We start from the raw sequence: 115,343 nt of genomic DNA, 5'->3' as shown, positions 1-115,343 counted from the left end.
GAATTTAACTGTACTTAACTTTTCGTAAAATTCGTAATGTTTCTTTATGCAAATTGTATAATTCCTCGCTGTGTGCTTTTAAAAAAGGCTTAGCTTCATGGAGTTTATCAACAGCTTCATGAAACAAATTAAGGTAACATATTAAATAGGTAGCTGGTAAGTTTTTTAAGTCCGCCTCCTCACGCTTTGTAAGTGTTAAACCTTTTTTTAGCTTTTCAAGTATTGAATTACTTGCGTTGTAAATATGGTATAAAACTTTTTTATCAAACTGAGGTGGTTCAAATAGAAGTTTAGTTTCAATATTATAATTAGCATTGTTTTCAAATTGAATGATTGTTTCTTCAAGCTGATAATACTTGTTAGAACCTTGAAGCCCTAAACTCACGTATTCAACAATTTTAAAACTATCATCATCAATTGCAATAGAAACTTCATCTAGTGCTGAAAAAAATAATCGAACCTGTTCGTTTATCAATTCAATATCCACTCTTGAAAAAAACATTTCGTCTTTAACAAGTTTTTTTTGCCCCGCCCAACAAACCACAAAATACTCTTTAAACACCTTATATTGGGCGTTATAGTCTTTGCGTTTATTCATAAAATCAATAACGCCATTAAGTGTGTGCTCTATGTTGTTTTGCGCATTATTTTCAATGGCTTCAACAATTTTAGAATTCACATCTTTAATTTCAATATCAAAAACCTTTGGCATGCTCATACTACCATCTCTAAAAAACACCGAGCCTCCATAGTATTTCCAGATGTTTTTCCTTAGAGAAGTAATTTTGCCTGTGGCTCTAATAGTTACTAAACCAACAACTTTATCATCGGGCAAATGTGGAAAGGGAATGTTTTCATATTGAACAATTGGCGGGCTAGTTAAATAGGCATTTATAAGGTTTTGTATTTTACTATCATCAAAAAAGTCAACACCAATTATGTTATTGTCTTCATCGTCAACACCTATAACAATATAAGAGTTGTTTTTTGGGTTGCTATTTGATAACGCACAAATGTGTTTTAAAAACTTTGCCTTTCCTTCTTTGTGGCTAATATCAATCTTTCGTTTTTTATCATAAAAACTATTCTCATCATTATGAGCCAAAAGATGCTTAATAAGTAGGCGTTTGTTAATCATAGCTTTATTCCTGTAAACGCAGGATTTTTTTAAAATTCTTTTTTTACAGTAACACTATTTGCTTGAGCGGTTGGAAATACTAACAAGTCGGCGATGTTAACATGAGGTGGTCTTGAAACAACAAAATAAATAATCTCCGCAATGTCTTTGGCTTGTAGCGCTTTAAAACCTTTGTAAACTGAGTTTGCAATGGCATCGCCTTTAAAACGCACTTGAGAGAATTCAGTTTCTACTAAACCAGGGTTAATGGCGCCTACTTTTATCCCGTAAGGATTTAAATCAATACGCATACCTTCCGTAATAGCTAAAACCGCATGTTTACTTGCGCAATACACATTGCCTTTTGGATACACTTCTTTACCTGCTGATGAGCCAATGTTTATGATGTGCCCAGAATTACGCTCGGTCATTTGCGGAATTATAGCTTTGCTAACATATAGTAACCCCTTAACGTTTATATCCATCATAGCATCCCAATCATCAAGACTTCCGCAATCTATAGGGTCTAACCCATGAGCATTTCCAGCGTTATTTATAAGAATATCAATCTTTTTAAAATTTTCTGGAAGAGACTCTATAGCATCTTTAGTGGCTTTTTTATCTCTAACGTCAAAATTCAGAATATGCACATCGGTTAACCGCTCCAATGCTTTTTGAATGGTCTGCAATCGCTCTAACCGTCTTCCACAAAGTATTAAGTCAATTCCATGTTTTGCAAATTCGTAGGCAGTTGCTTCACCTATGCCGCTTGTTGCTCCTGTTATTAGGGCTATTTTTGTCATCCTTAAAATTGTTATTCATCTATAAAAATACTTAAAACTATAATATGGAAAAAGTTTGAATAGGAGTTATTTAAAAGATAAAATATTTTAAAAAGTATTTTTTAGGATTTACTTATCTTAATTATTCGTTAAACCTGTAAATAAAGGCATTAAGCTAGTTTTTTTAACCATTTTTTAACAAGGACTAACGAAAAATTTTAACAATTTGCACTGCTCAAATAAGGGCGCTATATTAGGGCTTTTAATTAAATAAAAAATGATGGAAGAAACAGGTACAATTGATATTAAGACCATTAACGAGAAAATTGAAAAAGAAAGTGCTTTTGTCGATTTACTAATGCTGGAGATGAATAAAGTCATCGTGGGGCAAAAACACATGGTAGAACGTTTGCTTATCGGATTGTTAGGACAAGGACATATTTTACTAGAAGGAGTGCCAGGGTTGGCAAAAACCTTAGCTATTAATACCTTAGCGCAAGCAGTTGACGGAAGTTTTAGCAGAATTCAATTTACACCAGATTTATTACCAGCCGATGTTACTGGAACATTAATCTATAACATGAAGGCGAATGATTTCTCAATAAAAAAAGGGCCTATTTTCGCCAACTTTGTTTTGGCTGATGAGATTAACAGAGCGCCAGCAAAAGTACAGTCCGCATTATTAGAAGCGATGCAGGAAAAGCAAGTAACTATTGGTGATGAAACATTTGTTTTAGATAAACCATTTTTGGTTATGGCAACACAAAACCCTGTTGAGCAAGAAGGAACATACCCATTACCTGAAGCCCAAGTTGACCGTTTTATGCTAAAAACAGTTATTGATTATCCAAAGATTGCAGAAGAACAATTGATTATGAGAGCCAACATGAAAAGTGCTTGGGAAAAAGTTAATCCAGTTGTTACTACAAAGACAATCTTAAATGCTCAAAAAGCGGTTAGAGAGGTTTACATGGATGAAAAAATAGAAAAATATATCCTTGATATCATTTTTGCTACACGATATCCAGAAAAATATAAACTTGCCGATTTAAAACCACTTATATCATTTGGAGCTTCACCTCGTGGTAGTATTAATTTAGCTTCTGCCGCTAAATGCTATGCTTTTATAAAACGTAGAGGTTATGTAATTCCTGAAGATGTAAGAGCGGTGGTTCATGATGTATTACGCCATAGAATAGGCATTACTTACGAAGCTGAAGCCGAAAATGTAACTTCAGAAGACATCATCAATAAAATAGTAAACGAAATAGAAGTGCCATAGTAAATACTAACTCTTGCTTGTTTATTAATGATGATTGAAAAATGGATACTAAAGATTTACTAAAGAAAGTACGAAAAATTGAGATTAAGACACGACGGTTGTCTGATCACATATTTGGAGGCGAATATCATTCTACCTTTAAAGGGCGTGGTATGACTTTTAGTGAAGTGCGTCAGTATCAATACGGGGATGATGTTAGAAATATAGATTGGAATGTTACAGCTCGTTATAGCGAACCTTATATAAAAGTTTTTGAGGAAGAACGTGAACTTACCATGATGCTTATGGTAGATGTTTCAGGTTCTGAAATGTTCGGGACAAGTCAGCAATTTAAAAATGAAGTAGTCACTGAAATAGCCGCAACATTAGCGTTTTCGGCAACTCAAAACAATGATAAAATAGGACTTATTTTATTTTCAGATAAAGTAGAATTATACATTCCTCCCAAAAAAGGACGTTCTCACGTACTTCGAATTATTAGGGAACTTATTGAGTTTCAGCCAGAAAGCAAACAAACCAATATAGCCGAAGCTTTAAAATTCATGCAAAACGTGATGAAGAAAAAGGCCATTGTGTTTGTGTTATCTGATTTTATTGCAGATGATTATCATCAAACAATGAAAATTGTTTCTGGCAAACATGATGTAACTGGTATTAGAGTATACGATAAGCGTGAAGAAGAGATACCTAATTTAGGAATGGTGCAAATGCTAGATGAAGAAACGGGTGAGCTAATGTTGGTTAACACTTCATCCAAAAAAGTGCGCCTTAATTATGGTAAATTTTATCATGAAAAGGTTGATTATTATAAAGAAAGTTTCAATAAATCAGGTGCTGGAAGTATTGATTGTCGTGTTGACGAAAGTTATGTAAAGAAATTGTTAGGCTATTTTAAAAGAAGAGGGTAATATACTTATGAGTATCGATTTTAGATTTATAAATTATATATCGAAAGTGGTAGTAAGCTTTAAAAGAAGTTTACTACTGACTTCTGTCTTTATCTTGCTGTCTTTCTTCTCTTTCGGTCAAGTAACATCTTCAATCGATTCTACCACCATAAAAATTGGATCTCAAATAACATACAAAATAAACGTTGAAGCAGATTCAACTAACCTAGTTGTTTTTCCCGAAGGGCAAACGTTTTTGCCGCTTGAGGTGATTGAGTCTTACGATATTGATACCATAAAGAATAAGGATAGATATAATCTGCTAAAAAAATATGCTTTAACACAATTTGATTCAGGCGTATATACCATTCCAAGGCAAAAAATAATTATTGGCGATAAAACCTTTTTTACCGATTCGTTAAAAGTTGAAGTAAAAAATGTCATTATTGATACTACTAAACAAGGGCTATACGATATAAAACCTATTATTTCTGTTAAAAAAAGTGGAAGTGATTGGTGGAAGTACTTGCTGCTAACATTATTAATAATAGGCGTTGTTGCCTTTTTATTATTTTGGTTTATTTGGAGAAAAAAACCATTAACAGAAGAAGAACAAATAGCTTTACTACCACCATACGATAGAGCTAAATTAGCACTTAAAAAGTTAGATGAAAGCCATTATTTGGAAGAGAATAATTTAAAAGATTATTACTCCGATTTAACCTTTATTATTAGGAAGTATCTGGATGAAAAAGTCTACGATCGCGCTTTAGAAAGCACGACAGACGAACTTATTCGAAGGCTTAATTTACTAAAAGAAGGCAACCAAATAGAAATAAGTAAAGAAGATATAAAGAATTTAGAAAATATCTTAAAACGTGCCGATTTAGTAAAATTTGCTAAATCTACACCAGACATTGAACTAGCTAAAATTGATCGCGATACTATTGATGTTGAGATAGACCACGTAAAAGAAGCTTTGCCAGAACCCACCGAAGAGGAAAAGCTTTTAGATGAGAAATATAGAGAAGAACTTGAACGTAAAAGGAAACGTAAAAAAGTATGGCTAACTGTAGGGGTAAGTGTCTTTTTGCTTTTAGCAACCTTAACGGGATTCTCAATAAAATATGGGTTCAATTATGTAAAAGATACTATTATTGGTCATGATAGCAAAGAACTTTTAGAAGGAGATTGGGTAACAAGTGAATACGGATTTCCACCAGTTACGATATCAACACCTAAGGTTTTAAAAAGGATGGAAGCGCCACTTCCAGAGGAATTAAAGCAACAAATGAAGATGACTGTTTTTGGTTACGGAACCTTGTTGGATATGTTTAGTGTTGTTGTAAATACAACCACTTTGAATCAAGCTCCTGAAGGAGGGATAGACCTTGAAAAAGCCATAGATGGTAGTATAAAAGGGATTGAAAACCAAGGAGCAAAAGATATTGTAACCTTAAGAGACAAGTTTACAACACCAAATGGCGCTGAAGGAGTTAAAACATACGGTACCTTGAAGTTTGATGCTCTTAAAACAGGCAATTTTGAAGAAGCCAATTATATCATGCTTCATTTTACATCGGAGAGTGTGTTACAGCAAATAATGATAACGTACCCAAAAGATGATACTTATGCAGACCAGATTGTAAATCGTATTTTGAATTCTGTTGAACTTAAAAAAGCTGAAGAATAATGTTTGAGGGGATTGAGTTTTTAAATAAGGAGTTTTTCTGGTTGCTGTTAGCATTGCCATTAGCAACGCTGTGGTATATTTTTAAGAACAAAAAGCAAACAGCAGAACTGAAAATATCAAGTTTAAAAGGCTTTAAAATTACTAACTCATGGTTACCAAAGTTAAAACATGTATTGTTTGTATTTCGCCTTTTGGCTCTGGCTTTATTAATAACAGCACTTGCAAGACCCCAATCTGTTGATGTTTCAACAAAAACAAAAACAACAAGAGGAATTGATATAGTAATGTCTATTGATGTTTCTGCAAGTATGTTAGCTAAAGATTTGTCACCAAACCGATTAGAAGCATTAAAAGAAGTAGCCGCAGATTTTATTAAAGGTAGACCTAATGACAGAATTGGGTTGGTTGAATACGCTGGCGAAAGCTATACAAAAACCCCTATTACAAGTGATAAAGCCATTGTTTTACGCTCATTAAACAGCATTAGATACAATACTATTATAGAAGGAGGCACCGCAATAGGCATGGGATTAGCCACTTCGGTAAATAGATTAAAAGATAGTAAAGCAACTAGTAAAGTTATTATTTTGCTAACAGATGGGGTGAATAACTCGGGGTTTATTGATCCTAAAATAGCCAGCGAATTAGCTGTAGAATATGGTATAAAAGTTTATACAATAGGACTAGGAACTAATGGGATGGCATTAACGCCAATAGGTATTTTACCTAACGGTCAGTTTCAATACGGGCGAAGTCAAGTTGAAATTGACGAAGATTTACTCAAAGAAATAGCAGATGTAACAGGAGGTAAATACTTTAGAGCAACCAACAATAAGAAACTTGAAGAAATTTACGATGAAATTAATAAACTTGAAAAAACAGAAATTGAAGAGTTTAAGTTTTATAATTACGAAGAAAAGTATCGATCATTAGTACTTTTAGCGGGGCTTTTACTCCTTATAGAGTTATTATTGCGTTACACTGTTTTTAGAAGTTTTGTTTAAATAGGTCAAAAAAAGAAGAGAAAAAGATAATTAGTGAATTCGTGGTAAACAAAGAAGCAAATCCACGAAAAACAAATAAGAATAATGTATCAATTAGAAGAGAAAATATGGTTTTGGGGTTTAGTAATTATTCCAGTAATAATGCTGTTTTTCTTGGTGCTTCAATTTTGGAAATATAAAGCGCAAAGTAAGTTTGCCGATAAGGAACTATTAAAAAAACTAAGTCCAAATAAATCAATATTTAAATCAGTTTTGAAAATCATTGTTTTAAGTATGGCTTTTTTATGTTTAACGGTTGCTATGGTAAACCCAAAAATTGGCACAAAACTTGAAACCGTAAAACGGGAAGGCGTAGATATAGTATTTGCTATCGATGTTTCCAAAAGTATGCTGGCGGAGGATATAGCTCCAAACCGATTGGAAAAATCTAAACAACTGGTAACTCAAATTATTAATAATTTGGCGAGTGATCGTGTTGGTATTATCGCTTATGCCGCAAAAGCATTTCCGCAATTACCAATAACAACAGATTATGCTTCGGCTAAAATGTTTTTACAAAGTATGAATACCGATATGTTGTCATCACAGGGAACTGCTATAAGCGAAGCTATTAAGTTGGCAACCACTTATTTTGACGACGAAGAGCAAACGAATAGAGTGCTTATTATTATTTCGGATGGAGAAGACCACGGTGAAGAAGCTGCTGATGTCGCAGAATTGGCACATGAAGAAGGAATAAGAATCTTTACTATAGGCGTTGGAGATGAAAAAGGTGGACCTATTCCAGAGAAAAGAAACGGTGTTGTTTTAAACTATAAAAAAGACAATCAAGGAGAAACAGTGATTACCAAACTAAATGAGGAAACACTTAAAAATATAGCACAACAAGCTAATGGAGCTTACATTAATGGTAAGAACACATCTGATGTTGTAGAAAGTATTCGAGAAATTTTAAACACCATGGATAAAACTGAGTTTGAAGCAAAACAATTTGCAGATTTTAAAGACCAGTTTCAATGGTTTTTAGCCTTTGGTATTTTCTTTTTATTATTAGATATTTTCTTGCTTGAACGAAAAACAGCGTGGTTAAAAAAGTTAAATTTATTTAACGAAAACTTTTAGCTATAAAGAGGGTAACTAAATAAGATTTATATTTTTTTTAACGAACAAAGACCATTAGGTTTTATAATTTTAGAATAAAAACAAAGTTGAAATCAGCTTAAAATGAAAAGAATAATAACTTTTATAACAGTATTAATTTCTATAGTCGCTTTTTCACAAGAGGTAGATAAGCAGCAGTTATTGGCCTTAAAAAAATCAAATAACTATGTTTATGAAGCTAATACTTTAATAAATAAAGACGATTTTATTTCAGCTGAAATGGAGTACAGAAAAGCCATTTCAGAAAAACCTTCAACGGTGGCTGGCACATATAATTTGGGAAATGCTTATTACACTAGCGGAAATTTTGAAGAAGCCTTGTATCGTCACCAACAAGCGGCTCAAGCGGCAACTTCAAAACCAGAAAAACATAAAGCATTTCATAATATTGGTAATATTTTAATGCAAAATAAAAAGTGTAAAGAAGCGGTTGAAGCTTATAAAAACGCTTTGCGAAACGATCCAACCGATGATGAAACGAGGTATAATTTGGGCTTAGCTAAAATTTGTGCGGAACAGCAGCAAGACCAACAAGATCAAAACAAGGACGAGGATAAAAAAGACGAAAACAAAGAGAACCAAGACCAAAAAAAGAACGAAGAAAATAAGGATAAAGAAGGCGATAATAAAGAGGATAAAAAGGACGAAGGCGACCAAGAGAAAAAGGAAGGTGAAGACGAAAAAGATGATGAAGGTAAACCTAAAGATGAAAAAGAAGACAAAGGTAAGCCTGATGAAGAGAAAAAGGATCAGCAAAAACCTAAACCCCAACCTGGGCAATTATCACCTCAACAAATAAAGAACTTATTAGAAGCCATGAATAACCAAGAGCAAAAAGTTCAAGAAAAAATTAATGCTGAGAAGCAAAAAGGTGTAAAAGTAAAAACGGAGAAAGACTGGTAAAGAATTTTAAAGCTTAAAAAAAGCTGAAGTTTCAATCCATTTTGAAGAAGAATGAGACGTATAAAACACATATTTGTTATATTATTTTTAGTTACCTCAACTATAGCATTTGCTCAAGTAAAATTTGAAGCAAAAGTAAGTAAGCAGCAACTAGGAATTAATGAGCGTTTACGTGTAGATTTTGAAATGAATCAAGATGGAGATAATTTTAATCCGCCAGATTTTGCAAATTTTACGGTTATTGGTGGTCCAAATCAATCTGTTAGTAATTCTTGGATAAATGGGGTTCGTACATACAAAAAAACGTATAGCTATTTTTTAGCACCAAAACAACGAGGTAATTTTACAATTGCACAAGCCTCTATAACTATTGATGGGGAAACTTATAAAACAACCCCAATAAGAATAGAAGTTACAGCTGCAGTTGATATTCCAAAAGATCCTAACGACCCAACATATTTGGCATCAGAAAACATTCACTTAGTAGCCGAAGTATCAAAAACCAATCCGTATTTAAACGAAGCAATAACCGTGGTGTATAAGCTTTATGTATCTCCAAAAATTGCTGTGGATAACTGGAATGAAATTGATAGTCCACGATATAATGATTTTTGGAGTCAAAATATAAATACACAAGGGCAAAAAGTCCAAAACGGAACATTTAATGGAGAAGATTACAGATTTCTTGTTTTACGAAAAACAGTGTTATATCCACAAAAAACAGGCAAGCTAAATATTGAACCTTTAAGTTTAGATATTGCCTTGCGAGTGCCTACAAATAGAAGGGATATTTTTGGCAGTGTTCTAATGACCCGAGTCAATAGAACTGTTTCAGCTGGTAACAACACTATAAATGTAAAACCATTACCTGAAGTTGGTAAACCTGTTGATTTTACTGGAGCTGTTGGAGATTTTAATTTTGATGTAACACCTTCAAAAACCTCTTTGGATGCAACCGAGTCCTTTCAGCTAAAAGTAAATGTTAGAGGTAACGGTAATTTAAAACTGTTTAAACTCCCAAAAGTATCTTTACCAAGCTCTCTGGAAGTTTACGAACCTGAACATAACGAAAATGTTAATACTAATTTATCAGGAATGCAAGGCAGTATTTCAGATAGTTACACGATTGTACCACAGTATAAAGGCAAATACCCAATTCCAAGTATTTCTTTTTCATATTTCGATTTAAAAACGGAAACTTACAAACGACTATCTTCCGATGAAATTATAATTGATGTTATTAACGGACCAACTAGTGGAAGTAGCTCAAATAATGCTACAGCAAATACTAACAAACAAGCGGTTGTTTTTAATAATGATCAGTTTGCATTTATTAAAACCAAAACGAGTTTTTCAGCTATTAAGCAAGAATATTTTTTCAAGACCAAGTTATTTTGGAGTTTATTGTTATTACCGTTTTTAGCAATTCCATTGGCGATTGTTGTTAGAAACAAGAAGGCCAGTAGAGATGCTGATGTGTATGGTAACAGAATAAGAAAAGCCGATAAATTAGCAAGAAAGTATTTAAGCAATGCCAAAAAATCTCTAGGAAAAAAAGAAGCTTTTTACATTGCACTTGAGAAAGCATTACACAACTACTTAAAGGCAAAATTACATATTGAAACTAGTGATTTAAGTAAAGATAAAATTCAAAATTTGCTATCAGAAAAGGAAGTTGAAGATGAAGTAATTAAGGATTTTGTTAGTATTTTGGAAAGCTGTGAGTTAGCGCGTTATACCCCAATGGATATTGTGACGATGCAAGAAGACTATGATAAAGCTGCAAAAACCATTTCTTTAATTGATAAACAAATACGTTAAGATGAAATACGTTTTTCACATACTCTTGTTTTTGTTAAGTTTAAATGTATTTTGTCAAAACCAAGATTTATTTGACAAAGCCAATGCCTTATACAATGAGGGAAAATATGCCGAGTCTATAGATAATTACAAAGCTATATTAGATTCTGGTGTGCATTCTGCCGATGTTTACTTTAATATAGCAAATGCACACTATAAACTGAATAATATTGCTCCAAGTATTTATTTTTATGAAAAAGCATTGCAGTTAGCTCCTAACGATTCGGATATAAAAAATAATTTGGCTTTTGCCCAAAACATGACTATTGATGCCATTGATATTATTCCAGATGCAGGCATTGCAAAACTTATAAAAACTATTACCAATAAATTATCTTTTGATGCTTGGGCTAAAACATCAGTAGTTTTAGTATTTGTGTTTGTAATGTTATTTTTACTCTATTATTTTTCTTATTCAACAGGTAAAAAGCGTTTAGCGTTTATAGGAAGTTTAACATCTTTAGTTTTGGTATGCGTTACTTTAACCTTTGCCTTTCATAAGCATAATTTAGATAAAAACGACAATCCAGCTATCGTTTTTGTTCAAGAGAGCAAAGTGAAAAGCGACCCTAATAATCGAAGTGAAGAATCTTTTAGATTACACGAAGGGACTAAAGTACAGGTTTTACAGGAGTATGATAATTGGAAAGAAGTTAAACTTGCAGATGGAAAAACAGGTTGGGTTGTTGCAGATGATATTAAGTTGTTAAAGGATTTTTAAAACATTTTTAACAATTAAATGGTGTTGAAGTATTATATTTGCAACTCAATTTTTTATATGAATAAAAGAGCTATTGCAATTTTCTTTTCTATCTTATTTGGCGCACTCATAACAGCGCCTACGATTGTTTCTGCAATAGATGATTCTGTTGATATTTCTATTTTTTATAGTATTGCTGAAGAAGAAAACGAAAACCTTAAGTTACCATTTCCGGATAACAACTTTAATGAGTTCGTTAAGATATTTAAAATTGAATCAAATAAGCATTTAGGATATTATTTTAAAAACTATCCAAAACCGCACCTTAATCTAATTTCTCCTCCTCCCGAATTCATTTCTTAATATTTTTTTAGAATCAGACAATCGTTTGTTTACAAGAAATTATTAATGAATCAGCTTAGAGTTTTCTTATAAGCTAAAAATGAATTTTATTTATGTTTAAAACTATTAAAAATGACTTACCAGCGAGTATAGTCGTATTTTTTGTTGCTTTACCATTATGTTTAGGTATAGCACTTGCAAGTGGTGCACCACTATTTTCAGGATTAATTGCAGGTATTGTTGGAGGTATTGTTGTAGGGAGTTTAAGTGGCTCCAAAATTGGGGTTAGTGGTCCAGCTGCTGGATTAGCCGCTATTGTTTTGGCTGCGATAGCAACATTAGGAAGTTATGAAAACTTTCTGGTCGCGGTTGTATTAGGCGGGATTATTCAATTATTATTTGGTGTTTTAAGGGCAGGTATTATCGGATACTATTTCCCATCATCAGTCATCAAAGGGATGCTAACTGGTATAGGGATTATTATTATTCTTAAACAAATTCCTCACTTTTTTGGTTATGATAAAGCATTTACCTTTTTTAAAACTGAAGGAGGTGAAGGCACTGTTTCCCAAATACTAAATATCTTCGATCATATTCAATTAGGATCAACAATAGTCGGTGTAATTGGTTTAGCAATTTTGTTGCTATGGGATAAAGTATTATCAAAAAAGGGTAAAATATTTCAGTTAATACAAGGGCCACTTGTAGCTGTTGTAGTTGGCATTATTTTTTATGTCATAACAAGCTCAAATGAAACATTGGCCATTACACAATCTCATTTAGTTAGTGTTCCTGTACCAGAAGATACAAACTCCTTTTTACAACAGTTTAGTTTTCCAAACTTTTCAGTAATTACTAATCCCGATGTTTGGATAGTAGCGTTTACAATAGCACTTGTTGCCAGTTTAGAAACCTTATTATGTGTTGAGGCTACTGATAAATTAGACCCACATAAAAACGTAACACCTACAAACAGAGAATTACTCGCTCAAGGAACGGGTAACATTATTTCTGGGATGATAGGTGGTTTGCCAATAACTCAAGTAATTGTTCGAAGTTCGGCAAATATTCAATCAGGAGGACGTAGTAAGGCATCTGCTATTATTCACGGCTTTTTCCTTTTAACCTCAATAATTTTGATTCCTAGATTACTAAACATGATTCCATTATCTGTTTTAGCAGCTATATTATTAATTGTGGGTTACAAATTAGCCAAACCTGCATTATTCAAAAAAATGTACGATTTAGGGTGGAAGCAATGGGTACCTTTTAATGTTACAGTGTTAGGAATTATTTTCATAGATTTATTGTGGGGAATAGGCTTAGGATTATTAGTAGGCATTGTTGTAATTCTTATCAAAAGTTATCAAAATTCTCACTTTTTACATATCGAAGATAAGAGTAATGGTAAGCATAAAATTAAAATGACACTAGCAGAAGAAGTAACATTTTTTAATAAAGGAGCGATATTAAAAGAATTAGATAGTTTACCAAAAGATACTTATTTAGAATTGGACGTTCGAAAAACAAGGTATCTAGATAACGATATTATAGAAATATTAGATGATTTCGCTTTTAAAGCAAAAGAGAGAAATATAGATATTCAGTTAATCTCTGAACGTGGAACCGTTGAAAATCCAGACAGTTTTATAGAATTTTTTAAATTAAGACCAAAGTCAGCTTAAAATTTTAACAATATAAATTAAATAATACATTATGAAAGCACATACAAGAGAAACACAAGCAACCATGACGCCAAAAAAGGCGATAGAATTCTTAAAAGAAGGAAATGTTAGATTTCAAAACAATTTAAAAGCTAACAGAAACTTATTAGAACAAGTAAACGATACCAGCGAAGGGCAATTTCCATTCGCTACTATATTAAGTTGTATTGATTCTAGAGTATCAGCAGAATTGGTTTTTGACCAAGGGCTAGGAGACATTTTTAGTGTAAGGATTGCGGGTAATTTTGTAAACGAAGATATTTTAGGAAGTATGGAGTTTGCTTGTAAACTTGCAGGCACAAAGCTTATAGTTGTTTTAGGTCATACTAGCTGTGGAGCGGTAAAAGGCGCCTGCGATGATGCTAAAATGGGGAACTTAACAAAGCTTATTGAGAAGATTACTCCTGCAGTAAACGCTACTTCCGAACCTAAAGATGCGAGTTTAAGAAATTCAAAAAATTTAGAGTTTGTTGATTCTGTTGCAAAAAAGAATGTCGAATTAACAATTCAAAGAATTCATCAAGAAAGTCCAATACTTTCTGAAATGGAAAAAAAGGGTGAAATTAAAATTATTGGCGCCATGTACGATATTAATTCAGGAGCTGTTGAGTTTTATGATTAAAAACACCGTAAATGGAAAAAATAAATTTGAAATGAGCCATAACAAAAAGTTGATACCACACGAAATGATTATTGGCGAATTACATCTGACAGATAAAATCAATAAAAATGTAAACAGATGAAAAAGAAAATAAGTTTGGCAGCATTAACTTTACTGTTACTGCTGCCAATATTTGCTCAATCTCAAGATAGTAATTTTGGTAATTGGCTTATTTACATTGGTAATAAAAAATTAAATTCTAAGTGGAATTTGCATAACGAGGTTCAGTATCGTAATTATAATGCTATTGGCGATTTAGAACAGTTACTATTAAGAACAGGTTTAGGATATAGTTTTAATGACAACAAAAACAATATTTTGTTGGGTTACGGGTATATTTTATCTGAAAACTATGTAGGCAGTACAGACGAAAAAGTGTCTGTAAATGAGCATCGAATTTTTCAGCAACTTGTATTAAATCAAAAAATTGGAAGTGTTAAATTAGGCCACCGTTATAGATTTGAGCAACGTTTCGTAGAATCCGATTTCAAACTGAGATTTAGATATTTTTTATCAGCAAACATTCCGCTTTGTGTTAAAGAAGACAATATGAGTAAATTTTATCTATCGGCATACAATGAGATATTCCTAAATACCAAAACAGCTATTTTTGATAGAAACCGATTGTATGGAGGTATTGGATATAACGTCAACCAAAATATAAGGGTAGAGCTTGGTTACATGAATCAGTTTTTTGAAACCACGAGTAGAGACCAGTTGAACATACTAACATTTGTCAACTTCTAGAAAAACAATTAAATTTAAAACGCTAATATCATTTGATATTAGCGTTTTTTAAATAAGAAGTATTATATTAATATTTTAAAATAAGAAAAAATGAAAAATTTGTTCTCAAACATTAAAGGGGATGCTTTTGGAGGCATCACAGCAGGTATTGTAGCATTGCCGTTAGCATTAGCATTCGGGGTGTCATCAGGTTTAGGACCGACTGCTGGATTATACGGTGCCATTTTTATAAGCTTTTTTGCCGCCCTTTTTGGGGGAACAAATACGCAAATTTCAGGACCTACTGCGCCAATGACGGCGGTAAGTATGGTTATTATTGCGAGTATTATTGCGGTTAACGATGGCGATGTTAATAAAGCATTACCCGTTATTTTAACGGTATTTTTACTTGCTGGATTAATGCAAATTGGACTGGGCGCTTTAGGTCTAGGAAAATACATAAGGTACATTCCATATCCAGTAGTTTCTGGTTTTATGACCGCCATAGGGGTTATAATTTTACTTACTCAAATATTACCATCTTTAGGATATTATCCAAAAGAAGACTTGGAGTTTGTAGATACTTTTAAAGTGCAAGCCGAAGAAGTTATTCTTGAAAATATTTTAAAAGAAGAGGCTGGAGAGGGCATTTTAGTACTCGAAGATTTTAAAGAAACTATTAGTAGAGCTGAAAAAATTACTGAGGCGGATATTTTAAAAGAATCTCAAACCTTAGCAGCCAAAGAAGCCTCAGGTGCTTTAGGTGCTATTAAGGCATTACCAAAAGCTCTGCAGAACATTAATTGGTTAGAATTGATATTAGCCTTAGGAACCATTTTTATAATATATGGCTTCAAACGTATTACAAAGGCGGTACCTAGTACATTAGTCGCCTTAATAGTTATGTCTGGAATTGCGGTTGGATTTGGTTTAGAATATCGACCAATTGAAGAAATTCCTAGCGGCTTACCTATTCCTAACTTAGAAATTTTCACTAGTTTTAAATTAAGCAGCATAACGCCTTATATTTTTACAGCGCTAACTTTAGCACTGTTAGGAGCCATCGACTCTTTATTAACCAGTGTTGTTGCAGATAACATGACTAAAACCAAACACAAACCTAATCAAGAGTTAGTAGGGCAAGGTATAGGTAATAGTATTGCAGCTATTTTTGGAGGGATTCCAGGAGCTGGAGCAACTATCCGTACTGTAGTAAACATCACCTCTGGTGGTAAAACGAAACTTTCTGGTATGATTGCTGGAATTTTGTTGTTTATAATTCTTTTAGGCTTAGGTCCTGTAGCATCAAAAATACCAGCAGCAGTTTTAGCGGGAATATTAATTACTGTAGGTATAGGAGTTATGGATTATAAAGGGTTAAAAGCCATTCCTAGTTTACCTCGAGATATGAAAATAGGACCCTTTAAAATGAGTTCGGAAGTACTAATAATGCTTGTAGTTTTATTTCTTTCTACCTTTTGGAATTTAGTTTACGCAGTTGGAATTGGGTTAATAATAGCCTCTTTAATGTTTATGAAAAAAATAGGTGATTTAACGGCAGAGCGAAGCGATGTTAAACCACTTAAAGAAGAAGCTTGGGCAGATGAAGCAGGTTTCCCAGAGGCCTTTAAAGAAGAAGTTTTTATTAAGCATATAAAAGGACCTTTGTTTTTTGGTTCTACCAGCGATTTTCAACAATTAACAGCTCAAATCCCAGATACGGCAAGTACTGTTGTTATTCGATTGGGGCGTATGCAATATATGGATCAATCGGGGCTTTATGCTATGGAGGATATGCTTCAAGAATTAAGCAAAAAGAATATTCAAGTCCTATTTGTCGGTCTTCTAAAACAACCAAAATATATGATGGAGCGAATTGATATTATTCCAGATTTAATTCCTCGGGAACATATTTTTGAATCGTTTAAACAATGTATGAAATGGATTAAGAATAATGTTAAAAACGTACATTAATTAAATTTTTACATTAGATTAAATAAAAAAACCACTCAAAAAGAGTGGTTTTTTATGGTTCATTTTCAAGAGTATCAGTATCTTCTTCCTTTGGATTCATTATATTAGGGAAAATCATAGGCACTAAACCTTTTACCGGTTTATAAAGTACAGTTTCATCAATTTCATCTTCATCAATAAAAGTTATTGTACTGTTCATTTTATCAAAAATATTTAAAACCACACTTAAAATAAGAGCAATTTTTAACGCCCCAAAAACACCACCAGCAAGTTTATTTATAATACCTAAAGCAGCAAAATCAGCTAATTTAGTAAGCGCTTTTCCGGCAAGTGCAATAGCTAAAACTATAACAACAAAGGTTATTGCAAACGCAGTAATATTAATAGTTTTTTCGTTCCATTCGGTTTTAGTTTGTAAAAATTCGGCAGCAAAATTACTAAAATGGATGGCTCCATAAACCCCTGCAACCAAAGCCACTAATGAGGCAACTTCAACAAAAAGCCCTTTCATAAAACCTCTAACAAGACCAAATAAGATTAAAGCACCTAAAACAATATCTATCACACCCATAATAAATTGCAATTTCAACAAATATAAAATAATAGTAACAATATGGTTTATTAACTTTGCTACTTTGAATTTATTATGTCTAGAGACGAACAGTTAAAAGAACGCTGGGAGTTGGTAGTTAAAAAACTATCCAGCCAATTTGCAGATGGAGACCCTATGGATCTCGATGGAATTATTTATCTTATTGGTGTTCAGGAGCTTGGACAGTTAGCAAGAACCTTTAAAAAAGACCAAAAACTGGACTTGATGCACATTGCTATTTGTAAACTGCTAACGCCTTATGGCTACTACGAACTTGATTTTGTAGATGATGAGGGATGGCCACATTATAAGGTAATTGAAAGTTTACCGCATTTAAAAGCAGGAGAACAGAGTGTTTTGATGAAGGAGGCCATTGTAAACTACTTCTTAGAAACCGAGTATATAGACTAGAAATTATTAAATTTGCAGTCATTTTAATGATATCATGATAGATAAGATAAAAGAACTTATAGCCGAAGCAGAAGCTTTTAAAGCACAATCAAAAGAAGAAGTTGAGGCATTTCGTATAAAATACTTAGGTAAAAAAGGATTATTAAACGAGTTTTTTGCAGAGTTTAAAAATGTAGCAAACGACCAGAAAAAAGAATTCGGCCAGACCATTAATAAACTTAAAAAAACGGCTGAAGATAAAGTTAATGCCTTAAAGGAAGAGTTAGAAAGCAAAGAAGAAGTAAAAGGTGTTTACGGCGATTTATCACGCCCTGGTGAGCCAATTCAAATAGGGGCACGTCATCCAATTTCAATCGTAAAAAATCAAATTATTGATATTTTTTCGCGTATTGGTTTTAATGTAAGTGAAGGACCAGAAATTGAAGATGATTGGCACAACTTTACGGCTTTAAACCTTCCTGAATATCATCCAGCTCGCGATATGCAGGATACTTTTTTTATACAAACGAATCCAGATATTCTATTACGTACGCATACCAGTTCAGTGCAAGTGCGTTATATGGAAAATAACAAACCGCCTATAAGAACCATATCTCCAGGTAGAGTTTACAGAAACGAAGCTATTTCGGCACGTTCGCACTGTTTTTTTCATCAAGTAGAAGGCTTGTATATTGATAAAGATGTAAGTTTTGCCGATTTAAAGCAAACGCTTCAACACTTCACCACCGAAATGTTTGGCAAAAGTAAAATACGTTTGCGCCCGTCATATTTCCCATTTACGGAACCAAGTGCTGAGGTTGATGTTTATTGGGGTTTAGAAACCGAGATTGATTACCGCATTACAAAAGGAACAGGTTGGTTAGAAATTATGGGTTGTGGTATGGTAGACCCTAATGTGTTGGAAAACTGCGGTATCGACTCCAAAGAATACTCAGGGTTTGCATTTGGTATGGGTATAGACCGTATAGCCATGTTATTACATCAAATAGGTGATATACGTTTGTTAAGTGAAAACGATGTACGTTTTTTAGAGCAGTTTAAATCAGCGCTTTAGAATAATCTTGTCATTCCGCACCTGATGCGGAATCCACTTTGGAACTTAAATTAAAAAGACTCCTGCCTTCGCAGGAATAACAGAGCATGAATCAACTTAAATGTTATTTATAATTTAAAGAGTCCCACATTAAATTAATTAATTTTTGCCCTTGTTCATTTACTTTATTATCCATAATCATATCCATGGTCATAATCATTATGCCTTCATCCTTATTCCCTATGGATGAAATCTCATAAACGTTCTTTTCTCCTTTATATGTTAAGACCGCTTTGTCTACTTCAATTTTTTTGCCAGATTTTAAACTTCTCACGTAGTCTTCCCTATTTAATTTATACCCATAACTGATGCTTTCTTTTGTAATTTCGTTCAGCATCATTTCATTAAGCATTGTAGGGTTAAAGCTTGAATATTTCTGAATCATAATTCCAGAACCCTCTGCTGTCATTATCATGATTTGCTCTATTCCTTCATCTATTTTTGTCTTAGTAATTTTATAATCTTTTGAATATTGAAAACTGAACAAATCATCATCATATAATAAAATGTCTTTTACGCTTACTTTAAAATTGACTTCTTTTCCGTTTATGTTTATTTTATATTCCTTATCTAGTGCTACTTCAAGAATAGAGTCATTAACTTGCAAAAAGTAGTCGTTTTGAGCAAAAGAATACCCAGTCATTAAAAACAAAATGGCGATAATTGTGTTTTTCATATAATATTTAAAAAGGTTATAACTATAACGAATTTAGATTTTATTTATAACAAAGGCAAAAATTACGCTTATTAAAACTCAATCGATTATTTTTGTTGATATTCTGAATTCTTTTAAAAGAAATGAAAAAAGACATCCATATCCCAAAAGTTGAAGACGTTTATATAGCGGTGGTTAATGAGTATAATGATGTTTATAAAACTCAAGATTGGAACGCATACATTATCAATAATAAAGCCGTTGATTTGGAAATGGTGATTATTGTTACCAGTGGTTATTCTAATGATAAGACAACATCAGTTTTTAGAAAGAAGATTGATGTACTTCCGAAAAAAAGCTATGCTAAAATTGAGCTTATGCAAGAAGACTTGTTTGCATTAAACAATATCTTTAAAGTCTCTTTTTTTGAAGGGAATACGATGTTTGATAAAACCTATTTATTCAGAAAAAATACTATTAATTTAAAGGCGATGCAGTCCATTCCTTTAATGGATGCTAAAGGTGTTTTGGAGAAGTGATTATTCGTCTTGAACTTGGTTTAGGATTTCATAAAACAGATTCTAAATATAGTGTCAAACGATAAAGCGGTTTAATCCAACTTTTCAGTTAATTTCTTAAATACTTTTTTCGGATTTTTATTTTCGTATAAAATCTCATAGACCGCATTTATAATGGGTAGGCGTGTTTTCTTTTTGTTTTTTTCATTTAGCAAATGAGCGCTTTTTGTGGCGTAATAACCTTCTGCAACCATGCTCATTTCCATTTGAGCCGATTTTACTGTATAGCCTTTACCAATCATGTTTCCAAACATGCGGTTACGAGAAAAAACGGAGTAACCTGTTACTAATAAATCACCTAAATATGCCGAATTATTAATGTTACGCTTCATTTTATGCATTTTTTTAATAAAGCGTTTCATTTCTCGAATGGAGTTACTCATTAACACACTCTGGAAATTATCGCCATAACCCAAACCATGGGCTATTCCAGCAGCAATAGCATAAATATTTTTTAGCATAACTGCATATTCAATACCAATAATATCATCGCTAATTTTCGTTTTTATGTATTCACTCGATAAGTTTTTAGCTATGGCTTTTGCTTTTTCAGCATCCGAACACGAAATAGTTAAATATGATAAACGCTCTAAAGCCACTTCTTCGGCATGGCAAGGACCTGCAATAACTGCAATGTTATCAAAAGGGACTTTATATATATCATGAAAATGCTCTCCTACCAACAATCCAGATTCGGGCATGATACCTTTTACGGCAGATACTATTATTTTATTGGAGATATCAACCTTTAGTTTTTGTAGCTCGCTATGCATAAACGCCGAAGGGATAGCAAAAATTAAAACATCAACATAATCAGCTATTTCATTTATATCGTTGCTTAGTTTTAATCGCTCTAAATGAAATTCAACCGAACTTAAATAATTGGGGTTGTGTTGTTCTCTTAATAAATGTTCTTTGGTATAAACACTTCGCATATACCACCCAACTTCTTCTAAATTTTCGCAAAGCATTTTTACAATAGCAGTAGCCCAACTTCCAGCGCCAAAAACCGCATATTTTAAAGGTTTTCCCATAAACGACATAATGATTTATACTTCAAAAATACATAAAATATTAATCATTATTTAGCATGTAAAATATACCCATTTCTTTTTTTGGCACATCTTTTGAAACTCTATAAGCAAGAACCCTAAAAATGAATGATTATGAAGACTATAAAATTACTTTTAAGCTTTGCTCTAACCATAACGCTATTTACTTCGTGTTATACTGAAGTTGTTGTTGATGATTTTGCTGAACCAGGAATAAATATAAATCAATTATTAAGCTCACACGAGTTATGGTATGTAGATATTAATTCAACTTCAGGTTATGGAGAAACACCTTTTTTACAAAAGGCGTTTACAATATCGTTTAGAAACGGTGTTGTGTTTGCAAACAACAATATAGTTGGTTTGGGAAGTAATGGTAATGGATTTGGTATTGCTGTTGGCGATTACGATGCTTACAACATGATTTTAGATGTGTATCATGATATTGATGGGTTTTCAACCTTTGATGTTTACCAAATAGATAATAATACCATAGAACTTTACAACCCAAATAATGATACTTCATATTTTTTAGATGGTTATCAACGTAGTAATTTTGATTACGACTTTGTATTCTATGACAATATTCATTATTTCTTACAGGAATATGAAGCTTGGGAAAAAACATATACCAGCGATTTTGGAGCGATTAACGAGTTTGATAACGAAAACTATTTACAGTTTTTAGCAGGTGGAAACGATTCAGAATTTAGAAGCTCGCAAGACGCTACAGGTTCAAACTATAGCAACCTTTACTGGGATTATACAGGGGTTTATGGTGTAGGTGATGTAACTGGGAATATGTACCTAAAAACTTTAACATTAGATTATGATTATTTAGGCAATGAATATTTTGAATTGAACGTTATTAATGATGGAAAGATAGAATTGTATCATCCAAATTCGGAAACGGTTTATGAGTTTACAGGACGAGGATATATACAATACTTAAAAACAGGGAATATTAAAGGCGATTTAAAAAATCCAAACGTTGAGAAAAAACGTAAATATAGAAAAGATAAAGTAGCAAATCCTAGAGAAAATACTAGAACTTCATAAAAATTTTGGTTGGTTATTTAGTTTAGAAACCGTTTAAAGCATCTTGTTTTAGGCGGTTTCTTTTTTTGTTTATTTTTCTGATTATGACAAAATAACTAACCTTTTCTTACAAATTATGAAATAATATAGATGAAACACACGGTCTTGGAGTTACACATCGAATAAATTGCTCTATTTATTTAGACTGGTTTATCTTTATTTTATAAACCTACTTAATATCATGTTATGAAAAACTTTACTCTTTTATTAGGGTCGTTTTTAGTTATCGCATTTACGAGTTGTAATGTAGAACCAATAAGTGACCTTGAATCTAGTCAATTGGCTAAAAAGCCTATCAAAGAAGATAATAGCGATCTACCAACAGATGACAATGATAATCTAAATGATGGTACATATTGCGAAGTAGTTCGTTTAATGGCAGGTCAGCATTATGAGGCAGGTATTATTACTGTAGATAATGATGGGCAAAATCTTATCATAACCTACTCAACAAATGACGACTGGACTATTAATGCGACTCATCTAAGTATAATAGATTGCAGTACCGAAAGCTTTCCAATGACCAATGCGGGAAATCCTAAAATTGGGCAGTTTGAATATCATGATACTTTTCAAGATGGTGTTCATGAAGTAGTCTATACGATTCCACTTGATGAAGTCAGTGAAAATTATTGTTTTGCAGCACATGCCGAAGTTACAGGACCAACAGGTGGAGAAACAGCCTGGGGAGAAGGTAAAGACTTTGGTGGTAAAAGTTGGGCTATGTATGTTGAAGCGGAGTTAAGCGATTGCAATGGAGGTGGCTTAGGCTATGGATAAAAAAATTAATTTTTGCTTATAACTTTGGTTGGTTATATAGTTTGAAGCCGTTTAAAGCATCTTGTTTTAGGCGGTTTCTTTTTTATTATAAATACCCTTTCTTAATTCGCGTTTAATTGTCGTTTATAATCTTCGGCATCGTACGTTCCGATTGATTTTTGCACGAGCCCTTGATTGTTCATGGTCCATTCTTCAAATCCACTAAAATCAACTTTATTTCCGGTCCCCTTCAATCCAGTATTGGTGCCTTTAAAAGTCCAGTAATATCGGTAGGTGTCTTTTCCCTTTGTCAGACTATCCATTGTCAATTCCATATCGGGAAACGCTTCCATATACGATTGAGCCGTTTCAGCTAATTGTTTTCTCCCGATTGCTGGATTTCCATTATTTACAGTCAACATACCATCTTCTGCATAAAACGAAGCCATTTTTTCCGGTTGTTTACTATTCCAAGCATCGGTATATTTTTGTCCAAATTCGATCATATTTTCGTATTCCGATTTTTCAGATTTGCATCCAATCATAATTAAAACGATGGTTAGAAATGCTGTGATAGAAAATGTAGTTTTCATTGTTAAATAAAATTGATTGGAATTAAAAATAATAAAACATATTATGCAAGGAAAAAGGATGTTATGAAATTTCTGACTTCGTGTTTTTTATATGTAAATCGAGTTGCGGGAAGGGAATAGTAATATTGTTTTTTGCTAAGTTTTTATGAATGTTTTTTCTAATATCGCTTTTTACTCTTCCTATACTAAAAATGTTTTCACTAAAGAATAGCACTTGAAAATCTAAAGAAGAGGCTCCAAAATCAGTAAGCCGTACCTCAATTAATTTTTTATCATAAATATCGGGGTGTTCTAAAAGGCTTTCCTCTAGTATTTTTATCACCTTATCTACATCGCTACCGTAGGCAACACCTACATCGACTCTAAAACGTGCTTTTTCCGATTGGTGGCTCCAATTAATAACTTTATTGGTGGTAATTAACGAATTAGGAATAATCATAGAAATATCATCCGTGTTAATCCCTTTAGAAGTTCGTAACCCAATACTTTGAATTTTTACTACAATACCATCAATATCCAAAACATCATCTACTCGTATCGATTTTTCGGAAAGGAGGATGATACCCGAAATAATATCATTAAAAGTTTGCTGCAGTCCCAATCCTATACCAACCAATAAGGCCGCAGATCCTGCCAATAATAAAGTAACTTTTACCCCTAAAGCCTCAAGGATAAAACCTATGGCAATCACCCAAATGAGATATTTAATGATTTGATATAAAGCATAGGAATCTTTAACGTCAATTTTGTTGGATATCCGTTTGCGGTATAGCGCTCTTTTAATGAGCCATAATAATGCTTTTGTGATAATAAAAATGATCAATATGGCAAAAATAGAATACACTTGTAAGGTGTTTTCACCTATGGTAATAAGTTCAAATTCTAAGAATTTTTTTATGGTTTCCATGATTTTTTTATTGATTCATAAAGTAATGAATTTAGTTTGTGGTTGGTGCTTTTGTTATTTTTTTAATTCGCTGTCTATTAACGATATTATATTTTTGTTTTTTTCTTTTATGTTTAATAGCATAGTATTCATACCCTTGAAGTACATTGCAGCAAATACAAATCCATTTTTTTGTTTTTGGTCTTTTAGCATTTCTCGAAAATCATCTTCACTTAAATTACCCAAAAAACCATTTTTTCCGTCGGAATTTTGATAGAAGTAATTATTAGATAACGAATGAATATCAGTCATTTCATATGAAGGCTCGTACAGTGTTATTTCTGCATCATATCTAAAATGGTCTTCTGAATATTTTAGTTTTTTGTAAAGCTTATCTACGGTAAGCAATTTACTTTTTATGGAATCATTTGAAATAATTGCAAAATTACCAGAATTCATTAGTTCTTGAAATGTATTATCTATTTGATAAAACCTTTGCCAAGTGTATACATCTATGGTGTGTTTGTTAAATTCATTCCAATCGGTTACTGGCTTTCCATTATAATGTTCAACAACACTACTGGCGGCCATTGCACGTTTTGCTCTTGAGGCAACATATTGATCAATTTCTGCATTAGTTACTTCTAAATCACTCTTTATATTGGTTAAGTAAGCCACTTCTTTAGCTCTGGTCTTTTTTGCTTCGTTCAGGTTATTGATTTGCAACGCAATTAAAATCCCAATTACGACAAGGATAATCTCACCAATGGCATAAATTAGATATTTACTGAATTTGTTTTCGGTGAGTAATCGCTGGCGGATTTTACGGAAGAATTTTATCATGTGTTATTGGTTGGTTATAATGAGCACAATAATTGGAGATGGAATGTTCAATGTTTTATATCAAGAGTTAGTGAACTAAGTTAAGCACATCTAAACGAAGTTATCGTTTTTTCCTGACAAAATCAAGAAGGCAATTTTTACTTATAAAAATTCATCTCATCCAAATACTCCCAAACAAATTCTGGTAGCATAGGCTTTACATTTTTACCTGCTTTAATGGCTTTTCTAATAAAGGTTGAAGATATTTCCATAACTGGGGCATCAACAAAATGAATGTTTTTATGAGTATCAAATGCTGTTTCTACCTGTTGTTTGGGTATTCTTGGGTACACATAAATGTCGTGGTTTTCTAATATTAATTCATAGTTTTTCCACTTATGAAAACTTTTTAAATTGTCTTCGCCCATAATCAAACAAAACTCATGATTAGGATATTTTTCCTGTATATATGCCAGCGTATTTATAGTATAATTGGGCTGAGGTAAATTAAACTCAATATCACTTGGTTTAAGTTTAGTATAGTCTTTTGTGGCGCGATAAACCATTTCTAAGCGTTGGTAATTATCGAGCAAGCTACTTTTCTTTTTAAACGGATTATGAGGTGTAACTACAAACCAAACTTGGTCTAGGTCGCTATATTCTGCAATGTAATTGGCAATTACCAAATGCCCAACATGTATGGGGTTGAAAGAGCCAAAATACAATCCTACTTTCATAGCGGTTTTAAGAGTTTAAAAAATCGGAAACTTTAGCTTCAGCTTCTTTAAGAGCTTTATCTAAATTGTCATTAACAATAATAGTATCAAACAAAGGCGAAGTAGCTAATTCTGCCGATGCTTTTGCAACACGCATATTAATTTTATCGGCACTCTCTGTTTTACGTTTTTTTAATCGAATTTTTAATTCGTCAATACTAGGAGGCTTAACAAAAACGGCTAATGTTTGCTCAGGATATTTACGCTTTATTCGTAACCCACCAGAAACATCAATATCAAAAATAACATTTTTGCCTTTTGCCCAAATACGTTCTACTTCGGTTTTTAAAGTCCCGTAAAAATTATCACGATATACTTCTTCCCATTCAAGAAACTCGTCGTTTTTTATTTTGTTTTTAAACTCTTTTGAACTTAAAAAGTAATAATCTTTCCCGTTTACTTCTTTTCCTCTTTTTTCTCTTGATGTTGCAGAAATGGAGAATTCTAAATTTAGCGCTTCAACTTCCAGCAAATGCCTTACTATGGTCGTTTTTCCTGAGCCTGAAGGTGCAGAAAATACAATAAGTTTACCTTGTTTTTGTTTTTGATTTGTCACTAACAATATCTTGCTTTTTTAAAGAACATTCAACAATTGTTCCTTAATTTTTTCCAATTCATCTTTCATTTGTACTACCAATTGTTGCATAGGCGCGTAGTTACTTTTAGAACCGATAGTATTTATCTCTCGACCCATTTCCTGACTTATAAAACCTAATTTTTTACCGTTAGAATCTTTAGAGTTTATAGATTCGGTAAAATAATTTAAATGGTTTGTCAATCGCACTTTTTCTTCAGTAATATCAAACTTTTCAATATAATAAACCAGTTCTTGTTCAAAACGGTTTTCATCATATTTATCTCTTAACTCTTCAACCCCTTTTAGCAATCGTTCGCGCACACCTTCAATACGTTCAGGATCCATTTTAATTACATCATCCAATATATTGCTAATGGCAATTACACGCTTGTTAAAGTCTTTCTCGAGCACCTTACCTTCATTCAACCTATGATTCACTAAATCATTAATGGCAGTATTAATTTCTTTTTCAATTGCTTGCCATTCCGTTTCGTCAATTTCTTCACGTACCGTATTTAAGGCATCAGGAAACCGAACTGCCATTTTTAATAAATCCATTTCGTCACCATCAACCACTTGTCTTAATTGCTCAATATATTGCTTAACAACCGGAGTGTTAATTTGAGTAGAGGTGTCTTCAGCTGTGGCTTCAACATATATAGAAAAATCAACCTTCCCACGTACCAATTTATCAGCAAGAATCTTTCTAATAGCAAGTTCTTTTTCTCTGTAAATTGAGGGCATTCGAGTATTTAAATCTAAACTTTTACTATTTAAAGATTTAATCTCAATGGTTATTTTTTTTGTTGGCAATTGTAAAACAGATTTCCCATAACCTGTCATTGAATATATCATACATACATATATTAAGTTACACAAAGGTAATTTATTTGGGCGTTACCACAAGGGTCGGGTTTTTCGTTATAATCTTTTTTTATTCTGAATTTAGTTCAGAATCTTATGATGCTGAAACAAGTTCAGCATAAAAAACGATTTCCACTACAATCCCTAACGCAAAAACAACTATCACAAACCATAAAATAAATAATAAAAATAAATACTTTTGTTTACCTAATAGTACTTTTAAAAATACTTATGAAGCTTATAAAGCAAATAGTTTTTACCATATTTAGCTTACTCATTGTTTATACTTGTAAAGAAAGAGGTAAAGAACAAATAAATGCTAACGAAACCATTTCAAAAATTAAGACGGATAGCTTAATAGCTAATCCGCCTGATGGCATGGTTTGGATTCCTGGTGGGACATTTTTACAAGGTGCAGTACCACAAGACCAAATGGCGATGAAACACGAAAAACCACAACACCAAGTAACAGTTGATGGATTTTTTATGGATATAGCAGAAGTTACCAATTCAGAATTTTCAAAATTTGTTGAAGCAACAGGTTATGTTACCGTTGCAGAACGTGAAATTGATTGGGAGGTAATGAAAAAGCAATTACCTGAAGGCACTCCAAAACCACATGATAGCATATTGCAACCAGGGTCTTTAATGTTTAAAAAAGCAAAATCTTCACTTCCTAATTTATTTGATTTTTCACAATGGTGGCAATGGTCTATTGGTGTAAATTGGAAACATCCAAGTGGGCCAGAAAGCACGATAGAGGGTAAAGAAAATCATCCCGTTGTACATATTAGTTTTGAAGATGCCCAAGCCTATTGCAAATGGGCTAATAGACGTCTGCCTACTGAAGCGGAATGGGAGTTTGCTGCTAGGGGGAATAAAACGGAGGCAACATTTTTTTGGGGTGATGACAAAGCGCAACTATCAAAAATGGTTAATAGTTGGGAAGGAGAGTTTCCAGTTAGTAATACCCTTGAAGATGGTTTTGAAAGAACAGCACCAGTAAAATCGTATCCACCAAATGATTTTGGTTTGTACGATATGGCGGGCAATGTTTGGGAATTTACTTCAGACTGGTATAATGTTAATTATTATAATGAACTTGCTAAACATGAAAAACCGATAGAGAACCCAAAAGGAGCAAGTAAAGCATACAACCCAAACAACCCTTATTTGCAGGAGAAGATTCTAAAAGGTGGGTCTTTTTTGTGTAGTGATTCTTATTGTGCTAGTTATAGAATATCTGCCAGAATGGGAACTAGTATAGATTCATCGGCAGAACATATAGGGTTTAGAACGGTGGCTACACTAGAAATGTTGGTAGATTAACTTAAAATTTAAACAACAAAAAAGCCTTATCAAAAAACGATAAAGCTTTTGTACTCAAGGTGGAAGTACTATTATCCAAAAATGCTACATGGCTTAAATGTCTATAGAACTGATGTAATATCACTAAAATCAATGCTTTTAATCATTTTATATAATTTCTTTTTTTGATTTGGTTTGCATACTTTTGTATAATATTTGATTTAATCGTACAATAATCGTACAAATATTTTAATATCTATATGGCAGCTGTAAACTACTTATATCGTTCCCTAAAGGAAAAGGCATTTTTAAATTTAAGACTGCTTTTCACCTACAATAATACAAATCACGTTATTGGTGGTAAAACCAAATTGGAGGTCTCCAAGCTCTATTGGGATAAATATCACTTTCAAAAAAGCCCAAAAGATATAGATATTAAGAATCAGCAAGTTGAAGTTAATGCTGAACTTAACAAAATTGAAAATCATATTCTAAAAGCCTTTAATGATACTATTCCAGACAGAATAGATAAAGCATGGCTATCAAAACAATTAGATCTATACTATAACCCACCTAAAAAAGCTAAAGCCTTACCAAAGGGGCTTCTTCCTTATTTTGATTTTTATCTAAGGCAACGTAATAACGAACTTGCTGAACAAACACTTAAAAACTATAAAGTTGTTAGAAGTTTAATTGAAAAATACGAAAGCAGTATAAGTAAGAATATTAATATAATTGATATAGATAGTATATTTAAAACCAACTTTGAGGCTTTCTGCCTGAAAAAAGGTTATGCTATCAATACAATTTCCAGAGCTATACACACTATAAAAGCAGTCTGCAAACATGCAATGTACAATGGTATAGAAATAAGCCCTCAATTAGAAAGGATAAAACTAAAAGAAGTTAAGGGTGACATAATATACCTGACCATTAAGGAGCTAGAGGCGATTGAAAAACTCGACGATAAAAAACTTAACGAGAGCTTATTAAACGCAAGGGACTGGCTAATAATAAGCTGTTTCACAGCCTCTCGCGTAAGCGAATTTATGCGTTTTACTAAAGAGAAAATTAGAATTGAAAAAGGTAAACATCTTATTGAATTTACCCAAAAGAAAACAGGTAAAAACATGACAATACCTTTGCACTCCAAAATTTTGAAGATACTTGAGAAGAGAGGCGGTGAGTTCCCTAGGCCCATTTCAAGCCAGAAATACAATGCCTACATAAAAAAGGTATGCAAAAAGGCTAAAATTAAAAAGAAAGTAAAAGGCAGTAAACTTGAAAAAATTGATGATAGTTCTAAATTTCCGTATAGAAAGCAAGCTGGTGAATATGAAAAATGGGAACTTGTAACCAGCCATATTGGAAGAAGATCATTTTCTTCTAATTTTTATGGAGAAATACCTACATCGTTCCTAATATACGTTACAGGACATAAAACAGAGCAAATGTTCTTAAACTATATAGGAAAAGGTAACAAGGACATTGCTTTAGAATTAACTAAATATTTTTAAAAATGGGAGAACTTAGCAATACCCTAAAAAATTATAAAAACACCTATATAAGTAGATTAGCTAAATATTTAGATGACTATGAAGATAATACAGAATCTCTTTTCCTTCAAAAGGAGCTTGATTCTTCAAATGAAACGCTAGAAATTTTAAACACCTACAAAACAAATTCTAAATCTTTTGGATTTCAAACACTAAAAGAACATTTAGATATTTCAATACTTAAAAATTCAGGATTTGATCTTGACAAAGTAGATAACCATATTGCAAGTATAAACAGCATTCTAGATTTTATAAAGCACAAGCAAGAATCTATAATTCCTGGGAAAGCACAAAAAGAAGATACATATAAAGACGAAGTTTGGTTTAAAGTTGGGGTATTGTTGGCATCTGGTAAAATGGTTAAATATTATACTATCAGTTCGGATGGTATAATGCTGTTAAAGAATAGCTATACCGCACCAATTGTTGCTGAAGAATTAGGAGATAAGAAGTATGAAAAGGTTGTATTAGCGACATTAAGAAATTATAGCCTAAAAAATACAAATGCTAGTAAAAACATTTTCAATTCACGTGATAAAATGACAAAAATAATAGAACATTGTAAAGAAAAAGGAATTTCTGTAATATCCAATTTTACAGATCGTTTACCATCTGAATAAAATCTATCCAAAAAATAGTACTGAAGTAGTACCAGTACTAAAGGCCGTACCGAGACTTTATGTAGAATTTTGGTTCATAACATAAACTTTATGAATCATGAAAAATTCTATAATTCTACAAGACCTATCAGTAGAAGAACTACAAGAACTGATAGGCTCAACAGTTAAGAAAAACGTAGCCGAGCTACAACAAGAGATACAAGCCAAAAAATTTACAGAAGAACTACTCACGAGAGAAGAAACTTGCAACTTCTTAAAAATCGATTCAAGTACATTGTGGAGTTGGACAAACAAAGGTAAAGTCCGTGCGTATGGGATTGGAGCCCGACGTTATTATAAGCGAAGTGAATTGTTAGATTGTCTCTCCCTATTAAAGAAATAGTCATGCAAGATAAAGTCAAAGACATGACATCTGAAATAGCCAATAAGAACTTATTTCCTGTTCATGTATTGCCCGCTACTTTTAGAAATTTAGTTAAAGGGTTAAATGAATCTTTGAAATTCCCAATAGATTACACAGGGACAGCTATTTTAGTTGCTATTGCTACAGCTATTGGTACCACCGCAAAAGTTAAAGTTAAAGATAAATGGTATGAATTCGCATCGCTTTTTACCTGCATCATAGGAAATGCAGGAGCAAATAAAACACATCCCATATCAACAGTCTTTAAAGCTCTTAAAGCAATTGATAAAGAAACACATGATGTTTTCGTTAAAAAATATAAAGAGTATGAGACCTACCAAAAGACACCGGCAAGAGAAAGACAAATTATGGTTCCGGTACCCGAGCCTATTTTAACAAAATTAATTCTGTCAAATTATACGCCTGAAGCCTTGAGCAAAAGATTGAATGACAACCCTAGGGGATGCACCGTACTAACGGATGAACTCGCATCTTTTTTTGAAGGTATGAATAACTATTCCAAAGCTGATAATTCAAGTTATTACCTCTCTTTTTGGAGTAATCAAGCTACTACAATTGACAGAGTGAGTAAACCTGTACCATTACTTATCAATACGCCATTTCTGTCTATAATAGGAGGTTTACAGCCTAGGATGCTCAGTAAGGTATTTCATTCTCGAAAATTAGATAGTGGTTTTTTTCAACGATTCTTATTTGCTTTTCCTCAGGAGATGAAAAAAGAGCCGATAAATGATAATGTGTTGGATGCTAAAATTTATGAGGAATACTCAAACTTTATAACTAATTACATAAAAGACACTACTGGGAAAACAAAGACAAGAGAGTTAGGCTGGACAAAAGGAGCGAAAGATTATTTTTATGATTGGCAAACTAAAAATTGTGTTTTGGTTAATGAAAATCAAGACACCATTAAAGGAGAGATAATTGCCAAATTCGACAATCATTTTATAAGGCTATCATTGATTTTGCAGATGATGGAAGACCCAGAGAGTACTGAAATTGGAATAAGCGCAGTTAGGGGAGCGAATGCACTATGTAAGTATTATTTGAATTGTGCCTTTAAGGTATTGGCTAAAATTCAGAATCCATTAAATCACCTAAACCAATTACCAGACAATAAAAAGCATTTTTATAATGAACTTCCAGACAAGTTCACTACTGCAGAGGCCATTGAATTAGGGGAAACATTTGATTTTCAAGAACGAAGATTAAAAACATTTCTAAATGACCATTTATTATTTAGGAAAATTAAACATGGTAATTACGAAAAGAAGATAAAATCATAACCGAATAACTAATAAATCACTTTGCATTATTGACACTTTCAGCATTTTAAAGTGTCAATAATGTTGATAGTGCACCAGAATATTTTAATCGGATCAAAAACATTTTGATTTATGAACGAGTATTAGTGCAAATTTTTTATTTTTTCATTGTTGTTCATGGGGCAGCATAAAAACCTGTAGTTCTTAGTTGCTATTTAAAGCATAACATATAAAATGCCAAAATAACTTTGTAAGTGATAAACGATAGGTAGTCATATAGCACCACTTTTGGTACTTTTTGCAGGACTTAAAAATTGAGGTCATTAATATTTATAGCAATAACTTCAACATATAATCTATTTAGGCATATTTATATAAAATTTACTCTTCCGAATAAATCAGGTCATTAACTGAAACTTCTAAAGCTTCAGCAAATTTCATTAGTGTTGTAAAGCCCATTTCAACCCTACCTTTTTCATATCTTCTTACGGCTGAGGGGTCTATATTAACTAATGCGGCTACATCCATTTGGGTCATGTTTTTTTCATTACGTAACAACTTGATACGCCTACCCAATCTAATAATAGTTTCATTTTCAACTTTATTTGTTGGTCTTTTAGCCATAGAACAAATTTGCCCTATTCGAATAAAAAACAACAGAACATATATGTCCTGCTAATTAAGTTTACTTATATTTAGAACATTAAACCTTTAATTTTTTATGAAAAACCTACTTTATATTTTAATAATAATAGTGCTCTTCGGATGTGAATCAGAAGAACAAAAAAAGCAAAAAGCTAAAGAGGTAGTACAAGAATTAATTTCAAATATTCAGATAGATAATTACGAATCTGTTTTTAAATATTATCCAACATTCAGAAATTTGAAGGGCAAGTACTGGAAGCACAAAATACTTGATATTACTTCTACTATTTTAAAAGATGATGGAACTGTTGAAATCTTTGCAACGTCAAATAATGATGATCAATTATTCTTTCTTTTAAAAAAAATGGATGACACTTACATGGTTGTTAAATCTAAAGGAATATCTAGTTATTCCAATTCAAATATCTACAAATATTGTAAAAATATTGGTTGTATTGGGATAACTGAATCTGACATAGAAATGAGCAGAATATGTAATAACAAAGAGGATGAATTCAAAAGAATAGTTAGTTCAATAAAATATGAAATTGAAGAAAAAACTAGGCTTGAAAGTCACGCATTAGAAATAAAGAAAGGAGGATTTGGTAATTATTACGCATTTGGGAATATCACAATAAAAAATTATTCACGATTTACTATACCTGCTTATTCATATAAGATTTATGTTAATTATCTTGATATTAATGATAATGTTTTATTCACTAGTGAAAATTTTTCGGATAATTATTCAGATATTGGTTTTAATCAAAGCAAAACACAACATGTTATGCAAGACATTTCTTCAAAATTCAGAAAAGTAGATATTAGTCTTAAATTATTAAATACCGAATTCATTGATAAATTAATTGCTGAATATGCAGAAGGCGGTTCTTGCATTTATTCAGATAATTTATAAGCTTTTATTCTAAAAGTGCATATCCTAGAGCTTTCAATTTAGCTCGGATGCTGTTTTTAGTTAAAACTAATATTATAAAGCTTTGAATAAAAAGAAATTATTAAAGGAATTAGAGCAATGGGTTTATTTTAAATCTAAATGGCTAGTGTATTTATCTAGATGGATACCAGATTTATAACTCCTAACTTCTACAACCTTATTTTGTTTACCATCATAAGATAGTTCAACATAGAATTTATCAACGGCATAAAGATTTAGGCGTATTTCTGTGGTAACATAATTATCCAAAAATGTACCCCTATCTACAACTGTAAATAGTTTTTCATCAAAATTTAAGTTATTAAATTCTTTTAGTGTCACTAAGCAATTATTTTAAATAATAGTGCCCCAATAATTACAATCAATGCTATTAATACTATCCAAATGACGTTTAGATTCCTTTTCTGTGATGTAATTTGGTTTGATAATAACAGCTTTTCATTTTCAGCTTGTTTTTTTAACTGAATAAGTTCATCATCTTTGGCTTTTATTGATTTTAGTCTATTCTTGTATACATTAATGGTTTGCTGTAAAAACGCCCCAACTGCCGTTGGTGTGGAAAACCCCCTATCAGCAACCTTTTCCAATAAGGTTTTGTCAGCATCATGACCTATTCCTGTTATGAATGGCACAGGCAACTCTAAAGCTTTCTTGCATAGGTCTATTTCATTGAATACTTCCAGTCCACTGCCACCACCTCTTAGTATTACCACTAAATCTGAGCCTTTAAAATCATAAGATTTCATCAACCTTATTAAATCAGCCTTTGAAGACAAACTACACTTATGGTGCCTAATCTCATAATAAATAAAATCTGGTAGTTGTGCTAAATAATCATCCTTTGATGTTGATTGAACCCCTGTAATTACATCCAATATGGGTTTTTTTCCAGACTGTATTTTTTCCAGAAGCAAATCCGTTATCAAGGGAATATCACGTTCATATCTTGCTTGAAAAACATCATATTCAACTTTAGAAATAAGCTGAACTTCTTCTTCATGTTTTACAATCTTAGATACCGTAAATAACACATTTAAGGTGGAATCTTTAGATAAACCCTGAGTTTTATTTACAAAACCTTCATACTGGAAATATTCACCTTCCACTAGTTGCTTTCTTAAACTTGGGGTTATCTGAGCAGTGATTTTATTCTGCTTGTCCTTGCTTACTATTTCATCGTAATAGTATTTATTGTAGAGCCTTCCATTTCTATGGAAATAGAACCCTTCCAATATTAACAGCTTTCCATCCAAGGTGGATGAAAGGCTGCTTGAATATAGTGCTTGAAGCGTTGTTACGGTTATTTTGGTGATTTTGTTTTCTATTAGCATCGCAGTTTAAAACTTAAATATAGGTCATAATATCTTAAACTACTTTAATTTAAATCAAATTATTGATAACTTGAAGAATGGATGATTTAAAACATTTTCTTACATTCGGTAGAAATATATTCACTATTTCCAATTGTTGTACACAAGCTATGAACGAACTCTTAAATAGATTTATAGAAAAAATAAAAAAAAGTGAAATTGACTTATATAACGAATTCGGACTTCAATTTGAACTAGCGCTTTTTTTAAGAAACTCAATAGAACTTGAAGATTATAAAATAGAACTTGAAAGACCAATTAATCATTTTGGTATTAAAAAGAACATTTGTATTCCTAAAAAAGAGATTGACATTTGTGTATATAGAGAAAACACTTTAAAAACAGCAATTGAAATCAAAGTTTCAACAAATGGGCAAGTTCCTTTACAACTATTTGAATTTTGTAAAGACATTTGCTTTCTTGAAAAATTACTAGATGGAAAATTTGAAAGTGCTTACTCCTTAGTTGTGGTTAATTCAGATGATTTTTATAAATCAAAAACTAAAAAAGAGGGAATATATGCCTTTTTTAGAGGTGAGAATAAAAAACAAATCAATGGAATTATTGAATGTCCAACGGGAAAAGATAAAGGGAAACTGATTTCAATCTCAAATTCTTATAAAATAGTTTGGGCTGATTTAATAAAAGATTTTAAGTTCTATCTTATTGAAATTAAAAAGCCAGTGTACAACATCGTGTAAAAAACATTGCTTATTTTAGTTCAATCGTTTGGTCTTTGCTTTGTTTGCTAGCTTCTGATTTTCCTTAGGAAAATCCTCGCACTCAAACACTCAACGTTCCTTACACATAAACGTTACCACCAATAAAAAAGTTTCAAAGGATATAATGATGGACTGGAATCAAATAAAGAAAGAAATTATTGCGGAAACGAAAGAAGTACTATCCGTTGATAAAAAAATCAACATTGACGAAATAACTGCCCTTTTCATTGCAGTTCTGAGGTTCAGTGTAGATGATAAAGCCATAAATGGTATTGAAACTCGTTTACCCAATGCGCTTGAAATGATTCTACTCAAACCGATATCTAGAGTGGATAAAAACGCATATTTCCCTGAAGCGGGACAGATAGAACCTTTTCTTAGAAAGGTTTTATTTCTTGTTAAGCCCTCTGTTTACGCGTCAATAAAAAATGACAAAAAGAAAGCCCTTAGTGCTTTAATCTCATTATTAGGCTTAAATATAAATAAAGTTGATTATTCATCGACAAATCTTTCAACCAACCAAAAATCTCATTTCTCTGAGCACCTGATTAAAGTATATAATTTAAGAAATTTAGAAGGGCATAATTGCACCGAATGGACAAACGCCAAACTCTATGATGAACTCAGAAGTGTCCTAGTAATCTACTTATATACAACCTTTAAGCATAAAAGAGAATTAAAAGTAGCTATCAATCCATTTGATTTATCAAAGTACCTAGCGGCAGAAATCCAAAGAATTAAAGTTCTCAAGTCTCGATTTGTCCATATTGACGGTAAGGAAGAATTGAATGATATTGATTTGTATGCTCGAGAGCTGCTAATAAATGATGAAGACGAATTAAACATTGGTGAGGCTCAAAATATTCGAGAAGGGACAATTGATAGTTTGAGAAATACAATCAAGGAAAAGAAAATGATAATACTAGGTGATGTGGGAATGGGCAAGAGCACCACGATACTTTTCTTGCATCTTCTGGACGCCCAATCTGCTATTGCTGATAGCAGTAGGAACATCCCAATATACCTTGAATTAAAAACATTAACAGAAAAGGACAATCTATTTCAAAAATTAAAGTCTAAGTTGAATATTGATGATGATGTTGCCGAGACAATATTCAAAACAGGAAGAATCAATTTATTCTTGGACGGACTAAATGAAATTGAAAATAAAATAAAAGTTTCCGTTTTTAGTCAAATCAATAACCTGATTGACAACTATCCTGATAACTTTTATCTAATCACAAGCAGACCACAACATTATAATAGAGAATTTGATAGCAGTATAAACCAAAGAAAAATTCCAGTTTTTACCCTCCAAAAAATGGTCGACAGGCAAATAGAGGAATTCCTTACAAAAAATGGAAGAAAAGTAAAGGACTATATTCTACAAGAAATTAATAAAAAGGAAAGACTGAAAAGAATAGTCCAAAATCCTTTAATGTTGACAATGCTCATTGGAGTTGTGTTGAAAAATGGTAATGTCCCTAATGAGAAAGGTAAGATAATAAGAGCCTTTATGTTCAGTCTTTATGATAGAGAACAAAGGCAGATTATAGATTTTGATATTGATCGTTTTCACTTGCTATTATGTTACTTAGGTTTCCAAACTAGAGACCTTTCTGGCTCTAATTCAAGTTTAGATAGAGACGAGTATATCATCCCAATACTTCAAGAAAGGAAAAGTGAACTTGGATTAGACATTAACTTACTGAGTTTTCTCAGAAAAGCTATTGATTTAAATATTCTTGTTAATGATAGCAATCAGTTCAGTTTTAGTCATGAATTGTACCAAGAATATTATGCTGCGGAGTTTCTTCATCAAGCAATAAAAGGATAGCTATTTTGAAGATAAATCTGGATAAATATAAAAAAAGTGAATCTTGGTCAGAAGTAATAAAGTTATATTCTGGACTTTTCGATGAAGAAATAGAAAGAGAAAAATTCATTATTGACCTAGCAAGAAACGAGATTCATCTGGCATCAGAGTGTGCAACATCTTCCGCAGTTGAAAACTCAAAATTAGAGTCTAATTTAAAAGAGACAGCATTTAAAAATTTTGAAAAGAACCCAGAGGCATCTGTATCAGCATTGCTTGAATTAAATGATGTTGACAGGCTCTTTTTGTCTAGCAAGAATACATTTAGACAGCCATATGGTAAAAGGGATAAAGCCATGTTTGATAAACTAGCAGAAAGCTTGAGTCATAAGCAATACCTTTCATATTTAGACTACGTTACAAAATTTCAAAAAATCACATTTCTTTTATGGTTAGTCCCATTTATGTCGAAACACCTAATAGATGACTCTTCAATATTTTATCTACAAAAGGCGTTTAACAGATTATTTCGAAATAAATACTATAACCATGCCTTTGAAGTACACCTTTTATTAAATCAGAAATCCACATGTTTAGACGATTTCGTTAAATTTCTCATAAATGAACATAGAAAAGATGCTTTCCAAATGGCTCTACGAATAATAAAAAAACATAAACTTAAAAACTTCGATCGTATTAAAATTGAAGAAGCACTAACCTTAAAAAATAAGCAGTTCAAAAAATTAAATTCATCAGGATTTTTCAAATAATTAGAGTAGTGACGAAAAAAAACATACTTAACCATTTGCACTTTTCTAGACCCACAAAAGAACAAGAAACAGTGCTCAAAGCTATGGAGCAATTTGTGAACAAGAGAAATCCATATGACTTTATGGTCTTGTGTGGTGCAGCTGGAACGGGTAAAACATCAATTACTGCGGCTTTAATAGGTCATTTAAATGAAATGGGAACAACATACAAAATTGCAGCTCCAACAGGAAGGGCGGCACGTATATTAGGCAGAAAAGCTAAAACAACTACATCAACTATTCATTCAATGATCTATACTCCTAAATCTGACAATGAAACAGGGAAAGTAACTTTCAAACTTAAATCAGGTCATAATTCAAATCCAACAATTTATATCATTGACGAAGCATCAATGATACCTAAGACCATAGACAAACAACAGAATATCTTTCATGTAGAAAAGGGTCTTATTTTTGACTTAATACATTACATCAAGAAAGCCAACAACGACAATAAAATCATATTCTTAGGCGATCGATACCAACTCCCCCCCATTGATGAAATAGAATCATACGCCTTAAATAAAGATTTCCTTGAAAAAACTTTCAACCTTAAAGGTCACTCCTATTTATTGACTGAAATCAAAAGGCAAGAAGATGGTAGTTATATTTTAGAGAACGCAACTGAGATAAGGAAAGCAATTGATAGTGGAGAGAAATCGCATCCATTAGATGGAAATCAAAACAGAAACATTTATGCTGCTGCTGATAAATATGCTCGTGAAATAGAAAAAGATGGACTTGAAAATCAAGTTGCAATAGGTGTATCGCATAAAGCCAATAAATTTTTTAATGATTTGATTAGAGAGAGGATTTTTGGCAAAGCAAAAAGAATACTTGAACCTCGTGACTTGCTAATGGTTACTCAAAATTGGTATCGAAATGGCACCCAATTATACAACGGTGATCATGTTCAATTGCTATCGATTGACTGGAATTTACAAGAACAAGTGGCAGGATTACATTTTGTTGCGGTTGAGATTAAGGTCCTGTTTAGTGAATCTGAAACAATAATAGAAGACTATGTGATACTCGAGACGGTACTAACCCCTGGTGGTATTTTAGATGGAAAACTTGAAAACGAACTAAGAAAGCAACGGTATATTAAAAATAAGATCTTCCGAGAAAGTAATATGCCTAGTGATGATAGATATGTGGGCGCCTTAAGACTAACATATGGTAATGCAATAACCTGTAACAAAGCACAAGGTGGAGAATGGAAAAAAGTATATATCAACACAATGGGTATCCCTTCTCTTAAATGGCAATATACAGCGGTGACCAGAGGTATAGATGAAATTGAAAAATTTTGAAAAACTTCCATTATTGATAACTATAGAGAATGTATAAACTAAAAAAACTGGTGGTAACAAAGAACTGAGTTAAAAAACAAGTCTTTTTTGGCTAATTTTGAAAAGAAATTCTTTTTGTATGGTATCCCTGATTTAGCGATTGCAAAAGCCTGTATCGGTAGTTTATTGCACACCGCTGACATAGCCAGTTTTATAAGATAAAAAGGGAAGCTAACCACTTGCCTTCAACCTCTCCGTTTTTAAACTAATTCGCTTTTCAACAACTTTACCATTACTATCTAGGTAAGTTATCATATAATCAGAATACAATAACAATGTTTTCAGTGCTCTTTATTTGAATTGAAAATCATGATTTGCATAAGCTCCTTGGGAAGAGCATTTAATGATAACTCTTTAATTTTATTTGTGATTCTATTTATTCGCAAATCGTATTTATAATACTCTTCACGATTTAGAATAGTTGCTTTTAAGTCCAGCAGCTCTTGTAATCTGCCCTCTAAGGAAACTATATTCATAATTCTAGCGTATTGCTCCACATTCAGGTTTGGAACCCCTTGATTTCTTAAAACGCCGCTAAAGTACTTTGTGTATTTCATAACAATACAAAGTTAGGACCGTGGACGAAATAGTGTTGCTTGGGTATGTAGTAATTCTTAATTTATTTCTTAACTCAAAAATTACTTTTTTATTTTTTTATCACTTTTTATATCAAAAATAAAAGTCCCCTTCTAACATCAACCCCACCCATTTTCTGCAGGTGTGGGATTATCCCGCTTAAATATAACTGCATTAACTAAAATTATTTTATTATGGTAACTGTAAAAGAAATTAAGAAGGCTGAAAATTCTAAAGGAGAAGTATTTTTTGGCTTAATCGTTCAATCGGGCGCGGTTCCTGTCAAAAGTAAGAAAACAGGAAGATTGTATTTCACAGCAAAGACTGCTTTCGTAGCAACAACATTTGATGAACAAACAGCAACATCTCTCATAGGGACAGAGTTTGAGGGCACCATTAAAAGGGTGCAAACAGAGCCTTATGATTACACTATTGAGGAAACAGGAGAGATTATAACCCTTTCACATCGTTGGGAGTATGTTGACCCAGTTTTGGACATTATTGATGAACAAGTGGTTGAAGAAGCTGCTGTGATTTAAGAATGAGATTTACATCCCTATTAAAGTGAGCTTACTGTAAGATGGTAAGCTCTTTTTTTTCTAAAAACAACAATTATATGTTTAAACAAAGAAAATACATCATGAAATTACAACAAACACAGAGGCACAACGTAAAACTGCGTTTAGGGATATCTGGAGCTAGTGGCTTCGGGAAGACCTATTCTGCCTTACAATTAGCCTATGGTATGACCAGTGATTGGTCAAAAATAGCTGTAATCGATACAGAAAATGCATCAGCCAGCCTATATTCAGATTTAGGCAACTTTAACGTATTGAACCTAAACCCGTCATACAGCCCAGAGCGTTACATAGAAGCTATACACACCTGTGAAAAAGCTAATATGGAAGTGATAATCATTGATTCCATAACCCATGAATGGCAGGGTGAGGGTGGCTGTTTACAGATTCACGAACAATTGGGCGGCAGGTTCCAAGATTGGGCAAGCTTAAAACCCAGACACCAGAAATTTATTGATGCCATCCTTCAATCCAAATGCCACATCATCGCTACCACCAGACGTAAAACAGATTATTCACTAGATGTTAGTTCTAATGGTAAATCTAAAGTGGTAAAACATGGTACTAAAGAAATTACCTCTGAGGGCTTTGAGTACGAACTATCTGTAAACTTTGAGCTCATTAACGAAAATCATTTGTGTAAGGTCAGTAAAGACCGGACGAACCTTTTCCAGGGAAAACCAGAATTCATCATCACCGCTGATGTAGGTAAACAATTAAAGGCCTGGTGCCATCAAGGAGTTTCTCTGGAGAATGTATTGCAAGAAATAAAAGCCACCACAACTGTAGAAGGCTTGAGACATTTGTTTCACAAGCATGGTGCTTTAAAAAAGCAAATATTGCCTTTTATACTAGAGAGAAAATCTGAAATACTGAACACCACTCAGATTGTAGACAGCAAACAAATCATTAACCCAAAAACAATAGAAAACAATGGAATTATCAGCAGCAACACATCAAATAGAAGTGATGAGTAACCACGAGATAGAATCTTCAGCTATCTCAAATAACAACAAATTTATAGAAGCCAACACACAGCAGGTTAGTCTTTCACATCTCAAACAGGATTGTACGATTCCTGTTTTTGCAAAGGATAACGAAACCACCATACCGCATTTTGAATTCATAGATGCCGTAAGAACTACAGCACAACAGTTGTTTCCAGAAGGAACGGTTATGATGCCTAACATTAGAACAAGTCATATTATAAAGGGGCGCATACCTTCTGCCATAGGTAAACCAGCTAAAGAGTTATTGGAAAATGAGAAAACTATTTATTATGAGCGTATGGCTTTCATGATTGAGATACCACATGTCCATGCTTACATTAATAACCAAAAGCTCAATCTAACCGTTGGTGGTGTACGTTCCTATTCTGAGCAAAATCTATTTTCTAAGAAGAGCATTGAGAAATTCAAGGTTTTTATTGGCTATAAAAATATGGTGTGCTGTAATCTATGTATTGCTACAGACGGACTGAAAGATGATTTAAGGGTGAGTAGTGTTGAAGAGCTCAAATCAAAGACCAGAGAGTTGTTTTTAAGCTATAATCAAGAAACCCATGTTAATGGTATGCGGCGGCTGACAGATTACACCATAAATCAGGAACAGTTTGCCCATTTGGTAGGTAAAATGAAACTCTTTAATCACTTAGATAAAGAACAAAAGCAAGGGCTGTTTGAGTTACTGACAACAGATTCACAAATCAACACGATTATTAAAAACTATGTTGATGATAATAATTTTAGGGCAGATAATGATGGCTATATCAATCTGTGGAATTTGTATAACTTATTTACGGAGAGTGTAAAGAGCAATTACATTGATAATTTTCTAAGTAGGAACTGCAACACATATGAGTTTGCAAACCAACTTGGGGATTCCATCAAAAACCAAGAAGATAATTTCTTCCTGCACAAATTCGATGTATGATCAATTGATATATGTCCCTGGAATAATTTATTATATTAAAAATGAGCAATAAAGAACTTATAGAGCTTTTAAAACATTGCTCACCGCACATCATTTATGTGGTTAATGGTCAAAATAGAATTATCAAGTTGCAAACCCCTTTTAAGTTGATGGTATTGCAGGATGTTGGCGGTTTATTTAAAGACCAAACTGTTTCCTGTGAAGAATTGAAAATCACCAATGAGGGCAAGATTGTATTCTGTATAGATGGTAAAAACTACCACACCTACTATTTTGACATTCTAACAAAATAAGTTAGAAAGAGCATTATGCTGTATCTTTTGGTTCCTTGAAAAAGGAACATTTTCTGAGACGGTTTTAGCTCTATAAACATAAAACCACTGAGAAAATATACTCTGAGTATTGCTTACATATTAAAGCCTAATCATAATATTATAAATTATGGTATATAACATAAAAAGTTATCCACTTTAATTAATTCGGTTAGGCTTTCTTATGTTTGAAGTTTAGTCAATCTGAATATTGCAGACAAATTGTCTAACAAGGTAATATATTATTCTTGCATTTTAAAAACCTTGTTAGGAGTGCTTAATAACACAAAAGACAGAGGATTTTGAGGTACGAAAAAACTGGCTTAGGGTTGCGGGATAATTATAAATATTCTTTTATTACAGAAAAAGATAAACCTTCGTTAATAAAAAAATCAATATAACTTCTGTTATTATCCTCCTTAATTGAATCATTTGAATATACAAAAACATCATTTTTTTTCTGTAAAGCCATTGATTTCGTAATAAAACCCATTACATAAGCACAAGGTGAAAATTCAACAAATTTTTGAACAAAAACCTTTTTAGAAGACAAAGAATATTTACTAATAAAAGACTTTTCATCCAATTGTTCCATATCATTAAAAAATTCCTTGCCATTTTGGTTCTCAAAAATATAAAATACTTGAAAAATCAAGTCAGAAATATTTCTATTAGGATAAACAATGTACCTGCGATTAACTATTAAATTTTGAATATCATTTGAGTATTTTTCAATGGATGATTTAACTTCGATTTCTTTGTTATTAAACTTTAAGTCGAATTTATCATTAAATCGAAAATTATCTGTTCTAATCTTATCGTAGTCTTGTATAATTAAATTTTTTTGTTCTAAAAGGAATCTTACAATGTTTTTAGCTAAATCTCCTGGGAATAAATCGGTGAATTTTTTGAATGGCGAGCGTTTAGGTTGCCAGGTGTTTGCTGTATTTTCTTTATTACTCTTTTTATAAGAGGTTATAAACGCAAAGTTTACTTCATTAGCGATATCGAGTATTTTAATTTTAATAATATCATTTTTAGTAACCATTTATTCTATATTCGTTAATAGGATAGTTTCATCACCACTTATACTTCTAACTTTTATGCGCAAAGGTTTTTTGTCACAAACGATCTTACCGTTCCAAAATTCTTTTGTTTTTACACCGTTTAGAATTACAAAACCTTTATTGTCAATTTTAATTTCAGCAGAGCTAAACCATTTTCCTTGATTGTTCTCACAATCTAAAGAGATAAATTCAATTAATTCCAGCCCTTCTTCACTTATATCTATTGGAATGAATTTTTTCCCTCTGTTTATAGCTTGTAAATTTCCTTTTTCATTAAATTCATTTATTTTCTGCACTAATCTGTCGCTTGAAAATTTTGTTGTTTCTACTTCGTAAACTTCTTCTGAATCAAAAAGGTCTTTATTCTTGTTTTTAACTTTGCTACAAGTAAATTCTAATGCATCATTCACTACTGTTTCGTGCAATAGATTCTTTAAATCTTTTAACTCAACATCTGTTGTTGTTGCATTATTTTCTTTGATGAATTTCTTCAATTCTTTTTCATCATCAATATCAATGTAGTAAACAATTATTTTTTTAGCAGTAATTGAGAGATTTTGTATTTCTTGATTTATAATACGATTAATCGTTGGGATATCTAACAACTTTTGTTGACTATCTATAAGGTCTGGAACATAAACAGGGACAGTGCCTAATTTACTATCGTTTATAGCACCTAACCAAAAATTAGAAACACCATCTACTTTTGTTTGCAAACCTGTAAGCAGCATTGCTAACTTATCCATAGTTTGTTGTGGGTTCCTGAATAGATTTACGCCATCTTTAATTTCTTTTATTGTAAAGTTTGCTTTTTCTGCTATCAAACGGTCTCTAACTGTCTGAATAGAATTTATACCTACATCACAATGAATAAATTTTCTACCCAATTTATTGGCTACTTTTGCGGTTACACCACTACCACCAAAAAAGTCTGCAACAACCATATTTTTATTACTACTCGCTTTAATAATGCGTTCTAATAACTTTGGTGGTTTTGAAGTAGCATATCCAATTTCTTTATTACCCGTTGCATCAATACCAATATTCCACACATCATATTCGCCTACACCACTTTTCATATAGGTTTTAACTGTTTCACCTCTTGGGTTCTTATTCCAATAAAATCGTTTTTGTTTTTCTTCATCCCATTCTTTAAATCTGGATTTTTGTTTTTCAGTATAAGGGATAGCAACATCGTCAAAATTATAAACATAATCAGATTCTTTATTTTTGGCGTACCAAAAAATAGTATCGTGCTTTCTATTGAAGTTTTTGGATGGGTCAGAGCCACTTGGATACCACCAGATAATTTCATTGATAAAATTCTCTTCTCCAAAAACTTCATCCATTAATATTTTAGCGTAATGAGAGATATGCCAATCTAAATGAAGATAAATAGAACCATTTTCATTTAGTATAGTTTTAATAGCTTGTAAATTTTCATATAACCAATTTAAATAGTCTTCTTTTTGCCAAATATCACCATACATTTTTTCTTCAAAAGTGCGAAGTTCATCGCCTTTCAAAGATTTTTCAGCTTTTTTTACTTTAGCTGCTAACTTTGGATTTCTCCGGATATACACTTTTTTAGCATAATCTACGCCACTTGCAAAAGGTGGGTCTATGTACACTAAATCTACTTTTATACCTTGCTCTTTTAAATAGGCACAGTTAGAAATACATTCGCCACGTATTATTAAATTTTCAGAAGATTCACCAACTTGTTCAATTGTTTCTACTTCGTAATATGGCATACCACGTTCTAAACGATTGTACACTTCATTATTTTCACGATAACGTAACACTCTCTTTGTACGTGTTATGTTGTCTAATACTGCTTGACCTTCAATGGTATTTGGTGTGTATGGAATATATTTTATTGGCATAGTTATAATTAGTCTTTGAAAAATTGATTGATACGCTGATTTACTTCTGCAATATTTTCTAAAAGCCTGTTACTATCTTCTAAATACAGAAAGTCGAATTTTTTGTAACCAAATTTGTCTTCATTATGTTTTAAGAAATCTGTTTCAATAAAGTTCTTTTTCTTAATAAAATCTTTATCATTAGAATAGCCTTCTCCTTTAGTTTCAATAATTAAAGCTTTGTGTATAGCGTCCTTTGAATTGCGTTTGATAACTAGAAAGTCGGTTGTGTATTTGCCTACTTTGTTCCAACGCTTTCCTTTTTTAGCAAAACAGTTAATTACAAATTCTGTAGTGCCTCGTTCGCCATTAAAGTAGATTTCTAAATTATTTTCTTTAAAGTCTTTTAACTTTAGTATTTCATTCAAAAACTGACTTTCAAAACCACTATCGAAATTATATGGCAATAGATGAAATGATTTGTCTTTTTGTTTTGTTTCAGAATATATTTTTGATTGACCAAGTACAACTGCTTCATCTGTTTTGCCTTGTGTGATTAATTCAATCATCTTATTCTTTTTATAATCTTCAAACTCTTGTTCTGATTGAGGCTTTTTATCAAATTGTAAAATTTGTTTTGTAACCTCTTGGTTAGGATATAAGTTTTTATGCTTTGGAATGGATTTTAGCTTGTCTAAAATAAGTAAGTTGGCTTCTTTCGGAATTATTTCTTCTTCGGTTGTTAAATCTCTTTTAATGCTAAAAGCTACTCTGATTTTCGATTCTATTTTATAAGTATCAAATTGTTCATTAAAAAAAAGATTGCCTTCACTGTTTAAAATAATTGCTTGAAAAATGGGTTTTAATTGTTCATTGAACTGATGCAATTCTTTTGCAGAAATTGTACTGAAACTGTCTTTTGCGATATGCGCAATCCAATGATTGTAATTAGCCAACTGGAAACCAGAACTGTTTAAAAAGGACAATTCGCCTTCGTCTAAAAAGTCTAACCCTTTAGTTGTTATAGCATAATTAGCTTTGTAATCGTTTATGTTTTTAAAAAGCTCTTCTAATTTAATTTTAGTATTTGGCTTTTCTTCTTCCTCAATAGATTGATATTTTACTTTTAATTGGTAGTAGTCAATTTTTGGAAGTTTAAGAAATTCCATTCTTGAATGTCGTTCAACTAAATCAGTACCTTTGTTTTTGTCTAAATTATTTAATTCTTCAATAGAGGTGTTTTGTTCTTTTTCTAATGCTTTATTGAGTATTGTTGCATTTTCTCTGTTCAACCAAATTAAAGCGGTTTCATCATGGCCTTTTACAACTTGTCTTAAACACCTACATGTTGTTTGAATAATGGCATTTATAGAAGCACTTTTACTTTTTTGAGGTAATATTACAGATGTCAAACTTTTACAATCCCAACCTTCTTTACCAATAGCTACTAGCAAAATGTATTTCTTTTTTGAAATTGTAGTGTCTAATGATTTAAACTGCAATTCATTTTCCTTTGGTAAACTGTAGATTTTATTACCACCATGAAATCTTAATATTTCGTCAGGATGGATTTTTAAATCACTTTGAAGAAATGGATAAACTTCTTCTTCTAACATTTCAATGTTACTACAATAAATAGCAACTTTTGGAATTGTTCCGTTAGCATAAGTTAAGCCATCATAAGTTTTGTTAAAGTCCTTAATACCTTCTTTTACTATTTGTAAATGTGTAAGGTTATCAGTTATTTTAACTGTTGGATTTTTTAAGAAATCTTCTATAGCATTAGTAAGCGGATAATAATAGACTGTATTTGTAATTTCTGAAATTCTTAAAGTATCATCCTCTGTAAGCTGAATTTTTTCTGCTGTTGACAGGTAAGGTGTACCAGAAAAACCAAGTACTGTTGTTATGCTACCTCTATCGTTCCATCTATTTACAACTTGTCTTAATTTAATATCAGATTTTGCAGCGTGATGCACTTCATCTATCAAAATAGATAAGTTTGGAATTTTACCAATTAACGCTCGTAATTCATTAGCTTTTTTATCCTCTTCATCTTCAAATAAATTGGTTTGACCTATAGTGTCAACTCTATTCAAGATTACTTTTTCTGCATTAACAATAAAGACTTGCCCAAAAGGGTCTGGAAGTATTTCATTTACTTTTTGTGCATTGGGGTTTCGAGCTTTATTACTTTTTTTAGCCGATTTGGCTTCATCTAATACGTCAAATTTTAGTTGTTTTTTTAAATTAGACGCTGCTGGTTCTGGAATTACCCAAGATGGGTCAAAATCTTCAATAGTTCTTAAACTTGGTCCAATAGAGGTTTTTAAACCAGAAGGAATTAAAACCAAAAAGTTGTGAGCAAAGTTTTTATTTTCAGGTTCATTTGAAGCAAAATATAAATCTAAATAGATAAATGCTGCCATCAAATAGGTTTTACCAGAACCCATTGGCAAACTCATTAGATAGTCTGAATAGTTTACATTATAAAATAACTTTTTAATTATTTCTTGATAATCGAACTCTTCAGGTGATTTTATTATTTGATGTTCAAGGTTTGGTAATTGTTTCTTACCGTTTACTTTTTGTCTTGCAAAATCAAATAATGAAAAAGCATCTTTGTTATTTTCAAGGTGTTCTCTTGAATTTTGATTAATATCCAATTTTGATAAATCAGTACCATTCGTAAAAAACCCATCAGAAAATAGGTTCCAAAGTGGTTTGTTTTTACCTTGAATTTTCAAAAACAAAAAAGTCTCAATAGCCTCAATTTGAGTATCTCTTAACTCGCCTTTGTTTTTAATGTATGTAATAAGTTCTTTTATACTACAATCTGGTGATTGCAACCATTGAACTGTTTTATTTCTTATTATCTTGTTTAGCATAAATTAAAAACCTTAAAAATATAAATCTTTTTTGTAGTAATTAGGAATATTTCTAAGTAAATTTTTAAAGGAATAAACCACCACGTTTAGATGGTTGCACAAGCCTGTTTATGCTTCAGCCTTGCTTTCTTGTTTCAAAGTTTCAAGATGCCTTACCAAATTGCTTGTACCCCACCCCTAACAAGCTAATTTAGGTGCATCTGGATATTCCACGGATATACGCTTTGCTATGACATCTAATATTAAGTAGCTCTCAATACCCTGAAAAAATCTTGGGGTTAGTGAACTGTCTTCTATTCAAATCGTACATAAATCGTACAATTAATAAAAACAAAAATCCGTAACCATTTTATAATTAATGATATACGGATTTTATCTGTACTCAAGGTGGGAATCGAACCCACACTTCCGAAGAAACTGGATTTTGAATCCAGCGCGTCTACCAATTCCGCCACTTGAGCTAAATAGGACAGCAAAAATATATATTTTTTCCAGATAATCATAAAAATACTAGCCAATATACTTTACAGGTTAAAATAAATGTATAAATTTGCACCTCGTTAAAAATCACGTAGTGTTTGCGCGCTCAAAAACAATAAGTTAAGTATGCCACTTGTTATTACCGAAGCTAAAATTTTTGCATGTACACAAAGTACAGTGTTGGGTGAAAAAATAGCAAAGTCTTTTGGTGCTGAATTGGGTAATGTAATTACATCAACTTATAGCGATGGAGAGTTTCAACCATCGTATGAAGAGTCTATTCGTGGCACTAGAATTTTTATTATTGGCTCTACCAATCCTGGTCCAGAGAATTTAATGGAGATGTTGTTAATGATTGATGCAGCTAAACGTGCTTCAGCAAGACATATAACAGCAGTTTTACCATATTTTGGTTGGGCAAGACAAGATAGAAAAGACAAACCAAGAGTGCCAATTGCAGCAAAATTGGTTGCTAAAATGTTAGAAGCGGCGGGCGCAACGCGAATTATAACAATGGATTTGCACGCTGACCAAATCCAAGGGTTTTTTGAAAAACCTGTTGATCATTTATTTGCTTCAACAATTTTTCTTCCTTATTTAAAAAGCTTGAATTTAGATAACTTAACGATTGCATCACCAGATATGGGTGGATCAAAAAGAGCTTATGCGTATTCTAAAGCTTTAGAAAGCGATGTTGTAATTTGTTACAAGCAACGTGCAAAGGCTAATGTTATTTCGCATATGGAATTAATAGGTGATGTAACTGGTAAAAATGTGGTATTGGTAGATGATATGGTTGATACAGCGGGTACGTTAACTAAAGCGGCAGACTTGATGATGGAACGCGGTGCTATAAGTGTGAGAGCTATTTGTACCCATCCTATTTTATCGGGTAATGCTTACGAAAAAATAAACAAATCAAAATTAGAAGAATTAATAGTTACAGATTCCATTCCAGTAAAACCTTTAAGTGATAAAATTAAAGTTTTAAGTTGTGCCGATTTATTTGCGGATGTTATGGAGAAAGTACACAACAATCAATCTATTAGTTCAAAATTTGTGATGTAATTTCCGTGAAAGCGAAATAAAAAAGAATATTAATTAAATTATATAAATAGAAAAATGAAATCAATTACAATCAACGGATCTCAAAGAGAAAGCGTGGGCAAAAAAGCAACAAAAGCCTTACGTAATGCTGGTCAGGTTCCTTGCGTATTATACGGAGGAGATAAGCCAGTTCATTTCTCAGCAGAAGAATTAGCTTTCTCTAAACTTGTATACACACCAAATGCGCATACAGTTGTGATTGCTTTAGAAAATGGCGAAAAATTTAACGCTATTTTACAAGACATTCAATTTCATCCAGTAACGGATAGAATCTTACATGTAGATTTCTATCAGTTATTTGAAGACAAAGAAATTACTATGGATATTCCAGTAGTATTTATTGGAAACTCTCGTGGTGTGAAAAATGGAGGTGTATTACGTAAGAACAGACGTAGCTTACGTGTTAAAGCTTTACCAGTAAACCTACCAGATTTTATTGAGGCTGATATTACGCCACTTAAAATTGGAAACAAGTTATACGTAACAGAATTATTAAATGATGCTTATAAAATCATGCATCCAGACAATACTGTTGTATGTCTTGTAAAACGATCTAGAGTTATTATTGAGGATGAAGAAGAAGAAGAATTAGAAGAAGGAGCTGAAGGAGCAGAAGCAACTGCTGCTGCTGAAGGAGGCGAAACTCCAGCTTCAACTGAAGCACCAGCTGCTCAAGAATAAAAAGTATTTTTAACTAAATACGAAAGCATCCTGAATTATTCAGGATGCTTTTTTATTTTTACAAAAAGAAGCTTTTATGTGTGAGTTTTTAAGAAGATTGTTTAAAAAGAAAAGAGCCATAGAAGAACAAAATCCTATGAAGAAATATTTAATTGTTGGTTTAGGTAACATTGGAGAGAAATATGAAAATACACGCCATAACATAGGGTTTAAAGTATTGGATTATTTCGCTAACAAGGAGCAATTGACTTTTGAAACCCAAAAATTAGGTGATATTACTACGTATAAACTTAAAGGCAGAACATTTATATTATTGAAACCTAATACGTATATGAATTTAAGTGGAAAAGCCGTTTTATACTGGTTAACGAAAGAAAAAATCCAGTTAGAAAATCTTTTAATTATAACAGACGATTTAAATTTACCCTTTGGCAGTATTAGGCTAAAAACTAAAGGAAGTGATGGCGGACATAACGGACTTAAAGATATTCAAGACAAATTAAATACCACAAAATATAACCGTTTCCGTTTTGGTATAAGTGACTTCTATAGTAAAGGAAGGCAGGTAGATTATGTTTTAGGTGAATGGACTGATGAGGAAACCGAAAAGCTAAAAGAACGACTAGAAAAATCGAAAGAACTTATAAAATCGTTTGCCTTATCTGGAGTAAACAATACCATGAACGCTTTTAACGGTAAATAAAAAAAGAGAAGATTAAATCTTCTCTTTTTTTATAGCTATTCTACGATAATTTTTCTGGTGGATGCTCTTATACCATCGCTTACATTCAAAATATACATTCCTGATTGTACATGGCGCAAGCTTATTTTTTCATTAAAATCGCCACCTTGCTTAAATAAGTTGTTATAAATAATTCTACCACTTAAATCATAAGCATTAACTTTAATACTATTTGACGTACTACTATTTAATTTAATAGTAAACTCACCTTTATTAGGATTTGGAAAAACTATAAAATTATCAAAACCAAATTCTTCTACGGCTAGGGTAGGCATAATATTAAGCGTATAGTCTTCTACCTCACCATCAAATCCATTGTCACAAAAAGTTGGTAAACCATCAGGCTTATATTTTGTTGAAACCCTCATTATTGTATTACCTAAAGTAGCACTAATAGGAACTGTGATAGATAATGGAGATAGATTAGTAGGCTGATTAACTACATCATTGGCGTCTCCTAAATCATATTCTTCCCCTGCATCACCAAAACTACAGTTTTGGTTCCAATCAATCCAAACTTTTGTATTGGTTGTAAATGCACCATCAGTATTCACATTTACAGTAAGGTTATAAGATTCGTTTCTATTAATATCTGTTGATATAGAGGTGTAATCACTATAACCAGAAGGTTTTGCCGAGGCATTATTTATAGTGTTAAACAACACCAGTGTTGTGCTTGTTTCATAATCTGTATTAGCAACAGAACTACAAAGGCCATTATAATAAGGTAAATCAACAGATATATTCTTTGTTGTGGATGATGTTCCAGTAACAGTAAAAGTATAATCGCCTTCAGTTGTTAATCCGTTGAGGGTTAAAGTGAATGAGCCAGAACTACTTAAATTAGTAGGTGAAAAAACCGCCGATGATCCAGAAGGTAAACTGGAAGCACTAAAAACTGTATTATCTGAAAATCCATTTGCAGCTACGTAATCAAAAGTATAAGTTACCGAAGTATCACCACAGGAGATAGGATTCATTCCAGTTTCAACAATAAAAAAATCGGGGTCTGAAGAAATTGAAAAATCAAAATCAGAAACATCATAAAAAATATTATCGGCAGCTTCAATTAATATTCTTGCCTGTGATGTGTTAGAAATGATAGGAACGCTATAAACAAATGACCCATCATTAGGAGTGTTTGTAGCTATAGTTGTTGGGAAAGTTACACCACCATCAACTGATAATTTAATGTTTACGTTTTGACAATTTATAGTTGCGTTTGTGGTTTGCCCAACAAACCACTCAATGGTTTGCATAGAGCCAGGAGACCATGAAACAGGATTGGTTACAGTAAAAGGGTCAACGTCTTCAACGGTAATTAACATAGTATCATAACTACTTTGTCCGCCAGTAGCACTTGCAGGGGATCGGTCCCTCACAGTTAGTGCCCAATTTAAATTTCTTGAAACATTAGAAACCGTTTCCCAGTCACTTCCTAAAGTAGGATTTGTCTGAATGGTATTTCCTGCAACTACACTGCTTAATCTAGGAATATATCTATCTGGAGAACTTGATGGAGGTAAAGATCTATTCATGGAACTAGAAGGTAAATCTGGACCAAAATTTTGAAAATCGGTTACCCCACTATCTATTTGTTCCCAGCAGTAAGTAAGATTGTCTCCAGAATTTGAATCTGTTGCAGACCCTCTTAAAACATAAGCGGTGCCTTTAGGGATAAAGTAATCACTTCCAGCATCAACACTTGGAGGGCTATTTGAAATACCTTCAGTGGTTTGACAACTTTTTGTGCTTAAATTATCAAGAATTTGTTTTATACTTTGATAATGAAAGTAATCATCACTATCTGTTTGTACATCATCAGGTCCTGTAATACCAGCGTAACCCATTATAGTAGTTCCACTTCCTGGTTCAGAATTCACACCAGTTCCTTCACTACTAAAAGCCCAAGTATGGTTTGCTCCCATTTGATGTCCAATTTCGTGTACTACATAGTTTATGTCAAAAGTGTCACCTTCTGGGATAGCATCCGCAGGAGACGTGTAACCGCTTCCTTTTGAACCATTTGTACATACACAACCAATGCAACCCGCATTGCCACCACCTCCGGTAGCACCAAATAAATGTCCAATATCATAGGCAGCTTCCCCAATTTCTGTGGTTAAAGTGCTTTGTAGTTCAGAACTCCAAGCTCCATTAACTCCAACGTTCGCGTCAGAATAAGGGTCATTAACGGCATCATTATAAATTAATTGTGTAGCATTTACTAATTCAAATGTAACTGCCATATCGGTTTCGAAAACTTCATTAACTCTTGAAAGAGAGGCATTAATGGCCGCTAAGGCATCAGCAATAGCATCTCCATTTCCAGGAATACCATCATCATGATATGCAGTATATTCAGAGGTTGTAGAAATTGCAATCCTAAATTTTTGTAGGGTTTGATCGTTTGCCCCACCTTCATCAATCTTTAAGGCAGTATTGGATTTGTTAAATAAACTGTTAACCTCGTCAATAGTCTTACATTCAAAAGCATTTATTATAGCATTCTTATCCTTTCTACTATATAACACATATTGGTTGGATGCTTTTAAAACAGGCTCCATAAAAACCGTTGGGTTGTCAGGGTACGTAATCATGGTTTGTACCCCTTGAGGAGAGATACTCATTCTTAATCGAGCTCCTGAGTTATTACTACTTACACCAACATAAGATTTAATATTAGGATATTTTTCTGAAAGCTCTTTTGAGAAAACGGGAGCTTCAAAAATTGTAAAAGTTTCCATTTTGCCTCCAACAGCAGGAAGCGATATAACAGTGTTTTTTCCTTTATTAGAATAACTTCTTAAACTAGCTTTAGATAAACTTTGTTCAAGCATATTCATGTTTAATTCAAACAAGTGAACGATATTTTTATCGAGATGGTATTTAGTAAAATTTTGAGAATTTTCAACAGCATCAACTTTTTTAAATGAAGAATTTTGTGCATTTACTGAAAATAAACACAAAAGTATTGCCATTGATAAAACATAATGTAGTTTTGTTTTCATAGGTGTTTTTTTGAAGCAAATTATTAAATCAAATATAATAAATTATAACATTTAAGGTCATTTAAATAATTTTACGGTACTAAATGAGTAAAATAATAAACATAGAATCATATAAACTTAACGAACCAACAGTTGTAACTATTGGCACTTTTGACGGCGTTCATTTAGGGCATCAAAAAATTATTAAGCGCTTAATAAATACTGGGAAATTAGAAGGTTTAAAATCAGTAATTCTTACATTTTTTCCACATCCACGAATGGTATTGCAAAAAGATTCTAACATCAAACTAATTAATACCATTGATGAACGTTATGCTATTTTGGACGCTTTAGGGTTAGATTACTTACTTATTAAAAAATTTACTAAAGAATTTTCCAGACTATCAGCTGAAGATTTTGTAAAGCAAATTTTAGTAGAAAAGCTAAATGCTAAAAAAGTTATCATAGGTTACGATCACAGATTTGGGAGAAACAGAAATGCTGATATTAATAATTTAAAAGCGTTTGGTGAGACTTATGGTTTTGATGTGGAAGAAATTTCAGCACAAGATATTGATGACGTTTCGGTAAGCTCAACCAAAATAAGAAAAGCACTAAATGATGGTGATATTTTAAAAGCGAATAGCTATTTAGGATATCCGTTTATGCTAAATGGTACTGTAATAAAAGGAAAAGGCTTAGGAAAAAAAATTAAGTATCCAACAGCAAATATTAGAGTAGAAGAAGATTATAAAATTATACCAAAACAAGGCGTTTATGTTGTAAAGTCTGAAATTAAGGGAACAAGATTTTACGGTATGATGAATATTGGAACAAACCCAACAGTTAGTGGAAAGGAACAAAGTATTGAAGTTCATTTTTTTGATTTCAATAAAGACATTTACGGAGATAAAATTCAAATAGATTTGTTAAATCGGATTCGAGACGAACAAAAATTTGAATCAGTTGAGGCTTTAAAAATGCAATTGAGTATAGATAAAAAAGTTGCTCTCGAATTTATTGCTAAAAATGATGCTTAACCAATGGCTGTTTAAACATGTTGATAATTCTGCATTAATCACGTTTAGAATTATTTTCGGGATGCTTTGTTTTTTGGAGTCTATTGGTGCCATTTTCACAGGTTGGGTAAAGCGCACATTAATCGATCCTGAATTCACATTTTCATTTATTGGTTTTGAATGGTTGCAACCGCTTTCTGGTAATGGGATGTATTATTACTACATCATAATGGGCCTTTTAGGCCTTTTTGTAATGTTAGGGTATAAATATCGGCTTAGTATAATAGGGTTTACCCTAATGTGGTCTGCAACATACCTCATGCAAAAATCGGCATATAATAATCACTACTATTTATTAATATTAATAAGTAGTATCATGGTGTTTTTACCTGCAAATACCTTCGCTTCAATCGATGCAAAAAACAACCCAAACATTAAGCAAATATCTATGCCACAATGGTGCAAATGGGTGATAGTATTACAGCTTTTTATTGTTTATACTTATGCGGCATTTGCCAAGTTTTATCCAGATTGGTTGGACACCACATTCATTGAAATACTCATGAAACCCAAAAAGAATTATATTTTAATTGGGGAGTTATTGCAACAAAAATGGATACATTATTTGCTTGCCTATGGAGGAATTTTATTTGATGGCTTAATAGTGCCTCTATTGCTTTTTAAGTCTACAAGAAAATATGCCTTTTTAGTGTCTATATTTTTCCATTTGTTTAATTCATTTGTGTTGCAAATAGGAATTTTTCCATATTTATCATTGGCTTTTGCCTTATTCTTTTTTCCAACAAAAACCATTCATAAAATATTTTTAAAAAAGAAATCATATTACAACGAAGAACGCATAATAATTCCCAAATACAAGAAAACACTTGTCACTGTATTGTGTGTGTATTTTTTAATTCAAATAGGCCTACCATTAAGACATCATTTTTTTAAAGATGATGTACTTTGGACAGAAGAAGGGCATCGTCTTTCATGGCGTATGATGCTAAGAGCAAAAAGTGGTTTTGCTACTTATAGAGTAGAAAACAAAGAAACAGGGGCTAGTAGAATAATTAATATGGATGATTATTTAACGATGAAACAAAAGCATACTGCGAGTACAAAACCTGATGTTATTTGGCAATTTTCTCAACGATTAAAAAAGGACTTTCTTTCAAAAGGTGAACATGTAGCAGTATATGTCAATTGTAAAGTAAGTGTAAACGGAAGGCCGTTAAAAACATTAATAAATCCAGAAATAGATATAGCAAATGAAAAATGGAATGCTTTTAAACATAGCCACTGGATTTTACCCTCAAAACAAGAGTAATTCTATTGGTAATTCATTAAATTTACCGCTTAAATTTCCAACACATGTTACAAGTCGCTTTTATTAGAGAAAACAAAGAATTAGTAATTAAACGCCTAGAAAAACGAAACATCAATGCGACACAAATGATTAATGATGTAATCACGTTTGATGAAGAAAGAAGGCGCCTTCAAACCGAATTAGATAATACCTTAGCGGAGTCTAACTCACTTTCAAAAGAAATTGGGAACTTATTTAAATCGGGCGAAGCACAAAAAGCAAATCTTTTAAAAGAGAAAACAAGCGAATTAAAAGAAACCTCAAAAGAACTGCAGGATTTACTAAGCAGCAAATCAGAAGCCTTAAACGAATTACTATATAAAATACCAAATATACCAAATGACTTGGTGGCACGAGGTAATTCAGAATTAGATAATGAAGAGGTTTTTAAAGCTGGAGATGTCCCAGTATTACATGATGGCGCATTACCGCATTGGGAGTTAGCCAAAAAGTATGATATTATAGATTTTGAACTTGGAACAAAAATTACAGGAGCTGGGTTTCCGGTTTACAAGGGCAAAGGAGCAAAGTTGCAACGTGCTTTAATCACCTATTTTTTAGACAAAAATACCGCTGCTGGATATACAGAATATCAATTACCGCATTTGGTAAATGAAGCCTCTGGTTTTGGTACTGGACAGCTACCCGATAAAGAGGGGCAAATGTACCACGTGACCGAAGATAATTTGTACTTAATTCCAACAGCTGAAGTACCAGGAACCAATATTTTTAGAGATGTTGTTCTAAATGAAAGTGAATTACCAATTGGAATTACAGGCTATACTCCTTGTTTTCGTCGTGAAGCTGGAAGTTACGGTGCGCATGTAAGAGGCTTAAATAGATTGCATCAGTTTGATAAAGTTGAAATTATTCGAATAGAACACCCTAGTAAATCTTATGAGGCTTTAGATGGTATGGTAGAGCATGTAAAAGGCATATTAAAAGAACTAAAACTGCCTTACCGAATATTACGTTTATGTGGTGGCGACACCTCATTTGCATCAGCTTTAACCTATGATTTTGAAGTATTCTCTACAGCGCAAGATCGATGGCTAGAAATTTCGTCAGTTTCTAACTTTGAAACTTTTCAAGCAAACCGACTAAAACTGAGATTTAAAAATAGCGATGGTAAAAATGAATTAGCTCATACACTAAATGGTAGCTCATTAGCGTTACCTAGAGTACTTGCTGGTATTTTAGAAAATTACCAAACCGAAAATGGAATAAAAATTCCAGAAGTTTTACAACCATATACAGGTTTTAAAATAATAGATTAGCAAAATCTATCGTTTTATAATTGAAAATAAAATCTTACAATTTTGTAAGATTTTATTTTTTAACACCGATAAAGTGTAAAATAAAACCGTTGTTTAACGATTTTTTCTTTATTTCTTTTGAGTTTTGAAATTAATTTATCAAGTTAGCAGGACCAAAAATGCTTAACCTACTAACCCATGAAAAATTTTAAACGCATTGTGCTTTTAATTGCGCTCATCTTTTTTGCAAGCCAAGTGTTATTTTCAGATTTTGAGATTGTTAAATCTGAAGATAATTCTACGGCTATTGTAAGTAAATAAGGGTTTTTCTAAAGAGGATCTCTTGATGCAATAACAAAGATTTTTTTTAAAAATAGTCATTTCTGTTTATCCAGAATTTTAAGACTGTCCCCAATCGAGTATTTAATTAACGGTAGTTAATAGAACATTTATTTTTGGTTGGTTAGTGCCCGGATTTATTCGGGCACTTTTTTATAATAAAATTTAGAATTTCTAAAATGCGCATTTGTTATCTTTACAATATAAAACATCTCAGTCATAAAGCTATTGGTAATTTTATCGTAGGCAAAAATGCTATTTATGACTTTTGAAAGACATTATAAAAATCACATGAAATTTCTTTTAATATGTTGCTTTCTCATTACTGCTTCTGCGTTTTCTCAGAACGATATTATAGCGCAAGAATATTTTAAAAATGGCGAATACCAAAAGGCATTGTTAGAATATAAAAAACTATATGAAAAAGCACCTTCCAATATTAATTACATAAATCAACTAATTAGTACCCATCAACAATTAGAGCAATACGATGAGGTTGAGGCTTTAATATCTAAACTTTTAGAACGCATTAATTATCCAGCTTTTTTGGTTGAATTAGGGTACAATTTTCAACTTAAAAACGATTTAGTAAACGCTAAATTAAATTATGATAAAGCCATAGCGAGTATAGATTTAAGAGTAAGTAATGTTTTTTCAGTAGCTCGAAGTTTTCAAAATCATACACTTTTAAATGAAGCCATTGCTTCCTATGAAAAAGCTATGTTGTTAAACCCAGAATTTAACTTCAACCTACAGCTAGCACAAATTTATGGAGAACAAGGGAACATTGAAAAAATGTTTAATAGCTACATCAATTTTGCCGAAGCAAACCCAGTTGCAGTAAGAGACGTTAAGCGAGCAATTAACGATTTTATTAGTGAAGATAACTCTAACGAAAACAATATTTTATTTAGAAAACTATTGCTTAAAAAAACGCAGCAACAACCAAATTTACTTTGGAATGAGTTATTAAGCTGGTTATTTATTCAACAAAAAGACTTTAGTAAAGCCTTCACACAAGAGAAAGCAATCTTTAATAGGCAACCAGAAAGCCTGAATAGAATTGAAGAATTGGCACTAATTGCATCAAATGAAAACGAAAATGAAGTTTCAAAAGAGATTTTCACATATATAGCCGAAACTGCTCAAGATGCAGACATGATTTTAAGAGCATATAATAACCTATTACTATTAGAAACAAAGGAAGCAAACAAGGACAATTACAAAGTAATAAAAGATAAGTATTTAGAACTTATAAAATCATTTGGAGCGCAATCACAAACATTAAATCTGCAAATTTCGTATGCACATTTTCTAGCGTTTTATATGAATCAAACCAACGAAGCAGTTTCTTTTTTAGAAGATACACTCAAGTTACCGCTTACCGAATTGCAAAAAGCCGAGGTCAAATTAGAACTAGGTGATATTTTGGTGTTACAAGAAAAGTTCAATCAAGCTTTAATTTATTATACTCAAATTCAGCGTAATTTAAAAAACAGTACTATTTCTCAAGAAGCTCGATATAAAGTAGCCAAAACCAGTTACTATAAAGGCGATTTTAAATGGGCCGAATCTCAGCTTAAAATTTTAAAATCATCAACATCACAACTTATTGCGAATGATGCACTCGATTTAAAACTTCTTATTTCCGATAATAAATATGAAGATTCTCTTCAAACAGCGTTAAAATTGTATGCAAAAGCCGATTTATTAGCCTTTCAGAATAGAAATGAAGAAGCTATTGCACTATTAGATAAAATTTTAAATGAGCATAAAACGGAACCTATCATAGCGCAAACCTTGTACAAACAGGCTCAATTATTTGAATTAAAAAGGCAATTTGAAAAAGCTAAGGTAAACTATGAAGCCATCATTCAAAATTATAGAGATGGTATTTTAATTGATGATGCTTACTACCATTTAGCACAAATATTTGAAAAACAGTTAAACCTTCCAGATGAAGCAAAAGCGCTGTATGAACAAATTATTTTTAACTATGCTGATAGCATCTATTTTGTAGAGTCCAGAAAACGATTTAGGTCTTTGCGTGGTGATGCTATAAATTAATCAAAATTAGGATTAAAGATTGGGCAGAAACAAATACACATTTAATGTACATATATAACGTAACAGTAAATATTGACCAAAGCGTTCATGATGAATGGCTTACTTGGATAAAAAACCATATTCCACAGGTTTTAGCCACTGGAAAATTTGAAAAAGCAACCTTAACAAGGGTTTTGGTAGAAGAAGACATGGGAGGAGTTACGTATTCTATCCAATACCGATCGTATTCAAGAGAAGCTTTAGATGCTTACTATAAAGAGGATGCCGAAAAACTTAGGAACGATGGATTAAAAAAGTTTGCCGATAAAGTGCTAGCCTTTAGAACCGAGCTTCAAATAATTGACGAATACACTGTAAACTTTAAATAAAAAGATTACCGAAAAGAACTTGAGTAATTTGCAAAAAGCACATACTTCAGCTGAAGTAATTTTAGATAAAACTTTGAGATCTACTCAAGGGAGTAGGCAATTTATAAATAGATTTAATAACTGGACTATTGAGTCAAACGTCATTTGGAATAAGCGAAAATTTAAACTTCATATAAAATGTAGAAATTCTAGTTTATTTCAAGAATTCCCAACTTGTTATATAAAACGATCTGTGTTTTTAGAAATCATATCGCGCTCTGAAATGCTTAAGTTTTCTGGTGAAAAAAGTAAGTATACAGACTTTCTCCATACTGATTATTTAGTATTACAATTATTGGATTTCAGATGCTCAAAAATTGGTTTAGAGGGTAAAAATTTTGTTTTCAAAGGAAACATAAAAAGAAAAAATATTGAAGAACTGTCAGATTTGTATTGGTCACTTGAAGAGGTTTGTTTAAACTTCAACAGCTTTCTGGAATCTGTTAAGCAAAACTAATTTCTTGTAAATCAATTCAACGGCTTTAAGTTTTATATCTTCGTATCTCTATAAAAATTTTCATAAATCAGTGGCAAATAACCAACATCAAGTAAAAGCTAAAAAGTACCTTGGACAACATTTTTTAAAGGATGAATCTGTGGCACAAAAAATTGCAGATACATTAACGCTTAATGGCTATAAAAATGTGTTGGAAATTGGCCCTGGAATGGGCGTACTTACTAAATACTTGCTAAAAAAAGATGTTATTACCTATGTAATTGAAATAGATACAGAGTCCGTTGAGTATTTACAAGCCAACTATCTTAATCTTGCGCCAAGAATTATTGAAAAAGACTTTTTAAAATACGATGTAAATACTGTTTTTAACAACGAATCTTTCGCTATTATTGGTAACTTTCCTTATAATATTTCTACTCAAATAGTTTTTAAAACTCTTGAAATGCGAAATCAAATTCCTGAATTTTCAGGGATGTTTCAAAAAGAAGTAGCTGAACGTATATGTTCCAAAGAAGGCAGTAAAGTTTATGGTATTTTATCGGTTTTAACCCAAGCATTTTATGATGCAGAGTATTTGTTTACCGTACCTCCAAATGTATTTAATCCGCCTCCAAAAGTAGATTCTGGAGTATTGAGACTGATTAGAAAAAGTAATTACACACTACCTTGTAACGAACCACTTTTCTTTAAAACTGTAAAAACAGCTTTCCAACAACGCCGTAAAACGCTTCGCAACAGTTTAAAAACATTTAATTTTTCTGATAATTTAAAAGCAAATAGTATATTTGGCAAACGTCCAGAACAATTAAGCGTGCAACAGTTTATAGAGTTAACGCAATTGATAGAAACTGAAATTTAAACCTTATAGAATTCTCAATTTGTCAGAAGAAAAAGAGAAAATACAATTCCACCTTACGGAAGAACTTGTTGAGCAAGTAGAACAGCTTATTGAATTACAAAACGATAAGGAACTACATCAGTTGTTAGACGAGTTTCACTACGCTGATATTGCTGAAATTTTAGACGAATTAAATCTGGAAGACGCCATATATGTTATTAAACTTCTCGATTCAGAAACTACCTCAGATATTCTCATGGAAATGGATGAGGACAATCGAGAAAAGGTTTTAAAGAATCTTTCTGCTAAAGAAATTGCCGAAGAAATTGAAGAATTAGATACCGATGATGCTGCCGATATTATTTCTGAATTATCAGAAGATCGACAGGTTGCTGTAATTGCGCAAATCGAAGACCAAGACCATAAAGCTGAAATCGAAGAACTTTTAGCTTATGATGAGGATTCTGCTGGCGGACTTATGGCAAAAGAACTTGTTAAAGTTTATGAAACTTGGACAGTTGCTGGTTGCATGCGAAGAATTAGGGGGCAAGCGAAAAATGTAACAAGAGTACATTCAATATACGTTGTAGATAAACAAGAAAAACTTATTGGTCGCCTATCATTAAAAGACCTAATAGTTGCAAAAAGCGATCAAAAAATAGCAGAAATATCCAATGCCAATGTAGATTTTGTAAACGTTAATGAAGATGTAGAGGAAGTAGCTAAAGTTATGGCAAAATATGACTTAGAGGCTATACCAGTTGTAGACGAAAACAAAACACTTTTAGGACGCATTACTATTGATGATATTGTTGATGTTTTAAAAGAGGAAGCCGAAAAAGATTATCAAATGGCAGCAGGTATTACAAGCGATGTTGAAGCAGATGATAGTATATTAGACCTTACAAGAGCCCGATTACCATGGTTGTTTTTAGGTTTAATTGGAGGTGTTGGCGCTTTTTTAATTATGGAAGGCTTTCAAGAAGCTTTTAATAAATATGCTGTATTATTCTTTTTCACACCATTAATTGCGGCTATGGCAGGTAATGTAGGTGTACAATCAAGCGCTATTATAGTTCAAGGCTTAGCCAATAACGACGTAAAAGGAAGTGTAAATGGGCGTTTAATAAAGGAGATGTTACTTGCAGCACTAAACGGCTTTATTCTAGCACTTTTCTTATTTTTATTTGTTTGGGCATCACAAGGGGATGCCATTACCGCACTTGCCATATCAGTTTCTCTAGTAGCAGTTATTGTGGTAGCTGGATTAATAGGCACATTTGTCCCGTTATTCTTAGATAAAAGAGGAATCGATCCTGCTATTGCTACAGGGCCATTTATTACTACAAGTAACGATATTTTCGGAATCCTTATTTACTTCTGGATAGCTAAATTAATTTTAGGCATTTAGGCGTTACCTTTCAGGTCGCGCTTTACAGTACAATCTTTTGCAAAAGCAAAAGGATTTTCTTTTCAATCGCTAACGCAAAACTTCGTAAATTTACCCTATGAATACTATCAACATAAAGGATAAATTTTCAAAATTCACCAAAAATTGGCATCCTCATCAAATTGCGGTGGTAGATGATATGCAGGTTATTCTTGCAAAATTAAAGGGCGATTTTGTGTGGCACAAACATGACGATGAAGATGAGCTTTTTCAAGTGATAAAAGGCACTTTATATATGCAATTTCGCGATAAGACAGAAATTGTAAAAGAAGGCGAAATTATTGTAGTTCCAAAAGGAGTAGAGCATAATCCTATGACCAAGAATGGAGAAGAAGTACATGTATTATTATTTGAAAAACTAAATACAGCGCACACTGGCAATGTACAACACAAAAAAACACAAACGCATTACCCAAAAATTTAAATGAAAATTCTTCACCTCGACACCAACCATGAGTTATTAATAAACCAGCTTAACGATTTAGGTTTTATAAATGACGAAGATTACACGTCTTCAAAAGAACAGATTGAGGCGAAAATTCAAAATTACGATGGAATCGTTTTACGAAGTCGTTTTACAATCGATAAACAATTTATTGATGCAGCTTTAAACCTTAAATTTATTGGTCGTGTTGGTGCGGGACTTGAAAACATTGATTGTGATTATGCCTTATCAAAAGGTATCGAACTTATCGCAGCTCCTGAAGGTAACCGCAATGCAGTTGGAGAACACGCTTTAGGCATGTTACTTTCACTATTTAATAAACTTAATAAGGCAGATAATGAAGTTCGAAATGGTAAATGGCTACGTGAAGACAATCGCGGAATAGAACTTGATGGAAAAATAGTAGGTATTATAGGTTACGGTAATATGGGAAAGGCATTTGCCAAAAAACTTAGAGGATTTGATGTTGAGGTATTGTGCTACGATATAAAAGATAATGTTGCAGACTCTAATGCAAAACAGGTTTCACTCAAAGTATTTCAAGAAAAAGTTGATGTGGTAAGCTTACATACGCCACAAACACCTTTAACATTAAACATGATTAATACTGAATTTATAAATCAATTTAAAAAACCGTTTTGGTTTATAAACACTGCACGCGGTAAAAGTGTGGTTACAAAAGATTTAGTTTCGACATTAAAATCTGGTAAAATTTTAGGTGCAGGATTAGATGTTTTAGAATACGAAAAGGCCTCGTTTGAAAGTTTGTTTACTTCAGCAATGCCAGAAGCGTTTCAATATTTAATAGAAGCTAATAATGTATTGCTAACACCGCATGTAGCGGGCTGGACTATTGAGAGCAAAGAAAAGTTGGCCCAAACTATAGTTGATAAAATTAAGACCAAATTTTGTTAATTTTAAAGCATGAAAAAAACAATTATCGTTTTTTCGTTGCTTATTCTGGCTTTACTCTTACTATTTCAATTTAGTAAGTATGCATTAATTTCAGGAAATTTAAAAACAGAGTTTGTTATTGCTTTAATAGCAATAGTATTTTTTATAGTAGGCATTTATATCAATAAAAAAAGTCTTTATAAAAACGCATTGCCACTAAATGAGATTAATCACAAAAAAATATCTGAATTAGAAATTACCGAGCGTGAATACGAGGTGCTTCAGGCTATTTCAGAAGGGCTGTCAAATAGGGAAATAGCTGAAAAACTATTCCTCTCAGAAAGTACTATAAAAACCCATGTTTCTAATTTGTTAGTAAAGCTAAACGCAAAACGCCGAACGCAAGCACTTCAAATTGCCAAAGATTACCAAATCATATAAAATTCATACATTTATACTAAAGTACTATTGATTTGGTACTTTAGTATGACTTCAATACTGCCCACATTATCTACTTTTGGCTAATCAATCTTAAAACGAACATTATGAAAAAAACAGTGATTAAGTACGGACTTTACTCATTAATAAGTGGCTTTGTGTTATTTGGGTTGCCGTTCTTTTTAGGAATGGGTGTAGATTTTGACTACGGAGAACTTATAGGGTACACATCCATGGTGCTCTCTTTATTATTTGTTTATTTTGGAATCAAACACTATCGCGACAAAGTAAATAATGGGAAAGTATCTCTAGGAAAAGCTATAGGGATTGGGATGTTAATAGCTTTGTTTTCTGCACTGGGAGTTGCTGTTTTCGATTATATTTATACATCGCAGATAAATCCCGATTTTGCAAGTGAGTATTTAGAGTATTCCGTTAAAAAAATGGAAGAGACATTATCAGCAGAAGAATTAAAAGTTAAAACTGCTGAGTTAACTCAACAAATGAAAGATTATGGTAGCCCAAGTTTTATGGCGCTTATGATGTTTGCATCAGTTATAATTCTTGGTTTTATAATTTCTTTAATTTCGGGTTTAATATTACAACGAAAATAAATTTACTATGCAATATAAGGCCACATCACCAGAAGATTATATTAGTCAAGTTCCGGCAGAAAGACAAGATGCTTTAAAAAAGTTAAGAAAAGTGATTAATGATAGTTTACCTAAAGGTTTTGAAGAAGGTATACAGTATGGCATGATAGGTTACTACGTACCTCATTCTATATATCCAGATGGGTATCATTGTAATCCGAAAGAACCTTTACCTTTTATGAGTTTTGCTTCTCAAAAAAATTCAGTAAACCTTTACCACAGCGGTATTTATTCCCAACCTGAACTACACGATTGGTTTGTAAAAGAATACCCTAAACATTGTAAAAGTAAATTAGATATGGGTAAAAGCTGTATTAGATTTAAAAAAGTAGAAGACATTCCGTTTAAATTAATTGAAGAACTTTCAAAGAAAATGACGGTAGCGCAATGGATTGATATTTATGAAACAGCCATAAAGAAAAAATAATCAACAAAAAACAAAAATTATGAAATTAGGAACATTTTCTGCAAGCTTAAGTGTGAAAGACATAAAGGCTTCAAAGGCATTTTATGAAACTCTTGGGTTTACCCAGTTTGCTGGCGATATTCAAATGAATTATCTCATTATGAAAAATGGTAACGCCCTTATAGGCTTATTTCAAGGGATGTTTGAGCAAAATATTTTAACCTTTAATCCTGGTTGGGATGAAAATGCCAATAAGGTTGAGCCCTTTGATGATGTAAGAGCTATTCAAAAACATCTAAAAAGCAACAATATAAAGTTAGAAAGAGAAGCAGATGAAAATACTTCAGGACCTGCAAGCATTGTTATGTTCGACCCCGATGGAAATACAATATTAATTGACCAACACGTATAAAATTAAAAAAATGAAGAAAAGAGTAACTGGTATTGGCGGATTGTTTTTTAAAACCAAAGATCCTAAGGCAACAAAAGATTGGTATAAAAAACATTTAGGATTTAATACCGATGATTATGGGTGTACCTTTTGGTGGAAGGATAAAGAAGGAAAAGAGTGCTCTACCCAATGGAGTCCTTTTGCTCAAGACACTAAATATTATGAGCCTTCAAAAAAAGACTTTATGTTTAATTATCGTGTGGAAAACCTTCATGAGCTCCTTAAAGAATTAAAAGCCGAAGGAGTAACTATAGTTGGAGAGGTTGAAGAATATGATTATGGTAAATTTGGATGGATTTTAGATAACGATGGTAACAAAATAGAGCTTTGGGAACCTATTGATAGTGCTTTTTTGTAAATTCGTTTTCAAAATACAACAACCTAAACACTATTGACTTATTTAGAAATACTTCAATCTTATAATTTAACTGCATTGCAATGGATAGCCATTGGGTTTGCAGTTTTTTTATTGGGCTTATCTAAATCTGGTATCAAAGGCATAGGCATAATTATTGTTGTAATTCTCGCTTTTGTTTTTGGCGAAAAAGCATCAACAGGCGTTTTACTTCCTATGTTAATTTGCGCCGATATTTTAGCTGTTATTTATTACAACAGGCACGCCCAATGGAAATATATTAAAAAGCTAATACCATCAATGGTTATTGGTGTTTTGGTAGGTGTATGGATTGGTAATGATATTTCCGAAGTTCTTTTTAAAAGATTAATGGCAATTATTATCATTGCTTCTGTACTTATTATGTTTTATACAGAAAACAGAAAATCCAATAAAGTGCCAACTAATAGGTGGTTTGCCAATACAACGGGGTTTTTAGCCGGTTTTGCTACTATGATTGGCAATCTCGCAGGACCAATTTCAAACATTTACTTTTTGGCAATGCGGTTTCCTAAAAATGAGTTTATCGGAACCGCAGCGTGGTTATTCTTTATAATAAATGTGTTTAAATTGCCCTTTCATTTTTTTGTTTGGAAAACGGTTACCAAAGAAACTCTTATTTTAAATTCGGTTTTAATTCCAACAGTTATAGTTGGTTTCTTCTTAGGAGCATATATTGTTAAGCTAATTTCCAATGTAAACTATAGGCGTTTTATACTTATAGTTACTGCTATTGGAGGGATTGTTTTATTATTCAGATAGCTATTTTTGTAACATTCCATTATTTTGATTGACATATAGTTAGTAGTGAATTTAATTTTTTACTACATTTAAATTCTAATCAAAAAATAAAGATTATGTCTGACGAAAAAAATTTAAGCGATGACCTAAATGACATGTTAGGCGATGCAAAAGAAGGTGCAAAAAAAGCCGCTGATAAAGCAGAGAAATTTGCTGGTGAAGCAAAAGAAAAAGCAAAGGAATTTGCAAAAGAAGCTAAAGAATCGGCATCAGAGTTTACTGAAAGCGCTAAAGAAACATTTGCATCTGGAGATAACAAAAAGATATTAGCTGGTATTCTTGCAATAATTTTTGGATGGGCTGGGGTTCATAAATTTGTCTTGGGTTATAATAAAGAAGGTGCAATTATGCTAATAGCATCGATAATATTGTACTTTGTAACTTGTGGAATTGGTACGACGGCTATTTGGGCAATTGGTTTAATAGAGGGGATTATCTATTTAACAAAATCTGATGCTGAATTTTATAACACCTATCAAGCTGGTAAAAAACCTTGGTTTTAAAATATCTTGATAAGATTTAACTTATAATAAAAAGGAAAAGTCAAAATTTCTATGTTTTGACTTTTTTATTTAATTTTAATATCGTAATATTGCAATATAATAATAACAAATGGGCATTACTAAAACACAAATTTTTACTGAACAGCAAAATGATTTAGCTCAATTTTTTAAAGTGCTTGGTCACCCAGCTAGAGTAGCTATTTTACAGTATATAAGCAATCAAAATGCATGTATTTGTAACGATTTGGTAGAAGAAATTGGTTTAGCACAAGCTACGATATCTCAACACTTAAAGGAACTTAAAAGTATAGGACTCTTAATCGGTGAAGTTGAAGGAAAAAGTATGTGCTACTGTATTAACGTAAACCGTTGGGTTGAGTTACAAAACCAATTAAACGCATTTTTTAATAAAACAAAATCTAATTGCTGCTAGACTGTTTTTGTAATGCTGAACTTAATTCAGCATCACATAAAATTTTAAAAATAACAATATGAAAACGCAAGAATTTTTTAAAGTACTAGAGGAAAACAAGGACAAATCCTTATTGTTTGAATATACACCAAACAAATTGGTTGGTGCTAATTACCATATTACCGAAGTAAAACATATTTCGGTAGATTCTGTTGACTGTGGTTCGCAAACAGATACGTGGAATGAAACTGTTATTCAGCTTTGGGAAAGCCCATTAGAGAAATCTAAAACTGAATATATGAGTGCTTATAAGGCCTTGGCAATTCTTAAAAAAGTAGGAACAATGAAACCTTATGATTTAGATTCTGAGGTTAAATTTGAATATAGCAATGCCAATTTTCATACAGCACAACTTTTTGTTAACGATTTTGAGGTTCGTGAGAACAACCTAGTTGTTAAATTAGCGGTTGAAAAAACAGACTGTAAAGCTAAAGAGCTTTGTGGAGTTCCAGAAAAGGTTGTTGCATTTGCTGAAGGCGTTTTAGAAAAAACAGAACCATGTTGTTCACCAGACGGTAACTGCTGTTAATTTAAACAAATACAGAAAAACAAATGTTTGAAATAATATCTAAAACTATTAATTCATTAGATACGTCGATTATTTCTAATGAAAGAAAAGAAGTTCTTAACTCTTTAAAAGTATATTTAGAAGATAAAATTGAAACGAATAAACCTATTCGATTAAATTTTATTTGCACGCATAATTCTAGACGCAGCCATTTGTCTCAAATTTGGGCTCAAACTATGGCTGCTTATTATAATATAAATAATGTAAGTTGCTATTCTGGTGGAACTGAAGCAACAGCCATGTTTCCTAAGGTTGCAGAAACTTTAAAGAACCAAGGCTTTAAAATCAATAGACTTTCAGACGAAAATAATCCTGTTTATAGTATTAAATTTTCGCAAAACGAACCTGCTATTATTGCTTTTTCAAAGGAGTTTAGTCACGATTTTAATCCAGCTTCAGAGTTTGCGGCGATTATGACATGTTCATCAGCTGATGAAGGCTGTCCAATGGTTTTTGGATGCGATAAACGAATTGCAATAACTTATGAGGATCCAAAAAAATCTGATGGAACACCACAACAAACGGAAACCTATTTTAATAGAAGCCTGCAAATAGCTACTGAAATGAAGTATGTGTTTTCTAATTTGGGTTAACACTAAGTTTTAGTCCCCATTTTTTTCCATAAACTTTCGCTCCAATTCTGCTTGAAACTCTTCCATTACAGGACGCACAGTGCTTTCAGGTAAGTCGGCAATTTTAATGTACATTAAACCATCTACCGAGTTATTAAACAACGGGTCTACATTAAAAGCTACTAATCGGGCGTTTTGTTTTATATACTTTTTAAGCAAAACAGGTAATCGTAAAGCTCCTGGTTCAATTTCATCAATAAACTTATCAAACTTGTTTAAATCGGCTTCAGCTTCATCAAAAACAAAGTCTTTGTCAGCATCTTTAAGTTTTACTTTAAACTCCTTTTTAGGGCGTACGTATTGCGCTATATAAGGGTCATAATAATGCGATTTCATAAACTCAACCATTAAAGACTTCGAGAAGTTTGAAAACTGATTACTAATACTTACACCGCCAATTAAATACTTGTGTTCTGGATAGCGCAATGTGGTATGCACAATGCCTTTCCAAAGTAAAAATAGCGGCATAGGTTTTTGTTGGTATTCTTTAATGATAAAAGCGCGTCCCATTTCGATGGACTGACTCATCATTTTATAAAGTTCGGGTTCAAACCTAAATAAATCTTGAAGATAAAAACCATCTATACCATAACGCTCAAAAATTTTTGAACCTAAGCCCATTCTGTATGCTCCGGCAAGTAAATTTTGCTCATTATCCCATAAAAACATATGGTGGTAATAATTGTCGAAAGTATCTAAATCAATGGCTTCGTTGGTTCCTTCACCCACTTCTCTAAAAGTAATTTCTCTTAACCGTCCAATTTCCCTTAAAACATTTGGTATTTTGTTGGCTTCTGCTAAAAACACCTCATAGTTTTTACTTTCTAAAAGTCTAGAATTATCTTTTCTTAAAGCGTCTACCTCTTGCATCATCAACTCTTTTTGCACAGGAGTAACAATACGCTTTGGCATTTTGGGTGTTTTTAATGAAGACGAAATATTATCTAATATTTTAGGTTTATCTTCAAATGCATTAGATAGCATATAGGTTTTTCGTCTTAAAAATTCTGAAAACTCCTCAATAGTTGTATGTTCTTTTTGGTCATCAACAGAAATTGGTCTGCCTATTCTAACTTTAATAGTTCGGCGCTTTTGAGTTAACAGTTCCGAAGGTAATTTGGCGGTTCTAAACGTATCGTTAATTTTAGAAAGCTTGTAAAATAACTTGCTGTTTTTAGCATGAAAATATATAGGAACCACTGGAACCTCTGCTTTTTTAACCAATTTCATTGCTGCTTCTTCCCAGGGTCTGTCTACAACTAATTTTCCATCACGATACGTTGAAACTTCTCCAGCGGGGAAAATACCTAGAGGATGTCCTTCTCTTAAATGTAAAATAGAATTTTTAAAACCAGAGATACTAGATTTTACATCTTTCCTGTCTTCAAAAGGATTAACAGGCATAATGTACGGTTTTAAGGGTTCAATTCTATGTAATAAAAAATTAGCTATTATTTTAAAATCTTTGCGTTGTTCAAGCATCAATTTTAATAATAAAATCCCATCAATACCTCCTAATGGATGGTTAGATATTGTTATGTAAGCACCGTCTTTTGGTAAACGTTTTAAATCTTCTTCTGGGATTTCGAATTTAATTTGAAAATCGTCTAGAATACCATTTAAAAAAGGGAGTTCTTCTAAATGTTTATTGCGTTTATAGATTTTGTTAAGCTTAGAAATTTTTAGAATTTTCATTAATAGCCAACCAATAAAAGTACCTATAAAGCCATATTTATCTAACTGAATAGCTTTTGCGACTTCTTTCGCGGTTACTAACCCTATATCTTGTTGCTTGGTCATGGATGTAAATGTACTAAATTGTTTATTTAGTTACTACTTGAACGGTTTCTCGAGTTAATTGTTTCAATAATACAGTTTTACCAGCTTCAATTTGCTTAATCGCCGCTTGGTTGTAATGACGGATGGTGTAAAGCGATACATTTTCGTTATAGGTTACTTTAAATTTTGCTCTTAAATGATGTAATAATTTATCGAGGTTGTCATAAACATTATCAATACATACAGAAAAACTTATTGCGGAGTTTTGAATGACATCTACTTTCATTTTATAATGATGTAACAAGTTAAAAATTTCGCTAATATTTTCTTCAACAATATATGAGAAATCCAATGATGATAATGAAATTAAAACTTGATGTTTCTTGACTATAAAACAAGGCATCATAGGCTCTAAGGGTACATTTTTACCAATTCTAGTTCCAGCCGTTTCAGGTTTTAAAAACGATTTAACATATAATGGAATTTCCTTTCTTTGTAAAGGTTGTAAGGTTTTAGGGTGAATTACCGAAGCTCCATAAAATGCTAATTCAATAGCCTCAGAATATGAAATTTTATTTAATAATTTGGCATTTTCAAAGTATCTGGGATCTGCATTTAAAACACCTGGAACATCTTTCCAAATGGTTACACTTTCGGCATTTAAACAATATGCAAAAATAGCCGCTGTATAATCGCTACCTTCTCTACCTAAAGTTGTTGTAAAATTATGAGCATCACTACCCAAAAAACCCTGTGTAATATTTAAAACGGATTTATTAAAATTTGATGAAATTAAACTTTGTGTAGTTTCCCAATTTATATTGGCTCGCCTGTAATAACTATCTGTTTTAATAAAATCTCTTACATCTAGCCAATTGTTTTGAATTCCTGTTGCATTTAAATATTCGCTTATAATGGTGGTTGAAACAAGTTCACCAAAACCAATGACTTGATCGTACACAAAATTATAATCTGGAGATTTGTTAGTGTTAAAAAACGCATTTAATTCATTAAACAATGAGGCTGTTTTTTTAAATGCCGAGTGATTTTCGTTATCAAATAAATCCAAAAGAATTTCATTATGGTATTTCTTTACCTCTTGAAGCGAACTTTGTAATTCACTCTTGTTTTCGAAATAGTTTTTAACAACTACTTCTAAAGCGTTGGTGGTTTTCCCCATTGCAGAAACCACAATTAAGGTGTTTTTGTAGCCTAATTTATTTAGGACAGATACCATATTTTTAACACCATTCGCATCTTTTACCGAAGCACCACCAAACTTAAATACTTGCATATTATAATTTTGAAAGCCCATAATGGGCGTTTAACAGATAATAACTAAACCAATCGATATAATTAAAATGCCGATTATTAGCGATTAGAGGAATTTTGAATAGATGAAATATAATTTTTTATACCGGCTTCACTTAATTGAACAACATCCCAATCACGCATAACATTGGCCCCTTTTTTTTCATAAAAAGCAATTGCTGACTCATTCCAATCTAGTACCTCCCAGTTTATGCGCTTTACACCTAAACTATGAGCGTATTTTACAACTTCATCCAATAATGCAGTGCCTATACCAGATCCTCGCACAGCTTGACTAACTATTAAATCTTCCAAGTGCAATATTTTCCCCTTCCATGTAGAGTACCTGTTATAGATTAATGCAATACCTTCAATTTTTGAGTTTACCTCTGCAACAAAACAGTGAAATGCCGGATGCTCACCAAAACCATCTTTCTCTAAATCTTTAATAGTTACTTCAACAGCCTCAGGTTCTTTTTCATAAATGGCTAATTCTTGGATTAATTTAAATACTTGAGGCATATCCTCAACGGTAGCATTCCTAATAAAAAACATTTTTTTGAATTCTAAATTTATTTTCAAATATAGCTTAAAGTTCAATATTTAATATCATTAAACTTTCACGAAAACGTTTTAGTTTCCTTAAATTTGCCAATAAATAGATTAATCAAATAATATCTTTATGACTCACAAAAAACAAACGCTTGGAGAATTTATTATTGAAAATCAAGCATCGTTTAAGTATTCTTCTGGAGAATTGTCAAGTTTAATAAACTCTATTAGGTTAGCAGCCAAAGTTGTGAATCATGAAGTTAATAAGGCTGGTTTAGTTGATATTATTGGAGCTGCCGGTGACACGAATGTACAAGGTGAAGATCAACAAAAACTAGATGTTTATGCCAACACTAAATTTATTCAAACTTTAACGAATCGAAATATTGTTTGTGGGATTGCTAGTGAAGAGGAAGACGATTTTATTTCTATTAATAGTCAAGATGAAAATCATCAAAATAAATATATTGTTTTAATAGACCCTTTAGATGGCTCCTCAAACATTGATGTAAATGTATCTGTAGGAACCATTTTTTCAATATACAGACGAGTAACACCCGTTGGAACACCTGTAACCCTCGAAGATTTTTTACAAAAAGGGAATAGGCAAGTAGCTGCAGGTTACGTAGTTTATGGCACATCTACCATGTTGGTTTACACAACAGGTGATGGGGTAAACGGCTTTACTTTAAATCCAGCTATAGGGTCGTTTTATTTGTCGCATCCTAATATGCAATTTCCAGAAGATGGAAACATATACTCGGTTAATGAAGGAAACTATTTTGATTTCCCTCAAGGGATTAAAAACTATATAAAATATTGTCAAAAAGAAGAAGAAGATAGACCTTATACGTCTAGGTATATTGGCTCTTTGGTTTCTGATTTTCATAGAAATATGATTAAAGGAGGGATATATATGTATCCGCAAGGTTCTAAAAATCCTAAGGGCAAATTAAGATTATTGTATGAATGTAATCCAATGGCTTTTTTAGCTGAACAAGCCAATGGAAAAGCAAGCGATGGTTTTACAAGAATTATGGATATAGAACCAACGGAACTCCATCAAAGAGTTCCATTTATTTGCGGGAGCAAAAACATGGTAGAAAAATGTGAAGAATTTATGAGGAATGCATAAAAAAAATGCGAACCCATTGTTCGCATTTTTTAGTCAATTTTGTATTAATTTTTACATCGCCACCAAATCACCAGAAACATCTTTTGAAGGCAAACTAGATTTCCCCATTAAATAGATATCAACTTGTCTTGCTGCTTCTCTACCTTCAGAAATAGCCCAAACAATTAATGATTGTCCGCGGCGCATATCACCAGCAGTAAATATATTAGGAATATTAGTTTGGTATTTGCCGTATTCAGCTTTGTAATTAGTACGAGCATCTTTTTCAATACCTAATTTATCAGCCAATGTGCTTTCTGGTCCAGTAAAACCTAGAGCTAATAAAGCCAAATCACAAGGCCATGTTTTTTCGGTACCTTCAATTTCTATTAATTGAGGGCGTTGACCCGGAACCATTTTCCATTCTACGTTTACCGTTTTTAAGGCGGTTAATTTGCCATTTTTATCTGTTACAAATTCTTTTGTGTTGATTAACCAGTTTCTTTCAACACCTTCTTTATGTGAAGATGATGTTTTTAACTGCAGTGGCCAATAAGGCCATGGTGTTGTTGGTGAACGATGTCCTGGAGGTTTTGGCATAATTTCAAAATTCACAACCGATTTAGCTCCGTGTCTATTAGAGGTTCCAATGCAGTCAGAACCCGTATCGCCACCACCAATTACAATTACATTTTTACCAGTTGCCATCACTTGGTTTTCTACTTTTTTACCAAATAACACTTTAGTTTGTTGGGTTAAAAAGTCCATAGCCTGTACTACACCATCGGCATCAATACCTGGAGTTGGTAAACTACGTTTTTCGGTAGCCCCACCACATAAAACAACAGCATCAAAAGCTTTTAGTTCTTCCACATCATAATTAACGCCAACATTTACATTAGTTTTAAAGACAATACCTTCAGCCTCTAAAATAGCTAGACGACGAACAATAATTTCCTTTTCCATTTTAAAATTTGGAATTCCGTAGCGTAATAACCCGCCAATTTCGTCATCACGTTCAAAAACAGTTACTGTATGTCCAGCTCTGTTCAACTGTTGTGCAGCGGCTAATCCTGCTGGACCAGAACCAACTACAGCAATAGTTTTTCCTGTTCTTGTTTTTGGAGGTTGAGGTTTTATCCAACCTTCTTTAAAGGCACGCTCCACAATATTTTTTTCAATATTTTCAATAGACACAGGGTCTTCGATAATGCCTAACACACATGATTGCTCACACGGTGCAGGACACAATCTACCCGTAAATTCAGGGAAGTTGTTAGTTGAATGCAATATCCAAGATGCTTTTTGCCATTCTCCTTGATGAACCATGTGGTTGAAATCTGGAATTAAATTCCCAAGCGGACATCCGCTATGACAAAATGGAATACCACAATCCATACAACGAGACCCTTGTTTAGTGATGGCTTCATCACTTAAAGGTATCGTGAATTCTTTATAATGCTTTACACGCTCTTCAACTGGCGTGTAATCTTCATCCTGTCTTTCAAATTCTTTAAATCCTGTTACTTTTCCCATGACATTATGCTGTTGTTAATTCTTCTACCATTGGCTCTTCAGTCTCTAAGCGTATAAGCGCACGCTTATATTCGGTAGGCATTACTTTTACAAAATTTCCTAAACTAGCATCCCAATTACTTAATAATTTATTTGCAAGTGAGCTATCTGTATATAATTTATGCTTTTCAATTAAAGCTTTTAATTCTAAGGCGTCTTGCGACGAAATTTCTTCAAATTCAATGGTTTCGGTATTACAAAGCCCATTTACAAATTTATTTTCAGGGTCGTAAACATAGGCAATACCACCACTCATACCTGCAGCAAAGTTTCTTCCCGTTTTACCAAGAACAACCACTTTACCACCTGTCATATACTCACAGCAATGATCTCCAACACCTTCAACAACAGCAATTGCTCCAGAGTTACGTACTGCAAAACGTTCACCTGCAATACCATTAATATAAGCTTCACCTTGTACAGCACCAAATAAGCAAACATTACCAATAATGATATTTTCTTCTGCTATGAAATCAGCCTTTGCTGGCTTTTTAACTATGAGTTTTGCACCAGATAATCCTTTACCCAAGTAGTCATTAGTATTTCCTTCTAAAGTGAAGGTTAAACCATGAGCTCCGAAGGCTCCAAAACTTTGACCTGCAGAACCAGTGAAATTAATATTTAAGGTGTCTTCAGGTAATCCCAAATGACCATAAATTTTTGAAATTTCATTACTTACTATGGCTCCAACGGTTCGGTTTATGTTTCTTATTGGATATTCAAGAGTCATCTTTTCTTTTCTATAGAGCGCTCTGTGAGAATCTTTAAGAATAGTAAAGTCTAGAACATTATCTAAATTATGCTCTTGCTTTTCAGTATTTTTTACAATCATTTGTCTATAAGCACCAGGTCTGTGTAAAATACTCGATAAGTCTAAGCCTTTAGCTTTGTAATGTTTGATGGCTTTATTAGCATTTATTTTGTGTGTTTGACCAACCATTTCTGCTAAAGTTCTAAAGCCTAATTGAGCCATAATGCCTCTTAATTCTTCAGCTATATAAAAGAAGAAATTAATAACGTGTTCTGGAGTTCCCTTAAAGTTTTTTCTTAACTCCTTGTCTTGAGTTGCAACACCTACAGGGCAAGTATTTAAGTGACATTTGCGCATCATAATACATCCAGATGCTACTAATGGCGCTGTTGCAAATCCAAATTCCTCAGCACCTAAAAGCGCTGCAATTGCAACATCTCGACCTGTTTTTAATTGACCATCACATTCTACAACAATTCTACTCCTTAAATTATTTAAAACAAGGGTTTGTTGTGCTTCGGCTAATCCAAGTTCCCAAGGTAAACCAGCATGTTTTAAAGATGTTAAAGGAGAGGCTCCAGTACCACCATCATATCCCGCAATAAGAACCACATCGGCTTTTGCTTTTGCAACACCAGCGGCTATGGTACCAACACCAACTTCAGACACCAATTTTACATTAATTCGAGCATCACGATTTGCATTTTTTAAATCGAAAATTAACTGTGCTAAATCTTCTATAGAGTAGATATCATGGTGCGGCGGCGGTGAAATTAACCCAACAAAAGGGGTTGAGTTTCTAGCAGCGGCAATCCATGGTAATACTTTTTCTCCTGGTAATTGTCCACCTTCACCAGGTTTAGCACCTTGTGCCATTTTTATCTGTATTTCCTTTGCATTGGTAAGGTAATGCGATGTTACTCCAAATCGTCCTGATGCCACTTGTTTAATAGCAGAGTTTCGACTATCGCCATTCATATCAGGATGAAAACGCTTTCTATCTTCTCCACCTTCACCAGAATTGGATTTTCCACCAATACGGTTCATGGCAATCGCTAAATTTTCATGGGCTTCACGAGAAATAGACCCATAAGACATTGCACCAGTTTTAAAACGTTTTACAATCTCTGTCCAAGGCTCTACTTCGTCTAAAGGAATAGGGTCTAAATTGTCAAATTCAAATAAACCACGAATAGTCATTAGGTTTTCAGACTGTTCATTGATGGACTTAGAATATACATCATAAGCGTTTTGGTCGCTTAATCTAACAGCTTGCTGTAATTTTGCAACTGTGGTTGGATTAAACAAATGTCTTTCTCCATTTCTTCTCCATCTATAATCACCACCAATATTTAATCCTAATTTCTTATCGATTTGATTATCTGGATAGGCTTGTTTGTAGCGCTCATTAATCTCTCTTTCTATCTCGTACAATCCAATACCTTCAATTCTTGAGGCGGTATATGGGAAATATTTTTCTACAAATTGTGAATTAAAACCAACAATTTCGAAAATTTGAGAACCTCTATAAGAATGTAGTGTAGAGATTCCTATTTTGTTCATTATTTTCAGAATTCCTTTACCGATAGCTTTATTAAAGTTTTCAACCGCTTTATCTTCATCCATATTGGTAATAAAGCCTTCTTTAACCTGCATTCTGATAATTTCGTTTACCATATAAGGGTTAATAGCACTTGCGCCATAGCCAAATAAAGTAGCAAAATGATGAGGTTCACGAGGTTCGGCAGATTCTATAATAATATCGAAATACGAACGCTTACGTAAGCGATTTAATTGATGGTTAACATACGAGCAAGCCAATAAAGCAGGGATTGGAGCAAACTCTTGATTAACACCTCTATCTGATAAAATAATAATATTAGTCTTCCTGTCTAAAGCCTTTTCAACTTGTGTGATTACATCTTCTAGAGCGTCTTCTAAACCATTTAACCCCTGTGCTTTTGGGTATAATATTTGAATAGTTTCGGCTTTAAAACTTTCAATATTTATGGTTCTAATTTTTTCTAAATCCGCATTAGAAATTACAGGGTTTTGAATACGAAGCTTTCTACATTGTCTTTCGGTAATACTAAAAATATTTCGGTCTTTACCTAGGTTTAGAGCAATATCGGTTACAATTTCTTCACGTATCCCATCCAATGGCGGGTTAGTTACTTGTGCAAATAACTGTTTAAAGTAATTTGATATAAGTTGAGGTCTGTCTGATAAAACCGCTAAAGGAGTATCAATACCCATAGACCCTAGTGCTTCTTTACCAGCAAGTGCCATAGGTGTAATAACCTCTTGAATGTCTTCAAAAGTGTAATTAAATAAGCGTTGGCGCGTTTTAATATCTATGGTTTCAATAGGACAAGTTTCGCTAGTATAAGGTACATCTCTTAAGTGTAAACGGGTTTTAGCCAACCACTCTTTATAGGGTCTTTCTAAAACAATTTTACTTTTAATTTCCTCATCTTTTATAATGCGTCCTTTATTCATATCAACCAAGAACATTTTTCCTGGTTCCAAACGGCCATGACTTTCAATGTCTTCAGGCGCTATATCTACAACGCCAATTTCTGACGACATGATTAGTTTTCCGCTTTTAGTTACGGTATATCTTGATGGTCTTAAACCATTTCTATCTAATAGGGCTCCAATATAATCACCATCTGTGAAAGGTACGGAAGCAGGGCCATCCCAAGGCTCCATTATACAAGCATTATATTCGTAAAATGCTTTTCTTTCTTCCGACATGGTTTTATGTTTTTCCCATGCTTCAGGGATCATCATCATCATAATTTCTGGGAGCGAACGACCTGTATGCGTAAGTAATTCAACAACCATATCCATTGAGGCTGAGTCTGATTTTCCTGGAAGAATAATTGGGAACAGCTTTTCTATTTGTGGTCCAAAAACATCACTTCTCATGATTTCTTCACGAACACGCATTCTGCTTACATTACCACGCAAGGTGTTAATTTCACCATTTTGACACATAAAGCGGAAAGGTTGTGCTAACTCCCATGTAGGCATCGTATTCGTTGAGAATCGTTGATGCACTAACGCCAAACGTGTTACTAAATCTATTTGCTGTAAATCTGTATAATAAGGCCCAATATCTTCAGGCATAATAATACCCTTATATATTAAGGTTGTAGTTGATAAACTAGGAAGATAGAAATAACTGCTTTCAGATATTTTTGACTTACGAATTTCATGCTCAGTAATTTTTCTTGCAGCATACAATTTAGCTTTAAAAGTGGCTTCGTCAATCGCCTCTGTTTTCCCAACAAAAATTTGTTCAATAAAAGGCTCTGAAGCTTTTGCAATTTCTCCAAGTTGCGATGAATCAACAGGCACTTTACGCCATCCTAAAACAGAAAGTCCTTGATTTTTTATTTCTCTTTCAAAGGTGTCTTTACAAAATTGATATTGGTTTCTTACTTTAGGAAGAAATACCATACCCACGGCATACTCCCTTGGTTCTGGAATTTTAAAATCACAAACTCTTTGAAAATATTCATGAGGGATATCTATCAATAAACCGGCACCGTCTCCTGTTTTTCCATCTGCACTAACACCACCACGATGTTCTAACTTTACAAGAATTTCAAGCGCATCATGAATGATTTGATTTGTTTTCTCTCCTTTAAGATTACAAATAAAACCTGCGCCACAGTTTTCGTGTTCAAATTCAGGTAAATATAGTCCTTGTTTCTTCAGCATAATCAACAAATTTTAGTTCTATAAATTGAGTTGGAAAGCTAAGATAGTTACAAGTAACTGAATTACAATAAGGGGTATTTCATTATTTCGATTTTAGAAGAGAACCTCAAATAAAAATATTTATATATCAATATAAGACCAGTTTTTTATTAAATATTCAATCTAAGTTTTTAACGATAATTGAAGATATCTGAATTTATAGTAACAAAAACTTTAGTTATTAAAAATAAAATCATTAAAAATTAGAAAATACTGACGATAATTCAAATTTAGACTTTGTTGAAAAATCAAAAAATCAAATAATAAACATAATACCTATAAAAAAATAGGGTAAAAATTTGAATATTGATAAAAATAAACCAAAGACCCCCTTTTTTAATGGGGGTTAAAATATTTTCATATAGTTTTACGACGTTCTTAAGGAAAATAACATAAAAAAATTAATAACTTAAAATGAAAACAATTATGAAAAAAATTATTACACTTTCAATGTTCTTTATAGCATGTAGTTTATTTGCTCAAGAAGAAGATAAAAAAAAGTTAACAATTAGTGGTTCGGTTGATGCTTACTTCCAAACCTATTTAACTGCTCCTGATAATGAAGGGGTATCTTTCGGAACTGCTTTTGCTGGACAATCAGGTTTTGCATTTGGTATGGGAAACATTATTGCAAGCTATGAAGGTGAAAAAGTTGGAGCTGTTTTAGATTTAGTTACTGGACCAAGAGGTGCTGGTGCAACTTTTAATACGGATATAGTAGATGGTATTGTAAACCAAGCATATGTTTATTGGAATGTTTCGGAAAGCACTACTTTAACTTTTGGTAGATGGAATACGTTTTTAGGTTATGAAGTAATTGCTCCAGCAGCAAACTTTAACTATAGTTGTTCTTATTTATTTTCAAGTGGTCCTTTTTCACATATGGGTTTAAAGGCTGATTTTGCTTTATCTGATGATGTAAGTTTAATGTTAGCAGTTACTAATCCTTGGGATACGAATGACGTTTCTTTTAGCGGGGAGTATGCATTTGGTGCACAATTAGGGGCTTACGGACAATTTCTTAACTTATATTATGATAGCGGAAATAATGGTGGTTTAGGATTTGAAATCGACTATACAGGTGGTTTTGATTTATCGGATTCTTTCTTCTTAGGTATCAACGGTGCATATAATGATAATGATGGTTCAGGTTTTTACGGAGCCGCCTTATATCCTCAAGTAGCAACTTCTGATAGTTTTTCAGTAGGGTTAAGAGGTGAGTATTTCGCGCTTCATGGAGATGCTAGTGATTTACCAAGTGTATTTGCTACAACTTTAACGGGTAGTTATACTTTAGAAAACTTAATTATTAAGCCAGAAATTAGATTAGATTCTTGGAGCAATTCAATGCCTTACATTGATAATGATGGTGCTGCTGCTGATAATTTAGCTGCATTTACTTTAGCTGCAATCTACTCATTCTAATATAAAAAATTCCAAAGCATCGTTTTTACAACGATGCTTTGGACTTAACGTGTAATCAATAAAACTAAATTCAATATGAAAAAAATTGAAGCAATTATTAGAAAATCCAAATATCGTGTAGTAAAAGAAGCATTGCACGAGGTTGGAGTAAATTTTTTCTCTTACTGGGATGTTACTGGTATAGGAAATGAAAAGGAAGGACATGTGTATCGTGGTGTATCGTATAGTACTAGTGATATCCAAAGAAGATATTTGTCAATTGTTGTAAATGACGATTTCGAAGAAGCAACTATTCAAGCTATTCTTAAATCTGCCGCTACTGGTGAGGTTGGTGATGGTAAAATCTTTGTATCGGACATCAAAGAAGTTTACAGAATACGAACAGGAGATAAAGGTGGTGACACTTTAAGATAATAACACTTAAAAATAACATATAATGGAAGGATTATTTACAGCAAATAACGTATGGATGATGATCTGTACAGCACTCGTTTTCTTCATGCACACTGGTTTTGCATTTTTAGAAATTGGGTTAACAAGACAAAAAAATACAATTAACATATTATTTAAGAATATCTTTATTATTACAGTAGGTCTTTTGCTTTACTACTTGGTAGGATTTAACCTTATGTATCCTGGTGAGTTTAATGGGTATATAGGATCTATTGTTCCTGGTATTTCACCACCTGAAAATGGAATGACTCCAGAGTATGCTGACGGCGGTTATACTTGGTGGACAGATTTCTTATTTCAAGGTATGTTTGCAGCAACAGCGGCAACAATAGTTTCTGGTGCTGTAGCAGAGCGCATTAAAATTGGACCTTTTATGGTTTTTACAGTTATTTATGTAGGATTAATTTACCCAATAGCTGGATCATGGAAATGGGGTGGAGGATTCTTAGATGAATTAGGATTTTATGATTTTGCAGGTTCTACATTAGTACATTCAGTTGGTGGTTGGGCTGCATTAGTAGCAGTTTGGTTACTAGGATCAAGAATAGGTAAATTTAAAGATGGTAAACCTCAGGCAATTCCAGGACATAGCATACCAATGGCAACTGCAGGGGTATTAATTTTATGGTTAGGATGGTTTGGATTTAACGGAGGTTCTGTGCTTTCAGCTGACCCAGAATTAACGTCTTTAGCATTGGTAACTACGTGTTTAGCTGCTGCCGCAGGTGGAGTAGTTGCTGCACTTGTGTCTTTTTTAAGATTCAAAAATTTAGATTTAACCATGTTCTTAAATGGTATTTTAGGAGGATTGGTTGGTATTACAGCAGGGGCAGATGTTATGACTCCAGAAAGTGCGATTCTAATTGGTGCTGTTGCAGGAGCTTTAATTGTTTTTGCGGTTAGTTTTATTGACGCTATTAAATTAGATGACCCAGTTGGTGCTATTGCAGTACATTTAGTTTGTGGTATTTGGGGAACTTTAGCAGTTGGAATTTTTTCAACTAACCCAGACCATACTTTTGTAGCTCAATTAATAGGTGTTCTTTGTTATGCGGGAATTTGTATAGTATCTTCTTTCTTAATATTCTTTGTACTTAAGAAAACAGTAGGCATCAGAGTTTCTGAAAAAGAAGAACTTGAAGGTTTAGATGCGCACGAGCACGGTATGGATGCTTATCCAGATTTTAGATTAAATGAGCATTAGAATATAAATATATCTTTAGTTAGTGTTAAAGGGTGTCTTGTTTTATACAAGGCGCCCTTTTTCTTTAAGATGATATTATAATACTAAAAAAGCTTTTACAATTAAATTGTAAAAGCTTTTTTACTTAAGTTAAGAATTTGAGTTTTAAGCAGAATTTCTACTAGCATTAATGTTTCCGAATAATGAACGTGTAACAATTTTCTCGAAAATTTTCTTTTGTTCATCATCAACAGAAACGCCTGCTTTTTCTAATTCTTGAATTTTTTTAAGAGCAAATTGTTGTATTGTAAGCAAAGGGAGAACGATAGATTCTCTAACCTCAATAGATGCTTTTCCTGAAGGTTCGTTTTCCATCAATTCTTGATACCCTGTTAGTTTTAAAAGTAAGTTTTTAGTAGTTGTATATTCTGTATAAATAATATTCCAAAAAGCTCCAAACTCTTCATCATTAGACATATACTTGGTTAAATCAAAAAATGATTTCGTCAAACTCATCATACTGTTTTCAAGGAGCGTTTTAAAGAATTTAGAGTTATTATATAACTGTTCTACTTTATAGAATTCACCTTTATCTTCATATTTTTTTAATGCAGTACCTACTCCAAAAAATCCAGGAACATTTTGCTTTAATTGACTCCAAGAGCCAACAAAAGGAATAGCTCTTAAATCAGAAAACACTAATTTATCAGAATTACCTCGTTTTGAAGGGCGACTTCCAATATTGGTTTTTGCATAATATTTTAAAGTACTCATACGCTCTAAATAAGGTATGAACATTGGGTGACTTTTAAAATCCTTATAGGTTTGGTAGCTAGTTTCAGCTAAGTCATTCATTACAACTCTATCTTCATCAGACATTTTATTTTTATCACTACCTATTCTGTTTTTAATTCCTGAACTTATTAATTGCTCTAAGTTATATTGAGAAGAATCTAGGGTTCCAAAATTAGAGCTTATTGTTTGCCCTTGTATAGTAAGTTGTACTTCTTTGTCTTCAATAGTTGGACCTAATGAAGCATAAAACTGATGTGTTTTACCGCCACCACGAGCAGGAGGTCCACCACGACCATCAAAGAAAATTGCTGTAACATCATATTTTCTAGACATCTCAGTAAGTAATTCCTTAGCTTTATATATACCCCAATTGGCCATTAAATAGCCTCCATCTTTAGTGCCATCAGAAAAACCAAGCATGATAGTTTGTTTACTTCCGCGCTCGCTTAAATGTGCCATATACTCTTTATTAGTATATAGCTGCTCCATAACTTTAGGAGCGTTTTCTAAGTCGGTAATAGTTTCAAATAAAGGAGCGATATCAACGGTTAATTCATCTTTAAAAGCCACCATTTTTAACATGGCGAAAAGTTGCATAACATTTAAAGCTGTTTGGTTGTTGCTTATTATATATCGGTTTGCTCCACGTTCGCCATTGGTTTTTTGAATATCCTTAATTATACCAATGGTTTTTAAGGTGTTTCTTACCATTTCATCTTCAAAAGAATCTAAATCAGTAATATTGTCATTTGCTTTGGCAAGTATTTTAATTTGCTCTTTTTCGGATAAATCGTGATAATTACTTGGGAATGACGAACTACCGGTATTGATTAAATGATCTATAACTGTTGTGAAAACGGAATGGTGTATTCTACTGTCTTGTCTGATATCTAAAGTTGCAAAATAAAATCCGAACATATGGATTCTGTTTATCAATTTATTAATGTCATTAACATAAAGTGATTGATGTTCATCAACAACGGTATTTCTTATGTCAAGTAACTCTATTATTAACTCCTTAGATGTTATACTATCTTCAGGATTTAAGTTAATGCTATAATTATATAGTCTGGTTTCTAAATTAATAACACGCTCTTCAACACCTCTAAAAGTTAGTTTGCGTCTTAATTTTTTAAGATCTAAGTAATATTTTTTTAAGATGGTTTGCTTTAATTTTGCCGCAACCTTAAGAGTGGTATCTGGTTTTACAAAAGGGTTTCCATCTCTATCCCCTCCAGGCCAGAATCCAATGTTTATTATTTCATTGTGTTTTTTCCCGTCGTCATAAATGTTTTGTTGGATGTAATTGTATATTTCGCCAAACGATTTATAAAATACATTTTCTAAATACCATATTAAACTAATGGCTTCGTCGTAAGGTGTTGGTTTTTCTCTTTTAAAGAATGGGGTTTTACCTAATTGACCAAATAAATTATTGATTTTTGATAAATCGTTGTCTTTTATAGCTTGAGTTAAATCTGTAATAATGCCTAAAACAGAACCTGGATAAAATTGTGTTGGATGGGCAGTTAAAACAATTCGTACTTTAAACTCTTCAAGATAATTTTTTAATTCTTCTATTTGATTTTCTGAAACAGCTGACTCTTTTAAGTTTCTTAAAGTTCCAATGCCTTCCATATTGTTAACTATTGGGAAAGCAGCATCTTCAATGGCATCAAATAAAACTACCTGTCTTTCGATATATTGAATAAATCTAAAAAGAAGATCTATTCTACTTTCTTCAGTACGTCGCGCCTGGTATTTTTTAAAAAAAGTATCAACTATGGTTGTAGGATCGTCTCCTTTTTCAAATCCTTTTTTGCAAGTTTCATGAAACAGAGGAAGTAAAACGCCCGTTTTTGTAATAGCATCAAAAGGAAGTGTCATAAATATACTATTGTATATTTGGTATTTTGACAATACGTTTTGCTTAAATCGGGTTAGTTTTGGCTCTACTGACATGTTTTTTTACTATTGAAAATTAACTATAAATGTAGTGAAGCTATTATTAAAGTTAGCAAGCTATTAGAATAATTATTAATATTTTTTATTTAATGAATTCTAATTGTGAATAATTAAAAAAAAACGCCATTAAATAGGTTTTTTGTAACCATATAAATAGCTAGTAGTTGTGGTTAAAGAGATTTTTTAATATCAAAAACTAAAAAAGGGCGATTTCTGAAAATCGCCCTAAAATGAAATCAGATTTATTTCCCTAACATAAGTAGCTCGCTACATACTATTTCTGTGATGTAGCGCTTGTTTCCATCTTTATCGTCATAACTTCGTGAAGTAAGTTTACCTTCAATGGCAACTTCTTTACCTTTGGTTACATATTTTTCAATTATTTGAGCAGTTTTACCCCATGCCACCACGTTATGCCATTGCGTATCAGTTATCTTTTCGCCTTTATTATTCGTGTAGCTTTCGTTAGTAGCAACATTAAATTTTGCTAATGTTTTACCAGATTCTAAATTGATGATTTCTGGATCGTTTCCTAAGTTACCAATCAACTGTACTTTGTTTCTAAGTGTGTTCATAATTTTAAATTTTAATTGTTAAACAGTTAATACTATCGAGTTCTTATGTTTCGACACTGCAAATATCAAATAGCATCCAAATTTTATTCGGTATTTACTTATTTAAAATCGTTTGTAAATGTTTGTAGTCGTTTGTAAACGAATATTTTCGTATATTGCATATCTATGGAATACAGTATTGACAAAGCAATAGAGATTTTAGAACAAACTCCTAAAACGATAACTTCGTTTTTAGAAAATTTGTCTGATGAATGGATTTTATCCGATGAAGGTGAAAATACTTGGAGAGCTTTTGATGTTGTAGGCCATTTGGTTCATGGTGAAAAGACAGATTGGATACCAAGACTAAACATAGTTTTGAGTTCCGATGACAGCAAAATTTTCGAACCTTTTGATAGGTTTGCTCAATTTGAAGATTCTAAAGGAAAATCACTTTTAGATTTGTTACATGAGTTTTCAGAATTAAGACGTCAGAACTTAAACTATTTAAAAACAATAAGCTTCTCAAAAGCTGATTTTAATTTAAAAGCAATGCATCCCGAATTAGGTGAAGTAACGCTTAAAAACTTATTGGCTACTTGGGTAGCCCATGATTTAGGTCATATTGCACAAATAGCTAGAGTTATGGCTAAACAATATAAAACTGAAGTTGGCCCTTGGCTGGCTTATATACCCATATTAAATAAATGAAAAAAAAGGAATGCCTTGAGTGTAACGAAAAAATTGTTGGAAGAATAGATAAAAAATTCTGTAGTGATGCTTGCAGAAATGCCTACAACAATCGCGTAAATAAAGACAGCAAAAATTTAATTCGTAATACAAATAACCGACTACGGAAAAATTATAGAATTTTAGAAACCCTTAATCCAGATCAAAAAACCAAAACATCTCGGGCAAAATTAATTGAAGCAGGGTTCGATTTTAATTACTTCACAAGTATTTATACTACAAAAGCAGGAACCGTGTATTACTTTGTATACGACCAAGGATACTTACCTATTGATAATGATTATTATGCGTTAGTAAAAAGGGAGAGCTAAAAGAGAGTAACACGTAAGTTGTATCACTTTTTAAAAAAAGGAACATAAAAGGAATAGTTATTTCCAGTTATGACCTTTTAACTGCATAGCCGCTTTAAGTACATCTTTTTGACTTATTTGCCCAACAAGTTTACCATTTTCAACAATTGGGAAACGACGCCTTTTAGCTTCTAAAAATTTATTAGCGGCATCAAAAATATTCATATTCCCATCAATGGTTTCAACGTTCATTGCCATGTGTTTTTCAATGGTTTTGTCCTGCATCGGCATATTGTAGTATCGACTTTCACTAATTTGCTTAATACAATCACCTTCAGATATTATACCAATAAGCTCATTTTTATCATTAACTACTGGGCCACCAGAAATTCTATTCTTAATCAAAGATTGCATAACGCTCTCAATAGTTTGATCAGGAGTAAACGTAATCAAATTCGTGGTCATGTAATCGCTAACCTTTAAAGGTATGTCATCTGTGGTGTTTGACTGTTGTCTTCTGGCACCTTGAAAGCTTTTTATTCCCATAACTATTGAATTTAATAATTTTAAATGTAATTATTTTTTTCCAATTTTCCTAAAATGAGTTTCGGCGTCAATTACTCAAAAGGGCATTTAAGAATTTAGATTTTCGATATTAAAATAAATAATTAGCATACTTTTAAGAGATTAAATGGTATTTTTTTATAGTTTTAGCGCACAAAAAAATAAATATAAAAAAACAAGATGAAAAAATTACTTGGATTGGTTTTATTGATGAGCAGTTTTATGTTGAGTGCACAAACTAACTCAGAATTAATGAAGCATTATGAAGCTTATTATAAGCAAATGAAATTACAAGGCGATGTTCAAGGTATTATTGATGCCATGACACATTTAAATGTACTGAACCCTTCGAAAGAAAGAGCAGATACTTTGGCATACATTTACATGAGCGAGAATAAATACATTCAGGCTTTAAACACTATTGGTATTGAAAGAAGTGCTACGGATTCCGATATTGCGGTTGAGGTTAAAGCGGTGTCTTTAAAAGCGGTTAATCAACCAGAATTGGCTATTGGGAATTTTGAAGAAATGTTTAAAAGAACTCCGAATGCTTTAATTGCTTATGAATTGGCAGAACTTAGCCTACAAACTAAAAAATTGACCGAAGCCGAAAAGCATATTAATTATGGTTTAGCAAATTCTAAAGATGATATGAAAAAGGCTTTTTATGAAACACAACAACCTTATGAGGTGTCTTTAAAATCGGCGTTTATGTACTTAAATGCTTTACTTACTTACAATAAGGATAAAAAAGCTAATATTGATGCTGCAGTTGATATTTTAGATGCAGCGTTAAAAACTTCGCCGAACTTTAATTTAATACAATTAACGAAATCGGAGCTATTAAGACAAAAGCAAGCTTTACAGCAAGCAGCTTCGCAACCAAAAAATTAATTTCCCGAATATGAAAGTGAACAAGTTGTTTTTTAGATTATTGTTTTTTGCTGGGTTTATTCTTTTTGGAAAAAATGGATTTTCACAAACTACAAATACAATAGTTTTAGACAGTGTTGCGAAAGAACAGAAAAGATTAAAATTTGGATTTGGATTTGGACTGAATTTTGTTGGAGGTACTAATATTAACTTATCACCTAATTTAACATATAAAGTTAGTGATAAGGTATCATTTGGAGGAGGGTTACAAGGCAGCTATACATCAATAAAAAATTATCAAAACACAACTACTGTTGGCGGCAATGTATTATTTTTATATAGTCCAATAAAAAAAATGTCTTTGTTGTTAGAATTTGTAGAATTAAATGTGTCTACAAAAACGGAAACAGAACAAGGAACAATAAAAAACAACTATTGGGACTCTGCTCTATTTTTCGGAGCAGGATTTAATGTTACAGATAAAATATCGATTGGCGCAAAATATAATATTCTTTATGATGAGAACGAAAGTGTATATACAAGTGCTATAATACCTTTTGTAAATATTGTGTTTTAAGAGGTGTCATTATGAATTTAAAAATAAAAAGGCGGTATAAATTTATACTTCCTTTTTATTTTTATAAAACTATGGATTATTACCAAATTCTTACTCGATCTTCTGGCTTTATATACATAGAATCCCCTTCTTTAATATTGAAAGCTTCGTAGAAAGCATCAATATTTAATAAAGGCTGTACTGCTCGATTCATTCCAGGAGAATGAGGATCTGTTTTAATTCTATTTCTAAGCGCATCATCTCTCATCTTTGTTCTCCAAACCGTTGCCCACGATAAGAAAAAGCGCTGTTCTGGCGTAAACCCATCAATAAGTTCCCTTTCTCCATCACCTAAAGAAAGCTGCAAAGCATCATAAGCTGCTAATACGCCACCTAAATCTCCAATATTTTCGCCTAGGGTAAATGGACCATTAATATAGACATCAGGTAAAACTTCAATAGCACTATACTGATCTGCTAAGGCTTTACCTAAAGCTTCAAATTGCTTTAAGTCGTCTTCAGTCCACCAATTATTTAGGTTGCCATTTTTGTCGTATCTAGAACCAGAATCATCAAAACAATGCGAAATTTCATGACCAATAACAGCACCAATACCGCCATAATTTACGGCATCATCTGCCAAATAGTTATAGAAAGGAGGTTGTAAAATAGCCGCAGGGAAAACAATCTCGTTAAATGATGGTCTAAAATAAGCATTCACTATTTGAGGTGCCATTCCCCATCTTGTTTTATCAACAGGATTCCCCAAATCATCTAAATTTTGGTTGTGATTCCACACGCGAGCATTCATCATATTCTGAAGGTAAGAACCATTTTCATCTGTTCCAGCAATTTCTAAATCAGAATAGTCTCTCCATTTATCCGGATATGCAATTTTAACTTTTAAAGCTAATAGTTTTTCAACTGCTTTTGCTTTGGTGTCATCCGTCATCCATGGTAAAGCATTGATTCTATTTTCAAAAGCCTTTATTACATTGGCAATCATTTTTTCAGCTTTTTCTTTAGCTTCGGGTGGAAATTTTTCTTGCACATATAATTTACCTAAGGCTTCACCAATAGTACCGTTTAAGGTTTGTAAAGCTCTTTCATCTCTTGGACGCTGCTTTTTTGCACCACTAAGCGTTTTTCCATAAAAATCAAAACTAGCTTCTTCAATGTCTTTACTTAACATGCTTGATGCACTATTAAATAATGACCAACGTAAATATGATTTCCAATCAGAAACATTATTTTCAGCCAATATACCTTGAAGCGCATCCATGTATTTTACTTCACTTACTATTACTGTATCTATTTTTTTTACACCGATGCCCTCAAAATAATTTTTCCAGTTTATAGAAGGAACCATATTTTGTAATTGACTTATTGAACGAGGATTGTACCTTTTTCTAGCATCTCTTCGGTCTACTTTATCCATTCTTGGTTCTGCCAAACGTGTTTCGAAAGCAAGAATTTTTTTTGCTTCTGCGCTTGCAGCCTCTTCAGAATCACCTAAAAACTGCAACATTTTTGTAATATGTGCTACATATTGTTCTCTTTTTTCTTTCGAATCTGCATCATCTTTTACATAATAATCTCTATCTGGAAGGCCTAATCTGCCTGTACCCAAATAAGCAGCGTTAATATCACTATTTTTAGTATGAGCGCTAACACCAAAACCAAAAAATCCAGCACCTCCAGTTGGTTCCATTTCTTCAAGAAAATCTTGTAAATCGTTAATGCTATTGATAGCTTCAATTTTGCTTAGATATGGTTTTATAGGCTCTATACCTTGTTTGTCTCTGCTAACAGTATCCATTATAGTTTGGTATAACTTAATGGCTTTATCTTGATCTGAACCAGGTAAAACTTCAATCTTTTTTAAGTCTTTGTTATCAGACATAGCCATTTCTAAAATTGATAAGGCATCAGCATCGGTTTTCTTTCTAAGTTCGTTAAAACTACCCCAGCTTGAATGATCATCCGGTATTTCGGTGTTGTCAAGCCATTTGCCATTAACATATCTGAAAAAATCTTGGTTAGGAGATGTTTCAGTGTCCATAAATTCCAGGTTTATTCCTGGTGAAGCTTCCGCACTTGCCAAATCTTTACTTGCATCTTTTTTGCAAGCGGTAAGACTTAATAGGGCAAACGCACTACAAAGCGATAATAAGTTTAAATGTATTTTCATATTTAGTATTGTTTTTAAAATCGTTACGAATTTACCAATACTTACGTATTTTAACAGAGTTATTCATAAACATTAACAAAATATTAATAGAAGAAGTGAGAAATCCTCAATTTTAAGGTTTTTCAATATCACGACCGTCAAATTCTATTTTTTTATTCATTTGAAAGTTAATGTTAGAACACGCCACTAAAAACTCTTTAATTGTAATTAAAAGTTCTTCCTTGCTGGTTGTGGCTAAATTTGATAAGCTTTCAAGTTTCAATATTTTGGTTTCAAGAACGAGTATTCTGGCTAAAACCGAAGGGCTTGATATTTGTTGAGGAATATTTTCTCTTAGTTTGCTAAGTAGTATTTTAACCTCTTCTTCGTTATTGTTAAAAAAGCTTAAATCTCCTTTTTTTATGTTAATGATAACATCTTGTAATTGATAATATGCTTGCCAATCTTTAATAGTATCTTCCGTTTTAGCATCCAGAGCATAGTCTATGTATTTTAATTTAGAAATATCAAGTTCAGTTATTTCTTGACTTTGTTTTTCAACATTATCATCAGGACCCGCTTCCTGATTGTTTTTGCAAGAAATAAGTATTAAGAGAAGACATAATATGTTTAATGTTTTAATAACCATAAACTATTTTTTAAAATAACACTGTGCTGCAAAGATATGGTAATACTTAATTTCTAGTGAATTAAAAATTTATCAAAAATAATGGATTTCAAAATATCATATTATCAATATAATCTTATTATTTTTGAAAAATTCTTATTAGAAAGATTTTAAATGAGTTCAAAAATATTAATAATTGGTGCGTGCGGGCAAATAGGTTCAGAATTAACAACTAAGCTTAGGAGCTTACATGGCGATGAAAACGTAATTGCAAGTGATATTAGTTATAACAATCTTGATATTGTTAATGGCGGCATTTTTGAAATTGTAGATGCTCAAGACTATGCAAGCATTAAAGTTTGCGTAGAAAAATACAACATAGATACGGTGTATTTAATGGCTGCTATGTTAAGCGCAACCGGCGAAAAGTATCCAATGAAAGCATGGGATTTAAACATGTCATCGTTGTTCCATGTATTGAATTTGGCTCGTGCTAAGTTTATTAAAAAAATATTTTGGCCATCAAGTATTGCTGTTTTTGGGCCAACAACCCCAACCGAATTTACACCACAATATACCGTAATGGAGCCAACTACGGTTTATGGTATTACAAAGCAGGTTGGTGAGCGTTGGTGCGAATATTACCATAATAAGTATGAAGTTGATGTGCGTAGTTTGCGTTATCCTGGGATTATAAGTTGGAAAACATTACCTGGTGGCGGTACTACCGATTATGCTGTTGAAATATATCATGAAGCCATAAAAAACAAATTCTACAATTGCTTTTTAAAGGAAGACACTGAACTTCCTATGATGTATATGGATGATGCCATTAAAGCAACCATCGATATTATGAAAGCCAAATCTAGTGATGTTAAAATCAGGTCATCTTATAATTTGTCGGCTATAAGTTTTACACCTAAAGAAATAGCGGAAAGTATAAAAGCCCATATACCAGATTTTAAAATACAATACGAGCCAGATTACAGGCAGGATATAGCCAATAGTTGGCCTAAAAATATTAACGACTCCTTTGCCAGAGAACACTGGAAATGGAAACACAAGTTTACTTTAGATGCTATAACAAAAGAGATGCTTATGCAGTTAGGTAAAAAGTACGTTAACGTTTAACGGAGCCTAATTAATTGTATATTTGAAACAACCCTAAAATCTTAATTATTATGCTTGAAAATTTCTGGTTTAATGTTAAATATGGTATCGATCACGTTCTAGATATTAATGCCTACGACCACGTTTTATTTCTAATTGTTTTAACAATACCTTACGTTTTTAAAGACTGGAAGCGAGTGTTGTTGTTGGTATCCATGTTTACTTTGGGACACACACTTTCTTTAGTTCTTGCTGCTTATAATGTAGTAAACGTAAATGCCACCATAGTAGAATTTTTAATACCTATTACTATTTTAGTTGTAGCGCTTTTTAATGTATTTACATCAGGTAAAGGTGCGCAAAAAGAAAAAGTTGGTGTATTATTTTTGTCCACCTTATTCTTTGGATTGATTCACGGATTGGGTTTTGCACGCGAGTTTCAAATGCTTTTAGGTGATTCTGATAATAAATTGGTACTACTTCTGGAATTTGCTTTAGGTATTGAGTTGGCACAAGTCATCATCGTGTTTATAGTGCTCTTTTTAGGCTACATTGGTCAAACTATTTTTAGATTTTCAAAACGAGACTGGATTATGGTGGTTTCGGCTATTGTGGTAGGACTCGTAATACCCATGATATTAAATAGTGATTTCTTAAACTAAATATTTAAAAATTTCATAAAACTTTAACTTACTTGCGTTGTAATTAAAATACGAACCAAGTATATTCGTTATATTGTTTTGCGTTAAGGATTGCAGTGAAAATCCTTTTTTATGTCAGTTCGAGTGTTTCGATTTTTTTAAATCGAAATGTATCGAGAACCTTAAAAAAGATTGTAACGAAAAGCCTGACCCAAATTTTTAATTTGGGGAACGCAATAATTTTAGATATAATTAATGCCAAGAAATAAACAACTTAAGTACGACAAAGCTTATTTAAGAATTGCACAAGAGTGGGGAAAACTATCTTACTGTAAACGCAGACAGGTAGGAGCCCTAATTGTAAAGGACAGAATGATAATTTCTGATGGTTATAATGGAACACCATCGGGATTTGAAAATTTTTGTGAAGATGAAGCAGGTTACACAAAATGGTATGTGTTGCATGCTGAAGCTAATGCTATTTTAAAAGTAGCATCATCAACACAGTCATGTAAAGGCGCAACACTTTATATAACAATGTCGCCTTGTAAAGAGTGCAGTAAGTTAATACACCAAGCAGGAATTGTAAAAGTGGTTTATAATGAGGCTTATAAAGACGATTCTGGATTGAGGTTTTTAACCAAAGCCGGCATTGAATTAGAACATATTGAAGATTTAAAAGCATAATGCCCTATCAAAAAAAATATTTGCCACTTGTTTTAGGTGTTGCTATTGCAGCGGGGATTTTTATTGGCGGAAAATTAGATTTTACAGACTCCCCCGACAGATTATTTTCTACTAATAGCAAAAAAGATAAGCTTAATCGCCTAATCGATTATATAGAATATGATTATGTGGATGATATTGATACAGATAGTATTGTTGATGTAACGGTTAATGGTATTTTAGACAATCTTGATCCGCATTCGGTTTATATACCTAAGGAAGATATGCAACGCGTTGCTGAAGAGATGAAAGGTGATTTTGTGGGTATTGGTGTGAGTTTTTATACCTATAAAGACACAATAGCAGTTATTAGAGCTATTGAAAACGGACCTAGTGCTAAAGCAGGTATCAGAGGCGGTGACAGAATTATCATGGCCGATGGCGATTCGCTTTTTGGGGATAAATTAAAAGACACTGAAATTATTAAAAAGTTAAAAGGCGAAATAAATTCTAGAGTTAAATTAAAAGTATACCGCAAAGGCGAACCAGAGCTACTAACCTTTACAGTAAAACGAAGTACCATTCCTATTAAAAGTGTTGATGCGGCTTACATGCTCACCGAAAAACTAGGATATATAAAAGTAAATCGTTTTGCTGAATCAACTTATAAAGAATTTAAAGCGGGTTTAGAAAAATTAAAAGCCTTAGGAGCTACTGAAATTGCTTTAGATTTACGAGATAACCCTGGAGGGTTTTTAAGTATTGCAGAGAGTATCGTTGATGAGTTTTTAGAAGATGATAAACTTATTTTGTATACAAAAAACAAACGCGGGAGCATAGAAAAAAGTTATGCTACTGAAAAGGGTGATTTTGAAAATGGGAAGGTGTATGTACTGATTGATGAAAATTCAGCTTCAGCCAGTGAAATTGTTGCCGGAGCACTTCAGGATAATGATAAAGGCACTATTGTTGGGCGTCGTTCCTACGGAAAAGGATTGGTACAGCGCGAAATGGATTTAGGTGATGGTAGCGCGGTAAGACTAACAGTTTCTAGATATTACACACCTACAGGTCGTTCTATTCAACGCCCTTATAAGAACGGACATAAAGATTACTACGATGAATATTTTGAAAGGTTAGATCGAGGAGAACTATTAGATCCTGAAAAAATAAAAGTAGATGATTCTTTAAAATTCACCACTCCGGGCGGAAAAACTGTTTACGGCGGTGGCGGTATTATTCCAGATGTGTTTGTGCCGATTGATCGCAGTATGCAAAACGAAACCCTATCATTTTTACTACGTCGTGGGTTTTTTGGAAATTTTGTTTTTGAAGCTTTAGAAAAAAACCGACACGCTTATGATAACATTCCTAGAAAAGAGTTTATTGACACCTTTGAAGTAAGCAATGATTTGGTGTTTGCTTTTCAAGAGTATTTAAATCTTCGAACCGAATCAAAAGTAACCTTTGTGGCTTATCATGATGAGGTAAAGCAATATATTAAAGCTACTTTAGCCGACCAACTTTATGGTAATGGCGCTTTTGAAGAAATTTACAACCAGAACGATATTATGATTGATGAGGTAATAAAGTTGAGTGAAGGGAAATAACTTACAGTTCAATTTTATCATGTACCTTAGTATGTTTCCCGTCATTCCAAAGGGTTAAAATATCGGTAGCCACATGGGCACCACTACCAGAAGCCATAGCAAATTGACTCCTCCATCCCGCTAAGGTTCCAGCAACATATAAGTTTTCTTCAATTAAATGATTGACGTTTTTTAACCAAATACGATCTTTTTCAATAGCAGCTCTTGGATGTGGTTCAATATATTTATCCAAGCCCTTTATCGTCATTAAATTAGTGTAACCTACTGCGATAACAACAATACTAGAAGTATAGCTGTTTTTATTGGTTTTTATTGTAAAGCCATTTTCGGTTTTAGAAACGGCTAACACTTTTTCATTATGAATTTGCACAACATGCGGATATAAAGTAGCTAACTGTTTTTTGCCACTTTCTAAAATAGAAGCTCCTGTAGTTCCTGGTTTTAATCCCAGAACATTATTAAATAAAGCGGTTTGTAAATGCGATGTTTTTTGATGGGTTATAATTCCAATGTGTTTATCTGCAGCAAAAACTTTGTTTTTAGCTGAACCTAAAACCAATGCGCAAGACATACCTGCTGCTCCACCACCAATGATTAATGCATCAAATATCATTAATTACGTCTTTTAGCTTTTTGTTCTATACGCTTAGAAACTCGTAAAATAGTCATCATAAGTATTACGCAAAGCGAGGCTACAATGGTAATAACAGCAACAATACTGTCGTCTTTAAATGGAGCTTCAAAATTTACTTTTGTTAAGTTAAAAATAATAAGACCTAAAGCAACAACACTAAGTACTATGGTTAATATTTTCATTTATTTAAAATTTTATAAGGAATTTAAGCTAAATCAAAAAGGGCTTTAATGTTATGCGCAAATAATTTAACGGCTATGGCTAATAAAACAACACCAAACACTTTTCTGATAATATTTATACCGTTTGCACCTAGAAAACGCTCAATTTTAGAGGATGTTTTCAATACTATAAAAATAACAATAACATTTAGTAAAACGGCAACTATAATGTTTTCTGTTCTAAATTCCGCTCTCAATGACAGTAAGGTTGTTAAGCTACCAGGTCCTGCAATTAAAGGAAAAGCCAAAGGGAAAATTGAGGCAGTCATTGCCGTATGTTCTTCTTGTTTGTATAGTGTAATTCCTAAAATCATTTCCAAGGCAATAAAAAATAAAATGAACGCACCAGCAACCGCAAACGAGTTTACATCAATACCTATAAGGTTTAGAATACTTTTTCCTAAAAACAGAAAAACTATTAAAATTACACCTGCTATTATAGAAGCTTTTTCACTTTGAATATGCCCTACCTTTTTACGTAAATCAATTACAATTGGAATGTTGCCAACAATATCTATAACGGCAAATAAGACCATAAATGCCGTAAATATTTCTTTAAAATTAAGTTGCATTAAATAAGATTTTAAATTTTCGGCAAAAGTAGCGTAATATCTTAATTAAATTCATCTAAAGATTAACTATTTTTGCCTGCTACAAGATAATAATTTTATGTTTCAGTTAGGAAAAACCATTGTTTCCGAGGATGTTATAAAAAAGGACTTTTTATGCAACCTCTCAGCATGTAAAGGAGCCTGTTGTATTGATGGTGATGCCGGGGCACCTCTTGAAAAAGCTGAAACTAAAATACTAGAAGATATTTATCCTAAAGTAAAACCTTTTTTACGAAAGGAAGGCATCGAAGCAATTGAATCTCAAGGGACATTTATAACAACAGAAGAAGGCGATTTAGAAACACCCTTGATAAATAATGCAGATTGTGCATACGTTATTTTTGACGAAAAAAATGTAGCCCTTTGTGCGATTGAGGAAGCTTATAACCAAGGAGTAATTTCGTGGAAAAAACCAGTGTCTTGCCATCTATATCCAATAAGAGTCAATGATTATTCTGAATTTTCAGCTGTAAATTATCACAAGTGGCAAATTTGTGATGATGCATGTACATTAGGTGAGGAATTAGGTGTTCCGGTATACAAATTTGTAAAAGAAGCCTTAATTAGAAAATTTGGAGAAGACTGGTATTTTGAATTAGAAAAGGTTGCTGAAAATCTTCAAAAAAAGCCTTAAACACACTGTAAAAATGGGTGTTTTAAAAGCATCTTGTCGGCACGTTTATGAAACGCTTGAAACGTAGTGTTTTGCTTGTAATACATTGATAAACAATTAATTACAGTATAAAAAATAAAACCCAAAATTTTATTGTAAGATTTTTTCATTGTTAAAAACTTGTTGACAATGTTTATAACTATACCTTTCATTTTTGGGTTCTATTTTCAATCTTTGTTGTTCCCAAAAAATTAAAATTTTCGTTAAACCATCAAAAAAAACTAAAAACAATGTCTCAAGTAGCAGTAGAACCAATTTTGCAAGAAAACAAAGATCGCTTTGTAATTTTCCCAATTCAACACCATGATTTATGGGAATGGTACAAAAAATCGGAGGCAAGTTTTTGGACTGCAGAAGAGATTGATTTACATCAAGATTTAACCGATTGGTCTACGAAATTAAATGATGACGAGCGTTATTTTATAAAACACATTCTAGCATTTTTTGCTGCCAGCGATGGTATTGTTAATGAAAATTTAGCTGAAAACTTTGTAAACGAAGTACAATATAGCGAGGCGAAATTCTTTTATGGATTTCAAATTATGATGGAGAATATCCATAGCGAAACGTATTCACTTTTAATAGATACTTACGTAAAAGACGAAAAAGAAAAAGACCTTTTATTTAATGCTATTGAAAACTTTCCTGCAATAAAAAAGAAAGCAGATTGGGCGTTAAAATGGATTGAATCTCCAAGTTTTGCAGAACGTTTGATTGCTTTTGCAGCGGTTGAGGGTATTTTCTTTTCAGGAGCTTTTTGTTCTATTTTCTGGTTAAAGAAAAGAGGCTTAATGCCAGGATTAACATTCTCAAACGAGTTAATCTCTCGTGACGAAGGTGTACACTGTGACTTTGCAGTGCACTTACACAACAAACATTTGATAAACAAAGTATCAAAATCTCGTATCACGGAGATTTTAGTAGATGCTTTAGATATAGAACGTGAATTTATTACAGAATCTTTACCAGCTAGTTTAATTGGAATGAACGCTGTTTTAATGTCGCAATACCTAGAATTTGTAACTGACAGATTGTTATTTGAATTAGGTTGTGATAAAGTTTACAACACGCCTAACCCGTTTGATTTTATGGATATGATTTCGCTTCAAGGAAAAACAAACTTCTTTGAAAAGCGAGTTTCTGAATATCAAAAAGCAGGTGTTTTAAACAAAGAAGAAGAGAAAGACAAATTCACTTTTGATGCCGATTTTTAATAGGACCTCATTCAAAAAATTAAATTTTTGAAACTCTATTAAAATGTAATTTCCGCTAAACGGAAAATTAAACTAAGTACCATATTAAATTAATTAACCGCTAAATGGGATGCTCTTCAATAAAGACATTCGATTTAGGCTAACGAACTAACCCAGTTTCTGAAGGTGTATCAGAAATATTAAAAAAAGTGTAAAACAATGTATGTAGTAAAAAGAGACGGAAGAAAAGAACAAGTAATGTTCGACAAAATCACTGCTAGAGTGAGAAAGTTATGTTACGGATTAAACGAATTGGTTGATCCGTTAAAAGTAGCGATGCGCGTAATAGAAGGTTTGTACGATGGTGTAACCACGAGCGAACTGGATAATTTAGCAGCAGAAATTGCTGCAACCATGACAACGGCACATCCTGATTATGCACGATTAGCAGCACGTATTTCCGTATCTAATTTACATAAAAACACTAAAAAAACTTTTAGTGAGGTGATGCATGATTTATATACCTATGTAAATCCAAGAACAGGTAAGGATGCACCATTATTATCTGAAGAGGTTTATAATGTAATTATGGAGAATAAAGACCGTCTTGACTCTACAATTATTTATAACCGCGATTTTGGATATGACTATTTTGGATTTAAAACTTTAGAGCGTTCATACCTTTTAAAATTAAATGGAGAGATTGCTGAACGTCCTCAACATATGTTGATGCGTGTATCAATAGGTATTCATCTAAATGATTTAGATTCTGCGATTGAAACCTATGAGTTAATGTCTAAAAAATATTTTACTCATGCTACACCAACGTTATTTAATTCAGGTACACCAAAACCTCAAATGTCTTCTTGTTTTTTATTAACAATGAAAGATGATAGTATTGAGGGAATTTACGATACGCTTAAGCAAACAGCTAAAATTTCGCAATCTGCCGGCGGTATTGGGTTGGCTATTCATAATATACGCGCTACAGGAAGTTATATAGCAGGTACTAATGGAACCAGTAATGGTATTGTACCAATGCTTCAAGTGTTTAATGATACAGCACGATATGTAGATCAAGGAGGAGGAAAGCGTAAAGGAAGTTTTGCTATTTATATTGAAACTTGGCATGCTGATATTTTTGATTTTCTAGATTTAAAGAAGAATCACGGTAAAGAAGAAATGCGTGCGCGTGATTTATTTTATGCGATGTGGATTTCAGATTTATTTATGAAACGCGTACAAGAAGATGGCGATTGGACCTTGATGTGCCCTAACGAATGTCCAGGATTACCAGAAACTCATAGTGAAGAGTTTGAAGCTTTATATTTAAAATATGAAGCAGAAGGAAGAGGTAGAAAAACCATTAAAGCCCGTGAACTTTGGGAGAAAATATTAGAATCTCAAATTGAAACTGGAACGCCATACATGTTGTATAAAGATGCGGCTAACCGTAAATCGAATCAGAAAAATTTAGGAACCATTCGTTCTTCAAATTTATGTACTGAGATTATGGAGTATACATCTCCAGACGAAGTTGCTGTATGTAACTTAGCATCTATTGCCTTACCAATGTTTATAAAGAATGGTGAGTTTGACCATAAAGAATTATTCCGTATTACAAAACGTGTTACAAAAAACTTAAACCGCGTAATTGATAGAAATTATTACCCAGTACCAGAGGCTGAAAACTCAAATATGCGTCACAGACCTATTGGATTAGGTGTTCAAGGACTTGCAGATACGTTTATTCAATTACGTTTGCCATTTACGAGTGATGAAGCTAAAAAGCTAAATCAAGATATTTTTGAAACCCTTTATTTTGCTGCAGTTACAGCAAGTATGGAAGAAGCTAAAGAAGATGGACCATACCAAACTTATAAAGGTTCTCCAATAAGTAAGGGAGAGTTTCAACACAATCTTTGGAATATAAAAGATGAAGAATTAAGTGGTAACTGGGATTGGAAGAAACTTCGAAAGCAAGTACTTAAACATGGTGTACGTAATTCACTTCTAGTAGCACCTATGCCTACAGCTTCAACGTCTCAAATTCTAGGGAATAATGAATGTTTTGAGCCATATACTTCTAATATTTATACGCGTCGCGTACTATCAGGAGAGTTTATTGTAGTTAATAAACACTTACTTGAAGATCTAGTTGAGTTAGGTTTATGGAATGAAAACTTAAAGCAAGATATAATGAGAGCTAATGGTTCTATTCAAGGAATAGAGAACATTCCTCAAGAAATTAAGGAGCTTTATAAAACTGTTTGGGAACTGAGCATGAAAGATATTATAGATATGTCTCGTCAGCGAGGATATTTTATAGATCAGTCTCAATCACTTAACTTATTTTTAGAAGGCGCTACGATGGCTAAACTTACATCTATGCATTTCTATGCTTGGAAAAGTGGCTTAAAAACAGGGATGTACTACTTACGTACTAAGAGTGCCGTTGATGCTATTAAGTTTACGCTTCAAACTACGAAAAAAGAAGAGCCAACAGCTGAGGTTGTTGAGGTCAATGAAGCTGCTTTAGAACAAGAAGAAGCCAAGAAAAAGAAATTAGCCGCACAAAACGCCGCAAAATTTGCAAAACAAAACACACCAGAGGTGGAAGTTGAACCTATGAGTGCTGAAGAAATGAAAGCCCTTATAGCCCAAGCTAAAGAAGCTGAAGGTGATGATTGTTTAATGTGTGGATCTTAAAATTTACACTTAAAATTTCTCCCAATTCTTTCCTCAAGGAATTTGAGAGGGATTTAGAAATAAGTGTAGTTAAAGCACCTCGAAAGAGGTGCTTTTTATAAAGTATTTAAATTTTAAATTAAAAAGAGATATGTAAAAAAGAAAAAAGGGATACTGGAAATATCCCTCTTGATAATTTTTTCTATAAAATGGTTGAGCACCGAATTTTAATAGATTAATAGCAAAATAAGAGACTTATCAATCTCTCATTTCTTCTTCAAAGAAACGAAATTAGATTATTTCTGCCAAGTTAAATATTTCCATAATTAAAGGATATGTTGAAAAAGCTTATGTAATAAGACTTTATGACTCTTATAATTTATCAACATTTTCTAAAGTATGTTAATAACTAGAGTTTACTAGAACTCTTGAAATAAATTTAGTTTAAAATGAAAAACAATTATGTAATATCGATTAATCAATTAGCAGCTTTTTCTAAAGCAACTGAAGCTGGTAAAAAAAGAATTATCAGACAACAGAAAGAACCTAATAAGTTTTTAGTAGCATGGTACCAATTTCCAAAAGCAAGAATACGGAAAGCAATTGCAAACAATTGTGATTTAGAGCCGGTATTAAAAGGAATTGAGGAATTGAAACTTAGAAAACCAGAAAAGCCAAGACAAGTTTTAGATAGAGAGGTTTCTTTAGAGGCTATGAGGCGTTTTATAAATATTAAACTGCCTAAATTACTTAAAGATGTTCCACATGAGATTGTAAAAAAAGTTAACACTAAGTCTGTAATTGTAAATGGAGTTGAAATAATTGTTTCTCCTGATGTAATTTATAAGCTTAATATAGATGGGAATACCTTTATCGGAGCTGTGAAAGTTCATATTTCTAAAAGTAATATTTTTGATAACAAGCAATCAAGATATATTTCAAGCCTAGTCTATAAGTACCTTAAAGAAGTTGTAATTAAAGAAAATGAAGAGGTTTTAGAAGAGTTATGTCTTTCTATAGATGTATATTCGGTGAAAAAGTTATCCAAGTTCCAAAAAACTTACCTAAAGCAATAACTGATATCGAAGTTCTTTGTGATGAAGTAAAAGCAATTTGGAATGTAGCCTAAAATAAAAACACCTCTTTTGAGGTGTTTTTATTAAAGTTAAATCTGGAAAAATGGAATTTCAATCCAGAACCTATATTTAATAGTTGTAGTCGAACCAAATATATAAAATAATAGGCATAAATGAAGTTCCGTATTGTTTAATTTAAATTTAGTTAGTATGCCTAAAAAAGGAAAGACAACTAGATACAGAAGTGCTAAAACGGGGCTGTATGTGACCAAAAAATATGCAGAGAAACACCCTAGTATAACTGTAAAAGAAACTAGAAATAAATAGTTTTAAAGTAAAAGCATCCCAGATGGGATGCTTTTTCAAATTAAGATTATTAATCTAAAATATTGTTTTCCGCCATCGCGCCATCACTTTCAGCCATTAATGCGAAAAATTTATTAATGTTTGGAAGTATAATGATTCTAGTACGTCTGTTTAAGGCTCTATTTTCATTAGAGTCATTTTCAGCAATAGGTTGGTAGCTACTTCTACCTGCAGCTATCAATTTTTCTGGTGCTACATTATATTGTTCTTGTAGTTTACGAACCACAGAAGTTGCACGCATGACGCTTAAATCCCAGTTATCAGAAATAAACTCCGTATTTATAGTTCTAGAATCTGTATGACCTTCAACCATAACATCTAGGCTTGGTTCAGAATTAATAACGTCGGCTAATTTTTTTAATACGGCATCAGCTTTAGAGCTTAATCTGTAGCTTCCACTATTAAATAACATGTTATCAGCAATAGATATCATTACTACAGTTTCATTAATATTTACGGCAAAATCTTCATCTTCATTTAAGTTACTTTCGCTAATTGTTTTTTCAAGATTATATGCCACGGCTAAATTCATTGAGTCTTTCAATGTTTTAGCTTGACTTAATTTTGCAGCATCAACATTTTTTAATGTTTCGCGCATACTTGCTTTTGTGTTATTAGAAATTACTCCTACGTTTTCAACGATATCTAATTTAGAATCGTTTTCTTTTTGAAGTGAAGTAATTTTTGAGTTATAAGCATCAACTCTAGTTTGAATTTTGTCAAATTTAATTTCTAAATCTTCTTTAGCAACTTTTGTTTTTTGTAATTCGCTTTTAATCTCTCCATTTTCATGTTGTAATGCTAAATATTTTTTCTTTGAGACACACGAAAAGGTGAAAATTGTAACTAATAATAAAATTGAAATGTTCTTCATAATAATAACTTTAGGTTTTTATTATTTACGGATGAATTCGAGGTATAGATGTTGAGGATACATTTTATTTCCAAAAAAAAACACCTCTACTGAGGTGTTTTTAAGATATGATAACTTTATGTTCGTCTATTCATCTGCCGTATTCGAAAGTTTAGCAGGTTCAACCGAAGCATCATGTGCATTATGATATTCTTCTAAAAGATTCATGGTTGCATTTAATAAATCCTTAGTTTCTGAAAGGATATTAAAGTATAAAGTTGTGTTTTTCGGACTTGACTCTTCCGTTCTAGTTCGCTCTATCTGTTTTATTATCTTGGAAGATACTAGCTCCATAATTTCTTTTTTCCTTCCAAGAATAACTCCAATCTGCTCGAAAGAACGTGAGTTAAACGCCTGTTGAGTATTATTAAAAAACAATTCAAAACGCTCGTCAATTTCTTTAAGCTCTTTAATTTGGCTAAACTTTAATTTTTTATGATTGTTATTAATATGCTTATAGCTTACTTTAGATATATACTCTAAAGATTGTGTCATATCCTGTAAATACCCTAAAATATTGATATAAAACCCACTAGCATTGACACTAGATTCGTCTAAATTTTTAATGAAATAAAATATATTGTCTCTCAAAGAATCTACTTCATCTGTTAATTTAACTACTTGCTTTTTGTTCTTTTTAAGAAGTGTAATGTCTTGTTTAGCAAGACCGTTTATGGCATTGCTGTAAATCTTATTTCCTCTTTTTACAACATTAGCAATATTTTTTGCGCTTTCATGTATAACACCTTGTACAGAACTGCTTTCAGAGTCTGTTAAGCTATCTTCAGCTATAGTTTTATTTGAAGATTCTTTATGTGATAAATAGTTTCTTACCAGCAATATTGCAGTTAGTAATAATAGTATTGGAGTCATTACTTTAGGATTCCAGTTTACCAAAAACACCACAGTTCCGGCTGCAAAAAAGGCACCAATTGCGGTTCCAAACCAACCACCAATAACATTTAAAACACCAGCTACTCTATAAACAGCACTTTCGCGACCCCAAGCACGATCTGCAAAAGAAGTACCCATGGCCACCATAAAAGTTACGTATGTTGTAGATAATGGTAATTTCATAGAGGTTGCAATAGCAATTAAAACACCGGCAACCATTAAGTTTACTGAAGCCCTTATCATGTCAAAAGCAGGTAAGTCTTTGCTTTGGCTTTTAGTTAAGGCTTTAGCTTTTGGTTTTTCAAAACTTCGATCTATTTTTTCTTGAATAGAGTTTGGAACGATAGCACCAAAATAATTTGATAAAGCAGTCGAACCCCTTACAATTCCTCTAGATAACATATTAGGCTCAAATTTTTCATGGGTATCGCCTTGCGTTGATAAACTGATTTCTGTTTCGGCTACAGTTTTAGCCTTTTTAGAAAACCATAAGGTTAAAACCATAATACCACCAGAAATAAATAATAACATAGGTTCTGCAGGTACTTTTGATTCTAAAACAGACATGGAAAAATCTGCAGGTAAAGTACCAGATGTTAAAAAGGCATGTTGCATAGCTTCATAAGAATGAAATGCAGCCATAGGAACACCAATAAAGTTTACTAAATCGTTTCCAGCAAAAGCTAATGCCAAACCAAAAGTTCCAACAGCAATTACTACGAGCAATACACTTTTCTTTGTTATTAGTTGAAATACATAAGAAAACAACACACAAACCAACAAGCTTCCTATCCCGATATATAACTCATTACCATCTAAGAAATTTGCTATGTTTTTATAATAAGGAGTTCCTTTTAAACCTTTTAATAAAATAAAATAAAGGATGGTTGCTAATGAAATCCCACCAAAAATAACTCCAAAATATTTCTTTTTTGTTTCATACTGAAAAGTAAAAATCAAACGAGAAACCCATTGAACAAGCGCACCAACAGTAAATGCAATAAAAACGGACATTATTATACCGCTAATTATTTCTACAGCCTTTTTCGTGTTTATATAGCTCCCTAAATCTACTAAGGTTTGCGAGTCTGAAGCTGAAATTTTTATCAACGACATAACCACAGCTGCCCCAAGTAAATTAAAAACTATTGAAACTGTTGTAGAGGTTGGCAACCCTAAAGTATTAAAAAAGTCGAGGAGTAAAATGTCAGTAATCATTACTGCCATAAAGATGTACATAATCTCTTCAAAGCTAAACATGGCAGGTACAAAAATACCTTTACGCGCCACTTCCATCATACCACTAGAAAAAACGGCTCCAATAAAAATACCTAAACTAGCAACAATCATTATAGTTCGTAAGGAAAGTACTTTAGAACCAATGGCTGAGTTTAAAAAATTTATGGCATCGTTACTAACTCCAACTACAATATCAACAACTGCTAAAATTGTAATGGCTATCAACATTAATAAGTAAATATTATCCATAGTATTTATTTGTAATAAGTTTGCAAATATCATAACTTTAAATGTTATAATTGTTACGTTATTGTTATTTTTTAGAAATGAATATCAAACCCTAGTCTAAATGTAATGTTATCTTCATTACCATTCAGAGTAGTATAGCTTAAATCACTTTGAACTTTTAATTTATGACCAACGATAAATTTATTAACCCCTAAAGTGTATTGTTTTGTAGGTAATGCATTCGTAATAGCTTCGTATTCTACTGTAGTAAAACGCGCAGCGATTTCATAGTTGCTTTTAAATAAATAACCAGCCTGTAAGTTTAAGGCGTTACCCGTTAATACAATATCACCAGTAGGTGTTACACCATCAGCTTCCGTTGCAATTTCGTCATCTGCTGTACGTTTTGCATATTCACCCATAAATGAAAATCCATCATATTTAAACATAGCATCAGCAAAAATAGTAGTTTGGTCAGTTTCATAAATAGAGCCATCTGTTCTAATCATATAATCACCTGCAAATCCTCTTTCTCTAACAGCACCTTGATTATAGTTATATGTAAAACCAAGCATTAATTTTGGTTTCGCTTCACGTTTTAAATCCGATTGGCTATAATCTCCTTTAGACTTAAAAGCACCGAAAGGTAATAATTCTAAACGAGCTGTATATTGCAAACCACCTTGATTTCCTTCGGAAACATTTCGGCCTTCACCTTGAGAAATTGCTAGTTTTTCACGCATTAAAAAGTTCCCACCTAAGTTGGAGTTATGACGTAACTGAATACCCAAATCACGGTCAATATTAAAACGACTATTTAATAATGAACGATCTATAAGTTGAAGATTTGCAGAAGATACCACACGCTCAACGTTGCCTGGTAATTTAGTTTGTCCTGCCCAAAGCTCCCAATTTTCAGCAAAACTCCACATTAAAACAGCATCAAGAATTATTCTAGGAGTATCACGGTTAAATTCATCAGCTCCAGAGATATCTCTATTTGACAATCCCAACTCAATTTTATATTTCAATTTTGGGCTATAGGCATAACCATCAAATTTTAATCGGGCGCGACGCACAATAAAAGTGTGATCTGGACTCCCATATTGGGTGCCATTATGGTCCCATGAAGATTCAGAACGAACCTGAAAACGAGGTGCGAATTTTATGCTAAAAGAGCTGTCTTTAGCTGTAAAATTAATTAGTCCATTTCCAAAAGAAGTATCACTGATTTCTTGTGCAGTAAGGTTAATAGCACACAAAAAAAGTGCTATTAGAGTAATTTTAAATTTCATTAGTATTGTTATTAATTTTTGTCGCTGCAAATAAACAACTCTAATGTTAACACAATGTTTCCTAACTATTAAATTTATGCATAAAAAAGACTGCCTTGGCCAAAGGCAGTCTCATTAGAAATCATGATAATGTAGTCGACAAAAACTAATAAATTATATGAAATACTAATATTTTGTCTTAAGACAAAGCAAATATGGAGTTTTAAGTTAATCTAAACGTAACCTCAATATTAATTAATCATTAACATTTCCAATGTTAAATCTTATATGTTTAAATAGTTGACAATCAAACAAATAAACAGTTAATGTTACCATAACGTTAATTTAATGTTGTTTTAAAGTTATCTAATTCGTAAATTTACACCATAATGTAAACACCCATAATTATGAAGAAATTAATTTTAGTTTTTGCCTTTTTAATTACAGTGGTTTCTTTTGCTCAAGAAAAGCAAAAGAGAGATTTAAAGCTTAACGAAGACACCAATTTAATTGAAGTTGTTTATTATCATGACAATGGCGTTGTAAGTCAAACAGGAACTTATACGGTAGATGGTAAATTACATGGTGAGTGGTTAAGTTTTAACGAAGAAGGCAAAAAAACAGTTTCGGCAAATTATGATAATGGTAAAAAAGTCGGCAAATGGATTTATTGGATTGACGGAGTTAAAAAAGAAGTCAATTATACTGATAACGTTGCTTCTATGTAATAATTTACAGAGATGCTAAGAACCAAAAAAGCATCCTTATTTAGGATGCTTTTTACGTTATAATAGTTTGCTTTTGTTAGTTTCCAACAGTCCAACCTGCTCCCCATGTAGCATAATCTGTTCCTGTTCCTAATCCATCACCTGAAATAAAATCAGCTTCTGTAAAAGTATCGCCGGTATCATTTTTCATTTTTGTGGTTACATCTGTAAAGGTTACATTGGTTACCTGTAAATCTCCATTAATAACGCCCGTACCTGTTGGGTTATCACTAGTAGTTCCGGCATCACCATCTAAATCAAAGCCTTCTTCAAATCCTTGAATTAAGATATTATCAAAAAGTCCTTGAGTACCTGCTCTTAACCTTACAGCTTCTGTACCAGCAGTATTTCCTAAACCTACTAATGTTACATCTTTAACGGTTGGCTTAGACCAAAATTTAGGGTTTGATAGGTTACCTATATCAGTATTATAGCCATCACACTCAAAAGCTTTATCGTGGTCTGCACCATGTTTTACATAGGCATTTGTAATAGAACCCCCGAAGCCTTCTGTCCAGTCAATGGAATCATCTTGACAATTGATTACAGCTACGTGATTAACTTGAACAGTTCCGCCAAAAAATTCGACTCCATCATCAGCTCCTTCGTAAGCTTGGATATAATCAACGGTTGTTCCAGATCCAACACCATAAAATGAGAATCCATTGTTTTCAGAAGAACCATCAGCAGCTCCACCTGAATATTCTACACGAACATAACGAATAATACCAGAACTATCTGATGCTTCGGTGCCTCCATATGGTAAGCTTCCAATTTCAGATGTAGCAGTTGCATTTCCTGTTACTGAGTTAATAGGAGCTTTTCCTAATATAATTAGCCCACCCCATTGTCCTGCTGCTGGGTTAGCAGATCCTGAGGTCATTACAATTGGATTGGTAGCAGTACCGTTTGCTATTATTCTTGCGCCTTGAGAAATGGCAATATAAACATCAGCACCAGTTGCTATCGCTTTTATGGTAACGCCTTCTCCTATTATTAAATTAGCACTTTCTGCCATAATAACTGGTCCACTAATGGTATACGTTTTGTTGGCCTCTAATACCAAATCAGAAGAGTATTGTGCTGCACTAATTGCAATCTCTTCACCTGAGCCACCAGTATTACCACCACCGTTGTTGTTTATAACACTGTTATCGGTAATGTAAATGTCTGCAGTATCATCTGTAGCACACGAGTTAAAAAGCAATGCTGTAATTGCTAATCCGAATAATAAATTATTTTTCATGGTTTTTAAAATTTTATTTTTGTTCGTTTTTTAATTAATTTTTAGAAGTTGTATTTTAATTGTAACCCTATATTCAAACCTTTTTTATAATCTGAAACATCTTTTCCGTTAGGAGAGGTTACAACAATATCACCTTGATTGGTTGTTCTTATATATTTTATATTAGGATTTAAAAGGTTTTTTGCAGCGAAATTAATTTCGAAGTTTTCACCTATTTTATTTTTAAGAATAAAATCTAAGGTAGGAATGCCTTTTTCAATTACATTTCCTAATTGACCAGAGCCTAAAGCATCAATTCTATCCGAAAAATAAGCGAATGTCAAGGTTGCTATTGGTTTATATTTTTCGAAATTAGTAGGAGAATAGTTAATATCTGCATTCACAATAAAAGGTGATGCCCCTTGTAATTCTTCTTTATCGCTTGTAAAACTTACGTTAAAATTACTTCCAACGATATCACTGTATAAGTCTTGTTCTGTATGCATGTAAGTAGCATTCAACCCAAAAGAAAGTTGCGTTTCATCTTCACTATTGATAATAATGTTTTTTCTAATTTCAGCTTCAACACCAATGATTTGCGCTTTTTCACCTGTTCTAAAAAAGCGTTGTGTACCTGTGGCATCAAAAGCAACTACTTGGTTCACGGGGTCTTGAATTTGCTTGTAAAAAGTTCCAAGTGAAATGAGTTCAGATTTTGACACAAACCATTCATATTTTAAATCGACGTTAAAAATCTTAGAGTAAGAAACATCTTTTACATTGGTATACGTTTCTCCAGGTTTTTGACCTAATAAATCGGGGTTACCACCAATTCGCTGCGATACACTTTCGTAAACAAAAGGCGCAACTTCTTTAAACTCGGGTAATGACATGGTTTGGCTTGCAGAAAAGCGCAGATTTTGGTCTTCGTTTAATGCATATTTAACACTAAGGCTAGGTAAAAACAAGACATCCGAAGCACTAACGTTATCGTTACCATTAACGCCCAAATTAATAACATCATATTCAATATATTGATTAAAAGATTCAACCCTCAATCCTGGTACAAAAAGCCATTTTTCACCTAAATTTATTTCAGCATTTAAATATCCTGAGTAGATATCTAATTTGCCTTTATATGTGTTTTCAGGTAGCCCTGGTCTGTTGGTGTTACCTAGGTTTGGGTAAGGCTTAATAACCTTAATTTCGTAAGTTCCTTGGTTGTCGTTTAAGTTTAAATTTTCAAGAGTAAAAAAGTCGTTTAAATTATTAACATCAGCAATACCACTATTGTCAATGATATCATATCCATATCTAATATTATCGAAAAGACGTTCTTTGCTACGGGCATTATAACCCACATTTATTTTAACTTTTTCAGATGCTTGAAGAGCTACATTTAAACGTCCGTTTAATTCTTCATCTTTTATATTTTGGAAGTAACGTTGGTTGTCGAAATCAACGTTGCTATAAAAAATAGGATTTGTATTAGGGTCGTTATCTAAGGCAAATTGATAGTTTTCAAAACTCAATCGCTTTCTATCTGGTTCATGCGCATTTACAAAGTTGTGCCCAAAACCCCAATCAATATCTATCTTATCAAATCTATGAGTTCCTAAAAGTTGATTTACATAAATAAGGTTTTCATTAAACTGAATATTTTGTTGATAAAAACCTTCGTCAGTATTAGCAATAGCATCTCTGTTTCTACCTGTGCCATCAATTCCAAAATAGCCCACCTTATCGGAAGAACTATTTACAAATAAAGAATTGTATTTAAGTGTGTTATTGTTATCTATTTTATAAACGATAGATGCCATTGCTGTTGTAGTGGTGCCGTATTCAAACTCTTCGGCAACATCAAAGGCTTTTTTTTCAACGTTGGTATAATCAATTGAAGAACCTTTTCGGTATTGATAATCATTTTCAAACGATCCAGTACCATAAAAACTAAGCTTAGCACCATTTTTAAAATTGAAAGATTTCCCAAATGCACCACCAAAACTTGTGTTAATAGGTGTTCCAGCGCTTACAGGGTCAAAACCATGAGATAATATTACCGCAAATGGATTATGAGCATATCTATTATAAAATCCAAAATGACCCGTACCTTCACTTCTTATAAAATCTTTTCCAATAGCATTTGTATTAAAAGATGAACCAATTCCAAAATCAAAGAATCCTGCTCCTTTATAATCTTTTGATGAAATATCCACATTACCTGCTGAAAAATCACCATAAAATTTTGAAGAATATGCTTTACTAATTGATACGTTTTCAATCACATCAGAAGCAAACAAGTCTAAATCGATATTTTTCTTGCTAACATCGTTTGATGGTAACGACAATCCGTTCATGGTGGTGTTTAAGTATCTATCACCTAAACCACGTACATATACGTTACTTGAACCTTCTTGTTTTGAAACCCCTGATATTTTTGCAACAGCTCCAGCAGCATCACTTACTCCTTTTCTTGATAACTCTTCAGCACCAATACTTTGTTTTATTTCTACAGCTTTTTTTTGTTCTAATAATAAAGCAGTTTCACTTTCCCTTTTGGTAGTGGTAGTAATTACAACTTCGTCTAAAGTTGCAGCACTTGCAGCCATTACTATGTTAAGTTCTGTTACTTTATCTGCAACGATTTCAATGCTAACTTCCTGAGTTTCATAACCAACAAAACTAAATTGTAAAATATATGTTCCTGGGGTTAGATTTTCAAAACTGTAAAGACCATCAAAATCGGAAGTAGTTCCTGTTGTAGTTCC

At 32.6% G+C, this 115,343-nt stretch carries 110 protein-coding genes and 1 tRNA gene (1 of these 111 only partly in view); 73 read left to right on the top strand and 38 right to left on the bottom strand.

Annotation, left to right across the window (positions count from 1 at the left end; translation table 11 throughout):
* Nucleotides 1–4: 4 nt before the first annotated feature.
* Both L3X39_RS02320 and L3X39_RS02315 read right to left on the bottom strand, forming a co-directional pair.
* On the bottom strand, nt 5–1,138 hold the full coding sequence (locus L3X39_RS02320; protein WP_237229887.1) for an ATP-binding protein: 1,134 nt from the start codon (nt 1,136–1,138) through the stop codon (nt 5–7).
* A gap of 29 nt (nt 1,139–1,167) precedes the next feature.
* Entirely contained in the window at nt 1,168–1,920 is a 753-nt protein-coding gene (locus tag L3X39_RS02315; RefSeq protein ID WP_237229885.1) for an SDR family NAD(P)-dependent oxidoreductase, read from the bottom strand.
* Between the two features lie 259 nt (nt 1,921–2,179).
* Between L3X39_RS02315 and L3X39_RS02310 the strand changes: the two genes are divergently transcribed.
* From L3X39_RS02310 to L3X39_RS02250, 13 genes are all read left to right on the top strand, one after another.
* Complete coding sequence (locus tag L3X39_RS02310) at nt 2,180–3,181, top strand: AAA family ATPase (RefSeq protein ID WP_237230633.1); 1,002 nt, start codon at nt 2,180–2,182, stop codon at nt 3,179–3,181.
* 41 nt (nt 3,182–3,222) lie between these two features.
* Complete coding sequence (locus L3X39_RS02305; RefSeq protein ID WP_237229883.1) at nt 3,223–4,089, top strand: DUF58 domain-containing protein; 867 nt, start codon at nt 3,223–3,225, stop codon at nt 4,087–4,089.
* 7 nt (nt 4,090–4,096) lie between these two features.
* On the top strand, nt 4,097–5,761 hold the full coding sequence (locus L3X39_RS02300) for a BatD family protein (protein WP_237229881.1): 1,665 nt from the start codon (nt 4,097–4,099) through the stop codon (nt 5,759–5,761).
* On the top strand, nt 5,761–6,765 hold the full coding sequence (locus L3X39_RS02295) for a vWA domain-containing protein (protein ID WP_237229879.1): 1,005 nt from the start codon (nt 5,761–5,763) through the stop codon (nt 6,763–6,765). Before L3X39_RS02300 ends, L3X39_RS02295 begins: the two co-directional genes overlap by 1 nt.
* Before the next feature lie 84 nt (nt 6,766–6,849).
* The gene (locus tag L3X39_RS02290) at nt 6,850–7,887 is read left to right on the top strand and encodes a VWA domain-containing protein (protein WP_237229877.1); all 1,038 of its coding nucleotides are present in this window, start codon (nt 6,850–6,852) and stop codon (nt 7,885–7,887) included.
* Between the two features lie 102 nt (nt 7,888–7,989).
* Nucleotides 7,990–8,829: a tetratricopeptide repeat protein gene (locus L3X39_RS02285; RefSeq protein WP_237229875.1), complete on the top strand. Its 840-nt coding sequence runs from the start codon at nt 7,990–7,992 to the stop codon at nt 8,827–8,829.
* Nucleotides 8,830–8,880: 51 nt separating this feature from the next.
* Nucleotides 8,881–10,650 (top strand): BatD family protein, encoded by a 1,770-nt coding sequence (locus tag L3X39_RS02280; protein ID WP_237229872.1) that lies wholly within the window; start codon nt 8,881–8,883, stop codon nt 10,648–10,650.
* A gap of 1 nt (nt 10,651) precedes the next feature.
* Entirely contained in the window at nt 10,652–11,410 is a 759-nt protein-coding gene (locus tag L3X39_RS02275; protein WP_237229870.1) for a tetratricopeptide repeat protein, read from the top strand.
* A 57-nt stretch (nt 11,411–11,467) separates the two neighbouring features.
* Nucleotides 11,468–11,752 (top strand): hypothetical protein, encoded by a 285-nt coding sequence (locus L3X39_RS02270; RefSeq protein ID WP_237229868.1) that lies wholly within the window; start codon nt 11,468–11,470, stop codon nt 11,750–11,752.
* 92 nt (nt 11,753–11,844) lie between these two features.
* Entirely contained in the window at nt 11,845–13,416 is a 1,572-nt protein-coding gene (locus L3X39_RS02265; protein ID WP_237229866.1) for a SulP family inorganic anion transporter, read from the top strand.
* Between the two features lie 31 nt (nt 13,417–13,447).
* Complete coding sequence (locus L3X39_RS02260; protein ID WP_237229864.1) at nt 13,448–14,077, top strand: carbonic anhydrase family protein; 630 nt, start codon at nt 13,448–13,450, stop codon at nt 14,075–14,077.
* 117 nt (nt 14,078–14,194) lie between these two features.
* On the top strand, nt 14,195–14,863 hold the full coding sequence (locus L3X39_RS02255) for a DUF2490 domain-containing protein (protein ID WP_237229862.1): 669 nt from the start codon (nt 14,195–14,197) through the stop codon (nt 14,861–14,863).
* A gap of 90 nt (nt 14,864–14,953) precedes the next feature.
* Complete coding sequence (locus tag L3X39_RS02250) at nt 14,954–16,816, top strand: SulP family inorganic anion transporter (RefSeq protein ID WP_237229860.1); 1,863 nt, start codon at nt 14,954–14,956, stop codon at nt 16,814–16,816.
* Between the two features lie 52 nt (nt 16,817–16,868).
* On the opposite strand, the gene L3X39_RS02245 is transcribed toward L3X39_RS02250, so the two are convergent.
* Entirely contained in the window at nt 16,869–17,387 is a 519-nt protein-coding gene (locus L3X39_RS02245) for a CvpA family protein (protein WP_237229859.1), read from the bottom strand.
* A 75-nt stretch (nt 17,388–17,462) separates the two neighbouring features.
* On the opposite strand from L3X39_RS02245, the gene L3X39_RS02240 reads away from it, so the two are divergent.
* Both L3X39_RS02240 and pheS read left to right on the top strand, forming a co-directional pair.
* On the top strand, nt 17,463–17,819 hold the full coding sequence (locus tag L3X39_RS02240) for a hypothetical protein (RefSeq protein ID WP_237229857.1): 357 nt from the start codon (nt 17,463–17,465) through the stop codon (nt 17,817–17,819).
* A gap of 34 nt (nt 17,820–17,853) precedes the next feature.
* Nucleotides 17,854–18,873 carry a phenylalanine--tRNA ligase subunit alpha gene (gene pheS, locus L3X39_RS02235; protein WP_237229855.1) on the top strand — a complete coding sequence of 340 codons (1,020 nt, stop codon included), beginning with the start codon at nt 17,854–17,856 and terminating at the stop codon, nt 18,871–18,873.
* Between the two features lie 103 nt (nt 18,874–18,976).
* Here the strand turns inward: pheS and L3X39_RS02230 are convergent, their stop codons facing one another.
* Nucleotides 18,977–19,588 (bottom strand): hypothetical protein, encoded by a 612-nt coding sequence (locus tag L3X39_RS02230; RefSeq protein WP_237229847.1) that lies wholly within the window; start codon nt 19,586–19,588, stop codon nt 18,977–18,979.
* Nucleotides 19,589–19,710: 122 nt separating this feature from the next.
* On the opposite strand from L3X39_RS02230, the gene L3X39_RS02225 reads away from it, so the two are divergent.
* Complete coding sequence (locus L3X39_RS02225) at nt 19,711–20,106, top strand: hypothetical protein (protein WP_237229845.1); 396 nt, start codon at nt 19,711–19,713, stop codon at nt 20,104–20,106.
* Nucleotides 20,107–20,177: 71 nt separating this feature from the next.
* Here L3X39_RS02225 and L3X39_RS02220 read toward each other — a convergent pair whose 3' ends face one another.
* Nucleotides 20,178–21,179: an NAD(P)H-dependent glycerol-3-phosphate dehydrogenase gene (locus L3X39_RS02220; protein WP_237229837.1), complete on the bottom strand. Its 1,002-nt coding sequence runs from the start codon at nt 21,177–21,179 to the stop codon at nt 20,178–20,180.
* 132 nt (nt 21,180–21,311) lie between these two features.
* Here L3X39_RS02220 and L3X39_RS02215 point away from each other — a divergent pair, with 132 nt between their 5' ends.
* Together L3X39_RS02215 and L3X39_RS02210 are read left to right on the top strand one after the other, a co-directional pair.
* Nucleotides 21,312–22,256: a nicotinic acid mononucleotide adenyltransferase gene (locus L3X39_RS02215; protein ID WP_237229836.1), complete on the top strand. Its 945-nt coding sequence runs from the start codon at nt 21,312–21,314 to the stop codon at nt 22,254–22,256.
* Between the two features lie 225 nt (nt 22,257–22,481).
* A complete protein-coding gene (locus L3X39_RS02210; RefSeq protein WP_237229834.1) occupies nt 22,482–23,075 on the top strand; it encodes a hypothetical protein in 594 nt (197 codons plus the stop codon).
* A gap of 101 nt (nt 23,076–23,176) precedes the next feature.
* Here L3X39_RS02210 and L3X39_RS02205 read toward each other — a convergent pair whose 3' ends face one another.
* The 6 genes from L3X39_RS02205 to L3X39_RS02180 form a co-directional block, all read right to left on the bottom strand.
* A complete protein-coding gene (locus tag L3X39_RS02205) occupies nt 23,177–23,647 on the bottom strand; it encodes an ester cyclase (protein ID WP_237229833.1) in 471 nt (156 codons plus the stop codon).
* Between the two features lie 61 nt (nt 23,648–23,708).
* Nucleotides 23,709–24,554, bottom strand: coding sequence for a mechanosensitive ion channel family protein (locus L3X39_RS02200; protein WP_237229831.1), 846 nt, complete (start codon nt 24,552–24,554; stop codon nt 23,709–23,711).
* Nucleotides 24,555–24,608: 54 nt separating this feature from the next.
* Nucleotides 24,609–25,376: a DUF6090 family protein gene (locus L3X39_RS02195; protein WP_237229828.1), complete on the bottom strand. Its 768-nt coding sequence runs from the start codon at nt 25,374–25,376 to the stop codon at nt 24,609–24,611.
* 137 nt (nt 25,377–25,513) lie between these two features.
* Nucleotides 25,514–26,092: a nicotinate (nicotinamide) nucleotide adenylyltransferase gene (gene nadD, locus L3X39_RS02190; RefSeq protein WP_237229827.1), complete on the bottom strand. Its 579-nt coding sequence runs from the start codon at nt 26,090–26,092 to the stop codon at nt 25,514–25,516.
* A 7-nt stretch (nt 26,093–26,099) separates the two neighbouring features.
* Nucleotides 26,100–26,687 (bottom strand): guanylate kinase, encoded by a 588-nt coding sequence (gmk, locus tag L3X39_RS02185; protein ID WP_237229825.1) that lies wholly within the window; start codon nt 26,685–26,687, stop codon nt 26,100–26,102.
* Nucleotides 26,688–26,705: 18 nt separating this feature from the next.
* Complete coding sequence (locus tag L3X39_RS02180; protein WP_237229817.1) at nt 26,706–27,563, bottom strand: YicC/YloC family endoribonuclease; 858 nt, start codon at nt 27,561–27,563, stop codon at nt 26,706–26,708.
* Nucleotides 27,564–27,803: 240 nt separating this feature from the next.
* Between L3X39_RS02180 and L3X39_RS02175 the strand changes: the two genes are divergently transcribed.
* The 5 genes from L3X39_RS02175 (at nt 27,804) to L3X39_RS02155 (ending at nt 32,766) form a co-directional block, all read left to right on the top strand.
* Complete coding sequence (locus tag L3X39_RS02175; RefSeq protein WP_237229815.1) at nt 27,804–28,901, top strand: formylglycine-generating enzyme family protein; 1,098 nt, start codon at nt 27,804–27,806, stop codon at nt 28,899–28,901.
* Between the two features lie 239 nt (nt 28,902–29,140).
* Nucleotides 29,141–30,397: a phage integrase SAM-like domain-containing protein gene (locus tag L3X39_RS02170; RefSeq protein WP_237229814.1), complete on the top strand. Its 1,257-nt coding sequence runs from the start codon at nt 29,141–29,143 to the stop codon at nt 30,395–30,397.
* A gap of 2 nt (nt 30,398–30,399) precedes the next feature.
* Nucleotides 30,400–31,056 carry a hypothetical protein gene (locus L3X39_RS02165; protein ID WP_237229813.1) on the top strand — a complete coding sequence of 219 codons (657 nt, stop codon included), beginning with the start codon at nt 30,400–30,402 and terminating at the stop codon, nt 31,054–31,056.
* Between the two features lie 97 nt (nt 31,057–31,153).
* Entirely contained in the window at nt 31,154–31,438 is a 285-nt protein-coding gene (locus L3X39_RS02160; RefSeq protein ID WP_237229811.1) for a helix-turn-helix domain-containing protein, read from the top strand.
* Nucleotides 31,439–31,440: 2 nt separating this feature from the next.
* Nucleotides 31,441–32,766, top strand: a complete 1,326-nt coding sequence (locus tag L3X39_RS02155; protein ID WP_237229809.1) for a DUF3987 domain-containing protein — start codon at nt 31,441–31,443, stop codon at nt 32,764–32,766.
* A 360-nt stretch (nt 32,767–33,126) separates the two neighbouring features.
* Here the strand turns inward: L3X39_RS02155 and L3X39_RS02150 are convergent, their stop codons facing one another.
* A complete protein-coding gene (locus L3X39_RS02150) occupies nt 33,127–33,369 on the bottom strand; it encodes a helix-turn-helix domain-containing protein (protein WP_237229807.1) in 243 nt (80 codons plus the stop codon).
* Between the two features lie 97 nt (nt 33,370–33,466).
* On the opposite strand from L3X39_RS02150, the gene L3X39_RS02145 reads away from it, so the two are divergent.
* Entirely contained in the window at nt 33,467–34,306 is an 840-nt protein-coding gene (locus L3X39_RS02145) for a hypothetical protein (RefSeq protein WP_237229805.1), read from the top strand.
* Between the two features lie 123 nt (nt 34,307–34,429).
* Here the strand turns inward: L3X39_RS02145 and L3X39_RS02140 are convergent, their stop codons facing one another.
* Both L3X39_RS02140 and L3X39_RS02135 read right to left on the bottom strand, forming a co-directional pair.
* Nucleotides 34,430–34,666, bottom strand: coding sequence for a hypothetical protein (locus L3X39_RS02140; protein ID WP_237229803.1), 237 nt, complete (start codon nt 34,664–34,666; stop codon nt 34,430–34,432).
* A complete protein-coding gene (locus L3X39_RS02135; protein WP_237229801.1) occupies nt 34,666–35,676 on the bottom strand; it encodes an exodeoxyribonuclease VII large subunit in 1,011 nt (336 codons plus the stop codon). Before L3X39_RS02135 ends, L3X39_RS02140 begins: the two co-directional genes overlap by 1 nt.
* Before the next feature lie 149 nt (nt 35,677–35,825).
* On the opposite strand from L3X39_RS02135, the gene L3X39_RS02130 reads away from it, so the two are divergent.
* The 4 genes from L3X39_RS02130 to L3X39_RS02115 all read left to right on the top strand — a co-directional run bounded on the left by L3X39_RS02130 (nt 35,826) and on the right by L3X39_RS02115 (nt 40,375).
* Nucleotides 35,826–36,416 carry a hypothetical protein gene (locus tag L3X39_RS02130; RefSeq protein WP_237229799.1) on the top strand — a complete coding sequence of 197 codons (591 nt, stop codon included), beginning with the start codon at nt 35,826–35,828 and terminating at the stop codon, nt 36,414–36,416.
* A 145-nt stretch (nt 36,417–36,561) separates the two neighbouring features.
* Nucleotides 36,562–38,274 carry an NACHT domain-containing protein gene (locus tag L3X39_RS02125; RefSeq protein WP_237229797.1) on the top strand — a complete coding sequence of 571 codons (1,713 nt, stop codon included), beginning with the start codon at nt 36,562–36,564 and terminating at the stop codon, nt 38,272–38,274.
* 5 nt (nt 38,275–38,279) lie between these two features.
* Nucleotides 38,280–39,023 (top strand): hypothetical protein, encoded by a 744-nt coding sequence (locus tag L3X39_RS02120; protein ID WP_237229795.1) that lies wholly within the window; start codon nt 38,280–38,282, stop codon nt 39,021–39,023.
* Between the two features lie 8 nt (nt 39,024–39,031).
* Nucleotides 39,032–40,375, top strand: a complete 1,344-nt coding sequence (locus tag L3X39_RS02115; RefSeq protein WP_237229793.1) for an ATP-dependent DNA helicase — start codon at nt 39,032–39,034, stop codon at nt 40,373–40,375.
* Between the two features lie 320 nt (nt 40,376–40,695).
* On the opposite strand, the gene L3X39_RS02110 is transcribed toward L3X39_RS02115, so the two are convergent.
* Nucleotides 40,696–40,971, bottom strand: a complete 276-nt coding sequence (locus L3X39_RS02110) for a hypothetical protein (protein ID WP_237229791.1) — start codon at nt 40,969–40,971, stop codon at nt 40,696–40,698.
* A 213-nt stretch (nt 40,972–41,184) separates the two neighbouring features.
* Between L3X39_RS02110 and L3X39_RS02105 the strand changes: the two genes are divergently transcribed.
* Genes L3X39_RS02105 through L3X39_RS02090 form a run of 4 tightly spaced genes read left to right on the top strand, consistent with a single transcriptional unit; the run spans nt 41,185 to nt 43,793 of the window.
* On the top strand, nt 41,185–41,529 hold the full coding sequence (locus L3X39_RS02105) for a hypothetical protein (protein WP_237229789.1): 345 nt from the start codon (nt 41,185–41,187) through the stop codon (nt 41,527–41,529).
* A 41-nt stretch (nt 41,530–41,570) separates the two neighbouring features.
* Nucleotides 41,571–42,545 carry an AAA family ATPase gene (locus tag L3X39_RS02100; RefSeq protein WP_237229776.1) on the top strand — a complete coding sequence of 325 codons (975 nt, stop codon included), beginning with the start codon at nt 41,571–41,573 and terminating at the stop codon, nt 42,543–42,545.
* Nucleotides 42,538–43,500, top strand: coding sequence for a DUF3871 family protein (locus tag L3X39_RS02095; protein ID WP_237229774.1), 963 nt, complete (start codon nt 42,538–42,540; stop codon nt 43,498–43,500). The genes L3X39_RS02100 and L3X39_RS02095 overlap by 8 nt, the downstream gene beginning before the upstream one ends.
* 41 nt (nt 43,501–43,541) lie before the next feature.
* Entirely contained in the window at nt 43,542–43,793 is a 252-nt protein-coding gene (locus L3X39_RS02090) for a hypothetical protein (RefSeq protein ID WP_237229772.1), read from the top strand.
* Nucleotides 43,794–44,151: 358 nt separating this feature from the next.
* On the opposite strand, the gene L3X39_RS02085 is transcribed toward L3X39_RS02090, so the two are convergent.
* From L3X39_RS02085 to L3X39_RS02070, 4 genes are all read right to left on the bottom strand, one after another.
* On the bottom strand, nt 44,152–44,859 hold the full coding sequence (locus tag L3X39_RS02085) for a hypothetical protein (protein ID WP_237229768.1): 708 nt from the start codon (nt 44,857–44,859) through the stop codon (nt 44,152–44,154).
* A complete protein-coding gene (locus L3X39_RS02080) occupies nt 44,860–46,764 on the bottom strand; it encodes a DNA methyltransferase (protein ID WP_237229767.1) in 1,905 nt (634 codons plus the stop codon).
* A gap of 8 nt (nt 46,765–46,772) precedes the next feature.
* On the bottom strand, nt 46,773–49,631 hold the full coding sequence (locus L3X39_RS02075) for a DEAD/DEAH box helicase (protein WP_237229766.1): 2,859 nt from the start codon (nt 49,629–49,631) through the stop codon (nt 46,773–46,775).
* 379 nt (nt 49,632–50,010) lie between these two features.
* A tRNA-Leu gene (locus L3X39_RS02070) sits at nt 50,011–50,092 on the bottom strand.
* A 145-nt stretch (nt 50,093–50,237) separates the two neighbouring features.
* Here L3X39_RS02070 and L3X39_RS02065 point away from each other — a divergent pair.
* The 3 genes from L3X39_RS02065 to pth all read left to right on the top strand — a co-directional run bounded on the left by L3X39_RS02065 (nt 50,238) and on the right by pth (nt 52,602).
* Entirely contained in the window at nt 50,238–51,179 is a 942-nt protein-coding gene (locus tag L3X39_RS02065; protein ID WP_237229765.1) for a ribose-phosphate pyrophosphokinase, read from the top strand.
* A gap of 54 nt (nt 51,180–51,233) precedes the next feature.
* Nucleotides 51,234–51,899, top strand: coding sequence for a 50S ribosomal protein L25/general stress protein Ctc (locus L3X39_RS02060; protein WP_237229764.1), 666 nt, complete (start codon nt 51,234–51,236; stop codon nt 51,897–51,899).
* Nucleotides 51,900–51,975: 76 nt separating this feature from the next.
* On the top strand, nt 51,976–52,602 hold the full coding sequence (pth, locus tag L3X39_RS02055) for an aminoacyl-tRNA hydrolase (protein WP_237229763.1): 627 nt from the start codon (nt 51,976–51,978) through the stop codon (nt 52,600–52,602).
* A gap of 35 nt (nt 52,603–52,637) precedes the next feature.
* Here the strand turns inward: pth and L3X39_RS02050 are convergent, their stop codons facing one another.
* The gene (locus tag L3X39_RS02050; protein ID WP_237229762.1) at nt 52,638–55,652 is read right to left on the bottom strand and encodes a reprolysin-like metallopeptidase; all 3,015 of its coding nucleotides are present in this window, start codon (nt 55,650–55,652) and stop codon (nt 52,638–52,640) included.
* An 83-nt stretch (nt 55,653–55,735) separates the two neighbouring features.
* Here L3X39_RS02050 and L3X39_RS02045 point away from each other — a divergent pair, with 83 nt between their 5' ends.
* From L3X39_RS02045 to L3X39_RS01950, 21 genes are all read left to right on the top strand, one after another.
* On the top strand, nt 55,736–56,671 hold the full coding sequence (locus L3X39_RS02045) for a bifunctional riboflavin kinase/FAD synthetase (protein ID WP_237229761.1): 936 nt from the start codon (nt 55,736–55,738) through the stop codon (nt 56,669–56,671).
* The gene (locus L3X39_RS02040) at nt 56,664–57,980 is read left to right on the top strand and encodes an HTTM domain-containing protein (protein ID WP_237230632.1); all 1,317 of its coding nucleotides are present in this window, start codon (nt 56,664–56,666) and stop codon (nt 57,978–57,980) included. Before L3X39_RS02045 ends, L3X39_RS02040 begins: the two co-directional genes overlap by 8 nt.
* A gap of 44 nt (nt 57,981–58,024) precedes the next feature.
* Nucleotides 58,025–59,296: a serine--tRNA ligase gene (serS, locus tag L3X39_RS02035; RefSeq protein WP_237229760.1), complete on the top strand. Its 1,272-nt coding sequence runs from the start codon at nt 58,025–58,027 to the stop codon at nt 59,294–59,296.
* A 177-nt stretch (nt 59,297–59,473) separates the two neighbouring features.
* A complete protein-coding gene (locus tag L3X39_RS14715; RefSeq protein ID WP_262910946.1) occupies nt 59,474–59,596 on the top strand; it encodes a hypothetical protein in 123 nt (40 codons plus the stop codon).
* Between the two features lie 279 nt (nt 59,597–59,875).
* Nucleotides 59,876–61,681 (top strand): tetratricopeptide repeat protein, encoded by a 1,806-nt coding sequence (locus L3X39_RS02030; RefSeq protein WP_237229759.1) that lies wholly within the window; start codon nt 59,876–59,878, stop codon nt 61,679–61,681.
* A gap of 44 nt (nt 61,682–61,725) precedes the next feature.
* Entirely contained in the window at nt 61,726–62,049 is a 324-nt protein-coding gene (locus tag L3X39_RS02025; RefSeq protein ID WP_237229756.1) for a DUF4286 family protein, read from the top strand.
* Nucleotides 62,050–62,068: 19 nt separating this feature from the next.
* Nucleotides 62,069–62,545, top strand: coding sequence for a hypothetical protein (locus L3X39_RS02020; protein WP_237229755.1), 477 nt, complete (start codon nt 62,069–62,071; stop codon nt 62,543–62,545).
* Between the two features lie 70 nt (nt 62,546–62,615).
* Nucleotides 62,616–63,404 (top strand): 16S rRNA (adenine(1518)-N(6)/adenine(1519)-N(6))-dimethyltransferase RsmA, encoded by a 789-nt coding sequence (rsmA, locus tag L3X39_RS02015; protein WP_237229754.1) that lies wholly within the window; start codon nt 62,616–62,618, stop codon nt 63,402–63,404.
* A gap of 19 nt (nt 63,405–63,423) precedes the next feature.
* A complete protein-coding gene (mgtE, locus tag L3X39_RS02010) occupies nt 63,424–64,794 on the top strand; it encodes a magnesium transporter (RefSeq protein WP_237229753.1) in 1,371 nt (456 codons plus the stop codon).
* Nucleotides 64,795–64,891: 97 nt separating this feature from the next.
* On the top strand, nt 64,892–65,257 hold the full coding sequence (locus L3X39_RS02005; RefSeq protein ID WP_237229752.1) for a cupin domain-containing protein: 366 nt from the start codon (nt 64,892–64,894) through the stop codon (nt 65,255–65,257).
* On the top strand, nt 65,258–66,193 hold the full coding sequence (locus tag L3X39_RS02000; protein ID WP_237229751.1) for a 2-hydroxyacid dehydrogenase: 936 nt from the start codon (nt 65,258–65,260) through the stop codon (nt 66,191–66,193).
* Nucleotides 66,194–66,202: 9 nt separating this feature from the next.
* Entirely contained in the window at nt 66,203–66,613 is a 411-nt protein-coding gene (locus tag L3X39_RS14765) for a response regulator transcription factor (RefSeq protein WP_305070105.1), read from the top strand.
* A gap of 104 nt (nt 66,614–66,717) precedes the next feature.
* Nucleotides 66,718–67,224, top strand: coding sequence for a DUF4199 domain-containing protein (locus tag L3X39_RS01990; RefSeq protein ID WP_237229750.1), 507 nt, complete (start codon nt 66,718–66,720; stop codon nt 67,222–67,224).
* 7 nt (nt 67,225–67,231) lie between these two features.
* The gene (locus L3X39_RS01985) at nt 67,232–67,690 is read left to right on the top strand and encodes a DUF1801 domain-containing protein (RefSeq protein ID WP_237229749.1); all 459 of its coding nucleotides are present in this window, start codon (nt 67,232–67,234) and stop codon (nt 67,688–67,690) included.
* A 19-nt stretch (nt 67,691–67,709) separates the two neighbouring features.
* On the top strand, nt 67,710–68,081 hold the full coding sequence (locus L3X39_RS01980; protein ID WP_237229748.1) for a VOC family protein: 372 nt from the start codon (nt 67,710–67,712) through the stop codon (nt 68,079–68,081).
* A 10-nt stretch (nt 68,082–68,091) separates the two neighbouring features.
* The gene (locus tag L3X39_RS01975; protein WP_237229747.1) at nt 68,092–68,478 is read left to right on the top strand and encodes a VOC family protein; all 387 of its coding nucleotides are present in this window, start codon (nt 68,092–68,094) and stop codon (nt 68,476–68,478) included.
* A 33-nt stretch (nt 68,479–68,511) separates the two neighbouring features.
* Nucleotides 68,512–69,276: a sulfite exporter TauE/SafE family protein gene (locus L3X39_RS01970; RefSeq protein ID WP_237229746.1), complete on the top strand. Its 765-nt coding sequence runs from the start codon at nt 68,512–68,514 to the stop codon at nt 69,274–69,276.
* 95 nt (nt 69,277–69,371) lie between these two features.
* Nucleotides 69,372–69,818: a TM2 domain-containing protein gene (locus L3X39_RS01965; RefSeq protein WP_237229745.1), complete on the top strand. Its 447-nt coding sequence runs from the start codon at nt 69,372–69,374 to the stop codon at nt 69,816–69,818.
* Between the two features lie 109 nt (nt 69,819–69,927).
* Nucleotides 69,928–70,251: an ArsR/SmtB family transcription factor gene (locus L3X39_RS01960; RefSeq protein ID WP_237229744.1), complete on the top strand. Its 324-nt coding sequence runs from the start codon at nt 69,928–69,930 to the stop codon at nt 70,249–70,251.
* 58 nt (nt 70,252–70,309) lie between these two features.
* The gene (locus L3X39_RS01955) at nt 70,310–70,819 is read left to right on the top strand and encodes a DUF6428 family protein (protein ID WP_237229743.1); all 510 of its coding nucleotides are present in this window, start codon (nt 70,310–70,312) and stop codon (nt 70,817–70,819) included.
* A 23-nt stretch (nt 70,820–70,842) separates the two neighbouring features.
* Nucleotides 70,843–71,451: an arsenate-mycothiol transferase ArsC gene (locus L3X39_RS01950; protein WP_237229742.1), complete on the top strand. Its 609-nt coding sequence runs from the start codon at nt 70,843–70,845 to the stop codon at nt 71,449–71,451.
* Between the two features lie 9 nt (nt 71,452–71,460).
* Here L3X39_RS01950 and L3X39_RS01945 read toward each other — a convergent pair whose 3' ends face one another.
* From L3X39_RS01945 to L3X39_RS01935, 3 genes are all read right to left on the bottom strand, one after another.
* On the bottom strand, nt 71,461–73,290 hold the full coding sequence (locus L3X39_RS01945; RefSeq protein ID WP_237229741.1) for a GNAT family N-acyltransferase: 1,830 nt from the start codon (nt 73,288–73,290) through the stop codon (nt 71,461–71,463).
* A gap of 22 nt (nt 73,291–73,312) precedes the next feature.
* Nucleotides 73,313–74,563 (bottom strand): aspartate kinase, encoded by a 1,251-nt coding sequence (locus tag L3X39_RS01940; protein WP_237229740.1) that lies wholly within the window; start codon nt 74,561–74,563, stop codon nt 73,313–73,315.
* Between the two features lie 77 nt (nt 74,564–74,640).
* Nucleotides 74,641–75,135 (bottom strand): GNAT family N-acetyltransferase, encoded by a 495-nt coding sequence (locus L3X39_RS01935; RefSeq protein ID WP_237229739.1) that lies wholly within the window; start codon nt 75,133–75,135, stop codon nt 74,641–74,643.
* Between the two features lie 127 nt (nt 75,136–75,262).
* Here L3X39_RS01935 and fbp point away from each other — a divergent pair, with 127 nt between their 5' ends.
* A complete protein-coding gene (gene fbp / locus L3X39_RS01930; protein WP_237229738.1) occupies nt 75,263–76,267 on the top strand; it encodes a class 1 fructose-bisphosphatase in 1,005 nt (334 codons plus the stop codon).
* 51 nt (nt 76,268–76,318) lie between these two features.
* Here fbp and L3X39_RS01925 read toward each other — a convergent pair whose 3' ends face one another.
* Nucleotides 76,319–77,782, bottom strand: a complete 1,464-nt coding sequence (locus L3X39_RS01925) for a glutamate synthase subunit beta (protein ID WP_237229737.1) — start codon at nt 77,780–77,782, stop codon at nt 76,319–76,321.
* Nucleotides 77,783–77,786: 4 nt separating this feature from the next.
* Nucleotides 77,787–82,301, bottom strand: coding sequence for a glutamate synthase large subunit (gene gltB / locus L3X39_RS01920; protein WP_237229736.1), 4,515 nt, complete (start codon nt 82,299–82,301; stop codon nt 77,787–77,789).
* A gap of 465 nt (nt 82,302–82,766) precedes the next feature.
* Here gltB and L3X39_RS01915 point away from each other — a divergent pair, with 465 nt between their 5' ends.
* The 3 genes from L3X39_RS01915 (at nt 82,767) to L3X39_RS01905 (ending at nt 85,422) form a co-directional block, all read left to right on the top strand.
* A complete protein-coding gene (locus L3X39_RS01915) occupies nt 82,767–83,765 on the top strand; it encodes an outer membrane beta-barrel protein (RefSeq protein ID WP_237229735.1) in 999 nt (332 codons plus the stop codon).
* A 75-nt stretch (nt 83,766–83,840) separates the two neighbouring features.
* Nucleotides 83,841–84,179: a P-II family nitrogen regulator gene (locus tag L3X39_RS01910; protein WP_237229734.1), complete on the top strand. Its 339-nt coding sequence runs from the start codon at nt 83,841–83,843 to the stop codon at nt 84,177–84,179.
* A gap of 22 nt (nt 84,180–84,201) precedes the next feature.
* Nucleotides 84,202–85,422: an ammonium transporter gene (locus tag L3X39_RS01905; RefSeq protein WP_237229733.1), complete on the top strand. Its 1,221-nt coding sequence runs from the start codon at nt 84,202–84,204 to the stop codon at nt 85,420–85,422.
* Between the two features lie 144 nt (nt 85,423–85,566).
* Here L3X39_RS01905 and L3X39_RS01900 read toward each other — a convergent pair whose 3' ends face one another.
* Together L3X39_RS01900 and L3X39_RS01895 are read right to left on the bottom strand one after the other, a co-directional pair.
* Nucleotides 85,567–88,158 carry a phosphoenolpyruvate carboxylase gene (locus L3X39_RS01900; protein WP_237229732.1) on the bottom strand — a complete coding sequence of 864 codons (2,592 nt, stop codon included), beginning with the start codon at nt 88,156–88,158 and terminating at the stop codon, nt 85,567–85,569.
* Between the two features lie 245 nt (nt 88,159–88,403).
* The gene (locus L3X39_RS01895; RefSeq protein WP_237229731.1) at nt 88,404–88,736 is read right to left on the bottom strand and encodes a single-stranded DNA-binding protein; all 333 of its coding nucleotides are present in this window, start codon (nt 88,734–88,736) and stop codon (nt 88,404–88,406) included.
* 165 nt (nt 88,737–88,901) lie between these two features.
* Between L3X39_RS01895 and L3X39_RS01890 the strand changes: the two genes are divergently transcribed.
* Both L3X39_RS01890 and L3X39_RS01885 read left to right on the top strand, forming a co-directional pair.
* Nucleotides 88,902–89,426 (top strand): DinB family protein, encoded by a 525-nt coding sequence (locus L3X39_RS01890; protein ID WP_237229730.1) that lies wholly within the window; start codon nt 88,902–88,904, stop codon nt 89,424–89,426.
* Nucleotides 89,423–89,776, top strand: a complete 354-nt coding sequence (locus tag L3X39_RS01885) for a hypothetical protein (protein WP_237229729.1) — start codon at nt 89,423–89,425, stop codon at nt 89,774–89,776. Before L3X39_RS01890 ends, L3X39_RS01885 begins: the two co-directional genes overlap by 4 nt.
* A gap of 57 nt (nt 89,777–89,833) precedes the next feature.
* On the opposite strand, the gene L3X39_RS01880 is transcribed toward L3X39_RS01885, so the two are convergent.
* On the bottom strand, nt 89,834–90,301 hold the full coding sequence (locus L3X39_RS01880) for a CBS domain-containing protein (protein ID WP_237229728.1): 468 nt from the start codon (nt 90,299–90,301) through the stop codon (nt 89,834–89,836).
* 198 nt (nt 90,302–90,499) lie between these two features.
* On the opposite strand from L3X39_RS01880, the gene L3X39_RS01875 reads away from it, so the two are divergent.
* Both L3X39_RS01875 and L3X39_RS01870 read left to right on the top strand, forming a co-directional pair.
* Nucleotides 90,500–91,213: a tetratricopeptide repeat protein gene (locus tag L3X39_RS01875; RefSeq protein WP_237229727.1), complete on the top strand. Its 714-nt coding sequence runs from the start codon at nt 90,500–90,502 to the stop codon at nt 91,211–91,213.
* Nucleotides 91,214–91,223: 10 nt separating this feature from the next.
* The gene (locus L3X39_RS01870; RefSeq protein WP_237229726.1) at nt 91,224–91,769 is read left to right on the top strand and encodes a hypothetical protein; all 546 of its coding nucleotides are present in this window, start codon (nt 91,224–91,226) and stop codon (nt 91,767–91,769) included.
* Nucleotides 91,770–91,848: 79 nt separating this feature from the next.
* Here the strand turns inward: L3X39_RS01870 and L3X39_RS01865 are convergent, their stop codons facing one another.
* Both L3X39_RS01865 and L3X39_RS01860 read right to left on the bottom strand, forming a co-directional pair.
* Nucleotides 91,849–93,939: a M13 family metallopeptidase gene (locus L3X39_RS01865; protein ID WP_237229725.1), complete on the bottom strand. Its 2,091-nt coding sequence runs from the start codon at nt 93,937–93,939 to the stop codon at nt 91,849–91,851.
* Between the two features lie 112 nt (nt 93,940–94,051).
* The gene (locus L3X39_RS01860) at nt 94,052–94,567 is read right to left on the bottom strand and encodes a hypothetical protein (RefSeq protein WP_237229724.1); all 516 of its coding nucleotides are present in this window, start codon (nt 94,565–94,567) and stop codon (nt 94,052–94,054) included.
* A gap of 153 nt (nt 94,568–94,720) precedes the next feature.
* Between L3X39_RS01860 and L3X39_RS01855 the strand changes: the two genes are divergently transcribed.
* From L3X39_RS01855 to L3X39_RS01840, 4 genes are all read left to right on the top strand, one after another.
* On the top strand, nt 94,721–95,677 hold the full coding sequence (locus L3X39_RS01855) for an NAD-dependent epimerase/dehydratase family protein (protein ID WP_237229723.1): 957 nt from the start codon (nt 94,721–94,723) through the stop codon (nt 95,675–95,677).
* A 50-nt stretch (nt 95,678–95,727) separates the two neighbouring features.
* Nucleotides 95,728–96,318 (top strand): HupE/UreJ family protein, encoded by a 591-nt coding sequence (locus tag L3X39_RS01850; RefSeq protein WP_237229722.1) that lies wholly within the window; start codon nt 95,728–95,730, stop codon nt 96,316–96,318.
* 234 nt (nt 96,319–96,552) lie between these two features.
* Nucleotides 96,553–96,984 carry a deoxycytidylate deaminase gene (locus L3X39_RS01845; protein WP_237229721.1) on the top strand — a complete coding sequence of 144 codons (432 nt, stop codon included), beginning with the start codon at nt 96,553–96,555 and terminating at the stop codon, nt 96,982–96,984.
* The gene (locus L3X39_RS01840) at nt 96,984–98,573 is read left to right on the top strand and encodes a S41 family peptidase (protein ID WP_237229720.1); all 1,590 of its coding nucleotides are present in this window, start codon (nt 96,984–96,986) and stop codon (nt 98,571–98,573) included. The genes L3X39_RS01845 and L3X39_RS01840 overlap by 1 nt, the downstream gene beginning before the upstream one ends.
* A gap of 1 nt (nt 98,574) precedes the next feature.
* On the opposite strand, the gene L3X39_RS01835 is transcribed toward L3X39_RS01840, so the two are convergent.
* Genes L3X39_RS01835 through L3X39_RS01825 form a run of 3 tightly spaced genes read right to left on the bottom strand, consistent with a single transcriptional unit; the run spans nt 98,575 to nt 100,000 of the window.
* On the bottom strand, nt 98,575–99,183 hold the full coding sequence (locus L3X39_RS01835) for an NAD(P)-binding domain-containing protein (protein ID WP_237230631.1): 609 nt from the start codon (nt 99,181–99,183) through the stop codon (nt 98,575–98,577).
* A gap of 2 nt (nt 99,184–99,185) precedes the next feature.
* Nucleotides 99,186–99,389 (bottom strand): hypothetical protein, encoded by a 204-nt coding sequence (locus L3X39_RS01830; RefSeq protein ID WP_237229719.1) that lies wholly within the window; start codon nt 99,387–99,389, stop codon nt 99,186–99,188.
* A 23-nt stretch (nt 99,390–99,412) separates the two neighbouring features.
* Nucleotides 99,413–100,000, bottom strand: a complete 588-nt coding sequence (locus L3X39_RS01825; protein ID WP_237229718.1) for a MarC family protein — start codon at nt 99,998–100,000, stop codon at nt 99,413–99,415.
* 97 nt (nt 100,001–100,097) lie between these two features.
* Here L3X39_RS01825 and L3X39_RS01820 point away from each other — a divergent pair, with 97 nt between their 5' ends.
* The 4 genes from L3X39_RS01820 to L3X39_RS01805 all read left to right on the top strand — a co-directional run bounded on the left by L3X39_RS01820 (nt 100,098) and on the right by L3X39_RS01805 (nt 105,669).
* The gene (locus L3X39_RS01820; protein ID WP_237229717.1) at nt 100,098–100,673 is read left to right on the top strand and encodes a DUF3109 family protein; all 576 of its coding nucleotides are present in this window, start codon (nt 100,098–100,100) and stop codon (nt 100,671–100,673) included.
* Nucleotides 100,674–100,942: 269 nt separating this feature from the next.
* Nucleotides 100,943–101,926 (top strand): ribonucleotide-diphosphate reductase subunit beta, encoded by a 984-nt coding sequence (locus L3X39_RS01815; RefSeq protein ID WP_237229716.1) that lies wholly within the window; start codon nt 100,943–100,945, stop codon nt 101,924–101,926.
* A 198-nt stretch (nt 101,927–102,124) separates the two neighbouring features.
* A complete protein-coding gene (locus tag L3X39_RS01810; RefSeq protein WP_237229715.1) occupies nt 102,125–104,614 on the top strand; it encodes a ribonucleoside-diphosphate reductase subunit alpha in 2,490 nt (829 codons plus the stop codon).
* 428 nt (nt 104,615–105,042) lie between these two features.
* Entirely contained in the window at nt 105,043–105,669 is a 627-nt protein-coding gene (locus L3X39_RS01805) for a hypothetical protein (protein WP_237229714.1), read from the top strand.
* Nucleotides 105,670–106,045: 376 nt separating this feature from the next.
* On the opposite strand, the gene L3X39_RS01800 is transcribed toward L3X39_RS01805, so the two are convergent.
* The 3 genes from L3X39_RS01800 to L3X39_RS01790 form a co-directional block, all read right to left on the bottom strand.
* A complete protein-coding gene (locus L3X39_RS01800; RefSeq protein ID WP_237229713.1) occupies nt 106,046–106,909 on the bottom strand; it encodes an OmpA/MotB family protein in 864 nt (287 codons plus the stop codon).
* A gap of 126 nt (nt 106,910–107,035) precedes the next feature.
* Entirely contained in the window at nt 107,036–109,330 is a 2,295-nt protein-coding gene (locus tag L3X39_RS01795; protein ID WP_237230630.1) for an inorganic phosphate transporter, read from the bottom strand.
* 71 nt (nt 109,331–109,401) lie between these two features.
* The gene (locus tag L3X39_RS01790) at nt 109,402–110,604 is read right to left on the bottom strand and encodes a porin (protein ID WP_237229712.1); all 1,203 of its coding nucleotides are present in this window, start codon (nt 110,602–110,604) and stop codon (nt 109,402–109,404) included.
* Between the two features lie 386 nt (nt 110,605–110,990).
* Between L3X39_RS01790 and L3X39_RS01785 the strand changes: the two genes are divergently transcribed.
* Complete coding sequence (locus L3X39_RS01785) at nt 110,991–111,311, top strand: toxin-antitoxin system YwqK family antitoxin (protein ID WP_237229711.1); 321 nt, start codon at nt 110,991–110,993, stop codon at nt 111,309–111,311.
* 76 nt (nt 111,312–111,387) lie between these two features.
* Here L3X39_RS01785 and L3X39_RS01780 read toward each other — a convergent pair whose 3' ends face one another.
* Both L3X39_RS01780 and L3X39_RS01775 read right to left on the bottom strand, forming a co-directional pair.
* A complete protein-coding gene (locus tag L3X39_RS01780; RefSeq protein ID WP_237229710.1) occupies nt 111,388–112,596 on the bottom strand; it encodes a beta-helix domain-containing protein in 1,209 nt (402 codons plus the stop codon).
* Between the two features lie 41 nt (nt 112,597–112,637).
* Nucleotides 112,638–115,343: the 3' portion of a TonB-dependent receptor gene (locus tag L3X39_RS01775; RefSeq protein ID WP_237229709.1), read on the bottom strand. 138 nt of this gene lie beyond the right edge of the window; only the last 2,706 of its 2,844 coding nucleotides appear in the window; the start codon falls outside the window, past its right edge — the gene reads right to left on this strand; it ends in the stop codon at nt 112,638–112,640.

The organism is Flaviramulus multivorans, assembly GCF_021728415.1.
In the GTDB taxonomy this organism is placed as follows: domain Bacteria; phylum Bacteroidota; class Bacteroidia; order Flavobacteriales; family Flavobacteriaceae; genus Sabulilitoribacter; species Sabulilitoribacter multivorans.
The sequence above is the reverse complement of the archived record's forward strand: the minus strand, read 5'-3'. Positions and strand labels throughout refer to the sequence as shown.

What these genes read in the sequence shown, in the direction of transcription:
- L3X39_RS01885 (WP_237229729.1), top strand. Translation starts at nt 89,423, where the DNA reads ATGAAAAAAAAGGAATGCCTTGAGTGTAACGAAAAAATTGTTGGAAGA.
- L3X39_RS02290 (WP_237229877.1), top strand. Translation starts at nt 6,850, where the DNA reads ATGTATCAATTAGAAGAGAAAATATGGTTTTGGGGTTTAGTAATTATT.
- L3X39_RS02080 (WP_237229767.1), bottom strand. Translation starts at nt 46,764, where the DNA reads ATGCCAATAAAATATATTCCATACACACCAAATACCATTGAAGGTCAA.
- L3X39_RS01795 (WP_237230630.1), bottom strand. Translation starts at nt 109,330, where the DNA reads ATGGATAATATTTACTTATTAATGTTGATAGCCATTACAATTTTAGCA.
- L3X39_RS01955 (WP_237229743.1), top strand. Translation starts at nt 70,310, where the DNA reads ATGAAAACGCAAGAATTTTTTAAAGTACTAGAGGAAAACAAGGACAAA.
- L3X39_RS02025 (WP_237229756.1), top strand. Translation starts at nt 61,726, where the DNA reads ATGTACATATATAACGTAACAGTAAATATTGACCAAAGCGTTCATGAT.
- L3X39_RS02220 (WP_237229837.1), bottom strand. Translation starts at nt 21,179, where the DNA reads ATGGGAAAACCTTTAAAATATGCGGTTTTTGGCGCTGGAAGTTGGGCT.
- pheS (WP_237229855.1), top strand. Translation starts at nt 17,854, where the DNA reads ATGATAGATAAGATAAAAGAACTTATAGCCGAAGCAGAAGCTTTTAAA.
- pth (WP_237229763.1), top strand. Translation starts at nt 51,976, where the DNA reads ATGTGTGAGTTTTTAAGAAGATTGTTTAAAAAGAAAAGAGCCATAGAA.
- L3X39_RS01940 (WP_237229740.1), bottom strand. Translation starts at nt 74,563, where the DNA reads ATGCAAGTATTTAAGTTTGGTGGTGCTTCGGTAAAAGATGCGAATGGT.
- L3X39_RS02065 (WP_237229765.1), top strand. Translation starts at nt 50,238, where the DNA reads ATGCCACTTGTTATTACCGAAGCTAAAATTTTTGCATGTACACAAAGT.
- L3X39_RS02225 (WP_237229845.1), top strand. Translation starts at nt 19,711, where the DNA reads ATGAAAAAAGACATCCATATCCCAAAAGTTGAAGACGTTTATATAGCG.
- L3X39_RS02060 (WP_237229764.1), top strand. Translation starts at nt 51,234, where the DNA reads ATGAAATCAATTACAATCAACGGATCTCAAAGAGAAAGCGTGGGCAAA.
- L3X39_RS02315 (WP_237229885.1), bottom strand. Translation starts at nt 1,920, where the DNA reads ATGACAAAAATAGCCCTAATAACAGGAGCAACAAGCGGCATAGGTGAA.
- L3X39_RS02075 (WP_237229766.1), bottom strand. Translation starts at nt 49,631, where the DNA reads ATGCTAAACAAGATAATAAGAAATAAAACAGTTCAATGGTTGCAATCA.
- L3X39_RS02310 (WP_237230633.1), top strand. Translation starts at nt 2,180, where the DNA reads ATGGAAGAAACAGGTACAATTGATATTAAGACCATTAACGAGAAAATT.
- L3X39_RS02090 (WP_237229772.1), top strand. Translation starts at nt 43,542, where the DNA reads ATGAGCAATAAAGAACTTATAGAGCTTTTAAAACATTGCTCACCGCAC.
- L3X39_RS02245 (WP_237229859.1), bottom strand. Translation starts at nt 17,387, where the DNA reads ATGGGTGTGATAGATATTGTTTTAGGTGCTTTAATCTTATTTGGTCTT.
- L3X39_RS01935 (WP_237229739.1), bottom strand. Translation starts at nt 75,135, where the DNA reads ATGTTTTTTATTAGGAATGCTACCGTTGAGGATATGCCTCAAGTATTT.
- L3X39_RS02030 (WP_237229759.1), top strand. Translation starts at nt 59,876, where the DNA reads ATGACTTTTGAAAGACATTATAAAAATCACATGAAATTTCTTTTAATA.
- L3X39_RS01830 (WP_237229719.1), bottom strand. Translation starts at nt 99,389, where the DNA reads ATGAAAATATTAACCATAGTACTTAGTGTTGTTGCTTTAGGTCTTATT.
- L3X39_RS02215 (WP_237229836.1), top strand. Translation starts at nt 21,312, where the DNA reads ATGAAGACTATAAAATTACTTTTAAGCTTTGCTCTAACCATAACGCTA.
- L3X39_RS02050 (WP_237229762.1), bottom strand. Translation starts at nt 55,652, where the DNA reads ATGAAAACAAAACTACATTATGTTTTATCAATGGCAATACTTTTGTGT.
- L3X39_RS02305 (WP_237229883.1), top strand. Translation starts at nt 3,223, where the DNA reads ATGGATACTAAAGATTTACTAAAGAAAGTACGAAAAATTGAGATTAAG.
- L3X39_RS02230 (WP_237229847.1), bottom strand. Translation starts at nt 19,588, where the DNA reads ATGAAAAACACAATTATCGCCATTTTGTTTTTAATGACTGGGTATTCT.
- L3X39_RS02125 (WP_237229797.1), top strand. Translation starts at nt 36,562, where the DNA reads ATGATGGACTGGAATCAAATAAAGAAAGAAATTATTGCGGAAACGAAA.
- L3X39_RS02155 (WP_237229809.1), top strand. Translation starts at nt 31,441, where the DNA reads ATGCAAGATAAAGTCAAAGACATGACATCTGAAATAGCCAATAAGAAC.
- L3X39_RS14715 (WP_262910946.1), top strand. Translation starts at nt 59,474, where the DNA reads ATGAAAAATTTTAAACGCATTGTGCTTTTAATTGCGCTCATCTTTTTT.
- L3X39_RS02135 (WP_237229801.1), bottom strand. Translation starts at nt 35,676, where the DNA reads ATGCTAATAGAAAACAAAATCACCAAAATAACCGTAACAACGCTTCAA.
- L3X39_RS01790 (WP_237229712.1), bottom strand. Translation starts at nt 110,604, where the DNA reads ATGAAATTTAAAATTACTCTAATAGCACTTTTTTTGTGTGCTATTAAC.
- L3X39_RS02285 (WP_237229875.1), top strand. Translation starts at nt 7,990, where the DNA reads ATGAAAAGAATAATAACTTTTATAACAGTATTAATTTCTATAGTCGCT.
- L3X39_RS01965 (WP_237229745.1), top strand. Translation starts at nt 69,372, where the DNA reads ATGTCTGACGAAAAAAATTTAAGCGATGACCTAAATGACATGTTAGGC.
- L3X39_RS01925 (WP_237229737.1), bottom strand. Translation starts at nt 77,782, where the DNA reads ATGGGAAAAGTAACAGGATTTAAAGAATTTGAAAGACAGGATGAAGAT.
- L3X39_RS01980 (WP_237229748.1), top strand. Translation starts at nt 67,710, where the DNA reads ATGAAATTAGGAACATTTTCTGCAAGCTTAAGTGTGAAAGACATAAAG.
- L3X39_RS02240 (WP_237229857.1), top strand. Translation starts at nt 17,463, where the DNA reads ATGTCTAGAGACGAACAGTTAAAAGAACGCTGGGAGTTGGTAGTTAAA.
- L3X39_RS01825 (WP_237229718.1), bottom strand. Translation starts at nt 100,000, where the DNA reads ATGCAACTTAATTTTAAAGAAATATTTACGGCATTTATGGTCTTATTT.
- nadD (WP_237229827.1), bottom strand. Translation starts at nt 26,092, where the DNA reads ATGAAAGTAGGATTGTATTTTGGCTCTTTCAACCCCATACATGTTGGG.
- serS (WP_237229760.1), top strand. Translation starts at nt 58,025, where the DNA reads ATGTTACAAGTCGCTTTTATTAGAGAAAACAAAGAATTAGTAATTAAA.
- L3X39_RS02000 (WP_237229751.1), top strand. Translation starts at nt 65,258, where the DNA reads ATGAAAATTCTTCACCTCGACACCAACCATGAGTTATTAATAAACCAG.
- L3X39_RS02260 (WP_237229864.1), top strand. Translation starts at nt 13,448, where the DNA reads ATGAAAGCACATACAAGAGAAACACAAGCAACCATGACGCCAAAAAAG.
- L3X39_RS02105 (WP_237229789.1), top strand. Translation starts at nt 41,185, where the DNA reads ATGGTAACTGTAAAAGAAATTAAGAAGGCTGAAAATTCTAAAGGAGAA.
- L3X39_RS01840 (WP_237229720.1), top strand. Translation starts at nt 96,984, where the DNA reads ATGCCCTATCAAAAAAAATATTTGCCACTTGTTTTAGGTGTTGCTATT.
- L3X39_RS02265 (WP_237229866.1), top strand. Translation starts at nt 11,845, where the DNA reads ATGTTTAAAACTATTAAAAATGACTTACCAGCGAGTATAGTCGTATTT.
- L3X39_RS02085 (WP_237229768.1), bottom strand. Translation starts at nt 44,859, where the DNA reads ATGGTTACTAAAAATGATATTATTAAAATTAAAATACTCGATATCGCT.
- L3X39_RS01950 (WP_237229742.1), top strand. Translation starts at nt 70,843, where the DNA reads ATGTTTGAAATAATATCTAAAACTATTAATTCATTAGATACGTCGATT.
- L3X39_RS01890 (WP_237229730.1), top strand. Translation starts at nt 88,902, where the DNA reads ATGGAATACAGTATTGACAAAGCAATAGAGATTTTAGAACAAACTCCT.
- L3X39_RS02100 (WP_237229776.1), top strand. Translation starts at nt 41,571, where the DNA reads ATGGTAAGCTCTTTTTTTTCTAAAAACAACAATTATATGTTTAAACAA.
- L3X39_RS01900 (WP_237229732.1), bottom strand. Translation starts at nt 88,158, where the DNA reads ATGTCAGTAGAGCCAAAACTAACCCGATTTAAGCAAAACGTATTGTCA.
- L3X39_RS01990 (WP_237229750.1), top strand. Translation starts at nt 66,718, where the DNA reads ATGAAAAAAACAGTGATTAAGTACGGACTTTACTCATTAATAAGTGGC.
- L3X39_RS02275 (WP_237229870.1), top strand. Translation starts at nt 10,652, where the DNA reads ATGAAATACGTTTTTCACATACTCTTGTTTTTGTTAAGTTTAAATGTA.
- L3X39_RS01895 (WP_237229731.1), bottom strand. Translation starts at nt 88,736, where the DNA reads ATGAACACACTTAGAAACAAAGTACAGTTGATTGGTAACTTAGGAAAC.
- L3X39_RS02255 (WP_237229862.1), top strand. Translation starts at nt 14,195, where the DNA reads ATGAAAAAGAAAATAAGTTTGGCAGCATTAACTTTACTGTTACTGCTG.
- L3X39_RS01975 (WP_237229747.1), top strand. Translation starts at nt 68,092, where the DNA reads ATGAAGAAAAGAGTAACTGGTATTGGCGGATTGTTTTTTAAAACCAAA.
- L3X39_RS02165 (WP_237229813.1), top strand. Translation starts at nt 30,400, where the DNA reads ATGGGAGAACTTAGCAATACCCTAAAAAATTATAAAAACACCTATATA.
- L3X39_RS02280 (WP_237229872.1), top strand. Translation starts at nt 8,881, where the DNA reads ATGAGACGTATAAAACACATATTTGTTATATTATTTTTAGTTACCTCA.
- L3X39_RS02195 (WP_237229828.1), bottom strand. Translation starts at nt 25,376, where the DNA reads ATGATAAAATTCTTCCGTAAAATCCGCCAGCGATTACTCACCGAAAAC.
- L3X39_RS01820 (WP_237229717.1), top strand. Translation starts at nt 100,098, where the DNA reads ATGTTTCAGTTAGGAAAAACCATTGTTTCCGAGGATGTTATAAAAAAG.
- L3X39_RS02170 (WP_237229814.1), top strand. Translation starts at nt 29,141, where the DNA reads ATGGCAGCTGTAAACTACTTATATCGTTCCCTAAAGGAAAAGGCATTT.
- L3X39_RS01810 (WP_237229715.1), top strand. Translation starts at nt 102,125, where the DNA reads ATGTATGTAGTAAAAAGAGACGGAAGAAAAGAACAAGTAATGTTCGAC.
- L3X39_RS01855 (WP_237229723.1), top strand. Translation starts at nt 94,721, where the DNA reads ATGAGTTCAAAAATATTAATAATTGGTGCGTGCGGGCAAATAGGTTCA.
- L3X39_RS01875 (WP_237229727.1), top strand. Translation starts at nt 90,500, where the DNA reads ATGAAAAAATTACTTGGATTGGTTTTATTGATGAGCAGTTTTATGTTG.
- L3X39_RS02205 (WP_237229833.1), bottom strand. Translation starts at nt 23,647, where the DNA reads ATGAAAACTACATTTTCTATCACAGCATTTCTAACCATCGTTTTAATT.
- L3X39_RS02270 (WP_237229868.1), top strand. Translation starts at nt 11,468, where the DNA reads ATGAATAAAAGAGCTATTGCAATTTTCTTTTCTATCTTATTTGGCGCA.
- gltB (WP_237229736.1), bottom strand. Translation starts at nt 82,301, where the DNA reads ATGCTGAAGAAACAAGGACTATATTTACCTGAATTTGAACACGAAAAC.
- L3X39_RS01870 (WP_237229726.1), top strand. Translation starts at nt 91,224, where the DNA reads ATGAAAGTGAACAAGTTGTTTTTTAGATTATTGTTTTTTGCTGGGTTT.
- L3X39_RS01800 (WP_237229713.1), bottom strand. Translation starts at nt 106,909, where the DNA reads ATGAAGAACATTTCAATTTTATTATTAGTTACAATTTTCACCTTTTCG.
- L3X39_RS01880 (WP_237229728.1), bottom strand. Translation starts at nt 90,301, where the DNA reads ATGGGAATAAAAAGCTTTCAAGGTGCCAGAAGACAACAGTCAAACACC.
- L3X39_RS02110 (WP_237229791.1), bottom strand. Translation starts at nt 40,971, where the DNA reads ATGAAATACACAAAGTACTTTAGCGGCGTTTTAAGAAATCAAGGGGTT.
- L3X39_RS01860 (WP_237229724.1), bottom strand. Translation starts at nt 94,567, where the DNA reads ATGGTTATTAAAACATTAAACATATTATGTCTTCTCTTAATACTTATT.
- L3X39_RS01850 (WP_237229722.1), top strand. Translation starts at nt 95,728, where the DNA reads ATGCTTGAAAATTTCTGGTTTAATGTTAAATATGGTATCGATCACGTT.
- L3X39_RS02180 (WP_237229817.1), bottom strand. Translation starts at nt 27,563, where the DNA reads ATGATATATTCAATGACAGGTTATGGGAAATCTGTTTTACAATTGCCA.
- L3X39_RS02150 (WP_237229807.1), bottom strand. Translation starts at nt 33,369, where the DNA reads ATGGCTAAAAGACCAACAAATAAAGTTGAAAATGAAACTATTATTAGA.
- L3X39_RS02175 (WP_237229815.1), top strand. Translation starts at nt 27,804, where the DNA reads ATGAAGCTTATAAAGCAAATAGTTTTTACCATATTTAGCTTACTCATT.
- L3X39_RS02095 (WP_237229774.1), top strand. Translation starts at nt 42,538, where the DNA reads ATGAGTAACCACGAGATAGAATCTTCAGCTATCTCAAATAACAACAAA.
- L3X39_RS01910 (WP_237229734.1), top strand. Translation starts at nt 83,841, where the DNA reads ATGAAAAAAATTGAAGCAATTATTAGAAAATCCAAATATCGTGTAGTA.
- L3X39_RS01945 (WP_237229741.1), bottom strand. Translation starts at nt 73,290, where the DNA reads ATGACCAAGCAACAAGATATAGGGTTAGTAACCGCGAAAGAAGTCGCA.
- L3X39_RS01865 (WP_237229725.1), bottom strand. Translation starts at nt 93,939, where the DNA reads ATGAAAATACATTTAAACTTATTATCGCTTTGTAGTGCGTTTGCCCTA.
- L3X39_RS02160 (WP_237229811.1), top strand. Translation starts at nt 31,154, where the DNA reads ATGAAAAATTCTATAATTCTACAAGACCTATCAGTAGAAGAACTACAA.
- L3X39_RS02040 (WP_237230632.1), top strand. Translation starts at nt 56,664, where the DNA reads ATGCTTAACCAATGGCTGTTTAAACATGTTGATAATTCTGCATTAATC.
- L3X39_RS02300 (WP_237229881.1), top strand. Translation starts at nt 4,097, where the DNA reads ATGAGTATCGATTTTAGATTTATAAATTATATATCGAAAGTGGTAGTA.
- fbp (WP_237229738.1), top strand. Translation starts at nt 75,263, where the DNA reads ATGACTCACAAAAAACAAACGCTTGGAGAATTTATTATTGAAAATCAA.
- L3X39_RS02145 (WP_237229805.1), top strand. Translation starts at nt 33,467, where the DNA reads ATGAAAAACCTACTTTATATTTTAATAATAATAGTGCTCTTCGGATGT.
- L3X39_RS02005 (WP_237229752.1), top strand. Translation starts at nt 64,892, where the DNA reads ATGAATACTATCAACATAAAGGATAAATTTTCAAAATTCACCAAAAAT.
- L3X39_RS02250 (WP_237229860.1), top strand. Translation starts at nt 14,954, where the DNA reads ATGAAAAATTTGTTCTCAAACATTAAAGGGGATGCTTTTGGAGGCATC.
- L3X39_RS02320 (WP_237229887.1), bottom strand. Translation starts at nt 1,138, where the DNA reads ATGATTAACAAACGCCTACTTATTAAGCATCTTTTGGCTCATAATGAT.
- L3X39_RS01815 (WP_237229716.1), top strand. Translation starts at nt 100,943, where the DNA reads ATGTCTCAAGTAGCAGTAGAACCAATTTTGCAAGAAAACAAAGATCGC.
- L3X39_RS02130 (WP_237229799.1), top strand. Translation starts at nt 35,826, where the DNA reads ATGAACGAACTCTTAAATAGATTTATAGAAAAAATAAAAAAAAGTGAA.
- L3X39_RS02045 (WP_237229761.1), top strand. Translation starts at nt 55,736, where the DNA reads ATGAGTAAAATAATAAACATAGAATCATATAAACTTAACGAACCAACA.
- L3X39_RS14765 (WP_305070105.1), top strand. Translation starts at nt 66,203, where the DNA reads ATGAAAAAAACAATTATCGTTTTTTCGTTGCTTATTCTGGCTTTACTC.
- L3X39_RS01985 (WP_237229749.1), top strand. Translation starts at nt 67,232, where the DNA reads ATGCAATATAAGGCCACATCACCAGAAGATTATATTAGTCAAGTTCCG.
- L3X39_RS01845 (WP_237229721.1), top strand. Translation starts at nt 96,553, where the DNA reads ATGCCAAGAAATAAACAACTTAAGTACGACAAAGCTTATTTAAGAATT.
- L3X39_RS01960 (WP_237229744.1), top strand. Translation starts at nt 69,928, where the DNA reads ATGGGCATTACTAAAACACAAATTTTTACTGAACAGCAAAATGATTTA.
- L3X39_RS01905 (WP_237229733.1), top strand. Translation starts at nt 84,202, where the DNA reads ATGGAAGGATTATTTACAGCAAATAACGTATGGATGATGATCTGTACA.
- L3X39_RS01805 (WP_237229714.1), top strand. Translation starts at nt 105,043, where the DNA reads ATGAAAAACAATTATGTAATATCGATTAATCAATTAGCAGCTTTTTCT.
- L3X39_RS01915 (WP_237229735.1), top strand. Translation starts at nt 82,767, where the DNA reads ATGAAAAAAATTATTACACTTTCAATGTTCTTTATAGCATGTAGTTTA.
- L3X39_RS02295 (WP_237229879.1), top strand. Translation starts at nt 5,761, where the DNA reads ATGTTTGAGGGGATTGAGTTTTTAAATAAGGAGTTTTTCTGGTTGCTG.
- L3X39_RS01780 (WP_237229710.1), bottom strand. Translation starts at nt 112,596, where the DNA reads ATGAAAAATAATTTATTATTCGGATTAGCAATTACAGCATTGCTTTTT.
- L3X39_RS02200 (WP_237229831.1), bottom strand. Translation starts at nt 24,554, where the DNA reads ATGGAAACCATAAAAAAATTCTTAGAATTTGAACTTATTACCATAGGT.
- L3X39_RS02210 (WP_237229834.1), top strand. Translation starts at nt 22,482, where the DNA reads ATGAAAAACTTTACTCTTTTATTAGGGTCGTTTTTAGTTATCGCATTT.
- L3X39_RS01785 (WP_237229711.1), top strand. Translation starts at nt 110,991, where the DNA reads ATGAAGAAATTAATTTTAGTTTTTGCCTTTTTAATTACAGTGGTTTCT.